This window comes from Gellertiella hungarica, from assembly GCF_014197145.1.
Lineage (GTDB): Bacteria > Pseudomonadota > Alphaproteobacteria > Rhizobiales > Rhizobiaceae > Gellertiella > Gellertiella hungarica.
On sequence record NZ_JACIEZ010000006.1, the window covers coordinates 1 to 114,709 of the forward strand.

Consider the following 114,709-nt stretch of genomic DNA (forward strand, 5'->3'; position numbering starts at 1 on the left):
GCGTCGCAGAAGGAAAATAGGTGGCCGACTTTTACGCCGCCCGAGGCGGGACTATCCCGCCGCTACCGTGGACTAATTTTGCACCGCCGCTCTCACATCCCGACAGCGCGCCAGCAGGGACAGCCTATCAGATCAGAATTCACGGTCCAGCCGCAACAGAAACCGGTATCCGCGGCATTCCCGGCCGGGCCTATCAGAAAGTACACCGCCCCAAAAGAAAGCGGTCGGAGCATTAACAAGGACCATTCCTGGAGCGAATGAATAGAATTCTAACCAACCAGCCTAGGCATAACCAGTTCTATTGAGGCTAGGATTCCTGTAATCATGATATATTATTGGAAAGTTCTGTATCTCAATCCTCCTGTAACTGAACGCAGGAGAGAGGTGCTAGAATTACAGCAAACGAAGATGTAAGGCGAATTTTGTTTGAAGCATGTTTTCACGTGCGGCCGGATTGAGAAGTCAGCGTAGATGTAGTTTCGGCAGAGAATTTTGGGCTCGCACCCGTTTACCGAGGACAAAACGCTCCCAGTCTTCCATCATGGCGCGCCGCTGATCGAGAAGATCGGTGCGGTGATAGGCAGCTTCCGTGCATTTCGGATTGTATGGGCAAGGGCGCGTTCGGCAAGATCGCGGGAATATCCGCTCTCCGATGCCCAGTCCCGGAAACTGGAGCGGAAGCCGTGCGCGGTCGCAATACGGCCGGGCGTATCGCTTTCAGCCTTCTTGTCGCGAAGAAACTTCGTCAGGATCATGTCCGAATAAGCCGTGTCCTTGCGTGTCCGGAAGACAAGCCTGCCTGGCGCTGCACCCGCTAGAATATGGGCCTCTTCCACTTTGCGCAGGTCTTTGAGCAGCGCCAGGCAATAGGGTGTGAGAGGAACCCGGTGTGCCTGCTTTGCCTTCATCCGACTTGCCGGAATAGTCCAGATTGCGGTCCTGAAATCCAACTCATCCCAGCTCATCAGACGAAGTTCGCCGGAACGAACCGCCGTCAGGATAACAAGTTCCAGCATGAGGCATGAGACTGTTCGCTTGCCGTGATGCAGATGATTGCGAACAAATCCGGGCACGAGCCGCCAGGGCATGGCAGGCTGATGCTCAACCCGCTCTCGCTTGCCGGGCTGCTTGGGCAGCAGCTTGTCCACGACCGAGACCGGACTCGCAACGATAAAGCCGCGGGCCGCGCACCACTTCATGACCGCATCGCACCGTTGCCGCACTCTGGAGGCGGTTTCTGCCTTTGAAAGCCAGATCGGTTTCAGGCAGTCGGCAAAATCAGCAGCGGTGAGCTGGTCCACACGCGTTGTGCCAATCCGTGGAAAGACCTCCGCCGCAAGGGTATTGATCCATTGGTCCTTGTGTTTGGCATTGCGAAAACCGGCGGCATGATCGGTATGAAAAGCGCGGGCCGCTGCTTCAAAAGTCGGGATTTCAGCCTCCTTCTTCAGCGCCTCCTGTTCACGCCTGCGCTGCTCCAGAGGATCAACCCCATCCTCAATCTGCTGGCGCAGGGCAAAGGCTTTCGCCCGTACATCGCGGATCGGCACGACCGGATAGATCCCGAGACCCATATCCCTTCGCTTGCCGGTTTCAGGAGACTTGTATCGGAGCACCCATTTGCCGGTACCGCTGATCGAAGAGGGAAAGAGATAAAGGCCCCGGACAGATGTGTCGGATATGGGCTTGTCACCTGCGTTTATCTTCCGCGCCCTTGCATCGCTGAGCATGGATTTCTTCCCGTTCGGTTGTGATGGGCTGGATTCCTAGCCCATCACTCAGCCCATCACAAATTCAAGAATTGCCTGATATGAATTGACAGGGTGTAACATAACAGATTTGCGCAATCATCGAAAAAAGCAAATTAAATCAGTGCTTTAAAACACTGCTTGATAGAGTATGATACATAACGATAATTCGCTATTGGCGGACTCTCTGTCCGCCATCTCCCTGATTTTCCTTGACCATCCCCTCTCGCGCTTCCGGCCCGCTGCCGGTAACGGCGTGGGTGGTTTGCCTGCGGCCGCTCGGCAGGCGGCGGTGACGCTGCATCCGGCGGTCGTTCCCGGCCCTTTGCGGGTGCCGGGCGTGGCGATGATCTTTCTCGGGCGGAACCGCATCGGCCGCAGCGTCATGATGCGCGGCCGAAGGCGGGTGGCGCCGGCGGCCCCGGAGCGGGCCTCCCGGCCTTTTTCCGGCCGCTACTGCCGCACGACGATGCGCGCGTGATAGGGAACGCGCTCGTAGAGATCGATCACGTCCTGGTTCATCAGCCGCACGCAGCCGGAGGAGACCGCCTTGCCGATGGAGCGCCATTCCGGGCTTCCGTGCAGGCGATAGAGCGTGTCCTTGCCGTTCTGGAAGATGTAGAGGGCGCGGGCGCCGAGCGGATTGTCGAGCCCCGGTGGCATGCCGCCCTTCTCGATGGAGTACTGGGCCAGCTGCGGCTGGCGCGCCACCATTTCCGCCGGCGGCTTCCAGCGCGGCCATTTCTGCCGCCAGTGGATGATGCCCTCGCCCTCCCAGGCAAAGCCTTCGCGGCCGATGCCGACACCGTAGCGCATCGCGGTTCCGCCGGGCTCGACCACGTAGAGAAGGCGCTCCGGCGTATCGACGACCACGGTTCCCGGGGGTTCGCCCGTCGGATCGGGCACGCGCTGGCGGTAGAATTTCGGATCGATCTTCTGATAGGGCACCGGGGGAATCATGAAGCCGTCATCGACGACAGGCCCGTAGATGGCCTCGAGCTCCGGATCCTCGGGCGCAAGAACCGGCCGCGTGGCAAACTGCGGCACCGGCGGCGCGGCAACCGGCACGTATCGCGGCGTGGTGCATCCCGCAAGAACACCGGTTGCGGACAGGGTCCCCAGCAGGAAGGCACGACGGGAGAGGGGCGGATCAAACATGGATTTTTCTATCTCTGGCAGATTCAAACGGGAAAATTCAGTCACAGCGATACTTGTTCGCGCGACGCCCCGTAGCAACGTCCAATCGGCACACAAGTTTGTCATCGCCGCAAAGGAGTGGCCATTTCGCGGCATATCGCCGGAATGTGTTGCCGAAACAGCACGTTGTTGCGCGCCCGGACCGGGGCGACAGCCGGGCCGGCCTTCACCGCCTGCGCCTGTTCTCAGCGCCTCGGTTTTTCTCCGCGGGTAAAGATGACGATCCCGAAGAGCGAGACCAGAAGGCCTGCGACCATGGACCAGGAGAGCGGCTCCCGGAACATGATCCACGCCCAGATCAGCGTCACCGGCGGGCTGAGATAGAGAACCGCCGTTACCCTTGCGGGCGAGGATTTCCGCAGCGCGATGTAATAGAGGCTCCAGGCGCCGAAGGTGGCGACCAGAACCAGCCAGAGAATGCCGGCAGCGAATTCCGCATCCGCCGGGGGCAGGACGCCGCCCTCGTGCCAGGCCAGCACCGCAAAGATGGCCGCTGCCGAAAGGCACTGGATGCAGAGGCTCTGGTGGATCGGGATGCCCCGGGTGGCGCTGCGGGCATGGAAGAGGGTTACGAGCGCAAAGCAGAGCGTGCCGAGCACGGGCAGGCCATAGGACCAGACCGGTACGTTGCCGAGGGAGAGCGACGCGCCGGACGCAATCAGCACGCCGCCCAGTCCGATCGCCGAGCCCAGCCATTGCCGGGCATTGAGGGCCTGGCCGAGGATCGGCCATGACAGGAGAGCCACCGCGAGCGGCAGCATGTCGGAGATGAGGGCCACGAGGCCCGTCGGCACGCCCATGGCAAGTGCCTGCGCGAAACTCGCCAGATAGAAGCCCATGCCGAGCGCGCCGAAGAAGGCATGGGCGCCGATATCCCTTGCGGAAAGGCGCCCGCCCATCGTCAGGGCGAAGGGCAGCAGCAGAAGACCGGAGATGAGGTTGCGCCAGAGCAGGACGAGAAAGATCGGCGCATGGGCTACCGCAAAGCGTGTTCCGACAAAACCGGCGCTCCAGCAGACGATGAGCGCCGCCTCCACCAGAAGCATGAGGAAGAAGGGCATCCAGCCACCGGATGGGCTTTTCGCAGCGGTCGTCGCAAGGGTCATGGAGCGGCTTTCACGGGAAAGGGGAGAGAGAGGACGGCTCAGAAGGCATCGAGCAGCGAAACGGCGATCCGGCGCGCGGATTTCAGCCGCTCGTCATGGCCTTCGAGGCCGGCCCGGGCCATGGCACCCTCGAGAAGGAAGGAAAGATGTTCGGCGAGCGAGGCGACGGCGGCCTCCTCGCCCGGCCGCATCTGCGAGAGGTAGAGAGAAAAGAGCCGCTCGACCTCCTCCTTCTGCGCCGCAACCGTCCGGCGTCCGGGGTCGCCGACGGGAAGCTCGGCAGCGGCATTCAGCAGGCCGCATCCCCTGAAGCCCCAGGCATAGGCGAGATGGGCATGGTCGACATAGGAATCGAAGACCGCCAGCACCCGCTCGCGCGGCGTGCGGGCAGCGGCCAGACGCTCCTCCCGCACCTGATCCCACTCGGCACAACGGCCTTCCAGATAGGCCTTCACCAGATCGGCCTTGCTGGAAAAGTTGTTGTATAGGCTCATCTTGGCCACGCCGGCATGGGCGGTGATCGTGTCGATGCCCGTCGCCGCCACGCCGTCGCGGTAGAAGAGCTCTGCGGCGGCCTGCAGAAGGCGGTCTCTGGCGGGGGCTCTGGCCGGCATCGGGAATCTCCTGAACTAGGTATACCGTTCTACCTATTTTCGGGCCCTGTCAAGACGTGCCGGCAGAGCGTCGGCATCAATAGGGCGTGCCGTCCTTGTGCTGGAACACCCAGCGCCCCGCCTCGTCCTGCACGGCCTTGAGATCGTCGAGCGGATAGGTGCCCTCGTCTCCCGGCGTGCGGTCGCCGATCTCCAGATAGATGACGGGGCGATCGGTGCGGTTGACGAGCTGGTGGGCGATGCCGTTTGCGGGAAAGCCCGCGCACATGCCGGGCGAAAGCGGATAGTCCCCCCGGTCGGTCACGAGGGTCGGATGGCCCTCGAGCACATAGACGAATTCGTCCTGCCGGCTGTGGCGATGCAGGATGGCCGATTCCGCCCCGGGTGCCAGCGTCGTGCGGTTAACGCCGAAATTCGAAAGGCCGAAGAGATCGCCGAGCGGCTGCTTGACCCGCCCGGAAACACGGCTGCGAAACGGCTCCGGATAGGTCGAAGGCCTGGCGCGCACCGGCGCGTCCTCTGCCAGAAGGGTGACAGGTTTCGTGGCGTCGTCCATGGTTCTCTCCCAATCGCCGTCGATGGCGGAAGAGTGCCACGGGAGGCCCGCAAGAAAAGCCAAAAATACTGTCGGTGCTGTCAGGATGCCTGAAAGGCGGCCTACCGGTCGGGGCCGCTGCGGTCCCCCGCATGGCCGATCATCTTGTGATAGAGCGAGGAGACGCGCGTCATCCGCTCCTCCACGTCGGCGCCGAGGGCGGTGAAGACCGCGTTGACCATCAGCGAGATCAGGCAGGACATGGCGGAGGTCGTGTCCCAGAAGCGGTTGAGATTGGTCTGGACCGTGAGGAGTTCGCTGGCAAGCTCGCGCCCCCAGTCGCAATAGGGGTCGGTGATGAGGGTCACGGGGATGCCGGCATCCCGCGCCTCCACGGCCAGCCGCCAGGTGAGCCGCGAATAGCGCCGCCCGTCGATCAGGACAAGGCAGGTCTCGGCGGGGTCGGACAGCAGCACCTCGGCAAAGTGACCGGCGGCCAGATCCGCCACCTGCACCCCGTCCCGGAGGTACTGGAGATTGTGTGCCAGATCGTAGCCGTGATGCCGCTCCGTCTGGAAGCCCGCGACGAACACCTTTGGCGCATGGGCGAGACGATCCACGGCGCGGGCGAAATCGGCCGTTTCGGCGAGTTCGTAGACCGCGACGATGGCGGCGATCTCGCGCTCCAGCGCCTTCGCCTTCTCCACCTTGCCCGCGGAGGCCGACCGGGCGTGAAAATCCCGCAGCCGGTCGCCGATCAGCCAGGCGCGGTCGCCGAGATCGGACCGCAGCAGGTCCTTGAGCGCCCGGAAGTGCCGGAGCCCCAGCGCCTTGCAGTAGCGGCTGATGCTGGCCTCGCTCACCCCGATCTTTGCCGCGATGGAGGCTGCCGTCTCGAAGGGCAGCCCGGTGAGATTGTTCAGCATGTAGCTGGCGATGGCCCGCTCCGTGCGCGTGGCGCCGGTCAGGCTTTCGTTCAGCATGCGCTGCAGATCCGGTTGCGAAGGCAGCCGCTCGGTCAATGGCCTGTCCTCTTTTCTTTCCCGATGAAATCTGGCAGAAATGTTTCTCTCGGTCAATTTTGAAAGATTTCCTTCATTCCCCGGATCGCATGACGATCCCGACGGTGGCAAGGCAATCGCGGCGGGGATGGCCCCGGTCTGGAGGACGAAGGTGCTGGCAGGAATGAAACAGGGTTTGCGGATCGACGGCGCCGAGCTGCGCCTCGTGCGGCTCGAGCTGCTCACGCCGTTCACCATTTCCACGGGGACGATGTACGAGAAGATCATCCCCCTGCTGACGCTCCGCGCGAACGGCATCGAGGGTTATTCCGAAGGGGTGATGGACCCCCTGCCCGACTATCTGGACGAACAGATCGCGGGCGGGATGGCGCTTCTGCGCGATGTGCTGCTGCCGCAGGTGATCGGCCAGACCTTCGACAACCCGCAGGCGGTCGAGCGGCTTCTCGCGCCCTGGCGCGGCCATTACATGACCAAGGCGATGGTCGAGATGGCCTTCTTCGATCTCTGGGCGAAATCGCTCGGCCTGCCGATGAAGACGCTTCTCGGCGGTGCGGGCGACGCCATCGACGTGGGCGTTTCGCTGGGCATCGGCCCCGTCGAGGAGACGCTGGAGCGGGTCCGCCGCCATGTGGAACAGGGCTACCGACGGATCAAGCTGAAGATCAAGCCCGGCCATGACGTGGCGCTGGTGGATGCGGTGCGCCGCGCCTTTCCCGAAACCGCCCTCAGCGTCGATGCCAACAGCGCCTACACGCTCGCCGACAGCGGCAAGCTCGCCAGGCTCGATGCCTACGGGATCGACTATATCGAGCAGCCGCTCGCCTGGAACGACATTCAGGACCACGCCACGCTCCAGCGCCGGGTCTCGACGCCGATCTGCCTGGACGAGAGCATCCGCAGCGCGCGCGATGCCCGCAAGGCGCTGCAGATCGATGCGGCACGGGTCATCAACATCAAGGTGGGCCGCGTCGGCGGCTATCTCGAATCGCTCAGGATCCACGATCTCTGCGCGGCCTTCGACGTGCCGGTCTGGTGCGGCGGCATGCTGGAATCGGGCATCGGCCGGGCGCACAACATCCATCTGTCGACGCTGCCCAATTTCTCCAAGCCCGGTGACACATCCTCCGCAAGCCGCTATTTTGCCCGCGACCTGATCCATGAAAGGCTCGAGACGGAGAACGGGCGCATGCCCGTTCCGGCAGGAACCGGCATCGGCGTTTCGCCCGACTGGGACTTCATCGAGACCATTACCCTTTCCAAGGAAAGCTTCTCTCCATGACCGACATCGAATACCGCCCGCTGAAGGGAATTGCGGAGTTCAAGGCGGCGGAAGAGATGCAGCGGACGGTCTGGGGCGAGGGCGACAAGGAAGATCCCTTCGATCTCATGATGGTCGTGCAGAACGAGGGCGGGCTCGTGGGAGGCGCGTTCCGCCAGGGCCGCCTGCTGGGCTATGTCTTCGGCTTTCCGACGCGCGACCCCGAAGTGCAGTATTCCCACCGCCTCGCCGTGCTGCCGGAGGCGCGCGGCCTCGGCCTCGGCGCAGGGCTCAAGCGCTACCAGCGCCGCTGGTGCCTCGATAACGGCATCCGCCGGATACGCTGGACCTACGACCCGCTCCGCCTCACCAATGCGGCCCTGAACATCCGCGTTCTCGGCGGCCAGGCCTCCACCTATTACCAGGATTTCTACGGCGAGATGACCGGCATCAACAGCGGCGCGCCGTCGGACAGGCTTCGCCTCGACTGGCATCTCGACGATCCCGCCGTGGAGCGGCGTGCGCTCGGTGACCGCGAGCCGCTGGCGCTGTCGGGCGACATTCTCGAGATCGTCATCCCCCAGGGCTTCGAGGAGGCCATGACCGCCGATCCCGAAACCGCCACCCGCCTTCGCCTCGAAAGCCGCGCCGAATTCGAGCGCGCCTTTGCCGACGGCTTCGTCGTGCGGGATTTCGAACCGTCAACCCGCGCTTACCGTCTCGTGCGCCCCTGAGGTGTCACGAGCGGTCGATGTCGCGCCTGAGCACGATCGTCGTCGTCAGGTCCTCGACACCCTCCATCGTCGCCACCGCATTGCGGAACTCGTTCAGCGCATTGACCGAGGAGACGCTCGCCTCGATCACCAGATCGATCTGGCCGCTGACCGAGGAAACGCGCTTCACCGCCGGAAATCCCGCGAGACGGTCGAGCACGCCGAGCGCCGGGGTCCGCTTGAGGGTGACGAGCAGGATGAACTCGATGGTGCCCTCGTCGAGCTGGCCGATATCCGCCCGGTAGCCACGGATCACCCCGGTTTTTTCCAGCCGCGTGACGCGCTCCGTGGTGGCGCTGCGCGACAGCCCGATGCGCCCGGCAAGCGTCTTCATGGGAATGCGGGCCTCGCGGGAAAGGATGCTGAGGATGGTCCGGTCGATGGCGTCGATGTCCTGCATGAAATCCCCCTCTGGATCGCCGACAATATGCTGGTTATACCGGACACTTTGACGGTGCAACCGACGTGTTGCCGGATGCGAAAGAGAACGAGCCGTGCAACTCTCCCACCCCATGACAGACCGGAGTGCCCCGATGAACGACATGCTGAAGACCACCCCCACCTTTACCCCGGAGGAGGCACGGTCGCTGCTCGAAACCCATTTCGGCATCCGCGGCAGCCTCTCCCCGCTCGAAAGCGAGCGTGACCAGAACTTCAAGGTGAAATCCGAAGCCGGCGAGACCTTCATCCTGAAGATCGTGAATGCCTCGGAGCCGGTGATCGAAAGCGATTTCCAGACGGCACTTCTCGACCATCTCGGCCACGCCGCCCCCTCCCTTCCCGTGCCGCATCTCGTGCCCGCGCTCGGCGGCGGTTTCCTGGCGGAGGCCCATGGGGCCGGCGGTCTCGTCCACCGCCTCCGGCTCGTGCGCTGGGTCGAGGGCACGCCGCTGGCCGAAACGGAGCGGAGCGAGGCGGTGCTGCGCGATCTCGGCCGGGTGCTCGGCGAATTTGCCCGCGCCACCCGCGGCTTCATGCATGCGGGCAGCCTGCGCGACATCGACTGGCATCTCGCCCATGCGGACCGGTCCCGCACCCGTCTGTCCCATGTGGCGGACGAGAAGGACCGGGCCATTCTCGAGCGCTTCCTCGACCGCTTCGAAGGCGGGGTGAAGGACAGGCTGCTTGCCCAGCGCGCCGGCATTCTCCACAACGATGCCAACGACTGGAACGTGCTGGTTTCCGCCGACGGGAAAGGCGTTTCCGGCCTCATCGATTTCGGCGATGCGCTGCATGGTCCGCTGATTGCGGATATCGCCATTGCCGCGGCCTATGCGGGGCTCGATCATCCCGCACCGGTCGATACCGCGGCGGCCATCCTTGCCGGGTATCACGCGGCCTTCCCCGTGGAGGAAGAGGAGATCGAGCTCATCTACGATCTCATCGCGATGCGGCTCGTGACCTCGGTCACCATCTCGGCCTCTCGTCGCCTCGCCAGCGCCGGCAATCCCTATCTCTCGGTCAGCGAGCGCGGTGCCTGGGACTATCTGCGCAAGCTCGACCGGATGAACCCGCTCTTCTTCACCGCCATCCTGCGCAAGGCCTGCGGGCTGGAAGCCGTGAAGGGCGCCAGCGCCGTGCGCGACTGGATCGAGGCAAACCGCCGCGCGCTGAAGCCGCTTCTCGAGCGGCCGGCGGCCTTCTACCCCGCCGCGCTCGTGCCCTATGGCGATCCCGCCCACCCGATGACGGTCGCGTCCGCCGCCGAGGAGCCGGATCGGGCGCAGGCCATCTGGGAAGAGGCCTGCCGCGAGACCGGCGCCGCGCTCGGCATCGGCCCCTTCGGCGAGAAGCGCACCGTCTATCAGGGCGAGATGTTCGTCTCCCGCTTCCGGGCAGAGACGCGCCGCGTCCGGCATCTCGGCCTCGACCTCTTCATGGCGGCGGGCACGCCCCTCTACACCCCCGTCGCCGCCACCGTGCGCAGCGTCGAGATCGAGCACGACCCGCTCGGTTACGGATGCCTGATATCGCTCCTGCACGAGCCCGAGGGCGCACCGGCCTTCGTCACGCTCTGGGGCCACATGGCGCATGAGGCCATGGACCGGCTGAAACCCGGCCAGCGGCTGGAGGCGGGTGCCCTCGTCGGGCACATGGGCGCACCGAAGGAGAATGGCGGCTGGGCGCCGCACCTGCATCTGCAGGTCTCCGCCGACACCCGGCTTTCCGCCACCGCCATCCTCGGTGTCGGCGAGGAGGCCTACATGGATGTCTGGGCCGAGCTGTTCCCCGATGCCAGCACCTTTGCCGGGGTCGCACCGGAATTCTACCGGTCCGAGGGCATGAGCCGCGAGGAGATCGTGGCCCGGCGCCGGGAGCTCCTGCTGCCGAACCTCTCCATTTCCTACGACAGGCCGATCAAGTTCGTCCGCGGCGAAGGCGTCTGGCTGATCGACGATCGCGGCCGTGCCTATCTCGACTGCTTCAACAATGTCTGCCATGTGGGCCATGCCCATCCCCGGGTTGTGGAAGCGCTGGCCCGCCAGGCCGCGATCCTCAACACGAACACCCGCTACCTGCACGACAACATCGTGCGCTATGCCGAGCGCCTGACCGCGACCCTGCCGAAGGAGCTGACCGTCGCCGGCTTCGTCAACAGCGGCTCCGAGGCAAACACGGTGGCGCTGCGGCTGATGCGGGCCAGGACCGGCAGCGAGCAGGCCGTCGTTCTCGACTGGGCCTATCACGGCACCACGCAGGAGCTGATCGACATCAGCGCCTACAAGTTCAACCGCAAGGGCGGCAAGGGCCGCAAGCCCCACGTCCACGTGGCACCCGTGCCCGACAGCTACCGCGCGCCGTCCGACTGGCCGGTCGAGGAGCATGGCAGGCGCTATGCCGAGAGCGTCGCGGCCATCATCGAGGACCTGCGCGGCAGGGGCGAGAAGCCCGGCTTCTTCATCGCCGAATCCATCCCCAGCGTGGCGGGGCAGGTCTTCCTGCCGGAAGGCTACCTGCAGGAGGTCTACCGCATGATCCGCGAGGCCGGCGGCGTCTGCATCGCGGACGAGGTGCAGGTGGGCTTCGGCCGCGTCGGCAGCCACTGGTGGGCCTTCGAGACGCAGGGCGTCGTGCCCGACATCGTCACCATGGGCAAGCCGATCGGCAACGGTCATCCGATGGCCGCCGTCGTCACGACCCGCGAGATTTCCGAGGCCTTCGACAACGGCATGGAATTCTTCAACACCTTTGGCGGCAACCCGGTGTCCTCCGCGGTCGGCCTTGCGGTGCTCGATGTCATAGAGGACGGCGATCTGCGCGCCAATGCGCTGGAGATCGGCAACTACCTGATGGCGGCCTTCCGGCGCATGCAGGACCGCTTCGAGGTGATCGGCGACGTGCGCGGCATGGGTCTCTTCCTCGGCATCGAGCTGGTGACCGACCGGAAGACGAAGACCCCGGCCACGGAGATTGCCCGCGCGGTTTCCAACGGTGCGCGCGAGCGGGGCATCCTCATGGGCACGGAAGGACCCCATGACAACGTCCTGAAGATGCGCCCGGCGATGATCTTCACGCGGGCCAATGCGGACCTCCTCATCGAGGTCCTCGAGGATACCTTCGCCGCCGTCCTGGCATAGGGGCACGGCGAAGCCACACAGTCGACAGTTCGGGCTTTTCGAGCAACCGGATCCTGCGTCTTCGGCGCGGGTTCCGGAACGGGAGAACTATGTCCAGAATCAGAGGAGGAACGGGACATGAAGACGACATTGGGAATGGCATGCATGCTGGCGCTCTGCGCCACGGGAACGGCACGGGCCGCCACGCTCGACATCGTGAAGGAGCGCGGCGTGCTGCAATGCGGGGTAAGCCAGGGCGTTGCCGGCTTTTCCGCCCCTGACGACCAGGGCAACTGGACGGGCTTCGACGTGGATTTCTGCCGCGCGGTGGCAGCCGCCGTTCTCGGCGATCCGCAGAAGGTGAAGTTCGTGCCGCTGTCGACCAAGGAACGCTTCACCGCGCTCCAGTCGGGCGAAGTCGATCTTCTGTCGCGCCAGACCACCTGGACGCTGTCCCGCGACGTGGACATGGGCATGAGCTTCGTCGGCGTGACCTATTACGACGGCCAGGCCTTCATGACGCGCAAGGATCTCGGCGTAAAGAGCGCGCGCGAACTCGACGGCGCTTCCGTCTGCACGGAGACCGGCACGACCACCGAGCAGAACATGGCGGATTATTTCGGCGCCAACGGCATCAAGTATTCCGTCATCACCTTCGAGCGGCCCGACCAGACGATCCAGGCCTTCAGCACCGGGCGTTGCGACGTGTACACCACGGATGCCTCGGCCCTCTACGCGCAGCGCCTCGCGCTCACCGATCCCGACAATTACGTGGTGCTGCCGGAGGTCATCTCCAAGGAGCCGCTCGGCCCGGCGGTCCGCCAGGGCGACGACCAGTGGTTCAAGATCGTGCGCTGGACGCTCTTCGCGCTGATCGAAGCCGAAGAGATCGGCATCACGAAGGACAGCGTCGCCTCGCTGATGGAAAAGGGCACGGCAACCCAGAAGCGCTTCCTCGGCGTGGATGGCGAAGCCGGCAAGGAGCTCGGGCTCGACATGAAGTGGGCAGGCCAGGCCGTCGCGGCGGTCGGCAATTACGGCGAGATGTTCGAGCGCAATCTCGGCACCTCGAGCGCGCTCAAGATCGACCGCGGCCTCAACAATCTCTGGAACAAGGGCGGCCTGATCTATTCGCCGCCCGCCCGCTGAGACCGTGACCGCCGGCGGGGCATGCCCCCGCCGGTTTCGCCCGCGGATCTACCAGCGCAGCAGACGGACGCCTGCAGCTGCCCCGGCGGATGCCACGAGCGCGATGGCAAGCAGATACCAGGTCGCCACGAAGAGCGGGCTGTCATCGGTGAAGTGCCATGCATAGATCGCCGCCGCGATGGAGCCCGCGGCCAGTCCCGCCACCGCGCCCGCGCCGGCGGGATTTTCCGGTGCGCCGCGCCTCATCATGGCGAGAAGGGCAGCAAGCGGGACCGCCGACAGCACCGGAATGAAGAAGAGGCAGAAGCCCGCATGCGCGCCGATCAGGCTCTGCATCCGGACGCCAGGGGCAAGCACGGCAAGCTCGGTGAGGACCGCAGCGCCAAGGACGAGTGCCGGCAGGAGGAGCACCCGTGCCTCCCGCGCGAGCGCAACGCCCGGCCGGCCCGCAAGCAGGGCAAGCCGGCAGGCAAGGCCGGCGAGCAGGAGCGTTGCCGCCAGCTTGAACGCCACGCGCGGGGAAAACAGCATCACGGCCATGTCTTCGCGCAGGCCGAGCGTGAGAACGAGCAGAAGCGCGGAGAAAACGGCGCCCCCCGCCATGGCCGAGAGCACGGCGGGCCGCAGCCGCGCCACGCCGGGCGCATCCTCGGCCATCAGCCTGATCAGCTCTTCCGTCCTCATGCGTCACCTCGATAGATGGCTGCCAGTGATTTCAGGGCACGATGCAGCGCCACCCGCACCGCCCCCTCGCTCATGCCGAGACGCCCTGCCGTATCCCGCACGCTTGCCCCGTCGATGGATATGGAACGCACGATGTCCCGTTGCGGCCCCTTCAGCCTGCCGAGCACCTGCTCGGCATCCAGCCGGTCGGAGATTTCGCCGGGCTCTTCGGCAGCCAGTCCGTCGGCCACCTCGTCCAGCCCGACGCTGATGCGTCGGCCCTTGCGCCGCAGGCTGTCGATCAGCTTGTTGCGGATGATCGCCGACAGCCAGGGCCCGAGCGGACGCTCTGGATCCCAGGTGCCCCGCTTCAGGTGTACCGCCAGCAGCACTTCCTGCACGATGTCCTCCGCCTCGCTCTCGGGCGCCCCGTAGGCAAAGCAGCGCTGCCTCGCGATCGAGCGCAGATAGGGCGAAAGCGCCATCAGGAAACGGTGATAGGCCTGCGCGTCCCCTTCCATCGAAAGGCGCAGCCAGGATGCCCATTCCGTTTCGCGTGCGGTTTGCGTCACTCCCATGTCTTCCCTTACGCGGGAGAGGCCTCTCCCGTTACAGGCAGGGTGACAATTTTCTCTGCGCGAAGCGAGCGGAAGTTTTCCGCCCCGTCCCGGCGGTGCGGGAAAAGCCCTAGGAAGGCTCGACGGTGCGGGCCTTCACATGCTCTGCCTTGCCGGCAAGCCAGCCATTCAGCGCCGCACCGAGGCCCAGCGCCACGAACAGCACCGCGCTGCCCGCGAAACTGCCGGTCGTGCTGCGGATCAGCCCGACGATCAGCGGACCGATGGCCGCCAGCAGATAGCCCACGCATTGCGCCATGCCCGAGAGATGGGCCGCCACATGGGAATCGCCCGAGCGCAGCACGATGACCGTGAGCGCCACGGCGATCAGCCCGCCCTGGCCGATGCCCTGGAGCACCGCGAAGAACCACACCATGCCGATGGGCGCGAAGAGAAGGCCGAGCAGCGCCACCACCGCCACGGCGACGAGCGCGACATTGATGAGCCGCTGGTCCCGCCCGCGCACCGCCAGATGGGGCGCCACAAGGCAGGCAAGGGCCTGCACCATGACCGAGACCGACACGATGCCGCCGGCGGTGACCGCCTCGATGCCCCGTTCGCGCAGGATCGGCACCAGCCATCCGAAGACGCAATAGGCGAGCGCCGATTGCAGGCCCATGAACAGCGTCACATGCCAGGCGAGACGATCCCGCCACAGCCCCTCGACCCTGAAACCCGCCCGTCTGGGGAGGCGGCCGCTCCTCACGACCTGCGGCAGCCACAGAAGCGTGACCGCGAAGGCCGGCAGCGCCCAGGCGGCAAGCGCGGCGGCGGTCGAGCCGCCGAGGGCTTCCTCGATGGGCAGGCTGAGGCCAGCCGCACTGGCAGCCCCTGCGCAAAGCGCCATGGTGTAGCAACCGGTCATCAGCGCCGCCCTTTCGGCGAAATCCCGCTTGACGAGGCCCGGGAGCAGCACGTTGCCGACCGCAATCTTCGCCCCTGCGAAACCGGTGCCGAGGAAGAGCAGCGACACGGAGGAAAGCCCGCGCATCGCCGTGCCGAGCCCGAGGAGAAGGAGGACGCCCAGCAGCGTGCGCTCGCTGCCGAAGCGCTGCGCAAGGCGCGGCGCGAAGGGCGAGAAGGCGCCGAGGCAGACCACCGGCAGCGTTGTCAGCAGGCTTGCCCCGAGCGGCGACAGGCCGAAGGCCGTGCGGATTTCCGGCAGCAGTGCGGAGGCGCTGGAGAAGACCGGCCGGAGATTGAAGGCGATGAGCACGAGGCTGATGCCCAGGACAAGCCGGGACAGACCGGAAAGGCCCGCCGGCGGTGCGGGCGCCGGCAGGTCGTCCACCTCCGCGTCGATCAGGGTCTCGGCCGCGGCATCGGCGCCGGAAGGGTCGTTCTTGCTCATGGAAGGGCATTCCGTTCGGCGGCGGGCGGACAAGGGGGGGCCTGCCGGTCAGTCATGAAGGTCGGGCGGACGATAGCCGAACCTTTCGGGAAAGCAAGCGAGACGGCCGGTCCCGGGAGGGCATCGGCCGTCTCGTTCCGGACGAAGGACCCATGACCTTCGCAACCGGTGGGGAGCGCGGGATCAGGCTTCGCGGCGCGCGGCGTGGGCTGCAATCATCGAGGCGAAGGCATCCGGATCGAGCCGTGCCTCCAGCGCTTCCATCATGTGGGCGGCCTGGGTCTTCGGCGCGAGACCGCCGACCGGCGGGTCGCTGTCGAGATTGGTGGGGAAGGCATAGCCCTCGGCGCTGGCGGCAACGGCATTGGCAATCGCCCGCGGCCCGAGGCTGCCGCTGCGGGCCGCTTCCAGCAGCGCCGGATAGAGCCGCACGACCATGCGCGCGCGGTTGACGCTTTCCATCGCCCGGCCGAAAGCGGAGGAAACCTGCAGCAGGTTCGCCATCCGGTAGATGTCCTTCGACACGTTGTTGCCGGCCCCGTGCATCAGGGCGGGGTTGAAGAACAGCGCGTCGCCCTTCTCGAGCGGCAGCTGCACGTGATGCTCCGCGAAATAGGCCTGGAATTCCGGCCGGCCGAAGGCGATGTAACCCTCGAAGAAGGATTGCGAGAAGGGCAGCAGCAGGGTCGGCCCGCTTTCCAGCGGCATGTCGCAATGGGCAACCGCGCCCTGCAGCGTCAGCACCGGGGAAATGGCGTGGATATGGCCGGGGAAGTCCTGCATCTGCGCCGGCGACATGAAGCCCAGATGGTAGTCGCGATGCGGCTTCTGCGCCGCTCCGCCCGGATTGACCCGGTTCATCTGCGCCGTCATCTGGTATCCGCGGCCAAGCCAGGCCTCGCTCGCCAGCGCGATCGCGTCGGAGGCGTAGTAGCGGGCGAAATTGTCCGGGTCCTTCAGGCAGTGCTTTTCCAGCGAGTTCCAGATGCGGTCGTTGGCGCCCGGCTTGGCGAAGTGGTCGCCGGCAACCTTTCCGCCCTGCTTCTCCTGCGCGATGATCTCCTCGAACACCGCGGACGCGCGGTCGATGACGGCGTGATCGGTGAGCGCGTTCTTGATGACGATGACGCCCGGCCCGTCGGAGAAGGCCTCGACCCATTCCGCCATCAGCTCGCGGCGGGCCTCCGGATCGGAGGCGGCCGACCGCACGCGCTCCCCGTCGTAGATCAGGACGTTCTTCTCGATGCGCGCCGCGAAGGGCCAGTCGGTAAGCTTCGCCTCACGCTCGACGAGCGCCCGGAAGGCGTCGAGCGAGCCGCTATCGGCGGAAAGCCAGACCTTCTCGCGGCGGCGGCTGGCAAGTGTGCGCTGGTCCATCCCTGTTCCTCCCTCGGATTTCCTGGCGTGCTGGACTTGATACTAGGCAAAAGAGCGGGTAGCGAAAGTGTGGAAACACCTCAAAATCACCTCAGGATCATGAAGCCGCCCTTTCCGCTGAAGGACATCGCGCTGCAGGCGGGTCTCAGCCTCGCGACCGTCGACCGGGCCTGGCACGGAAGGTCCGGCGTCAGCGATGCGACGCGGGCCCGGGTGGAGGCCGCCATTGCGGAGCTCGAGGTCCAGTATGCCGCCGCCCGCCTTGCCGGCCGCCGGATGACGATCGACGTGGTGATGGAAACGCCGAGGCGCTTCTCCGATGCGGTGCGCGCCGCCTTCGAGGCCGAGTTGCCGGGCATGCGCCCCGCCTCCTTCACCGCCCGCTTCCACGTGGCGGAGACCCGCGCCGCGGGAGAGCTCGCCTCCATCATCCGCTCGATCATCCGGCGCGGAAGCCACGGGGTCGCCCTCAAGGCGCCCTCCACGGAGGAGACCACCGACCTGGCACTCCGCCTGCAGCAGGCGGGCATTCCCGTCGTGACGCTCGTCACCGATCTGCCGGCCCATGCGCGTCTCGGCTATGTGGGCATGGACAACCGGGCGGCGGGCTCGACCGCCGCCTATCTGCTGGGGCGCATGGCGGGCCCGGAGCAGGGGCTCGTGCTGGTCGTGGTCTCCAGCGCGCTGTTTTCGGGAGAGGAAGAACGGGTGGAGGGTTTCCGGGCGGCGCTCGAGGGCCGCTTCCCCCATCTCGGCATCGTCAAGGTATCGGAAGGCTTCGGCATCGACCGAACCACCGGCCGCCTCGTCGGCGAGGCGCTCGACCGGCACGGGGCAATCCGGGCGGTCTACTCGCCGGGTGGCGGAAACCGGGCGATCCTCGGCGCCTTCCGGGAGCGCGGACGGCCGGTCAGCGTCTTCGCCGCCCATGATCTCGACGCGGAAAACCGCGCGCTTCTGGCGCGGGAGGCGATCAGCTTCGTGATCCACCATGACCTGCGCCAGGATGCGCGAAGCGCCTGCCAGCTGATCCTCGGCCACAACAGGATGCTGCCGGCAGAGTTCCGCGTCGCGCCGTCGCGGGTGGCGGTCGCCACGCCCTACGATCTCGGCGGCGAAGCCTGAGGCCCCCTCAGCCGGCAAGCCAGGCGGGCGGCCCGTTTCTCGAATAGCCCGTGGTTGCCGCCTCCACGCAATCGGCAAGTGCGGCGAAGCGGAGCCCCCGGCCGGACAGACCCGGCCCGTAATGGGCGTATTTCCCGGAATTGGTGAGGATCGTGCGCGCCGCGGGCGGCACGACCGGCTCGCTGACCGTGCACCAGCAGGCATCGGTGACGACGCGCACCCCGAAGCGGGCGAGCGGATCGGCAAGGCCCCGCCGCTTCATCGCGGCCTCGGTCGCACGCCCCGTCGTCACGACGACCGCGACATCCGGCCGGCGCTCGCGCCCCTCGACCAGCTTGGCGAGCGCCTCGAACTCGGTGATCGAGAAATGCGGGTTCCCGAGCGCCACGAGATCGATGCGGGTTTCCTCCGCCCGGTTGAGCGCCCGCCAGCTTGCCTGCAGGTCCTCGAGGCTGACGAGGATGCGCGCAAGCCCATCCGCGGATGACTGCTCGAGCGCGGCCTCGGGCGTGACGCCCGCCATGTGGAACATCGGCGCGCCGGAGGTGGTGCCGAAGGCGGCGCTGAAGGCCTTGAGATCGTCGGCGGAGGGCCTGGCCTCTTCGAGCCCTTCCACAAGCGGAATGGCTGCAGGCGAAAGGAGACCCACGCGATAGCCGGCGAGCGGCCAGAAGGAATCGTCTGCCCCGGCCGGAAAGGGAAGGACGATCCTGAGGGCGACCTTCCTGTTTTCCCGGCGGTGCGGCCCGGCCAGAGGCGCGCGGCCGGTCAGCGCAATGCAGAGATCCATGTAATCGGGATACTTCACCGTGCGGGCGCCGAGCACGCTGTTGGCGAAGACGACGGCGTTCGATTCGGCCCAGGCGATGTCGTCGCCGGTCGTCGGCACCGCGTCGAGCAGATAGGGTGCGCAGGTGAAGCTCGGCTGGGCGCCCATCGCCACATAGGCGTCCGCAAGCGCGGAGGCGGGTCTTGCGAGTGCGGGATCGGTGCCATGCTCCGTCCAGCGGCGCTGATCGACGGAAATGGCGTTGAGCGTGGTCGGCACCCTGACCCGGCCTCCGAGACCGGCGAGCGTCTCGGCAAAGCGCAGGCTTGCGGCGCCGGTATAGATGCACCCGTCGATATGGGCGCGGCTGACATCGATCAGCCGGGGTGCGCCCTGAAGCACGGCCATCCGGCGGATGATGCGCATGGCCATTGCCGCCGCCGCGCCCTCTTTCCCCTCGAGCAGGCCACGGTCCGCCTCGGAGAATTCCGGGGTCACGTCCGGCGCCGGCGGTGGGGGATGATCCCCGCTTCCCCAGAAATCCGCCGGGGCTCGGGCCAGATGAAGCACCCCCTCGGCGATGGACGCGGAGTCCCCCGGGCGGAGCTGCGCGAAGGCATCCGCATGCAGCTGGAGGACGGGGATCGACGTGCCGAACATTTCCTCGGCGACGATCACGCCCAGGGTGAGGATTTCCTCCGGCTGCGAGAAGATGAGGGCAGCCGGGCCATGGCCGTTCAGGAGCAGCTCCATTAGCACGCTGCTGCCGGTGCAGGAACCGCGACCGCCGGGAATGGCGAGGATGCGCCCCGCGATGCTCTCTCCGAAAAGCGGATGGTTGCGGTCGATCACCACGCCGGTGAAGGCATCGACCCCGCCCCAGAAGGAAATCGGCATGTCGGAGCGCAGGACCCTGCCCTCGGCCGTTCCCTCGACGAGTATCCGCGCCGCAAGACGCGTCCCTTCAGCCCTGTCTGCCATTCTGCCCCTCCCCTTGCCGTCTGGCTTATAGCACGGGGCGCAGGGGCGTACAGTTTCCTCTGGCGCGAAGGCCGGCGCATGAGCCCCGGCCTTCGTGATTCTCAGAACTCGGTCCAGTCGTCGAACTTCAGGGCCGTGTTCCCGCTCTCGACGGGGCGGCGGCGTGCAGCGACCGGTGCCGCCGGTGCGGCCGGCATGCGCGAAGCGGCCCTTTGGGCAAGCGGCGCCGGCGCTTCGCTACCGGTGCGGAAGCGCAGGACCAGCTGGTTGAGAGAATCGGCCTCCCGCGCCAGACTGTTGCTCGCCGCGCTCGACTGCTCCACCATCGCCGCATTCTGCTGGGTGTTCTGGTCGATGGTGTTGATCGCGGTGTTGATGGCGTTGAGCGCGTTCGATTGCTCCCTTGCCGATTCCACGATGGCCGCGACGAGGCGGTTGATCTCCTGCACCTCGCCGACGATGGCGCTGAGCGCATTGCCGGTATCGGAAACGAGGGTCACGCCCTCGCCCACCTGCTCGGTGGAGGTGCCGATCAGCGCCTTGATCTCCTTTGCGGCGGCGGCGGAGCGCTGGGCGAGCTCGCGCACCTCCTGGGCGACGACGGCAAAGCCCTTTCCGGCCTCTCCGGCGCGTGCCGCTTCCACGCCCGCATTCAGCGCCAGAAGATTGGTCTGGAAGGCGATCTCGTCGATCACCGAGATGATGTTGACGATCTCGCTGGACGACCGCTCGATGGCGCTCATGGCCTTGATGGCATTGCGGACGATCTCGCCGGAGCGTTCCGCATTGCCCTTTGCCCGGAGGACGAGGGCGCCGGCCTCGCTGGCGCGGCTGGACGCATCCCGCACGTTGATGGTGATCTCCTCCAGCGCGGCGGCGGTCTCCTCGACCGAGGCCGCCTGCTTTTCGGTGCGCTTGGACAGATCGTCGGCAGCGACGCGGATCTCCATGGAGCCCGCGGTCATGGCCTGCGCATTCTGGCGGACCTGCTGGAGCGTGCCGCTCAGCGTTTCCACCGTGTTGTTGTAGTCGACGCGCAGCCCGTCGAGCTGCGGCGCAAAAGCCTCGCCGATGGGATTGGCGAAATCGCCTTCCGCCAGACGCCGCAGCCCGTCGCCGAGAGCGGTGATCGCCTGGCGCAGTTCCCCTTCCTCGCGCAGCCGATGCTCCTCGCGCTTGAGGCGGGATTCCTCGGCACTGCGCTTTTCGTCCTCGGCTTCGCCCTCCAGCCGCGCCTTTGCCAGGGCCGCATCGCGGAAGACGGAAAGGGCCGTGGCGATGGTGCCGATCTCGTCCTTGCGGGACGCGCCGAGGATGGGGCTTTCGGTATCCCCGGCCGCGAGCGCCTGCAGCCGGGCGGTGACCGTATGAAGCGGACGGGCGACGCCGAGGGTCGCGACCGCATAGGCAAGTCCCAGCGCCACCAGGATGACGGCGCCTGCCACGCCGGCCGCGACCGCAACCGCCAGATCCGCATCGGCCTTCAGCGCCGTGCCGCGGGTCACGAGATCGGCGCTCATGCGGTCGGAGAGGCCACGCATCTTGATGGCGAGCGGCGCCAGGGTATCGTCAGCGGCAAGCAGCGCCTTCTGCGCCTCGGCCTTGCGCCCCTCGCCGGCCGCCGTCAGGGCCAGCGTCGTCGCCGACTTGACCGTGGCAAAGGTATCGAAGGCTTCGCGCAGTTCCCCCTCGTATTCCGGCGCCAGCGACAGGGCCGTCTGGATTCGCTTTTCGAAGGTGGAGAGATTCATGTGGAAGTTTTCGGTCGCGGTGCGCGCCTCGGGGCTCGCGGGGTCGTAGACGAGCATCTGGTAGGCGGAATAGCCGATGCCCTGAAGGTTCCGGTTGGCGCCGGTCAGCAGCACCGCAGCCTGGGCGTCGTTTTCGAGAAAACGGTTGTAGCGGCTGGTGTCGGATTTGAGTTCGGTAACAAGCGCCGCTGTTCCAAGCCCCATGAGGACGACGAGAAAGCCGATGACGGCAAGGAACTTGCTGCGGATGGAGAGGTTCGCAAGGATAGACATGGGAGCAAGACCACAGGTTCGGGAGGTTCCGCGAGTCATTCGCGATCAGAGTGTGTGGCCTATTTTCTGATATTGATGGATTAATGAATTAATTCAACTTAATCACGAATTTAGGCAATACAAACAATGCCCCTGCCAAGGACTTGATGAATGTCAAGACGGCGGTATTTCGAGGGTTTGGGCGATTTGACCCGCCAGGGCAGCGCAGCGGCTTCAGGACCCGGTATACAACCTCATATTGTGCGTCTGGCTTTGCTCCGGCCGGTGTGGAGCACCGTCCAAGGGTCAGCGCGGCAACGGAACGGGCGTCGAAGCGGTTGCGCCTTGCGGGCCCCTCCCCCCGCGGGCTATGGGCAGGCGGCCCTTCACCCCGAGGATGACGTCATGGCGGAAAAGCAACGCAAGAGCCGGCTGGCCAAGCTGAGGAAATCCTGGAGGAAGGCGACGCCGGAGGAGCGGATGCAGTTTCTGCAGTGGCTTGGCGAAGCGCCGCTTGCGGCCGCACCCCTTGCCACGGGCCGCTATCTCACCGAGGAGAGCACCCGCCGCATCAGGGAGCGGATGACGGCGCGCGGGATCGATCTTGCCGGGCTCAACCGCGATCTCGGCCTTGCCCCGACCGACCCGGCGATAGCGCGGGCGATGCTGGAGGGAAAGGCACTCCGCCTGGCGGTGATTGCGGCCCTCGAGGAGTGGCTCCTGGCGCCCTGAAGGCCCGGGCCCGGTGCCCGGATCAGTGCACGGTTTCCGGCGCCACGTCCTCGCGCATCAGTTCGAAGGCGCGGTAGAGGGCCTCGACGGCGATTTCGGTGAGTTCCTCGCCGGAGAATTCCGTGAGTGCGAGCTGGGTCTGGAAATCCTGCTGTTCGAAAAACAGTTCGGGCTGGTTAGACATGACATTGTCCCTTCATTACCGCTATCATTTCGGCTGCCGTTGACGATAGGCTTCCTGGATTGCGCCAGGCTTGCGCAGGCTTGCCCAAGGCTTGCAGCGGCAGCCGGCGGATCCAAGGCGCAAGGCGGGCACGAGCAAGGCCATTTGCAGGCAACCGGCACAGGAAAGGACAGGACGATGGACATCAGGCGCGCGGGGTCACGGGCATCGATCGCGGTGAATTCCGCCTATTTCACGGGAACGGTCCGGCAGGACCCGGTCAACGAGGCCGAGGAGCCGGGGCGGGTGAAGATCGTCAGCGTCACCTTCGAGCCGGGCGCCCGGACCGCCTGGCATACGCATCCGCTCGGGCAGACGCTGATCGTGACCGCCGGCATGGGACTGGTGCAGAAGGAGGGCGGCCCCATCGAGGCGATCCGCCCGGGAGACGTGGTGTGGATACCGGCCGGAGAGAAGCACTGGCATGGGGCGGGGCCGAGGACGGCCATGACCCATCTGGCCGTCCACGAGGCGGAAAACGGCAGCTCGGCCGACTGGATGGAGCCGGTCAGCGACGAGGAATATGGCGCCTATGTGGGCTGATCCCGGCGCTTGTCATGCCGCACGGCATTTGGTTAGCTCCGGGTGCCTGTCCGCCTTCCAGAGGAACCGATGACCGAAGATACCCGCCCCCTTGTTCTTTCCTGCCCGCTGCCGCGCACCCTCGACCTCATCTTCAGCGAGGAGAACCTGAAGCGGCTTCATGCGCGCTACCGGATCGTCGAGACCACGGACGAGGCCTTGCCCGGCCTGCCCGACGCGGTGCTCGCCGAGGCGCGCTACATCATCGGTCAGCCGCCGGTTTCGGAAGAGACGCTCGCCCGGCTGAAGAGCCTGAAGAGCGTGCTGAACGTCGAGAGCAACCTTCTGAACAACATGCCCTATGACACGGTGTTTGCGCGCGGCATCCATGTGCTCACAACAGGACAGGTTTTTGCCGTGCCGGTCGCGGAGCTCGGTCTTGCCATGGCGCTGAACCTCGCCCGCGGCGTGATCGATGCGGATCTCGACTTCCGCGAGGGCCGCGAGCTCTGGGGCGGCGACGGCAACCGCACCGCGCGGCTGCTCACCGGTGCCGATGTCGGCATCGTCGGCTATGGCGATCTCGGCAAGGCGCTGCACCGGGTGCTCACCGGCTTCAGGCCGCGCATCCGGGTCTACGACCCCTGGATTCCGGAAGCGGTGCTGAAGGATGCGGGCGTGGAGCCGGCAGGGCTGGAGACCGTGATGCGCGAGAGCGACTTCGTCTTCGTCGTCGCTGCGGTGACCAGCGAGAACCGGGCCTTTCTCGGCGAAGCCGGCTTCGGCATGATGCGCCGCGGGGCGGCCTTCATCCTCCTGTCGCGGGCCGATGTGGTGGATTTCGATGCGCTGCTCAAGGCCGTCGGGAGCGGCCATATCGTCGCCGCGTCGGACGTGTGGCCGGAAGAACCCCTGCCGGCCGGCCACCCGGCGCGGCGGATGACGGGTTTCGTCCGCTCCGCGCACCGGGCCGGCGCACTCGACGTGGCCTTCAAGAAGATGGGCGAGATGGTGCTCGACGACATGGAGTTCATGGACAGGGGCCTGCCGCCCGTGCGGCTGCGCCGCGCCGAACGGGAAACCGTTGCGCGGATGCGCTCCAAGCCCGTTTCCGTCAACTGAAGGGGCCGCGGACCGGCCCCTCCCTCAGCCGGCGGCGGCCGTCGCCGGCTCGGCCTTGACCAGAACGCCCGGCGTCTCGAACTTCTCCGCTTCGTCCAGCACGCGCTGCAGCTCCGCGCCGCGGGCGAAGTCCGGCTCCGGCAGGTCCGTGCCGCGGATGGCGCCGATGAAGCGCTGGTAGACGGTGGGGACGGGGGGCGTTTCCACGTCTTCCCAGGTGGCCGTCATCAGGTTCGGCTCGAGACAGGCGCGCAGGTGGCTTTCCTTCTTCTCGAAGAGCACCTCGAGCCCGCCCTTGTCGCCATAGACCCGGAGCCTGAGGTCGTTGAGGTGGCCGGAGGCGAAGCGGGTGGCGCTGATCGTGCCGACGGAGCCGTTTTCCAGGCCGAGATGCATGACGAAACTGTCATTGGCATCGAGCGTGTACTGGTCGATGACGCCCCCCGGCGCCTTGTCGAAGGTGACGAGGCGGCAGTTGAGATCCTTCACCCCGCTGCCGATGATGAAGGTGGCGTAATCGATGATGTGGATGCCGACATCGCCGAGCACGCCCTTGGAGCCGTGCGCCTTGGAAAGACGCCACAGCCACTGGCTTTCCGTATGCCAGTCGCCCCAGGCGGGCTGGGTCAGCCAGCTCTGCAGGTAGGAGGCCTCGAAATGGCGCACCGTGCCGATGTCGCCGCGCGCCACCATTTTGGCCGCTTCCTGAAGGGCGGGCACGTTCCGGTAGCTGAGGTTGACCATGTTGACGACGCCCGCCGCGCGCGCCGCATCGGCCATTTCCTGCGCCTGGCGGTAGCTGGTCGCGAGCGGCTTTTCGCAGAGCACGTGCTTGCCCGCCGCCAGGAAGGGCAGCGTTGTGGCGTGATGCACCTGGTCGGGCGTGACGTTGGAAACCGCGTCGAACTCGCCCCAGGCAATCGCGTCCTCGATGGAGGCAAAGCCATGGGGAATGCCATGACGCTCCAGAAACAGGGCGCGCTGCGCGTCCCGCGGATCGACGCCGCCGACCACCTCCACGCCTTCGATGGCCTGATAGGCTTCCACATGGGTGCGGGCCATGCCGCCCGTTCCCACGATCAGCACCCGGATCGGCCCCTCCTGGATGAAACCGGACTGGATATTCATTCTGCACCCCTTCAGCAGCAGTTCTGGTCGGCACGTCCCCGGCGCATGACGGCTGGCGGATGCGCGCGGGTCCGACCGGTTTTCGTCGGTGGCCAGGGAGACGGGGCGTCCCGCCTCCCGATGGCATCATGGATCAGCGAAGGCCGGCCTCGCCCGCCTTGTGCAGCTTCGGGCCGCGCTCCTCGATCTTCTCCGGGGCCTTGTCGACCGGCACGTTCGGCGCGGCATTGGGATCGGCGATGCGCTGGACCGGGTTGAAGGCCCAGTGCACCGCATTGCGGATCACCGTCTGCACGTTGGCGTCGTGATAGGTCGGATAGGTCTCGTGGCCGGGGCGGAAGTAGAAGATGTTGCCGGCGCCGCGGCGATAGGTGAGGCCCGAGCGGAACACCTCGCCGCCCTGGAACCAGCTGACGAAGACCGTTTCCAGCGGCTCCGGCACGCCGAAGGGCTCGCCGTACATCTCCTCGTTTTCCAGCTCGAAACTGTCGGGAAGGCCGCGGGTGATCGGGTGATGCCGCGAGGTGACCCAGAGCCGCTCGCGCTCTCCGGCCTCGCGCCAGGAGAGGTTGCAGGGCGCGCCCATCAGCCGCTTGAACGGCTTGGAGAAATGGGCGGAATGCAGGAAAATGAGGCCCATGCCGGCCCAGACGGCCTCGCAGACGCGCTCCACCACCTTGTCGTCCACGTCGCCATGGGCGGCATGGCCCCACCAGATGAGCACGTCGGTCTCGGCCAGGCGCTGCTTCGTCAGGCCGTGTTCGGGCTCCTGAAGCGTGGCGGTCGTCACGGAAAGGGCGGTGTCTGCGGCAAGGGCACGGGCAATGCAGGTATGCATGCCGTCGGGATAGATCTCCTGGACCACCTTGCTCTTCTGCTCATGCACGTTCTCGCCCCAGACGACGGTTCTGATGGCCATAAGTCTCTCCTTTTGTTTTTGTCCTGGAGGCCGGACCCTTGGGATGGCCCGCCTCCGCTTCAGGGGACGGTCAGACGACCGGAAGCCCCCTCTCGTCAAATCGGTGCAGGTTCTCGGGTGAAGGCACCAGACCGATCTTTGTTCCATAGGGAATGGTCAATTTCCCCGACTGGCGGACGATGACCGGCTCCGTCGCGCCGATGTCGACGAAGAGGTAATTATCCGATCCGAGGTCTTCCGCATGGACCACGGTGCCGCTCCAGACGGCCCCTTCCTCCGACACCGCGATATGTTCCGAGCGGATGCCGAGCGTGTGGCAGCCATAGGCGCCGGCAAAGGCGCCGGTGAGGAAATTCATCTTCGGGCTGCCGATGAAACCGGCGACGAAAATGGAGTTCGGGCTTTCGTAGAGCTCCGCCGGCGTGCCGACCTGCTCCACCTTTCCGTCGCGCAGCACGCAGATGCGGTCGGCGAGCGTCATCGCCTCCACCTGGTCATGGGTCACGTAGATCATGGTGACATTGTTCATGGCGTGGTGAAGCTTGGCGATCTCGAGACGGGTCTGGACGCGCAGCGCCGCGTCGAGGTTGGAAAGCGGCTCGTCGAAGAGGAAGACGCGCGGATCGCGCACGATCGCCCGGCCGATGGCAACGCGCTGGCGCTGGCCGCCGGAGAGCTGCTTCGGCAGGCGGTCGAGCAGATGGTCGATCTGCAGGAGCTTCGCCGCCTCCAGCACGCGCTTGCGGATCTCGTCCTCCCCCGCATGGGCGAGCTTCAGGCCGAAGGCCATGTTGTCGTAGACCTTCATGTGCGGATAGAGCGCGTAGGACTGGAACACCATGGCGATGCCGCGCTTGGAGGGCACCAGGTTGTTCACCCGCTCGCCGTCGAAGACGAGGTCGCCCGAGGTGATGTCCTCGAGCCCGGCGATCAGCCGCAGCAGCGTGGACTTGCCGCAGCCGGAAGGGCCGACGAAGACCATGAATTCGCCCGAGCGGATTTCGAGATCGATGCCCTTGATGACGTCGAAGGCGCCGAAGGACTTGCGGAGGTTCTTGAGTTCGATGCGTGCCATTGGTTTGCCCCTCAACCCTTGACGCCGCCGGCGGTGAGGCCGGCCACGATTTTACGCTGGAAGATCAGGACCAGCACCACGAGCGGAACGGTCACGATGACCGAGGCCGCCATGATGGGTCCCCACGGGATTTCCTTGTCGGATGCGCCGGACAGCAGCGCGATGGCCACGGGAACGGTGCGCGTCGTCTCGGAGGAGGTGAAGGTGAGCGCGAAGAGAAACTCGTTCCAGGCGCCGATGAAGGCGAGCAGCCCGGTGGTCACCAGCGCCGGCCAGAGAAGCGGCATGAAGACCTTGGTGATGATCACCCAGGGCGTCGCGCCGTCGACGATCGCCGCCTCCTCGATCTCCACGGGCAGGTCCCGCATGAAGGTGGTCAGCACCCAGACCGTGAAGGGCAGCGTGAAGATCGTGTAGGAGAAGATCAGCGCGAAGGGCGTGTTGAAGAGCCCGAGGAAACGGATGAGCTCGAAGAGGCCGGCGAGAACCGCGATCTGCGGGAACATGGAGACCGCGAGGATGGTGATCAGCAGCAGCCCCCTGCCCCGGAAGCGCACCCGCGCCAGCGCATAGGAGGCGGTCACCGCGAGAAGCAGCGACAGGCATACGGTCGCGGTTGCCACGAACAGGGAGTTCAGGACGTTCTGCGGAAATGTCCGCCCCGTGAGGACGGTGCGGTAATTGCTGAGATCGAAGCTCGTCGGCCAGTAGGTGACCTCGAAGATCTGCGTCCCCGTCTTGAAGCTCGTGAGAATGGCGTAATAGAAGGGGAAGACCGCAATCACCACGATCGCCACGACGGCGATGTAGAAGCCCGTGCGGGCGATAAGGCTCTGCGCTTGCATCAGCGGTTCTCCCCGGTCAGGTTCACCTTGCCGAGCCAGATATAGGCGGCGACGAAGAGGGCGATGATCGCGAAGAGCAGCGTCGACTGCGCCGAGCCGTAGGCGAACTTGTCGAAATCGATGAGGTTCTCGCGCGAGATGACCGACATGGTCTTGGTGGCGCTGGAATTGGGCGTCAGCACATAGATGAGGTCGAAGATGCGCAGGGCGTCGAGGGCGCGGAAGATCACCGCCACCATCAGCGCCGGGCGGATGAGCGGCAGCGTGATCCTGAAGAAGACCTTGACCGGATGCACGCCGTCGATGCGGGCGGCCTCGTAGATGTCGCGGGGGATCATCTGCAGGCCGGCCAGGCACAGCAGCGCCATGAAGGGGGTGGTCTTCCACACGTCCACCATCAGCACCGCATACATGGAGGTCGCGTCGCTCGCGGTCCAGGCAATCTTCTCGGAGATGATGCCGAGGTTCAGGAACAGATCGTTGATGATGCCGAACTGGTCGTTCAGCATCCAGGCCCACATCTTGGCCGAGACGATGGTGGGGATGGCCCAGGGGATGAGGATGGCCGCGCGCACCAGGGCCCGCCCGCGGAATTCCGCGTTCAGCACCAGCGCGACGAGCAGGCCGAGGACCGTTTCCAGAAGCACCGACACGAAGGAAAAGCGCACCGTGTTCCACACCGCGTTCCACCAGGCGGGATCCACCAGCGTGCCGCGATAGATCGTCTTGCCCGAGGACAGCGTCCGCCAGTTCAGATAGTTGCCGAGACCGATCCATTCGCCTTCGTAGAGCGAGGAGAGGGTCGTGTTGGTCAGCGAGAAATAGATGGTCCGGAACAGCGGCCAGGCGGCGGCGGCGATGAGCGCCACCATCATCGGCGCCAGGAACCAGAAGGCCGAGCGCACGCGCTGCTGCTGCAGGCTGAGTTCCGCGCCGGTTCCGGCCCGCGCAGGCGAGGTCGAAGGTGAGGTCATGGGTCAACTCCCCGGAAAGGTCCGCGCGACCCGGGCTTCATGCCCGGGTCGGAAAGGCAGAGTGGCCGGGAGACGAGGCTCCCGGCAGGGAGAGAAGGGGCCTGTTACCAGGCCGAGCCCTTGAGTTCGTCGAGATCGGCTTCCAGCATCTCGAGATTTTCGGCAGCGGTGCCCTTGCCGGCGAGCGTGTCGTGCACCGAGGACCAGAACTTGGCCGAAACCTCGTTGTACTTGCCCTTGGTCGGGGCGGACGGACGCGGTACGGCCTGCAGGAAGACATCCTTCCACTGCGGGATGATCGGCTGCTTCTCGGCGATTTCCTTGTCGTCGTAGAGCGACTGGATGGTCGGCAGGTTGGAGGCGATCAGGGCGCGCTGCTTCTGCGCTTCCGGGCCGGCGAGATAGAGCGCCAGCGAAATCGCGGCGTCCTTGTGCTTGGAATATTTGGAAACGGCCACGTTCCAGCCGCCGAGCGTCGCAGCCGAGGTGTCGTTGCCGCCGCCGGTCGGCAGGGTCGTCACGTCGAAGAGCCCCTTGACGGCGCTGTCGGCACCGTTGCCCAGCGTATAGGCATAGGGCCAGTTGCGCATGAAGACGGCATTGCCGGTCTGCCACAGGCCGCGGGCCTCTTCTTCCTGATAGGACAGGACGCCGGGCGGCGAGATGGTGCCGACCCAGGATTTCGCGGCCTCGAGCGCGGCGACCGCCTTCTCGTTGTTGACGGAAATGGTGCCGTCGGCCTCCACCACCTGACCGCCGCCGAAGGACTTGATCCATTCCAGCGCGTTGCAGGTCAGGCCTTCATAGGCATTGCCCTGCCAGATGAAGCCCCAGAGGTCCTTCTTGCCGGCAGCCCGTTCGGCGTCCTGGATTTCCTTGGCGGTGGCGGCCATCTCTTCCCAGGTCTTCGGCACCGGCTTCTTGTACTTCTCCAGCAGGTCCTTGCGGTAGTAGAGCGCCGGCGCATCCGTGAAGATCGGCAGCGCGACGAGCTTGCCGTTGACGGTCTGCGATTCGATGATCGAGGGGAAATGCTGCGGGGCGAGATCCTTGGCGGCCGCCGTCAGGTCCTCGAACTGGTCCGCCAGCTGCGGCGCCCAGATCACGTCCGTCTGATAAAGGTCGATATCGGTATTGCCAGCGGCGAGCCACAGGCGGTACTGGCCGAACTGGTCGGTGGTGGATGCCGGCATCGGCACCAGCGTCACCGTGTTCCCCGTCTTCTCCTCCCACGGCTTCACGATCTTCTTGAAGTCTTCGACCGCATTGCCGACGGCGCCGGAGACATAGGTGATCTCCTCGGCGCGAACGGGCGCGGCCACGAGGCCAGCCGCCAAAACAGCAAACATTGCCGAGCCTGCAATCAGGCTCCTGATCCTGAACGTCATGAAATATCCTCCCGGTTTGGCACGGGCAGATTTTTGCCCGCGCGGCGCTCGGTTGGGGCTCCCTCCCGCAATCCGAAACGTTTCGGAAAACTAGCGCCAACTGCTCGCTTGTGTCAAGAGCACCAAGGGCGCGCCGGGAGGCGGCTTCAACCATGACGATAACGATAAAGTCCGCTTGGTGTTCCGGCCCGTCCCGCCGGCCGCGAAACGTGGTGAAGGGGATGTTTCCGCGCGGGTGCCGTTCAGGCCTGCGGCGCGGTCGAGGCGCGCTCGACGAACTGGTGGCGCGCCACCTGCTGCATCTCCTCCAGCGGCTGGCCGGCAATGGCAAGCGTCAGATATTCGGCGAGCGGCGGCCAGCTGGCGCTGAGCGGCGAATAGGTGACGCTGAGCGGCGGCTCGAAGGTTGCGGGATCGGTATTGGGAAGGGCGTCGTCATGGGCGATGACCGAAAGGTCGGCCGGAATGCGCAGGCCGCAATCGGAGGCGGCCCGGTAGACGCCGGCGGCAATCAGAACGTTGCTGCAGAATATCGCCGTCGGCGGGTCGGCCGCGGCCGTCAGCATCTCCAGCGCCGAACGGTAGCCGAACTCCTCCGTCATCTGGCCGTGCCGCACCAGCGCGGGATCGACCGGAAGGCCGCGGGCGCTCAGCGTTTCGCGATAGCCGGCATAGCGGGCGAGCGAATAGGTGAAGTGGGCGATGCCGTTGATGAAGCCGATGCGGCGGTGGCCGAGATCGAGGAAGCGGGTTACCGCATCCACCGCCACGAAGCGGTTGTCGATGTCGAAGTGGGGGTAGTCGGTGCGGTCGGGCAGCCGGCCATGGACGACGAAGGGCACCTTGCGGCTTGCCAGGTAGCTGATCCTTCTATCGTCGAGCACGGGCTTGGTGACCACGAAACCGTCCAGCGAGCCGTTGCCGACGAGCTTCTGGTAGACGGCGATGATATCATCGTCCTCCTCCGCCACATGCAGCACGAACTGCATTCCGCGGCGGGAGAATTCCGCCGAAAGCCCGGCGACGATCTCGAAGAACAGAAAGTCGGAGGTGAGGCCGGGATACTTCGAATCCACCAGCGCCACGATGCCGGACCGCCCGGACACCAGCTTGCGGGCCGAGATGTTGGGCTCGTAGCCGAGCCGGCCGGCCGCTTCCTTGACCCGGCGGCGGGTTTCCTCGTTGACGTCGGAATGATCGTTGAGGGCGCGGCTGACCTGCGTCACCGACAGGCCGACCGATCGCGCCACGTCCTTCAGGGTCACCATTCTCAAAGTTCGCTCCCACAGGCCACGGCATGGGCCAGATACTTGCCCCGCATAACCGTCCGGCCGCTGCCATGGCAAGGCTTACACCAAGGAAAACCGTCTTGCACCTGCCCGCTTCGGGTCAAGCGGTGCCGGGGAACGAAAAAGGGGCGGCCTGACGGCCGCCCCGGAACGCCCGACGCAATACCTCAGGCGGCGTAGGCCTGTGACCTGCCCGCGGACTGGGCAAGCCGGAAACGGTTCACGAGAGCCATAAGCTGGTCCGCTTCCGACGAGAGATCGCGGCTGGCCTCGGTGGTATGCGAGGCCACCGCGGCATTCTGCTGGGTCATCTGGTCCATGTTGTTGACGGAGCCGTTGATCTCCTGCAGCGCGGCGGACTGGTCCTGGGCGGCGGTGGAGATGGTTTCGACATGCTGGCTGACGGCCGCGATCTGGCGGCTGATCTCGGCAAGCACGGCGCCGGTCTCGAGCACCAGCTTCGACCCGCCGGTGACCTCTTCGGAAGACTTGGTGATCAGGTCCTTGATCTCGCGGGCGGCCTCGGCGGAGCGCTGGGCGAGCTCGCGCACCTCCTGGGCGACCACGGCGAAACCCTTGCCCGCCTCGCCGGCACGGGCCGCCTCGATCCCGGCATTGAGTGCCAGCAGGTTTGTCTGGAAGGCGATCTCGTCGATCACCTCGATGATCTGCTCGATCTGCTTGGAGGCCTGCTCGATGCGGCCCATGGCCGAAATCGCATTTTCGACCACGCTGGCGGAATTGTCCGCCGTGGACTTGGTCTGGCTCACGGCGCGGTTTGCCTCCCGCGCCCGTTCGGCGGTCGAGCGGACCGTGACCGTGATCTCGTCGACGGAGGCAGCCGCCTCCTCGAGCGAGGCGGCCTGGCTTTCCGTGCGCTGCGACAGCTCGGCCGCCGAGCGCATCAGGTCGGAGCCCTTGCTCTGGATCGCCATGGCATTGCTCTGGATGTCCATCAGCGTATCGTGGAGCCGCTCGACGGAGGCATTGAAATCGACGCGCAGCTGGTCGAGGCGGCCGCTGAAGGCGGTGTCGAGCTGCACCGAAAGGTCGCCCTGGGCGAGGCGGCCGAGGCCCGAGGCAAGCTGGCTGACGGCATATTCCAGCTGCTGGTCGAAGGCCTGCTTTTCCGCATCGTGGCGCCGCCGCTCCTCTTCGGCGCGGTCCCGCGCATGGGCGGTCTCTTCCTCCATGCGCAGCTTGGAGAGGGCGTTTTCCTTGAAGATGCCGAGCGCCCGGGCCATCTCGCCGATCTCGTCGGCACGGCTGACGCCGGAGATGCTGGTATCCAGGTAGCCGTCGGCGATGCGGCGCATGACGCCGGTGATCTGCCCGATCGGGCGCTGGAGGGTGAGCACCAGCGCGATGCCGCCACTGATCGACAGCACGATGCCGAGCACGGTCGCGAGCATGGACACGCCATTGGCGCGCTCCTTCTCGGTGCCGGCGGCAACCTTCTGCATCTCGGCGAAACTGGTGAGGTTGCGCCAGACCTTGTCGATCGTGGCGGTCGCGTGGCCATAGGTCTCCTCGCGCTGCGTGCGGTTGTCGAGAAGCGCCCTGGCGCTGGCCTCGATCGAGGCGACGACGGGCGGCACCTCAGCGGTGACGTCCTTGAGCTCGTCGATGCCCTTCGACGAGATCTCGACGGCGGCGAGATCGGAGGTCACGCTCTTCAGCTCCGCCTGCAGGCGGCCGAGCGACTTCTCCGTCATGTCGTTGTGGAATTCGGCCTCGGCGAGCTGCAGCGCCGCGATGTCCTTCTGCAGGATGCGCACGTCCGTCAGCGCGGAATTGGCGGCAACGATCTTGGCGTCTAGGCTGCCGAAGAGCTTCGTCGCCTCCTGCGTGCGCCGGCTGGCGGTGGTGAAGAACTGCGAGGCGAGGCTGTTGACCAGCGGGAACTGGGCCTGCAGCTGGGAAATGGTGTCGGCATTCGGCTCGGCGCCGATCAGGGGCTCGGTCTTGGCGATCAGATCCTCGATGCCGGCCAGCACATCCTTGCCGCCGTCCGGCATGGCCTGCGCCAGCGGCCCCTTGATGCGCTTCAGCTTGAGGATGACGTCGGCAAAGGCCTTCACCTTGGCCGCCGGATCGGTGGCGGTGAAGAAGTTGCGCGGAATGCTGGTCATGAGATCGCGCGAGCGGGAGAGGAAATCCGCCTGGCGGAGCATGTCTTTGGCGGCGCTTTCGTCGAGCTGCATGCGCTGTTCGACGGCGGTGGCCTGGGTCGCGACCATCAGGCTGATGCCGACCAGCGACTGCTGCGCCTTGCGCAGCTCGGCAAGCTTCTCCTCGGCCTCCCCATGCAGCGCCCAGAGCGTCTCCACCAGCGGCGGCACGGCGGCGGTTCCGTCAAGGGCCTCGTCGAGCTTGTCGATGCCATCCGCCGTGGTGCCGGCACCCTTCTTGGTGTCCATCAGGGCGGATTGCTGCGAATGCAGGTAGCCCAGCACCAGGCTGAAGCTCTCCTCGTTGGTGTCGTGAACGAAGTCGTTCATCGAGCTGGTGAGTTCCTTGAAGCCGCTCAGCGACTGCAGCACGTTGTTGGAAAGGGTCATGCGGCCCTCGAGCAGGCCCGATGCATAAAGCCCCGTCAGACCCACCGCCGAAATGCTGATGACGAACGGCAGCACGAAGATCAGCACCTTCGTCTTGATCTTGAAACGGGATAGAATCTTGTCCACCAGCATGCTGCCCTCGGATCCCTCAACATGTCCGCCGGGCGCCTGCATCGTCGGCCGGTTTCGGTTGTCCTGATGTCACAGCAGTCATTGCCGCGGGGGTATCGCCCCACCATGGTTCACATGTTGATATTCACGGAAATGCGTTAACAAATCGCTTGCGGGCGGCGGATCCGCTAAAACAGAAAAGCGGCGGAAACATCCGCCGCTTCAATCGTTTATCCCGAATAACAGTTCTCGTTACTGGGTAAGCCGGTTGCTGAGTTTCGACGTCTTCTTGCCGATCGACTGGAAGGCGGAAATCAGCTGGTTCACGTTGCTCGCCTCGAAGTAATAGCTCGTCCCGCTCGAGCAGTAGGACAGAAGCTGCTTGCCGCGGTCGGGGGCGACAAAGGCGACCGAATAGATCTGGATGCCCGCCGTCTTGGCCGTATCGCACCATTGCCGGGTGGACGCGTCGTTGTTGGTGTTGTCGTTGGCCCCGTCGGTCATGAACAGGATGAACTTCTGGGGCGCAATGCCGGACTTGCCCATGTGGGCCTGGGTCTCGGAGGCGGCGTTGAGCGCGTTGTAGGCGGTCTTGATCGCGTCGGTGGAGTTGGTGCCGCCGGAAGCGGTCAGGGCATTGGTGTAGTTGCGGGCGTCGGTGGTGCCCCAGTTCAGCGGGGCGGGCGCGTTCGCGACGTTGCTGTAGGAAACCGCGCCCATGCGGACATATTCCTTGGTCGGGTCGTTCCCGTCGAACACGTCCGCCAGCGCCTTCACCGCGGATTTCAGCGAAGCGATCTTCTTGACGTAGCAGGGGCTCTGCCAGGTCGGGTTCGGCCAGTTGGCCTCGTAGTAGTTGTTGCAGGCGCTCTGGCTGGTATCGACGGTGGTGGTGACCCACTCCATCGAGCCGGAGCGGTCGAGCGCGAGATACATGGAGATCGGGTTCTTGGTCTCGATCTCGCTCTGCGCGCTGCCGACGGCAGTGACGCGCGCATGGGTATAGCCGAGCAGCACCTGGATGCCGCTGAGCGGCACGTTGTAGGTGGAGGTGACCTTGACGGTGTAGACCTTGCTCTGGCTCGTCGGCGCCGTCTGGGTGATGCTGACCGTGGGCGTTCCGAGGTTCTGCAACTCCACGGTGGAGCCGGAGCCGGCCATGTGGCCCTTGATGAAGTTCTGGGCGAGCAGCTGGGCGGCCGATGCCGACAGCCCGTTGTTGACCATGGCGGAGGCAGCACCGAGCGCGGCGGAATCCACCGCATTCTGCAGCTGCTCCCGCGTGCGGGACATGGAGGTGATATCGAGCGCCATGCCGCCGGCCATCAGCAGCATGGGGATAAGAATAGCCGTCGTGACGGCAAAGTTACCGTCCCGGCTTTTCAGCATTCTTCCTGCGTGCGAGAACATGAATTCCGACCTCATAACGACATTTATCGGAACCAATAATCTCAATATATTTCTTTCACGTTATAACACTGATGAAAATTGTTGGTTTTTATAACTAATATTCCGTAACGCCCGCTCGCAAAAAATCCGTTTGGTCATGCTCCCATTTCTTTTTGAGGCTTCCCGGGGCTTCGGCGCTTGACTTCAAACCCCCTCTTCACGCCCCTTATCAGCAGCAAGCAGGGCCTGTGGCAGGCGTGTTTGCCGGGGTGGGGCATGCCGGTTCGAGGGGACCGCCCCCGCCGCCGACAATCCAGACAGATCAGGCTTCGGCCGGCCCGCGCCGGACCCCGCAGCCGGTGACAAGACCTTGAAAAAGGGGAGGTTTTTCGAATGAAGTCTCACGCACGCGTCGTGATCATCGGCGGCGGCATCATGGGGGTCGGGCTTCTCTACCACCTGGCGCTCGAAGGATGGACGGATATCGTGCTCGTCGAGAAGGGCGAGCTCACCTCCGGGTCCACCTGGCATGCCGCCGGCCAGTGCCCGCAGTTCACCACGTCGCTGAACCTCACCCGGATTCACAATTACGGAACCCAGCTCTATCCCAAGCTGGAGGAGCTGACCGGGCAGGCGGTTTCCTGGCATGGCTGCGGCGGCCTGCGCCTTGCCACCACCGACGAGGAGCTGAACTGGCTGAAATATGTCTACGGCGTCTCGCGGCTTGCGGGCTACGAATGCGAGATCATCGGCCCGGACGAGATCCGCCAGTACCATCCCTTCCTGAACACCTTCGGCGTCAAGGCGGCCTTCCACACCATCACCGACGGCCATGTGGCGCCTGCGGACGTGACCAATGCCATGGCGGCCGGCGCCCGCAAGCTCGGCGCGGAAATCTACCGCCGCACCATGGTCACCGACGTCAAGCACCTGCCCTCCGGCGAATGGCTCGTGGTCACGGACCAGGGCAACATCACCTGCGAGCACGTGGTGAATGCCGCCGGTTCCTATGCGGATGTGGTCGGCGCCTGGTCGGGACACAATGTGCCGATTGCGAACATGCTGCACCACTACCTGATTACGGAACCGGTGCAGGAACTGATCGATTTTGGGCCAGAATTGCCCGTGGTGCGCGATCCCTGGAGCCATTCCTACCTCCGCGAGGAGACCAACGGCATCCTGATCGGCCCCTACGAGACCGCCACCGCCCATGTGTGCTGGGACGGCAAGCCGCCGGCCTGGGATTTCGAGAGCGAGCTGGTCGCGCCCGAACTGGACCGCCTGATGCCCTGGCTGGAAAAGGCCGGCGAGCGCTTCCCGCTGTTCAACAAGGCGGGGCTGAAGTCGGTGATCTCCGGCGCCATCACCCATACGCCCGACGGCAACTATCTCTCCGGGCCCGCTCACGGCCCCCGGAACTACTGGATGCATTGCGGCGCATCGATCGGCATCTGCCAGGGTGCGGGTGCCGGCAAGTATCTGGCCCAGTGGATGGTCCACGGCCAGGCCGAGATCAACATGCGGGAATTCGATCCGCGCCGCTTCGGCTCGCGCTGGGCGACCAAGGAATACACGGAAACGGTATCCATCGAGGATTACCACCACATGTATTACTGCTACAAGCCGGGCGAGCAGCACAAGGTGGGGCGCAATCTCCGCACCTCCTCGCTGCACGAGAGGCTGAAGGCGGAAGGGGCGCAGTTCAGCCAGATCTACGGCTGGGAGCGGGCGCGTTGGTACGATCGCACCGGCGAGGGGGAAAACTTCTCCTACCGCCGCAACAATGCCTTCGAGGCGGTGCGGGCGGAAGCGATGGCCGTGCGCGAGCGCGTCGGCCTCATGGATCTCTCCACCTTCTCCAAGTTCGAGGTGAAGGGGCCGGATGCCCATGCCTTCCTGGAGCGCATCTGCGCCAACAGGGTTCCGGCCCGGGATGGCGGCATCATCCTCGGCCATCTCCTCAATGCCAACGGCTTCATCGAATCCGAGCTCACCATCACCCGCCTTTCCGCCGATCATTTCTACGTGCTGTCGGCCGCGGTGGCGCAGGAGCACGATTACGACCAGATGGCCTGGCGCAAGCGCGACAGCGAAAATGTCACCATCACCGACATCACCGACGATTTCGGCGTGCTGGTCCTGGCCGGCCCCCGCGCCCGCGACGTGCTTTCGGCCTGCACCGCCACGGATCTTTCGAACGAGGCCTTCCGCTGGCTGACGGGCAAGGTCGCAACCGTCGCCGGGGTTGCCGGCGTGCGGCTGCTGCGCGTGAACTATGTGGGCGAACTCGGCTGGGAGCTGCATTGCCCCATGGCGGAGATGCCGAGAGTCTATGACGCGCTGATGGCGGCGGGCAAGCCGCACGGCATCCAGCTCTTCGGCACGCTGGCGATGAACTCGCTGCGCATGGAAAAGGCCTATCGCGGCTGGGGCTCCGAGCTCACCACCGAGATCGACATGTTCGAGGCCTCCATGGAGCGCTTCATCCGCACCGACAAGGCCGATTTCATCGGCCGCGAGGCAAGCCTTCGCCGCAAGCAGCAGGGCGAGCGCATGAAGCTCGTCTACATCGAGATCGACGCCACCGATTCCGACAGCCTCGGCAACGAACCCGTCTATGCCGGCGACACCCTCATCGGCCTCACCACCGGCGGCGCCTATGGCTACGCCACCGGCAAGTCGCTCGCCTTCGCCTACGTCTCTCCGGACCGGGCCGCACCCGGCACGGAATTCGAGGTGCTGATGTTCACCGACCGCCACAAGGCACGCGTGCTCCCCGATGTCGCCTGGGACCCGACAAACGAGCGCCTGCGGGCCTGACCCCCGCCTCACCCGCCGGCACCGGGTTGCGTCTGCCGGGACGCACCCCGGTGCCCCGCGTGGCGTGGAGTTTGCCGATGTGCACCCTCCTCTGCCTTGCGCGGCGTTTTCTTTGCCGTACAGCACCCCCCTCTGCCCTGCCGGGCATCTCCCCCTCAAGGGGGGAGATCGGGATGGGGATTCTTGGGGCAGTCCCCCGCAAACGTCTCTGCAAATGAAACGCTCATTGTTTGAGGAAATCAAAAACCGCAATGTCGATCTCCCCCCTTGAGGGGGAGATGTCCCGGCAGGGACAGAGGGGGTGCGGTGCGGCAAAGGAAACGCCGTGCAGGGACAGAGAGGGGTGCACATCGGCAAACTCGACGTGGTGCGAGGCACCCATAATCTCCCCCCTTGAGGGGGAGATGCCCCGGCAGGGACAGAGGGGGGTGCAGCACGGCATACTCCACGCCCTGCACCCCCCCCAAATCCCTAACCCCCTGTTTCTCCACCGATAAAAATTTGCATCCCGTTCATCCCCCGCAGCAAAACCTGTGGGATAATATTCCTCGTTCCGCCCTGGCTACACCGGGAGCCCTGCGATCCCGGTCAGGCGGAGCCGGTCTTCCTCGTCACGCCGTCGCAGCGGCGCGGCAAGGGACGGCGCAGAAACTGGTCTCCCTTCCCGGTTCGCCAATGAGCCGGGGGCGTGCCTGTGTGGTAGCGACAAGTCCATCCGATGGGGCAAGGCTGCAAAACGCTCCGCCCCAGAAGCACAAATCCCCGGCCAGCCCTTCACCGGGCCAGCTGCAGAGGGAGTCCCCGCCGGGGGCATGCGAAAACCCCGGAAGGAGCGCGATGGGCGCAGAGAGACCGAAGTTGCGTTGGCAAAAGCCGAAACGGGGCGCGGAATGCGCCATATACTTATTCATACGAGGTGCACCCCGCGCCCCGGCCACCCCCTCGTGTCCCGAGGGAAGGACATGATGCATCCCCCGGCCTTTCCAAGGGCGCGGGAAGGATGACGCATGGGAATGGGAATGGGAATGACGGCACCCCCTTCCGTGACGAGCGGGAGGGGGGAGCTGGGATTGGGTGGCGTGCAGCGCCGCGTGTGACGTAACGCACCCCCCTCTGCCCCCGACGAACCGTCGAGTTTGCCGATGCGCACCCCCCTCTGCCCTGCCGGGCATCTCCCCCTCAAGGGGGGAGATCGGGATGGGGATTCTTGGGGCAGTCCCCAGCAGACGTTTCTGCAAAATGAGACGCTTGTTGTCTGGCGAAACCACAAAACCCACGGTCGATCTCCCCCCTTGAGGGGGAGATGTCCCGGCAGGGACAGAGGGGGGTGCACATCGGCAAACGCAACGCCTTGCAGGCAAAATGGGGGTGCGCATCGGCAAATTCGACACCGTGCGGGCAGAGTGGCGTGCACATACCCCCCACGCCGAACACCCCCCTTCAACAATGGAGCGCCGGCATGCTAGAGCGGCGGCGAGCAAAGGAGCAAGCATGTCCCTGACCCTATATGGCATCAAGAATTGCGACACGGTGAAGAAGGCGCGAGCGTGGCTGACGGCGGAAGGGCGGGAGGTGGCCTTTCACGATTACAAGCTCGCCGGCATCGACGAGGCGACGCTCGCGGGCTGGGTGAAGGCGCATGGCTGGGAGACGGTGCTGAACCGCGCCGGCACCACCTTCCGCGCCCTGCCGGAGGAAGAGAAACAGGATCTCGACGCCGAGAAGGCGATCCGCCTGATGCGCGCCAATCCGTCGATGATCAAGCGCCCGGTGCTGGTGAAGGCGAGCGGCGAGAGCCTTGTCGGCTTCAAGCCCGAGGCCTATCGCGCCTTTCTGGGCTGAAGGTCAGGCCGTGTCCGGTACGCCGTCGACCACGACGAGGCTGCCGCGGGTGGATTGCTGGCGGACCGGGATGATGTCCTGCTAGGCCTGGCTGGCGTAGAACCGGTCATAGACATCCCGTGACGGGAATTCGATGACGATCAGCCGGTGGGTCTCCCAGTGGCCCTCGATGGGATAATGGTTTCCGCCGCGCACGAGGAAGCGGGCACCGCATTCCGCGACCAGCTCGCGAACCCGGCGGGAATAGACGAGAAACTGGTCGAGGTCGGTGATTTCGAGATTTCCGATGACATAGATCTTCATGATGGCCTCCGGGACAGGCGATCATGATTATCTTCTTATTTTCGGAAATGAAACCGAATTCGGATCACACGGTCACATCCTGCACGACCTGGTCCTCGGTGCCGAAGAATTTCAGGTAGCGCTGCACCTCCGCCGGATCGCCGGTGGCCTTGCGGGGATTGTCGGAGAGCTTGACGGCCGGGCGGCCGTTGGCGTCGGTCACCTTGCAGACGATGGAGATGGGCTTCAGCCCGGCATTTTCGGCGGGTGCACAGCCGGCGAAGTCGTTGGTGAGGTTGGTACCCCAGCCGAAGCTCATGCGCACGCGGCCCTCGAAATGCCGGTAGGTGGCGATGATCGCGTCCACGTCGAGCCCGTCGGAGAAGATCAGGAGCTTGTCGCGCGGGTCCTTGCCCTTCGACTGCCACCAGTCGATGATCTTTTCCCCGCCCTCGATGGGGGGCGCGCTGTCCGGGCGGAAGCCGGTCCAGTCGGCGACCCAGTCGGGCGCGTGCTTCAGGAAATGGGCAGTGCCGAAGGCATCGGGCAGCACGATCAGGAGGTTGCCGCCATAGAGGCGGTTCCAGTCCTGGAGCACCTTGTAGGGGGCGGCCGCCAGCTCTTCGTCCGTGGTCGCCAGGGCAGCCGCGACCATCGGCAGCTCGTGGGCATTGGTGCCGACCGCCTCGAGATCGCTGTCCATGGCGAGCTTGACGTTGCTGGTGCCGGTGAAGGCTTCGCCGATGCCCTCCTTCAGCGCCTCCACGCACCAGCGCTGCCAGAGGAAGGAGTGACGGCGGCGGGTGCCGAAATCGGAAATGCGCAGACCCGGCAGCGTGCGCAGGCGTTCCACCTTGCTCCACATCTTCGCCTTGGCGCGGGCGTAGAGCACGTCGAGGGTGAACTGGCCGAGATGCTTCATGGCGGCGCGCGAGCGCAGCTCGTTGATGATCGCCAGAGCGGGAATTTCCCACATGCTGGTTTCCATCCAGCGGCCGTGGAAATTCAGCACGAACTGCCCGTCCTCGCGGTAAAGCTCGTATTCCGGCAGGCGGAAGGCGGCGAGCCAGGCGAGGAATTCCGGTTCGAAGATCTGGTTGCGGCCATAGAAGGTGTTGCCGGCGAGCCAGATCGCCTCCTTCTTGGTCAGCTTCAGGCTGCGGGCATGGTCGAGCTGGTCGCGCAGCTCCTGCTCGTCGATGTCGTCGGCAAGCCGGACCGAGGTGGTGCGGTTGATGAGGGAGAAGGTGGCGTTCACCTGCGGATAGAGCTTCCAGATCATCTGGAGCATCAGGAGCTTGTAGAAATCCGTGTCGATCAGGCTGCGGATGATCGGATCGAGCTTCCAGGTGTGGTTATAGACCCGGCTCGCAATATCGGTCTTGGTCATGGCAACACTCCGGCGCCCGTCCGCGCCTCTCGAAATGGCAAGCCGTCATGGCCCTCACGCAGGTTTCTAAATCGATCTTATTGGAAACCGGCGCGCGAAAGTCCAGCCTCGAAGGGAGGATTTCGGCTCGCCCCGCCGGCTGAATCAGTAGCCGATCGTCCGGTTGACCAGGTTTTCGAGCGGCTCGCCCCTTTCGAAGCGGGCAATCTGCCGCTCGACGGCGCGAAACAGCGCCCGCTCGTCGGAGGCGGCGGCGGCATGGGGCGTGAGGATGATCTCTTCCACACCCCAGGCCGGATTGTCGGCCGGGAGCGGCTCCTCCTCGAAGACGTCGAGGGACGCGCCGCGCAGCACGCCGGACCGGATCGCCTCGACCACATCCGCCGTCACCTGGCTCTTGCCGCGGCCGGCATTGATGAAGACCGGCTTGCCGAGCGCCCCGCCCTGCCGAAGTTTGGCGAAGAGCGCCGCATTGTAGAGGCCGGTCGTCTCCGCCGTCAGCGGCAGCAGGCCCACAAGAATGTCGGTCCTGCCGAGGAAGGTATCGAGGCCGGCGGCATCGAAGGTTTCCATGCCCTCGACCGTCTTCTTCGTCCGCGACCAGCCGATGACGTTGAAGCCCATCATCTTGAGCTTGCGGGCCGCATCGAGGCCGAGCACGCCAAGCCCCATCATGCCGACGGTGAGATCGGCGGCTTCGGGTTGGGGCAGCTCGCGCCACTCCCGCCTCTTCTGCATGGCCGCATAGGTCGCGACCTGGCGCAGGTGGGTGAGGCATTGCAGCACCACATATTCGCTCATCCGGTTCGTCAGCGTGTCGTCGACGAAGCGGACGATCGGCACTTCCTTGGGCAGGGTCGGGATGGCGAGGATCTTGTCGACCCCGGCGCCGCCGGAAAAGATCACCTTCAGATCCGGCATCCGGGCAAAGAGATCGTGATCCGGGTTCCAGCAGACCGCATAGGCGATCCCGGAGAGATCGCGGCCCCGATTTGCGGGATCGGCGAGATTGATGGTTTCCCGGCCCGGGAATGCCGTCTTCAGCGCATGGACGACGGTTTCCGGATCGAATTTCAGGTCGATGACGACGGGGCTTTGCATGGGCGGGATACTCGGCGGATTGGAGGAGGTATCAGGCGGTCTTGACGACCTTGAGGTCGAAGGCGGCGGCGAGCAGCCTTTGGGTGTAGGGATCCTGCGGCGCCTCGAAGAGGGCTGCGGCGGGGCCCTGCTCCACCACCTTGCCGGCGCGCATGACGACGATGTCGTTGGCCAGCGCCTTCACCACCTTCAGGTCGTGGCTGATGAAGAGATAGGCGAGATCGTGCTTCGCCTGCAGGTCGCGCAGGAGATCGACCACCTGCGCCTGCACGCTCTTGTCGAGCGCCGAGGTCGGTTCGTCCAGCATGACGAAGCGCGGCTTCAGCACCATGGCGCGGGCAATGGCAATGCGCTGGCGCTGGCCGCCGGAGAATTCGTGGGGGTAGCGCCAGCGGGTGGCGGGATCGAGACCCACTTCGGCCAGCGCCTCGGCCACCCTGCGGTCGCGGGCCTCGGCCGAGAGGCCGGGTTCGTGCACGGCGAGCCCTTCGGCGACGATGTCGGCGATGCTCATGCGCGGGCTCAGCGAGCCGTAGGGGTCCTGGAAGACGATCTGCATGTGCCGGCGAAGCGGCCGCATGGACTTGAAGGAATACTGGTGGATGTCGGACCCGACGAAGGCGATGCGCCCCTCGCTCGAGATGAGCCGCGTCAGCGCAAGCCCCAGCGTCGTCTTGCCGGACCCGCTCTCGCCGACGATGCCGAGCGTCTGGCCGGCGCGGAGCTTGACGCTCACGTCGTCCACCGCCTTCACGTGGTCGACCACGCGGCGCAGGAAACCCGACTTGATCGGGAACCAGACCTTCACATGCTCGCCCTCGATGATGACGGGCTTGGAGGCATCGGCAACCGGCGGCTCGCCCTTTGGCTCGGAGGCGAGAAGATGGCGGGTATAGTCGTGCTGCGGATTCTCGAAGATGTCTTCGACCGGGCCTGCCTCCACGATCTTGCCCTTCGTCATCACGCAGACGCGATCGGCAAACTTGCGGACGATGTCGAGATCGTGGGTGATGAAGAGCATGGACATGCCGTGCTCGGTCTTCAGCTTCGCCAGAAGCTCGAGGATCTGCGCCTGCACGGTCACGTCGAGCGCGGTCGTCGGCTCGTCGGCGATCAGGAGTTCCGGGCGGTTCGCGAGCGCCATGGCGATCATCACGCGCTGGCGCTGGCCGCCGGACAGCTCGTGCGGATAGGCGGAAAGCCGCTTTTCCGGCTCGCGGATGCCCACCTGGTTCAGGAGTTCGAGGATGCGCGCGCGCGCCGCCTTGCCCTCCATGTTCTGGTGGAGCGAGAGGATTTCGGCAATCTGCTGCTCGATGGTGTGCAGCGGATTGAGCGAGGTCATCGGCTCCTGGAAGATCATGGTGATGTCGTTGCCGCGCACCTTGCGCAGCACCTCGTCGGGGGCGGACAGGAGGTCCCTGCCCTGGAACAGGATCTCCCCGGAGGGGTGGCTCGCCGCCGGATAGGGCAGGAGCTTCAGGATCGAATTCGCCGAGACGGACTTGCCCGATCCGCTCTCCCCCACCAGCGCCACCACCTCGCCCCGGGCGATGTCGAAGGAAACGTGGTCGACGGCAAGCGAGGTCTTGCCGCCCTGATGAAAGGCCACCGACAGGTCGCGGACGGAAAGAAGCGGTTCGGTCATGGATCCAGACTTTTGAGAAGGGCGTCGAGGGTGGCGAGATCGGGTCGGAGGATGGCGAGGTCGCGAAAGTCATCGAGCCCGTCTGCTTCCAGCTGACTTGGGCGAATGCCCTCATCCCCCGTCAGGAAATGACTGCAGCCGGCGGCCGCCGCTGCCGCCAGATGCAGGGCATCCGGAAGTTTCAGGCCCCTGTTGCTGGCACGCAGCTGCGCCGAAAGCCGATAGACGGGACGCGTCAAAGGGAAGAGTGAAATCAGACCGCCCTCTGTCAGAAGGTCCTCATATTGCAGGATGAGGGCGGCATTCTGATCCCGGTAAGGCTTCACCAGCAGTTCGGAGAGCGTGAATTCGGCCGTGACGAGCATTCCGTCGCGCGGCATTTCGGCGAGGATCAAGGCTTCGAGCCGGCTGGCCACCGGATCGAGCTTCTCCATGGCACGAATGAAGATATTGGCATCGAGATAGATCCTCATCGATCATCCCATTCATCACGCAGGGCGCGGATGCGTTCGACGGGATCGTCCGTCGCCTCGCGGAAATCCGGTGAGGTTTTGTAGCGCCGGATGGATTCTCGCAACTCTTGGACGGATTGCGATTTGCGAGGCTCCGGTGGGAAATCGGACAGGGAGCGCATCCCTGTCACTTCGATGGTGACCATGACTTCGGCACCCTCGGAGATCCCTTCCCTGAGGTCCTCGGGGAGTTTCGACACGGGGTAGTGTTTCCGCACGATCCTGTTCATGGCCTTTTTCCTCCGCGGGGACGGTCCGAAGGGGAAATATAGCGCCGAAGCTCCCTCATTGCATCACCGGAAGGTCTTGCGGGGGTCGAAGGCGTCGCGCACGGCCTCGCCGATGAAGATCAGCAGCGAGAGCATGATCATCATGGTGAAGAAGGCGGTGAGACCGAGCCAGGGCGCCTGGAGGTTGTTCTTGCCCTGCGCGATCAGTTCGCCGAGCGACGGCGAGCCCGGCGGCATGCCGAAGCCGAGGAAATCGAGCGAGGTGAGCGTGGCGATCGAGCCCGAGAGGATGAAGGGCAGGAAGGTGAGCGTCGCCACCATGGCATTGGGCAGCAGGTGCCGCCACATGATGGTGCGGTTGTTGACGCCGAGCGCGCGGGCGGCGCGGACATATTCGAAATTGCGCGCCCGGAGGAATTCGGCCCGCACGACGCCTACGAAGCTGACCCAGGAGAAGAGCAGCATGATGCCGAGCAGCACGAAGAAGCCCGGCGGCAGGATGGCGGCGATGATGAGCAGGATGTAGAGCACCGGCATGGAGGACCAGATCTCGATCACCCGCTGGAGAAGGAGATCCGTCCAGCCGCCGAAATAGCCCTGGATGGCGCCCGCCGTCACGCCGATGACGGCAGAGCAGACGGTGAGGATCAGGCCGAAGAGCACGGAGATGCGGAAGCCGTAGAGCATGCGCGCCACCACGTCGCGGGCCTGGTCGTCGGTGCCGAGCCAGTTCAGGTTGCCAAGCGTGCAGCCCGGGTCGTCCACCCCTTGCGGGTATCCGGCGCAGCGCTCCTCCTTCGACATCAGCCAGAAGGGAGCGGTCGGCGCCGAATAGGGAATGTTGGAATTGACCGTCTGGTAGGAATAGCGCACCGGCGGCCAGATCATCCATCCATTGGCGTTGATCTCCTCGGCGATGTAATCGGACCGGTAATCCGTTTCGGCCAGGAAGCCGCCGAACTTTTCCTCGGGATAGTCGACAATGACGGGCACCAGAAGCTCGCCCTTGTAGGAGACGAGAAGCGGCCGGTCGTTGGCGATGAAGTTGGAGAGCAGGCTGAGCACGAAGAGGACGAGGAAGATCCACAAGGACCAGTAGCCGCGCCGGTTCGCCTTGAAGTTTTCCCAGCGGCGGCGGTTGATCGGCGAAAGCAGGCCCCGGCGCGGCGGGGCTTCTGGCGCGGTGGGTGCGGGTTCGAAGGGGGCGGCGGTCATGGTCACACGTCCCTCCGCTCGAAATCGATGCGCGGGTCGATCCAGGTATAGATGAGGTCGGAGACGAGGCTGACGATGAGGCCCATGAGCGAGAAGATGTAGAGCGTGGCAAAGACGATCGGGTAATCGCGCTTGACCACCGAGAGATAGCCGAGACGCCCCAGCCCATCGAGCGAGAAGATGTTCTCGATCAGCAGCGAGCCGGTGAAGAAGGCGGAGATGAAGGCGCCGGGAAAGCCGGCGATCACGATCAGCATCGCATTGCGGAACACGTGGCCGTAGAGCACCTGGCGCTCGGTGAGGCCCTTGGCGCGGGCGGTCGTGACATATTGCTTCTTGATCTCGTCGATGAAGGAATTCTTCGTGAGCAGGGTCGTGGTGGCGAAGGCCGCAAGCGACAGCGAGATCAGCGGCAGGGTGAGGTGCCAGAAATAGTCGACGATCTTCTCCCACCAGGAAAGCTCGGCGAAATTGTCGGAGACGAGACCCCGCAGCGGGAACCAGTCGAGGAAGGATCCCCCGGCAAAGAGCACCACCAGCAGGATGGCGAACAGGAAGCCCGGCACCGCATAGCCGACGATGATCACGCCCGAGGTCCAGATGTCGAAGGCGGAGCCGTCCTTCACCGCCTTGCGGATGCCGAGCGGGATGGAGATGGCGTAGGAAATCAGCAGGATCCACACGCCGAGCGAAACCGAGACCGGAAGCTTTTCCGCGATCAGGTCTATCACCGAGGTGTTGCGGAAGAAGCTCTCGCCGAAATCGAAGCGGATGTAGTTCCACATCATGTCGAGGAAGCGGGTGAGCGGCGGCTTGTCGAAGCCGAACTGCTTTTCCAGCTTGGCGATCAGGTCCGGATCGAGGCCCTGGGCGCCGCGATACTTGGCGTTCATCTCCGAGGAGGCTTCCTGCTGGCCGAGCAGGTCGCCGCCACCGCCGTTCAGGCGCTGGTCGGCGCTGTCGCCCTGGCCCGTCAGGTCGGCGATCACCTGCTCCACCGGACCGCCGGGCGCGAACTGGATGACCGCAAAGGAAATGGCCATGATGCCGACGATGGTCGGGATCATCAGCAGCAGGCGCCTGAGGATATAGCCACCCATCAGCGCATGCCCTTCCTGGCTTCGGATGCCTGGCGCATCGAGATCTTGTTCAAGCCTGCCCCCTTAAGCCGGCAGGGGGATGCGGGGCCTCGCCGTGCCCTGCCCTGCCGATTCGCTTCATTTTCCCGCATTTGGTAACGGGCGAATGCGGCAAAGCAAGTCATTCCTGCCCCGCCCGCTATTTGCCCGCCGCCTTGGACCACCAGATGTCGGGGAAGCCGACCCCGTATTCCGGCAGTTTTTCCGGCCGCGTCAGATCGCTCCAATAGGCGATCCGGCTTGCGCGCAGCGTGTAGGTCGGAACCACGAAGTCGTGCGCGAGCAGCACCCGGTCGAGTGCATGGGTGGCGGCCTTCAGCTCGTCCTGCGTGCCGGCAGCAATCACCTTCTTGACCAGCTGGTCGATGCCGGGATCGGAAATACCACCGTAATTCTTGGATCCCTCGCGGGTCGCCGCCTGAGAACCCCAGAATTCGGCCTGTTCATTGCCCGGATGAAGCGATTGCGCCCAGCCGCTGTAGATCACATCGAAGTCAAAGCTCCGGACACGGTTCGTATATTGCGCGGGATCGACGACGCGCACGCTGGCGGCAATACCGATCTTCTTCAGATTCTGGGCAAAGGGCAGTGCCACGCGCTCCAACGTCTTGCCGTCCAGCAGGATCTCCAGGCTCACGGGCGTGCCGGTCTTTGTCTCGACCATCTTGCCGCCGCGGATCTCGTAGCCGGCTTCGCGGAAGAGGCCAATGGCGGTCTTCATGTTGTTGCGGAACAGATCCGGCTTGCCCCCGACAGGGTTTTCGTAAGGCGTGGTGAAGACCTCAGGCGGCACGAGATCCTTGACCTCGTTCAGGATTTCCAGCTCGCGTCCTTCGGGAAGCCCCTTGGCGGCAAGTTCCGTTCCGTAGAAATAGCTGTTGATGCGCTGGTACTGGCCAAAGAAGATGGTGCGGTTCAGCTCCTCGAAATCGAAGGCGTAATTCAGAGCCTTGCGCACACGCTGGTCCTTGAAGAGGTCGCGGCGCAGATTGGGAATGAAGCCCACGAGAACGCCCGCGTTCCGGTAGGGATTTTCCACCTGTTCCCGTTTGACCCGACCGTCCTGCACGGCGGGAAAATCATAGGATTTCGCCCAGCGCAGGGCCGTCAGTTCCAGCCAGTAATCGATCTGGCCGGAACGGAAGGCTTCGAAGGCCACGTCATTGTCGCCGAAATAGACGTATTTCATCGTGGCAAAATTGTTCTGCCCGACATTCACGTTGAGGTTCTTGCCCCAATAGTCGTCGCGCCGCTCGTAGCGGATCGAGGCGCCCGGCTGCACTTCGGCAATCCGATAGGGACCCGAGCCAATGACCGGCTCCAGCGTGGTGCGGGAAATGTCCCGCTGGTTGCCCTTGGCATCCTTGGCTTCCCACCAGTGCTTCGGCACGACCGGAAACTGCCCGAGAATATTGGGCAGTTCCTTGTTGCCCGTCATGTCGAAGCGGAAGGTCACGTCGCGCTCGCCGGTCTTTTCGGCCTTCACCACATGAGCGTAATAGACGGCCAGCTGCGGGTTGAGCTCTTTTCCCTTTTCAAAGGAAAAGATCACGTCTTCAGGGGTCACGGGCGTGCCATCGGCAAAGCGGGCTTCCGGGCGCAGGCGGAAGGTGGCCGACGATATGTCAGCCGGCACGGAAACGCCCTCGGCCAGCAGTCCGTAGGCGGTGGTCACCTCATCCAGCGCGTTTTTCAGTAGCGTTTCGAAGACGAGATCCGAACCGGAGGCCGCATCGCCCTTGGCAAGCAGGGGGTTCAGCGTATCGAAGGTACCGACGACCGCCTGGGTAACCGCGCCCCCCTTTGGCGCATCTGGATTGACATAGTCGAAACGGGGAAAGCCCGGCTGGTATTTCGGCGGTTCGCCGCTGCTGGAAAGTCCATGAACGAATCCCCCGTCTTCCGCCACCACGGCTGAAAACCCGCCCGCCGCCAGCAGGGCTGACAGAATGAAAGCTCCCCAAGTTCGCATATTCCCGCATCCACCCTTTTTAATAATAGTATTTTTCTACTATCAAAATAGATGAATACAATTCAAAAGGTAAGCCCGGGACGATGCTCGTGCTTTAGGACAATGAGGTGCCTTCCTGGGGCCGACGTCCCCGCGCGACGATCATGCTTTTGCCTTTCCTCTCGGGAAGATAGGCTCGGCAGCAGCGATTCGCGCCTCAACGCGCCCGACCGGACCTGACCGATGACGCCCAGTTTCTTGACCCGCCTTTCCCGCCTTGGTCTCAAAACCCTGCTTTTCGCGGCTGCGCTCAGCGCAGCCCTTGCCGAAAGCCTGCCAGCCCGTGCAGACGGTGTCGCCAAGGAACTCTTCGGCGCGGTGCAGCTGCCGAACCGGGGCGCACCGCAATCCTTCGGCTTCTACGCCAAGGGCTGCCTCAGCGGCGCGGTGGCGATCCCGACGGACGGGCCGACCTGGCAGGCGATGCGGCTGTCGCGCAACCGGCGCTGGGGCAATCCCATCCTCATCTCGCTGCTCGAGCGGCTGTCGCAGGATGCGGCCCGCAACGACGGCTGGCCGGGTCTCCTGCTCGGCGACATCTCCCAGCCGCGCGGCGGGCCGATGAAGAGCGGCCATGCCTCGCACCAGATCGGCCTCGATGCCGACATCTGGCTGACGCCGATGCCATCGCGCACCCTGACGGCCTCCGAGCGCGAGACCATCTCGGCGCGCTCGATGCTTAAGCCCAATGCCTTCCTGACCGTGGACGACTCCGTCTGGACGCCTGCCCATGCGCGGGTGATCATGCGGGCCGCGAGCTATCCCGAGGTGGAGCGCATCTTCGTCAATCCGGCGATCAAGAAGAAGCTCTGCGACACCTGGGCCGGCGACCGCACCAGTCTCGGCAAGGTCCGGCCCTATTACGGCCACGACTATCACTTCCACATCCGCATCCACTGCCCGCCGGGGGCGGTCGGCTGCAAGGCGCAGGACCCGGTGCCGGATGGGGACGGCTGCGGCAAGCAGCTGGCCTGGTGGTTCACCAAGGAGCCCTGGGCGCAGAAGAAGCCGGACCCGACCAAGCCCGCGCCGAAGCCGCGGCCGATCATGCTCTCGCAGCTCCCCAAGGCCTGCTCTGCGGTTCTTGCGGCGCCCTCCGTCTCCTCGGAGATGGCCGCGACCATGGGCGGCGGCCGGGCGGTCGCCTATGCGGAAACCGCTGCGCCGGAACCCGCCTTTTCCGAGGAACCGCCCGCCGCCGGCTTCATTCCGCCCTCCGATTACCCCGCCCTTCCCGAGTTTGGCCCCTATCCGTTCCTGCGCCCCTGACATCAGGCGAAGCGGGCTTCCCCTCCGGTCCGCTTTTGCGGCTTTTCAAGCGGAGCGAAGGTGTTATAAGAGGCATAAATCGATTTAAACCTCACCGGAATCTGGGTCGGCATGGCAAAGGGCGCCTATATCGCACTGATCGCGCATGATCAGAAAAAGGATGACATGGCGGCTTTCGCGCGCCGGAACGAGGCGCTGCTTCGCCCGTTCTCCATCGTGGCGACGGGCACGACCGGCGGCCGGGTGCTGGAGGCCTGTCCGTCGCTCGACGTCATCCGGCTGAAGAGCGGCCCGCTGGGCGGCGACCAGCAGATCGGCGCGCTGATCGCGACCGGAGAGGTTTCGATGCTGATCTTTCTGGTAGACCCGCTTTCCGCGCTGCCCCATGATGTGGACGTCAAGGCGCTGACCCGCCTTGCCACGGTCTACGACATACCGATGGCGCTCAACACCGCCACCGCCGAAATTCTCGTGCGGACACTGACCGCAACCGATACTCAGAACTGACGGACCGGCCAATGCCCAGGAACAACAGCTACAGCCACCCCCTGCCCTTCCCCATCCTGATCGGCGATATCGGCGGCACCAATGCCCGCTTCTCGATCCTCATCGACGTCTATGCCGAACCGAAGGAATTCCCCATCATCCAGACGGCGGATTTCGCCACCATCGACGAGGCGATCCAGGCGGGCGTGCTGGACAAGACGTCCGTGCAGCCGCGCGCGGCCATCCTTGCCATTGCCGGCCCGATCCGCGGCGAGGAAATCCCGCTGACGAACTGCCCCTGGGTGGTCCGGCCGAAGGCGATGATCAAGGGGCTCGGGCTCGAGGAAATCCTGATCGTCAACGATTTCGAGGCGCAGGCGCTCGCCATCGCCTCGCTGACGGAGGAGCATCGGGAGCCGATCGGCAACGGCAACGAGGGCATGACCGCATCCAAGGTGGTGCTGGGGCCGGGAACGGGCCTCGGCGTGGCCGGCCTGATCCATGCCGAGCATACCTGGATCCCGGTTCCGGGCGAAGGCGGGCATGTCGACGTCGGTCCCCGCAGCGAGCGCGACCGGGCGATCTTCCCCCATCTCGAGCCGATCGAGGGGCGCATCTCCGCCGAACAGCTGCTGTGCGGCCGCGGCATGGTCAACATCTATCAGGCGATCTGCAAGGCGGACGGCAAGCCGCAGACCTTCCGCGACCCTGCGGAAATTTCCAGCGCCGGCCTTGCGGGCAGGGATGCGGCGGCGGCAGAAACGCTCTCGCTCTTTTCCACCTATCTCGGCCGCGTTGCCGGCGATCTCGCGCTCATCTTCATGGCGCGCGGCGGGGTCTACCTGGCCGGCGGCATCTCGCAGAAGATCCTCCCGGCGCTTCGCCGGCCGGAATTCCGTGCCGCCTTCGAGGACAAGGCGCCCCATTCCGCCATGCTCCGGGCCATTCCCACCTATGTGGTGACCCATCCCATGGCGGCGCTTGCGGGCCTTGCCTCCTATGCCCGCACGCCGAGTCGCTTCGGCCTGGGCACCGAGGGGCGGCGCTGGAAAGGCTGAACCGATTTGATCCGCCGCGCGCCCGGATTTTTCCTTGAGGGCGCGCGGATCAAGGTATAGAGCCCGAGGAGCCGGCGCCGCGACCGGCCGGAACAGGAACAGCAGGGAAGGCTCGTAGCCCGTTGGACGACAGACACGACCAGGAACGGCCCGCCGTCAGCACGGCCAGCAACCGCGAGGTGATGCGCCGCATCTTCATCGAGAACGGCCGGGAGCACCTGAAGGGCTATATCTTCGCCATCTCCTGCCTTGTCGTGATGGCGCTGACCACGGCCTTCGTCGCCTGGATCATGGAATCGGTGATCTCCACCGCCTTCGTGCATCCCGACCCGAACAAGGTCTGGCTGATCTGCGGCTCTATCTTCGTCGCCTTCCTCATGCGCGGCCTTGCCACCTACGGCCAGTCGGTGACGCTGTCGAAGATCGGCAACAACATCGTCGCCAGCTACCAGCGCCGCATCTACGAAAAGCTGATGAAGCTTTCGGTCGGCTTCTACAATGCCTCGCGCTCGTCCCACCTCGCCGCCCAGATCAACCAGAACGTCACGGGCATCCGCGACGTGCTGAACATGACCGTCACTTCGCTGGCCCGCGACGTGCTGACGCTCGTGGCGCTTCTCGGCGTGATGGTGACCAAGGACCCGATGCTGACGGTCATCATCTTCGTCACCGCGCCGCCGCTCATCTATGCGATCCGCTACGTGGGCGACCGGCTGCGCACGGCCACCCGCGAATCCATCGAGCTCAACAGCCATGTGCTCGGCGCCATGCAGGAGACCGTCCAGGGGATTGCCATCGTCAAGGCCTTCACCATGGAACAGGAGCTCGGCAACCGGCTGAACCGGGTGATCGGCGAGGCCGAAAGCCGCGCGAACCGGATTGCCCGGCTGTCCGAGCGCACCGCGCCGCTGACCGAAGGCTTTGCCGGGCTGGTGATCTCGGGCGTGCTCGCCTATGCGGCCTACCAGTCGATCTACGGGCATGTGCCGCCGGGCGCCTTCTTCTCCTTCGTGACGGCGCTGCTGATGGCCTATGACCCCGCCCGCCGGCTTGCCCGCCTGCAGTCGCAGCTGGAACGCGCGGTGGTGAATGCCCGCATGATCTACGAGCTTCTCGACATGCCCACCCAGCAGCAGGACCGGCCGGGGGCGCAGGATCTGAAGATTTCCGAGGCGCGGATCGAACTGCGCGGGGTCTCCTTCGCCTATCCCGGCAGCGATGCAGTGCTGAAGAGCGTCGATCTCGTGGCCGAAGGCGGCAAGACGACCGCGCTCGTCGGCCCGTCCGGGGCCGGCAAGTCGACGATCATCGCCCTCATTCCCCGCTTCTACGACCCCTCCGAGGGCCAGATCCTGATCGACGGGCAGGATATCGCGACCGTCACCAAGGCCTCGCTTCGCCGCCACATCGCCTATGTCTCGCAGCAGCCCTACCTCTTCGAGGGCACCATCCGCGACAACATCCGCTACGGCCGCCCGGAGGCGAGCGATGCGGAGGTGGAAGAGGCCGCGCGTCTTGCCCATGCCCACGATTTCATTCTTGCCCAGCCGCAGGGCTATGACACGCCCGTCGGCGAAAACGGCGTGACGCTCTCCGGCGGCCAGCGCCAGCGGCTCTCGATCGCCCGCGCGCTGGTGCGCAATGCGCCGATCCTGCTTCTCGACGAGGCGACGTCCGCGCTCGACACCGCATCGGAAGCCGCCGTGCAGAAGGCGCTGGAAGAGGCCATGAAGCACCGCACGGTCGTCGTCATCGCGCACCGGCTTTCGACCGTCATCAATGCGGACAAGATCGTGGCGATGCAGGACGGCCGGGTGATCGAGGAAGGCACGCATGAGAGCCTTTCGAAAAGGGCGAACGGGCTCTATGCCCGGCTGCACAGCCTGCAGGGCCCGGATGGCGCGGCCATGACGGAGACGGAAACGCAAGGGGCATGACGATGGATCGGGACATGAAGCTGGTGGTAACGGGTGCTGCGGGCCGCATGGGCCAGACGCTGATCCGGGTGATCCATGCGATGCCGGGGGCCGTGCTGCATGCGGCGATCGAGCGGCCGGGTTCGCCCTTCGTCGGCAAGGATGCGGGCGAGATCGCCGGCCTCGGCGCCAATGGCGTGATCATCGGCGACGAACCGCTCGAAGCCTTCCTGCATGCGGATGGCGTGGTGGATTTCACCTCGCCCGCGGCAAGCGTTGCCTTTGCCGGGCTCGCGGCGCAGGCCCGCATCGTCCATGTGATCGGCACCACGGGCTGTTCGCCTGACGACGAGGAGAAGTTCCGCGCGGCCGGCCGCCATGCCCGGATCGTCAAGTCCGGCAACATGAGCCTCGGCGTGAACCTTCTTTCCGTGCTGGTCGAGCAGGCGGCAGCGGCCCTTCCCGCCCGCGACTGGGACATCGACGTGCTGGAAATGCACCACCGCCACAAGGTGGATGCGCCCTCCGGCACCGCGCTGCTGCTCGGCGAGGCGGCTGCCCGCGGCCGCAAGATCGATCTTGCCACCCATTCGGTCCGCGTGCGCGACGGCCATACGGGGCCGCGCGGCTCGGGCACCATCGGCTTTGCGACGCTGCGCGGCGGCTCGGTCATCGGCGAGCACACGGTCTATTTCGCCGGCGAAGGCGAGATGGTCACCATGTCCCACAGCGCCGGCGACCGCTCGATCTTCGCCCGCGGCGCGGTGACGGCAGCCCTCTGGGGCATGGACCGCAAGCCGGGCTTCTATTCCATGCTCGACGTGCTCGGGCTTTCCAACTCTTGATCATCAGTTCAGGGAGACTTTCGAATGAGCGGTACTCTGGTTCTCGTCCGCCACGGGCAGAGCGAATGGAATCTCAAAAACCTCTTCACCGGCTGGCGTGACCCGGACCTGACGCCGCTCGGCGTTCAGGAGGCCAATGCCGGCGGCAAGGCGCTCGCCGATTACGGCATCAAGTTCGACATCGCCTTCACGTCGACACTCTCCCGTGCGCAGAAGACCTGCCAGATCGTGCTCGACAATATCGGCCAGCCGAACCTGGAGACGATCCGCAACGAGGCGCTCAACGAGCGCGACTATGGCGATCTCTCCGGCCTCAACAAGGACGATGCCCGTGCCAGGTGGGGCGAGGAGCAGGTGCATATCTGGCGCCGCTCCTACGACGTGCCGCCGCCCGGCGGGGAAAGCCTGAAGGATACGGGCGCCCGCGTCTGGCCCTATTACATGACCGAGATCCTGCCCCGCGTGCTGCGTGGCCAGAAGGTTCTGGTTGCCGCCCACGGCAATTCGCTGCGCTCGCTGCTGATGGTGCTCGACCGGCTCGACCGCGAGCAGATCCTCTCCGTCAACCTCGCGACGGGCGTACCGATGGTCTACAAGCTCAACGCCGACTCCACCGTTGCCTCGAAGGAAGTGCTCGGCGACATGTCCGGCGCGCACTGAGGCACGGAAAACGCTTCGACATCAGGGCGCGTCCGGTCTGACCGGACGCGCTTTTTCATACCTCAAATTTCCGCCCCTTTTCTTTTATCAAACTGTCATCGAGTTGCGGCAAAGGGTGCTACGGTTCGCCCGAACCCATGAGTCGCTGCCCATCCGGGCCTCTTCGTTCCCTTCAGGAAAGACTGCCTTGCGTTACGCCCTCTATGTCGCTCCTCCCGCCGATCATGCGCTGACGCGTGCTGCCGTTTCCTGGCTGGGGCGGGATGCCTTTGGCGGTCCCGCCGCCGTGCAACCGCCGGAGGGCACCGGGCTGGACGCGGATTTCTGGAAGACGATCACGGCCGATCCGCGCCGCTACGGCTTTCATGCGACGATCAAGGCGCCCTTCCGGCTGGCCGAAGGCAAGACGGAGGCCGGGCTCCAGAGCGCCGTCCAGGCCTTTGCCGAGAGGACGCAGCGCTTCGAGATCACGCTTGCCCTTGCCGCCATCGGCCCCTTCTTCGCGCTCGTCGAGAACGAGCCGAGCGCGGCTCTTGCCCGCTTTGCCGGCGATGTCGTCACCGAATTCGAGCCCTTCCGTGCCCCGCTTTCGGAAGCCGATTATGCAAGGCGGCGGCCGGAAAGGCTTTCGCCCCGCGAGCGGGAGCTGCTCGACCAGTGGGGCTATCCTTATGTCTTCGACCAGTTCCAGTTCCACATGAGCCTGACCGGCCCCGTTCCGGTCGAACGACAGGAAGACGTCTACCGGGCGCTGAAGCGCCATTTCGGCGGTTTTATCGGAAAGCCGCTGTCCATTTCCCATCTTGCCCTTTTTGAGGAGCCCGCAAGCGGGGCCGACTTCACCGTCCGCGCCCTTCACGCCCTCCAGTAAGACAGAGTCGATATCCATGGCCCATGAAACCGTTTTGAAGAATGCCCGCATCGTGCTGGAGGATGACATCCTCTCCGGATCGGTGCTGATCCGCGATGGCGCGATTGCCGATATTGCCGAGGGAACCGCCGCTGCCGGCGAGGACATGGAGGGGGATTATCTCATTCCCGGTCTCGTCGAGCTCCATACGGACCATCTCGAAATCCATTACTCGCCCCGCGCGGGTCTGCGCTGGAACAAGACGGCCGCCATCCAGGCGCATGATGCGCAGGTGGCCTCGTCAGGCATCACCACCGTCTTCGACTGCCTGCGCATGGGCGCGGAGCTCGATTCCGGCTTCCGGAAGGGCGAGATGCGAGAGATGGCGGATGCGATCCAGAAGGCATCCGCCGAGGGGCGCCTGCGCGCCGACCACCTGCTGCATCTGCGCTGCGAGGTTTCGACCGCCGACGTGCTCGAGCATGTGGAGGATTTCGCCGGCGACCCCAATGTCCGGCTCGTCTCGCTGATGGACCATGCGCCCGGCCAGCGGCAGTTCCAGACGATGGACCAGTACATCTTCTACTACAAGACCTCGAAGGGCCTCTCGGACGAGGCCTTTGCCGACTATGTGAAGCGCCGCCTGGAGGCCTCGGACCGCTTCGCGCGACCCCATCGCGAGGCGCTGGCCGCCTTCTGCCGCGAGCGCGGCATTGCCCTTGCCAGCCATGACGACGCGACGCTCGACCATGTGGAAGAGGCGGTTTCCTACGGCACCCGGCTTGCCGAATTCCCGACCAGCATCGAGGCCGCCCGCGCCTCGCACGAGGCGGGCATGAGCGTGCTGATGGGCGCCCCGAACGTGGTGCGCGGCGGCTCCCATTCCGGCAACATCGCCGCGACCGACCTCGCAGCCCTTGGGCTGCTTGACGTGCTCTCGTCCGATTACGTGCCGCTCAGCCTGCTGCATGCGCCCTTCATCCTTGCCGATACGGTCGAGGGCATGGATCTGCCGAAGGCGATATCGCTGGTTTCCGCCACGCCTGCCCGCACCGCCCATCTCGACGATCGTGGCCGGATTGCGACGGGGCTTCGCGCCGATCTCGTCCGCGTGGAGCGGCATGACGACGTGCCCGTCGTGCGCTCGGTCTGGCGGCAGGGCAAGAGGGTCGCCTGATGGATGCGCCGTCGCCCGCCGTCTCCCTGCCCTCGCGCGGGATGCTGGTTGCCGTCGTCGGCCCGAGCGGGGCCGGCAAGGACACGCTGATCGATGCGGTGCGCCGCCATTTCGAGGGTTCGGACCTGATCCGGATCGTCCGCCGGGTGATCACCCGGCCGGCGGAAGCGGGCGGCGAGGACCACCTGCCCGTCACCGAAGAGGAATTCGCGCGGCTGAGGGACAGCGGCGCCTTTGCCTGCCACTGGCAGGCGCATGGCCTTTTCTACGGCATCCCCGCCGCGGCGCGCGCAAGCGTCGATGAGGGGGCGCTGGTGATCGCCAACGGTTCGCGCTCGGCGCTGCCGCATTTCGCCGCCGCCTTTCCGCGCCTCAAGGTGCTGAACATCACGGCCCGGCCGGAGGTGCTTGCGGAGCGGCTCGCCGCCCGCGGCCGCGAAAGCCGCGATGAGATCCTCCGCCGCCTCGACCGCTCCAGCCTCGAAGTGACCGGCGATTTCGACGTGGAGACGATCGACAATTCAGGCAGTCTCGAGGAGGCCGAGAAGGCGATCATCGGCTTTTTCCAGGGCCTCGACATCGATGCCGGCATCGAGGAGGCCGACCGCGGCGACTTTGCGAGCGACGAAAGGATGGCCGAGATAAAGGCCCGCTACCGGGTGCCCGGCGCGGCGGACTAATGCATGTCGCGCGCAATCGGGACCGATGGCGCGGAACGAACAGGCATCATTTCAAAGTGTTGCAGCGTCGTTCGCGCGTTCAAATGAACGCGCCGCGCTGTAAGGCCCGCCGCCCCGTTGCCCGCTCAGTTCCGGATGAAATCGGAAATCAGGGCCGCGAGCTGTTCGGGCTGTTCGACCGGGGAGATGTGGCCGGCATTTTCCAGCACCTCATAGGCGGAATTTTCCACGAGATCGGCGGTGTCTTCCACCACCTGCGCCGCGACCGATCCATCCTGATCCCCAGCGAGGAACAGGGTGGCGAGCTTCAGGTCCTTCACCTGCCCGCGATAGTCCGCGTCGCGGATCGCTTCCGCGGTGCGGATATAGGCATCCACGGACTGGCGCTCCAGCATGGTTCGGTAGCCGGCTACTTCCGCGCTCCGCTCCCGGTGGAAATCGGGGGTGAACCAGCGCTGCATGGTGGCTTCGGAGATGGCGGCAAGGCCGCCCTTGCGGATCGCGTCGATGCGGGCGTTCCAGGTTTCGGCATCGCCGAGCTTCGCGGCCGAATGGGCGACGATGAGCTTCTTCACGAGATCGGGGCGCTTGACGGCAAGCGCCTGCACCACGAGCCCGCCGACGGAGAGGCCGCAGAAGATCGGCTGGCGGAGCTTCAGGTGCTCGACCAGCGCAATCAGGTCGTCGGCAAGATCCCCGACGGTGAAGGCCGTGCCGGGATCGGAGGTAAGGCCGTGGCCGCGCATGTCGTAGAGCAGGATCGAGACCTCGTCCGGCAGCTCGTCGAAGAGCGGCAGCCAGATGCGGAAATCCGTGCCGAGAGCATTGGAAAAGACGATCAGCTTCTTCGCCTTCGGATTGCCGATCAGTTCGTAATGGACGGTCAGTCCGTTCAGGGTCACAAAAGCCATGAAATTGTCCTTTCTTGCGCCAAGGCCGGATGATTGGGCCATGAAGGGAGCGAAAACGGTGAGGGTCGAGAACCGGAGCGGAGTGGACTTGAGGTCCATGAGCACCGGAAGCGCAGGACCTCGCCGTTTGCAGCCGCTTCAGGGCTCAATCCGTCAGTGGGCTTCGTCCCAGTTGTGAGCGGCCCGCGCATCCACCTTCAGCGGCACGCGCATGGAGAGCGCCGGCATGGCGGCATTTTCCATGACGTCCACGATGACGGGCAGCGTCGCCTCGATTTCCGCATCCTCGACCTCGAAGATCAGTTCGTCATGCACCTGCAGCAGCATGCGGGCATTGAGCTTCGCCTCGACGAGCGCCGGCTCGATCCTGATCATGGCGCGGCGGATGATGTCCGCAGCCGAGCCCTGGATCGGCGCGTTGATGGCCGCCCGTTCGTTGAAGGCGCGCACGCTCGGGTTCGAGGAACGGATATCGGGATAATGGATGCGGCGGCCGAAGACGGTTTCCACATAGCCCTTGTCGCGCGCGCCGGCCTTGGTCGCCTCCATATAGTCGCGAATGCCGGGGAAGCGCTCGAAATAGCGCTTGATGTAATCGCCCGCCTCGGAGCGCTCGATGCCGAGCTGGTTGGCAAGCCCGAAGGCGGAGATGCCGTAGACGATGCCGAAATTGATGGCCTTCGCCCGGCGGCGAACCTCCGAGGGCATGCCCTCGACCGGGACGCCGAACATTTCCGAGGCGGTCATGGCATGGATGTCGATGCCATCCGCAAAGGCCTGTCTGAGCTGCGGAATATCCGCCACATGGGCGAGCACGCGCAGCTCGATCTGGCTGTAGTCTGCCGAAATCAGCTTGCGGCCGGGCGTGGAGATGAAGGCGGTGCGGATCTTGCGGCCTTCCGCATTGCGCACGGGGATGTTCTGGAGGTTCGGCTCCGAGGAAGAGAGGCGCCCGGTGGTGGTGGAAGCCAGCGAATAGGAGGTGTGAACGCGCTTCGTTTCCGGATGGATATAGCCGGGCAGCGCATCCGTATAGGTGGATTTCAGCTTGGTGAGCTGGCGCCAGTCGACGATCCTGCGCGGAAGCTCGAGCCCGGCCGCGGCGAGATCCTCCAGCACCTGCGCGGAGGTGGACCACTGGCCGGTCTTGGTCTTCGCGCCGCCGGGCAGGCCCATCTTGCCAAAGAGAATATCGCCGAGCTGCTTCGGCGAGCCGATGTTGAAGCGTTCGCCGGCGAGCTGGTAGATCTCGTCCTCGAGCGCGGCGGCTCCCTGCGCGAGTTCGCCCGAAAGGCGCGAGAGGATCTGCCGGTCGACGGAAATGCCGCGCTCTTCCATGCGGGCGAGCACCGGCACGAGGGGGCGCTCCAGCCGCTCGTAGACGGAGGTGAGCCCCCGGGCTGCGAGAAGCGGCTTCATCGCAAACCAGAGGCGCAGCGTCACATCCGCATCCTCCGCCGCATAGGCGGTCGCCTTGTCGATCTCCACGCGATCGAAGGACACGAGGCTCTTGCCCGAGCCCGCCACATCCTTGAAGGCGATCGGCGTGTGGCCGAGCCAGCGCTCGGACAGCGGGTCCATGCCATGGGTGCCGATGCCGCCTTCCAGCACGTAGGAAATCAGCATCGTGTCGTCGAAGCTCTTCACTTCCACGCCGTGGCGCTTCATCACCAGGTAGTCGTATTTCAGGTTCTGCGCGACCTTCAGCACGGCCGGATCTTCCAGAAGCGCCCTCAGCCGCGGCAGGGCCTCGGCCATCGGGATCTGGTTCGGCGCAAGATCGTTGCCGCCGAAGAGATCGTCGCTGCCAGAGCGGTGGCCAAGCGGCACATAGGCGGCCCGGATCGTGCCCGGCCTGCCGGTATCGCGGCTGTCCGACAGCGCCAGCGAGAAGCCGACGAGATCGGCCTGCATGGCATCGAGCGAATTGGTTTCCGTATCGAAGGCGACGAGGCCGGTTTCGCGGGCATCGGCAATCCAGCGGTCGAGGGTGGCGATGTCGCGGATCGTCTCATAAAGCGAGCGGTCGATGGGCTGGTCCTTGAAGAGCCCGGCCCGCTCGATGGCGAAAGCCTCGCTTTCCCGCGCGCCGGCGGGGGTTGCGGCCTTCGGCGCGTCCAGCTTCGCCGGCTCCGCGGCGGCGGGGGCTGCGGGTCCGCCCGATGCCTCGCCCTTGTCGAGATCGGGGCCGTGGGCGGCGGCACCCCATTCCACCGGCACGGCAGCCGGTTCGATGGCGGATGCATCCGTTCCGGTCGCTTCGGCGACGCGGCGGGTGAGCGTGGTGAATTCCATGGCCTTCAGGAAGGCGATCAGCTTCGGCCCGTCCTGCGGGTGCAGCATGAGGTCCTCGAGCGCCATGTCGACGGGCGTATCCGTCTTCAGCGTCACGAGCTGCCTGGAGATCTTCACGAGCTCGGCATTGGCGAGGATGTTCTCGCGGCGCTTCTGCTGCTTGATCTCGCCGGCGCGGGCCAGCAGCGTGTCGAGATCGCCGAACTCCTCCAGAAGCTGCGCCGCGGTCTTCGGGCCGATGCCCGGGACGCCGGGCACGTTGTCGGTGGAATCGCCGGTCAGCGCCTGCAGGTCGATCATCTTTTCGGGCGGCACGCCCCATTTCTCGATCACTTCGGGGATGGAGATCTGCTTGTCCTTCATGCTGTCATACATGTGGACATTGGGGGTGACGAGCTGCATCAGGTCCTTGTCGGAGGAGATGATCGTCACGTCGGCGCCGATGGCCTCGGCCTGGCGGGCATAGGTGGCGATGATGTCGTCCGCCTCATAGCCTTCGATCTCGATGCAGGGCAGGTTGAAGGCCTTCGTGGCATGACGGATCAGCCCGAACTGGGGGATGAGATCCTCCGGCGGGGCGGAGCGGTTCGCCTTGTATTCCGGATAGAGTTCGTTGCGGAAGGTCTTCGAGGAATAGTCGAAGATGACCGCGAAATGGGTGGGCGTGACCCCGACGGAGGTATCGCGCGCATCGGTCAGCAGCTTCCACAGCATGTTGCAGAAACCGGAGACGGCATTGACCGGCAGGCCGTCCGACTTGCGGTTCAGCGCGGGGATGGCGTGGAAGGCGCGGAAGATGAAGCCCGAGCCGTCGACGAGGAAGAGATGATCGCCTTTTTTCATGGGAAAGATGGATAGCGCGGGGGCGGGCAAAGGTCCATCGGCGAAATCTGCGAAGAGCGAATTGGCTGTTGGAACAGGCCCTCACCAAAACGTTACCGATTTGTAATTTTGCCGGGCGCCCCTTTCCCTTGAAAAACCACATTCGGGGCCTCATCTCCTCATTACCGGCGCTTGGAAGCCGCCGACGTCCGATTGCCCGCCCGTCCCCCGCTTGGCAGTCGGACCCGGACAAAGGCCTTATCCCCCTCTCCGGGCCTTTGTCCCCTCTTTCAGTGCCGCCATGGCTCGCCTCCAGGCCATGGCGGCCTCCCTTCCCCCGAAGCTCTCCCGTTCCCCCTGATTCTCGCGTGCAAAACTGTGGTCCGCGTGGCTTGCCTTGCAGCGGATCGCACCGCATTATCGCCGCGTCCAAAACACGCGCGAACGCGGTCATGAGCTTCAACCGAACCGATTCCGCTGCCTATCTGGCCGGCCAGCTGGCCAAGGCCTTTTCGCGTTCGCTGCAGAAGCGGGCGACGGCGCTCGGCTTTTCGCCCGGACAATGGCCGATCCTGCTGGAGCTGTGGGCAGAAGACGGGCTCACCCAGCGCCAGCTGATCGATCGCGTCGGTATCGAGCAGGCGACGATGGCGAACACGCTTTCCCGCATGCAGCGGGACGGGCTGATCGAACGACGCGCCCATCCGACCGACCGGCGGGCGCAGCTGGTTTTCCTGACGGACGAGGCACGGGCGCTCGAGCCGCGTGCCGTCGAGGCCGCCCGCGAGGCGGACGACGCCATGTTTGCCGGCTTTCGCCGCTTCGAACGCGAGCTTCTGCTGGAATACATGCGCATCATCATCGAAAACGCCCGCAAGGACTGAAAGGCCGGGGCGGATCGGGTGCCATCCATCAAGATCGGCAATGAGTCCCGCAAATTTTCAATCTGGTACTCCACTGCCCGAGCGATTAGGGTCCGCCCACCGGGCAGCCCTGCTGCCTCTCGCGCCTCATCAGGAGTATCTTCATGTCCGATCTATCCGCCGTGCTGGACCGCGCCGACAAGAACCTGCCGGGAAGCCTGGAGCGGCTCTTCGAGCTGGTCCGCATCAAGTCGATCTCGACCGATCCGGCCTATGCGGGCGAATGCCGCCGCGCCGCCGAATGGCTGGTGAAGGAGCTTCAGGGCCTGGGCTTCGATGCCTCCGTGCGCGACACGCCCGGCCATCCCATGGTGGTCGCCCATCACGCTGGCGCTTCGGCCGACGCGCCGCATGCGCTGTTCTACGGCCATTACGACGTACAGCCGGTCGATCCGCTCGCGCTGTGGGAAACCGACCCCTTCGAGCCCACCATCCGGCAGGAGGACGGCCGCGACGTGATCACCGGACGCGGCACCTCCGACGACAAGGGCCAGCTTCTCACCTTCGTGGAAGCCTGCCGCGCCTACAAGGAAGTGAAGGGCGCGCTGCCGGCGCGCATCACCATCCTGTTCGAGGGCGAGGAGGAATCCGGTTCGCCCTCGCTCAAGCCCTTCCTGGAGGCTCACAAGGAGGAGCTCAAGGCGGATTTCGCCCTGGTCTGCGACACCTCCATGTGGAATCGCGAGACGCCCGCCATTTCCGCCGGGCTTCGCGGTCTCGTCGGCGAGGAAATCGTGGTCAAGGCGGCAAAGCGCGACCTGCATTCCGGCTATTACGGCGGGGCTGCGGCCAATCCGATCCATGTGCTCGCCCGCATCCTGGCGGGCCTGCACGACGAGACCGGCCGCGTGACGCTGCCCGGCTTCTATGACGGCGTGGAGGAAACGCCCGAGGACATCAAGGCGATGTGGCAGACCCTCGGCCTCACCGACGAAGCCTTCCTCGGCGAGATCGGCCTGTCGCGGCCTTCGGGCGAGAAAGGGCGCTCGGTGCTGGAACTCACCTGGGCGCGGCCGACGGCGGAAGTCAACGGCATCGAGGGCGGCTATACCGGCGAGGGCTTCAAGACGGTGATCGCGGCGCAGGCCTCCGCAAAGGTGTCCTTCCGCCTGGTGGGCAAGCAGGACCCGAACGCGATCCGCGAGAGCTTCCGCGCCTATGTGCGCGCCAGGCTGCCCGAGGACTGCTCCGTGGAGTTCCACGCCCATGGCGGTTCGCCCGCCATCCAGCTTCCCTACGATTCCGCGCTGCTGGCCAAGGCCAAGGAGGCGCTTTCTGCCGAATGGCCGAAGCCTGCGGTGGTTATCGGCATGGGCGGATCGATCCCGATCGTCGGCGACTTCCAGAAGATGCTCGGCATGGAATCGATGCTGACCGGTTTCGCGCTCAGCGACGACCGCATCCACTCGCCCAACGAGAAATACGACCTCAACTCCTATCACCGCGGCATCCGCTCCTGGATCCGGATTCTCGACCGTCTGGCGGGTTGAGGGAAAAAACGGCGCCATGCCCCGTGCAACGAGGGCATGGCCTCGGCCACGACATTTTGCAATGCAAAAACGACGAAAAGCAAAAGGCCGGGCAAAACCCGGCCTTTTATCGGTCTCGGGCCTGCCAGTACATCCGTGGTCAGGCCGTCGACGATGAAATTGTCCGTCCGGAACCTTGTCCGAACCATTTCTCAAGCCTACGCCGGAATGGTTAACAATTCATGAACATCAGATGGGGTCGGTTTTCCGCGCTTTCAAGGGACGGGCGGCAGCAGGGGCCGAAAAGCGCGAAACCCGGCGCGGGAGGAGCGCCGGGTTTCGAATGCTGACTGGCAATTATTGGGAGGAGGAGGATTGCCAGTCTCCACGAAGGACGCTGGGAGGAGGAGTGCGTCGCTTCGATGCTTGTGACTATACCTGCTCCATTGCTTTTTAAAACCATTAATGCTGCAGCGCAGCGTTGCAATAATTGCATGGCTAAAAAAGCGGCTTGCCCTTGCGCCGCCCATTTTTTAAACAGAGAATCATGAGCCTCGAATCCGTTACCCGCTTCTTCCAGGACCACGCGCCCGACATCTCCGTGATCGTCACGGAGAAGAGCTCGGCGACGGTGGCGCTTGCCGCGGAGGCCCATGGCGTGAAGCCCGAGCAGATTGCCAAGACGCTCTGCGCCCGCGTGGGCGACCGGGTGATCCTGGTGGTGATGGCGGGCACCGCGCGGCTCGACAACCGGAAATTCAAGGACCTGTTCGGCACCAAGCCGCGGATGCTCGATGCGGAGGAAGTGGCGGCTCTCACCAGCCATCCCGTCGGCGGCGTCTGCCCCTTCGGCCTGCCGCAGCCGATCCCGGTCTATTGCGACCTGTCGCTGAAGGCCTTCGACCAGGTGGTTCCCGCCGCAGGCGCCATCAATGCCGCCGTCCACATCGCGCCCGACCGGATGGTGGAGCTCACGGGTGCCGAATGGGCCGATCTCGCCCAGGCGCCGAAGCCGGAAGCCGACGCCTGACCGGGCGGCATGTGCCTTTTCGGGATGCGGCAGGCGTCTTTATACCGAAAATTAACGCCCCTTAAATCGCCGCAATTTAGGATCATCGCCTCCGGCATGCGGAGAGGCGGGCATGACGGCGCCCGGTTGCTCGGCCGTGAGGGAACGGGAATGGCGCCGCGGATGGGACTGATCGCAGGGCATGGCAGGCAAGTCTAGGTCGAGAGAGCGGATCGAGCCCTCCTTCGGGGAGGACGAGGTTCACCCGGAAGACGACTTCCGGCTGGACGAGGAGGATCGCGTGGTCAAGAGCCGGGGCAAGCCGTCCGGAAAGCCTGCCGGCAAGTCCTCCGGCCGCAGCGCCAGGGGTGCCGGCAAGGCGCCCGCGCCCGAGCGCAGGAAGCAGCGGCGCGGCGGCTTCGGCCTCTTCCGCCTGATCCGCCGAATGGTCTACTGGACGATCGTTCTCGGCATCTGGGGCAGCATCGGCATAGCCGGCCTCGTCATCTATTACGGCGCGCGCATGCCGAGCGCGGAAACCTGGAAGATCCCGGAACGGCCGCCGAACGTGAAGATAACGGGCGTGGACGGCAGCGTGATCGCCAATCGCGGCGCTACCGGCGGCGAGGAGCTCTCGCTCCAGGAAATGTCTCCCTACATTCCCATGGCGCTGGTCGCCATCGAGGACCGGCGCTTCTACAGCCATTACGGCGTCGATCCGCTGGGGCTGGCGCGCGCGATGATCACCAATGTGGCGGCCGGTCACATGGTGCAGGGCGGCTCGACCGTCACGCAGCAGCTTGCCAAGAACATGTTCCTTTCCCCCGAGCGCACGCTGGAGCGCAAGGTGCAGGAGGTGCTCCTCGCGCTCTGGCTGGAACATACCTATTCCAAGGACCAGATCCTCGAAATGTACCTCAACCGGGTGTTCTTCGGCTCCAACGCCTATGGCGTGGAGGCGGCGTCGCGCCGCTACTTCAACAAGTCCGCCCGCGACGTGACGCTTGGCGAGGCCGCGCTTCTGGCGGGCCTGCTCAAGGCACCCTCCCGGCTTTCCCCGGCGCGCGACCCGCAGGCGGCTGAGGCCCGCGCCCAGGTGGTGCTCCAGGCCATGCGCGAGGAGGGCATGATCACCGAGGCGGAGATCAAGACCGCCATGTCCGCCCCGCCGACGCGCGCCAAGAGCTACTGGTCCGGCGCCGAATACTATGCCGCCGACATGGTGATGGACGAGTTGCCGGGGCTCATCGGCGAGGTGAAGCAGGATATCGTCGTCGAAACCACCCTCGACATGACGCTGGAAAAGAAGGCGGAACAGGTCATTGCCGAGACGCTCTCGAAGAATGCCAGCAAGTACCGGGTATCCCAGGCCGCGCTGATCTCCATCGACGGGACGGGCGCGATCCGCGCCGTGGTCGGCGGGCGGGACTATGCCGACAGCCAGTTCAACCGCGCCACCCGCGCAAAGCGCCAGCCGGGCTCCGCCTTCAAGCCCTTCGTCTATGCGGCCGCGCTCGAAATGGGCGAAACGCCGGCCTCGATCTTCAACGATGCCCGCATCCGCATCGGCAACTGGACGCCGGAGAACTACGACCAGAAATACAACGGTCCGGTGACGCTGGCCGAAGCGCTGGCCCGGTCTCTCAACACGGTCTCGGCCCAGCTGGTGATGCAGGCGGGTCCCGACAAGGTCATCCAGCTCGCGCGGCGCCTCGGCATCGCCTCGCCGCTCCAGTCGAATGCCTCGATCGCGCTCGGCACCTCGGAGGTGACGCTGGCCGAGCTTACCGGCGCCTATGCCTCCTTCCAGAACGGCGGCTACAAGGCGACCCCGCACCTCATCCGGCGGGTGACGAAGCCCGATGGCACCGTGCTCTACGAAAACACCTACGACACCCCGCCCCGGGTTCTCGACGAGAAGACGGTGGTCGACATGAACTACATGATGGGGCAGGTGATCGCGATCGGCACGGGCAAGAAGGCAGCCCTTCCCGGCTGGCAGGTGGCGGGCAAGACCGGCACCACCCAGTCCTACCGCGACGCGCTTTTCCTCGGCTTCACCAGCAACCTCGTCACCGGCGTCTGGTTCGGCAACGACGACGGCAAGTTCATGAAGAAGGTCACCGGCGGGGGCCTTCCGGCGCAGGCCTGGAAAGAGTTCATGCTGGCCGCCCACGAAGGCCTTTCGCCGGCACCGGTCTTCGGCAACGGCCTGCCGTCCGACCAGGTCCTGCCCGGCGTTGGCCAGGGACCGCTCACCGTCAGCGACGTGATAACGGGCGATCCCGAAGCCTATCCGGAAGCACCGCCCGGCGAGATGCCCGACAGCCCGGATCTCGCGCCGGATCCCAACCTGCCGCCGCTCGAGGCCAGCCGTCCTGTGCCCCACCGCAGCAGCCTTCTCGACATCCTCATGGGCGAATGAGACCCGGGCAGGGTCCGCGCAAGTGTGGCCTGCTAGGGCAGGCGCACCGGCCCGTGCGGGGCATGCATCCGCATGCGGGAAAAGGCCTGAGGCGGAAGCGTTTTTCGGCTCTTCTTCTCCCGCTCATGCCTTGCAGGGATGAAAACTGCTTCTTATATGTGCCGCATCACCGCGAGCGAACCTCGCGACAGAACTGAAATCATTCCCGTTAGGGGCTGACCTGGGAATGCCTGACTGGGGTTCCTGCAGCCTGCTTCAAGGAGAGTAGACATGGCGAAAGTAATTGGTATCGACCTCGGAACGACGAATTCCTGCGTTGCCGTCATGGATGGCAAGGATGTGAAGGTCATCGAGAATGCCGAAGGTGCGCGGACGACCCCGTCCATGGTTGCCTTCACGGATGATGGCGAGCGCCTCGTTGGCCAGCCGGCCAAGCGCCAGGCCGTCACCAACCCCACCAACACCCTTTTTGCGGTGAAGCGCCTGATCGGCCGCCGCTACGACGACCCGACCGTCGAGAAGGACAAGGGCCTCGTTCCCTACAAGATCGTCAAGGGCGACAACGGCGACGCCTGGGTCGAAGCCAACGGCAAGGGCCAGTCTCCCTCGCAGATTTCCGCGATGATCCTTCAGAAGATGAAGGAAACCGCCGAATCCTACCTCGGCGAAAAGGTCGAGAAGGCCGTCATCACCGTTCCCGCCTACTTCAACGACGCCCAGCGCCAGGCCACCAAGGACGCCGGCCGCATCGCCGGTCTGGAAGTGCTGCGCATCATCAACGAGCCGACCGCTGCTGCCCTTGCCTATGGCATGGACAAGAAGGACGGCAAGACCATCGCCGTCTACGACCTTGGCGGCGGCACCTTCGATATCTCGGTTCTCGAAATCGGCGACGGCGTCTTCGAGGTGAAGTCCACCAACGGCGACACCTTCCTCGGCGGTGAAGACTTCGACATGCGCCTCGTCGAATATCTCGCAGCCGAATTCAAGAAGGACCAGGGCATCGACCTGAAGGGCGACAAGCTTGCGCTGCAGCGCCTGAAGGAAGCGGCTGAGAAGGCCAAGATCGAGCTGTCCTCCTCGCAGCAGACCGAAATCAACCTGCCCTTCATCACGGCAGATGCTTCCGGTCCGAAGCACCTGACCATGAAGCTGACCCGCGCCAAGTTCGAAAGCCTGGTGGACGACCTCATCCAGCGCACCGTTGCACCCTGCAAGGCCGCGCTCAAGGATGCGGGCATCACCGCCGGCGAAATCGACGAAGTGGTTCTCGTCGGCGGCATGAGCCGCATGCCGAAGGTCCAGGAAACCGTCAAGCAGCTGTTCGGCAAGGAGCCGCACAAGGGCGTGAACCCGGATGAAGTGGTTGCCATGGGCGCCGCCATCCAGGCCGGCGTTCTGCAGGGCGATGTCAAGGACGTGCTGCTGCTCGACGTGACCCCGCTCTCGCTCGGCATCGAAACGCTGGGCGGCGTCTTCACCCGTCTGATCGAGCGCAACACCACGATCCCGACGAAGAAGAGCCAGGTCTTCTCGACCGCCGAGGACAACCAGCAGGCCGTGACCATCCGCGTCTCGCAGGGCGAGCGTGAAATGGCGGCGGACAACAAGCTGCTCGGCCAGTTCGACCTCGTCGGCCTGCCCCCGGCACCCCGTGGCGTTCCGCAGATCGAAGTGACCTTCGACATCGACGCCAACGGCATCGTGCAGGTTTCGGCCAAGGACAAGGGCACCGGCAAGGAACAGCAGATCCGCATCCAGGCTTCGGGCGGTCTGTCCGACGCCGACATCGAGAAGATGGTGAAGGATGCCGAAGCCCATGCGGCCGAGGACAAGAAGCGCCGCGAGGCGGTGGAAGCCAAGAACCAGGCCGAAAGCCTGATCCACTCCACCGAGAAGTCGCTGAAGGATTATGGTGACAAGGTCTCCGAAACGGACCGCAACGCCATCACCGACGCGATCGCCACGCTGAAGACCGCCGTCGAGGCTTCCGAACCGGATGCCGAGGACATCAAGGCAAAGACCCAGACCCTCATGGAAGTGTCCATGAAGCTCGGTCAGGCCATCTATGAGGCGCAGCAGGCGGAAGCCGGCGCCGAAGGCGGCAAGGCCGACGGTTCCGACGACAATGTCGTCGATGCCGACTATGAGGAAGTGAAGGACGACGAGCGCAAGCGTTCCGCTTGAGGCCCCTCTACCATCACGCGAAAGACGATATGTCCTGCCGTTCCCGGGCATGAAGAAGGGGCTTCCCGGAGGGAAGCGCTCCTTCGGCCCCCGAGGATCACTCCGGAGCCGCGCGCCAGAAATGACGCGCGGCTTTTGAGGAAAGGCGGGAAACTCCTTTGGACCGGAGCCTGAACCAGCATGGCGAAAGCTGATTTTTACGAAACCCTGGGTGTTGCCCGCACGGCGGACGAGAAGGAGCTGAAGAGCGCCTTCCGCAAGCTGGCGATGAAATACCACCCGGACAAGAATCCCGGCGATGCGGCTGCCGAGAAGAAGTTCAAGGAAATCAACGAGGCCTATGAAACGCTGAAGGATCCGCAGAAGCGGGCTGCCTACGACCGCTACGGCCATGCGGCCTTCGAGCAGGGCGGCATGGGCGGCGGTTTCGGCGGCGGGGGCGGCTTTGGCGGCGGCTCCTTCTCCGACATCTTCGAGGACATCTTCGGCGAGATGATGGGTGGCGGCCGCGGCCGTCGCTCCTCCAACGGCCGGGAGCGCGGGGCGGACCTGCGCTACAACATGGAGATCACGCTCGAGGAAGCCTTCGAAGGCAAGACGGCGCAGATCCGCGTGCCGACCGCCATCACCTGCGATGCCTGCACCGGCACCGGGGCCAAGCCCGGCACAAAGCCCGCCACCTGCGCGACCTGCCATGGCGCGGGGCGCGTGCGCGCGACGCAGGGCTTCTTCTCGGTCGAGCGCACCTGTCCGACCTGCGGCGGCCGGGGCCAGACGATTGCCGATCCCTGCGGCAAGTGCCATGGCGCGGGCCGCGTGACGGAAGAGCGCTCGCTCTCGGTCAACATTCCCGCCGGCATCGAGGACGGCACCCGCATCCGCCTTCAGGGCGAGGGCGAGGCAGGCCTGCGCGGCGGGCCTGCGGGCGATCTCTACATCTTCCTGTCCGTTGCCCCCCACCCCTTCTTCAAGCGCGACGGCGCCGATCTCTACTGCACCGTGCCCGTCTCGATGACGACGGCGGCACTCGGCGGCAAGTTCGACGTCTCGACGCTCGACGGCACCAAGTCGCGCGTGACGGTTCCCGAGGGAACCCAGGCAGGCAAGCAGTTCCGTCTGAAGGGCAAGGGCATGCCGGTGCTGCGCTCCTCGCAGATCGGCGACCTCTACATCCAGATCCAGATCGAGACCCCGCAGAAGCTCACCAAGCGCCAGCGCGAGCTTCTGGAGGAATTCGAGCGCATCTCCTCCAAGGAGAACAACCCGGAATCCTCCGGCTTCTTCTCCCGCATGAAGGACTTCTTCGATACGCTCAGCGACTGACCGCCACCGGTCGCCGCCATGAACCGGAAGGGGCAGGATCCGCCGATCCCGCCCCTTTTCTGCATCTGCCGTTAACCGTGACTGCAAACAGGACGTTAACAGGAAAACTCTATTTCTACGGATGACCGGGCTGTCCATGAGGGGCGGCCACGCGCCGTGACGGCGCGGCAACCCGATGATCTGGGAGTTTCCGGTGCGCTCATCCCGCTGCCGCGGGCGATCCGTGGCCAAGGCCCTTCTGCCGGGCCTCGCCCTTCTCGCAACGCCGGCCCTTGGCGCCGGCACCAGCTTCACCGCAAGGCTTGGCAACGACTGGTCGAACGGCCTCAACTGGTCGGGCGGGCGGGCACCGTCGCTTGCCGATACCGCCGTCATCGACCGCCTGCCGCAGGTCTGGCTCGGTGCGCGCCCCGGGGCTGCCGGCTCGCTCTATCTCGGCGTGACCCGCTCGGCGAGCCTTTATGCCGGCACCGCCCTTTCGCTCGGGCAGGCGAGGATCGGGCAGGCGGCAGGATCGAGCGGGCGGCTGCAGCTCTCCGGCCTGTCGGCGCGGCTGGTCGCGACCGGCAGCCTCGTGGCCGGCATCGCCGGCACCGGCGAGATCGATCACTACCGCGCGGCGAGCCTCAGGGCGTCGTCGCTGACGCTGGGCAGCCTCAGGGGCGCGCGCGGGACCCTGCTTCTCTCGTCCCAGTCCACGCTCACGCTCGGCGGCGGACTCGTTCTTGGCCAGCAGGGAACGGGCGTGCTCGACATCTCCACCGCGGCCCGCGCCACCGTATCCGGGCTCACGCTCGGCTCTGCCGCCGGCGGAAGCGGCATTGCCTCGATCTCCGGCGGGGGAACACGGCTTGCGAGCGGGCAGCTCGTCGTCGGCGGAAGCGGCTCCGGCCGCATGACCGTTTCGACCGGGGCGGCCGTCACCGCGGCGCAGGTGAGGATCGGTGCCGGCGCCGGCGGATCGGGCCGCCTCGACCTCTCCAATGGCGGCACCAGCCTTGGCGTGTCGGGCGCGACGGTCATCGGGGCCGGAGGAACCGGCAGCGCAAGCCTCTATACGGGCGCTCGGCTCTCGACCGGCTCGCTCACCCTCGGCGCGGCGGCAGGAGCCTCGGGAAGCCTCGTCGCCGGCAGCGGCTCCACGGCGCTTTCCGTCGCCGGCGACACGATCGTCGGCGCGAGCGGGCGTGGCAGCGTCACGCTTCAGGACGGGGCGACAGCCCGTTCCGGACGCCTCGTGCTGGGTGCGGCACCGACGGGGACGGGAAGCGCGCTTCTCTCCGGGAGTGGCAGCCGGTGGATTGCCAGCCTGCCGGTGGAAATCGGTCGGGCCGGACGCGGGGCGCTGACCCTGACCGGCGGCGCAAGCCTCTCGGCCGGCACGATCGACATCGCCCGGGATGCGGGATCCTCCGGCACGCTCTCCATCGGCGCCGTTCATGGCGCGCTTGCCCGCGGGGCAGGCAGCCTGGACGCGGCAACCATCCGTTTCGGTGCAGGCAGCGGTGCGCTGGTCTTCAATCACGGCGGACCGGATTTCGTCCTTGCCTCCCGCATCGGCGGGCGCGGCACCATTCTCGTGGATGCGGGGCCCGTGGTGCTGACCGGCGATTCCTCCGGCTTCGGCGGCACGACCCGGATAACCGGCGGTTCGCTTGCCGTCGAGGGAGCGCTGGGCGGCACCGTCGCGGTCTCGCGCTACGGAACGCTGGCCGGTACGGGCACGGTCGGGTCCGTGGATGTCGGCGACGGCGGCCGCCTCGCCCCGGCCGGCCCTGCGGCGGGCGAGCTCGCCATCGCGGGCGATCTGTCGGTCGGCCAGGGGGGCCATCTTCAGGTGAGCGTCTCCCCTGCCCTCGACCGGACGGACCGGCTGACGGTCGGCGGCAGCACCCGCATCTCCTCCGGCGCGGTTCTCGACGTCCTGCAGGACAGCGCAATCACCCTCGACCGGCGGGACGTAATCCTCACCAGCGGCGGGGGCCTGACAGGCCGCTTCGACACGGTGACCTCCAACTACGCCTTCGTGACGCCGGAGCTGGACTATGGCGAGCGTGAGCTCGTGCTTTCGCTTCGGCGCAACGATATCCGTTTCGCAAGCGCCGCGCCCGCCGCAAATGCCGCCCGTGTGGCAGAGATCGGCGACCGTCTCGATCCCGCGAGCCCGCTCTACGCGCAATTGCTGCCCCTCTCGAAGGAGCAGGCGGGCCTGACCTTCGGCGACATGGCGGCAACCATCCATGCCTCGCCGGCCCTCAACGCCTTCGACATGGGCCGCTTTGCCCGGACGGCTGCCCTCGAGCGCGCCGCGCTGCCGGAACGGGAAACGGCGACCGGTGCGGTGGGCTGGGCACGGGCCTATGGCGGCTATTCCACCCGCGCCGAGGAAGGCGGAGACCGGATCGGCGCCAGCGGCGGCCTGCTTTTCGGCTGGGACGGGCCGGCGGGAGAGGCCAGCCGCTTCGGCCTGCTCGGCGGCATCGGCTCGGGCTCCGTGCGCGAAAGCGACGGGCTTGCCCGAAGCGACAGCCGCGACCATCTGCTTGGCCTCTACGGCCAGACGGAGGCGGGCGACATGGCCCTGCGCTTCGGTGCAACCTATGTGCACCAGGACATCGATAGCCGGCGAAGCGTCCGCTTCAGCGGCTTCACCGAGCACCTTGACGGCGCCTATCGGGCAGATGCCCTCCAGGCCTACGGGGAGATCGGCCGCAGCTTCGGGCTCGGCGATACCGAGGTCGAGCCCTTCGCCAATCTCGCGCTTGCCTGGCAGCGGACCGGCGCCTTTGCCGAGACCGGCGGTCACGCGGCGGTTTCCGTTTCGTCAGCCGAAAGCCTGCAGGCAGAAACCGTCCTCGGTCTCCGGGCAACGCACCGCTTCGACCTTTCGGGACAGCCGGCGCGGATGCGCGCCATGCTCGGCTGGAACCACGCCTTCGAGGCAAGCGGCACGGGCCCGGAGTTTGCCTTTGCCGGCAGTGCGCCCTTCTCGCTCGAAGGTGCCGAAACGGCGGGCGACAGCGCGGTGCTGCAGGCGGGCCTCGATGTCCTGGCAGACGACGGCCGGCTCGCTCTGGGGCTGACCTATGACGGGGCGTTTTCCGCCGGGGCAGCCTCCCACATGGTGAAGCTCACCCTTTCCCGTCAGTTCTGAGCACCGGACGCAGGACGCGACGCCCCTGCGCTTGCAACCGGACGCCCTTCGGCATAGGACGTGGCGTCATCGCCGCGCCGGATCGTTCATGCCCGAAAAGGTCTACATCGAGGAAATCAGGCTTTCCGCCTTCCGCAACTACGCGGAAGCGGCCCTGAAGCTCGATGCCCGCCATGTGGTGCTGACCGGCGACAACGGATCGGGCAAGACCAACCTGCTCGAGGCCGTGTCCCTGCTGTCTCCCGGGCGCGGGCTTCGGCGCACGCCCTATGGCGAGGTGACGCGGGTGGGCACGGACGACGCCTTCTCGATCTTTGCCCGCGTTCACGGCATGGAGGGCGAGGTGGCGATCGGCACGGGCGCGGAAGCCCGCGACGAGGGCACCTCCCGCAGGCTCCGCCTCAACGGCACCGCGGCGAAGACCGCCGACGAACTCACCGATCACCTGCGCGTGCTGTGGCTGACGCCTGCCATGGACGGGCTTTTCACGGGTCCCGCCGGCGACCGGCGGCGCTTCCTCGACCGGCTGGTGCTTTCCGTCGATCCTGCCCACGGACGCCGGGCGAGCGACTTCGAGCGCGCCATGCGCAGCCGCAACCGGCTTCTCGGCGAGGGGCGGATGGACCCGGCCTGGCTTTCCGGCATCGAGCGGCAGATGGCCGAGCTGGGCGTGGCGATGGCGGTGGCACGGCACGAGATGCTGGGCTTTCTCGCCCATCTCATCGAAGGCGTGGCGAACGATGCGCCCTTTCCCTCGGCCCGCCTTTCCCTCACCGGTTTTCTCGACGAGGGCGTGACGGCGCGGCCGGCGGCGGATCTCGAGGAGGATTACGCCGCCATGCTTGCGGAGAATCGCTACCGCGACGCGGCCGCCGGACGCACCACCGAGGGCCCGCACAAGGCCGATCTCCTCGTCTTCCACGCCGGAAAGGACATGGATGCGGGGCGCTGCTCGACGGGCGAACAGAAGGCCTTGCTGATCGGCCTCGTCCTTGCCCATGCCCGCCTCGTCGGCAACATGACAGGCTTTGCCCCGGTGCTTCTGCTCGACGAGATCGCCGCGCATCTCGACGAAGGGCGCCGGGCCGCACTCTTCGATCTCATCGACGGGCTTGGCGGCCAGGCCTTCATGACGGGTACGGACCGGATGCTCTTCGAGGCCCTCGGCGACAGGGCGCAATTTTTTACCGTCGCCGCCGGCCGCATTTCCGGATAGGCTCTTTCCATGAACGAGAATGACGACCGGCTGAGCGAACAGGAAATCGAGCGCTACAAGCGCCATATCCTGCTGCCCGAAGTGGGCGGTGCGGGCCAGCAGGCGCTGAAGCGCGCCCGCGTGCTGGTCATCGGGGCGGGCGGGCTCGGGGCACCCGTGCTGCAATATCTCGGCGCTGCCGGGGTGGGCACGCTCGGTATTGCCGACGACGACCGGGTTTCGCTGTCGAACCTGCAGCGGCAGGTCATTCACGATACGGGAAGCCTGGGAGAAGAGAAGACGGAAAGTGCCGCCCGTGCGCTCGCGCGTCTCAACCCGCATGTGCGGGTGGTGCGCTTTCACGAACGCTTCTCGCGGGAATGGGCGGCATTGCAGCTTTCCGGCTTCGACCTGCTGATCGACGGCTCCGACAATTTCGACACCCGCTATGCTGCGGCCGATGCCGCGGAGAAGGCCGGCATTCCCCTCGTCACGGGCGCCGTCGGCCGGTTCGACGGCAGCCTGACGGTGCTGAAACCCTACGAGTCCGATGCCAAGGGCGAGCAGAACCCGCGCTATCGCGACCTCTTCCCCGCGCCGCCGCCGGAAGGCCTCATTCCCGCCTGCGCCGAAGCGGGCGTGATCGGCGCGCTGACCGGCGTGATCGGCACGCTGATGGCCATGGAGGCAATCAAGCTGCTGACGGGGGCCGGCGAGCCGCTGGTCGGGCGGCTTCTGCTTTACGACGCGCTGTCATCCCGGTTCGATACCATCCGCTACCGGCGCCGGAAGGCTGCCTGAGATGGAAGGGCCGCGCCGGATCGATCCCGACCGGGACGACATGAAGGCCCTGCTTCAGCTCATCCGCACGGCCTTTGCCTCTATGGACGGGGTGATCGATCCGCCCTCCTCCGCCCATGAACTGACGGCGGAAAGCCTGCGCGACAAGGCAAGGCTGGAAACGGGCTTCGTGATTATGGACGAGGGCTTGCCGGTCGCCTGCCTGTTCTGCCGGCCGGAAAGGCCGGACACGCTCTACCTCGGCAAACTTGCCGTCGACCCAGCCCGTCAGGGCCGCGGCCTTGGCCGCCTGCTTCTGGCGGCGGCGGACGACCTCGCCCGCGCGGCGGGCCTGCGGCGGCTGAGGCTCGAGACGCGGGTGGAGCTTGACGGCAACCACCGCACCTTCGAGCGGTGGGGATTCGTCAAGACCGGGGAATCCCGCCACCCGGGCTTCAGCCGCACGACCGCGATCGACATGGAGCGAGCCGTGCCGGAAGTCCCTTAACCGTTTTTCGGTTAATCCCGGGTTTTGCCAGACTTGTCCGAAGCTTAGACCCGGTTCGGCAGCACGCGGTTCGGTGGGCGATGCCCGTCGAAGTAGGTGCGGATATTGATGATCACCTTCTCGCCCATGTCGATGCGACCCTCGATGGTGGCCGACGACATGTGCGGCAGAAGCGTGACCTTGCCTTCCTGCGCGAGCTTCACGAGCTTCGGATTGACCTTCGGTTCGTTCTCGAAGACGTCGAGCCCCGCGCCGGCGATCTTGCCGGCCTTGAGGCAGGCGATGAGCGCCTGCTCGTCGATCACGTCGCCGCGGGCGGTGTTGACGAGGTAGCTCGTCGGCTGCATCAGCGCCAGCCGCCGCGCCGACAGCAGATGGAAGGTCGCGGGCGTGGACGGGCAGTTCACGGAGACGATGTCGACGCGGGCGAGCATCTGGTCGAGACTGTCCCAGTAGGTCGCCTCCAGCGCCTCCTCCGTTGCCGGGTTGACGCGCTTGCGGTTGTGGTAGTGGATCGACAGGCCGAAGGCCTTGGCACGCCGCGCCACCGCCGTGCCGATGCGGCCCATGCCGATGATGCCGATCCGCTTGCCCCAGATGCGATGGCCGAGCATCCAGGTGGGCGACCAGCCGGCCCATTCGCCGGTCTTGGTGGTCAGCACCTGCGCCCCTTCCGCCAGCCTGCGCGGCACCGCCAGGATCAGCGCCATGGTCATGTCGGCGGTATCCTCGGTCAGCACGTTGGGCGTGTTGGTGACGGTGATACCCTTGCGGGCCGCGGCATCGATATCGATATGGTCGATGCCGTTCGAAAAGCTGGCGATCAGCTTCAGCTGCGGACCGGCTGCCTCGATGAGGGCCTGGTCGATACGATCCGTCACGGTCGGCACCAGCACGTCGCACTGCTGCACGGCCTGAACCAGCTCTTCCGCGGTGCGGGGGCGGTCGTCGACATTCAGCTCCGCATCGAAGAGCTCGCGCATGCGGGTCTCCACCTGGTCGGGCAGTTTGCGCGTGATGTAAACCTTGGGTTTTTTCTTCAGGGTCATGGGCGCTTTCAGCGGCTTGTTCAGGTCTCGTTAACCAAAAAGAACGATACAATCTGGTCAAGGCCAGTTCTACCAGACGGACCGGGGAAGACAAAGAGCCCCGCGCGGACGGCTGTTGATATTGTGCCTTCCCCACCGGTGCCGGCGCTACCGAAGCCGGGCCGATCCCTGGAAAGCGAGACGACCCGTGGACAAGCTCAATGCGCCCCTTCTGGCAAAAACCCTCGTGAAGGGCATCCTGCCGGCGCTTGCCGCCGCCTTGATTGCGGCCCTGCCTGCCACGGCCGAGGCGCAGGCGGTGAGCAAGGGGCCGAGCGGCCTGCCGCTGCCCCGCTTCGTCAGCCTGAAATCCAAGAAGGTGAACCTGCGCGTCGGCCCGGGCACCACCTATGCCGTCTCATGGATGTATCTCAAGTCCGGCCTGCCGGTGGAGATCATCCAGGAATACGACAACTGGAGAAAGATCCGCGATGCCGACGGCACCGAGGGCTGGGTGAACCAGGCACTGCTGTCCGGCCAGCGCACCGCCGTCACCGCGCCATGGATGCGCGGCAAGGGCAGCGGCGTCTTCGTCAACATGCGCCACGATCCCCAGCCGAACAGCGCGCTGGTCGCCAAGCTGGAGCCCGGCGTCGTCGTCAAGCTCAACGAGTGCAACGGCGACTGGTGCGAGGCCGATTACGAAGGCACCGAGGGCTGGATCTCGCAGGCCGAGGTCTGGGGCGCCTATCCGGCGGAAGTCTTCAAGTAAGCTCAGGCCGGCTCGACAACGAGGCCGGCCTTCACGCCCGCGTCCTTCAGCGACAGCAGCGGACGGGGACCGATCTGCTGGATGACGATGCCCGCGGCCAGGCAGCCGAGATGGCCGCAATCCTCCAGCGAGCGCCCTTGCGTGTAGCCATAGAGGAAACCGGCGGCAAAGAGGTCTCCGGCCCCCGTGGTGTCGGTGAGCTCGCGGATCGCCGTTGCCGGCACGTGGATGCGCTCGGAGCCCTTCAGGATCATGGCGCCCTCCTCGCTCATCGTCACCGCGGCGAGCTTGCAGTCGGCGGCGATCCTGGTCAGAGCCGCATCGAAATCCTCGGTCTCGTAGAGGGAGAGCGTCTCCTCGCGGTTGGCGAAGACGATGTCGACCGTGCCGGAGCGCATGAGATCCAGGAATTCGGAGCGGTAGCGCCCGACGCAGAAGCTGTCGGAAAGGGTCATCGAGGTTTCGCGTCCATGGGCATGGGCGATGCGGCAGCACTCGACGATCGCTTCCTTGGCGCGCGGCGGATCCCACAGATAGCCTTCGAAATAGGTGACCTTCGAACGCGCCACCACATCCGCTTCCACGTCTTCCGGTCCCAGCTCGACGCAGGCGCCGAGATAGGTGTTCATCGAGCGCTCGCCATCCGGCGTCACGAAGATCATCGAGCGGGCGGTGGGCGGGAAGGTGCCCTTCGGCCGGGTGGCGTAATGCACGCCCTGGGCGCGGATATCGTGGGTGAAGATGCGGCCGAGCTGATCGTCCGCCACCTTGCCGAAATAGGCCGCCTTGCCGCCGAAGCTCGCGACACCGGCCGCCGTGTTTCCGGCGCTGCCGCCCGAGGCCTCGATCGCCGGACCCATGCGGGAATAGAGCAGTTCCGCCCGCTCGGCATCGATCAGGTTCATCGCCGCCTTGGTGATGCCGTTGTCGGAAAGGAAGGCATCGTCGCAGCGCGCGATGATGTCGACAATCGCGTTGCCGATGGTGAGGACGTCAAAAGTGGTGTCGGTCAAGGAGAAGCCCCGGGAAGTATGTCAGCCGGGAGTCGGTTCTACCGTTTTTTCACCCGGAGAAAAGCGAAAAACGTAACCCGGACAAGATGCGGCTGGAGGATGGGGAAAAGCGGTGCTACCAGCAGGGTCCTGCCAGTCCGCATCGCCTCTTCCGGAAACCGCCATGATTGCCGTCGTCCACGATGTCCTGCCCGTCTTCCTGCTCATCCTCACCGGCTGGCTGAGCGTCCATGCGGGCTGGATGAAGGTGGAAACGGGCGAGGCGCTGGGCGATTTCGTCTTCCGGATCGCCGTGCCCGTGCTCCTCTTTCGCACCATTGCCCATGCGGATGTGGGGGCCGGCACGCCGGTGAAGCTCTGGATCGCCTATTCCTCCGGCGTCACCGTTGCCTGGACGGCCGGTCATCTGGTGGCGACGCGCCTCTTCGGCCGCGACCGGCGCAGCGGCGTGATCGCCGGGGTCTCCTCGGCCTTCGCCAACAATGTCTTCATCGGGCTGCCGCTGGTGGAGCGGGTGGTGGGCCCGCAGGGGATCGTCGCGGTTTCGGTCCTGCTGGCCGTCCACCTGCCGCTGATGATGGTCGCCGGAACCGTGCTGATGGAAGAGGCGGTGCGGCGCGAAACCGGCGTTGCCGGGCGCGGCGTCGCCGCCATCCTGCGCCAGACGATCATCAACCTGGTGCAGAACCCGCTGATCGTCGGGCTCCTCCTCGGCTCGCTCATGCACTTTTCCGGCCTGCCGCTGCCCGCCCTTCTCGACACACTGACGGCGCAGATCGCGGGGATTGCCGGGCCCGCGGCGCTGCTTTCGCTCGGCATGGCGCTGAAGAGCTACGGCCTTTCGGGCAATCTCGGCCTGTCCACCGTCATTGCCGGCCTCAAGCTCCTGCTGCTTCCGGCAAGCGTCTGGGCCTTCAGCCGGGCGCTCGGGCTTACGCCCGAATGGACGGCCGCCATGGTGCTGACCTCCTCGGTGCCGACCGGGGTGAATGCCTGGCTGATTGCCAACCGCTTCGGCGTCGCGCAGGGCCTCGCCGCCTCGGCCATCACCCTTTCCACGCTCTTCGGCGTGGCAACCGTCACCTTCTGGGCGGCGCTGGCGGGCATCCGGTAAGCGGGCAGCCCGGCTCATGCCGTGCCCGGTGGCGCCGGCGGACGGCGGGCGGCACATGCCGTGCCCTCCGCCTCGCTCGTTGCAGGCGGGGCGGCCTCGCCGCCCAACAAAAAACCCGGCACACGGGCCGGGTTCTTCGTTATCCGATGATGCCAGGCTTACTGGCCGGGGGTCGGCAGCGGGACCGGGCTGTCGGCCAGCGTTGCCAGATAGGCGATCAGGTTGGCGCGCTCTTCGTCCTTCTTCAGACCGGCAAAGCCCATGGCGGTGCCGGGAACATACTTCTTCGGCGCGTGCAGGAAGCCGTTCAGGTGGTCGAAGGTCCACTTCTCGGAAGCGCCCTTGGAATAGTCCTTCATGGCGGCGGAGTAGGCAAAGCCCTCGTGGCTTGCGATCGGACGATCGACAACGCCCCAGAGGTTAGGACCGACCTTGTTGGGACCACCCTTGGTCCCGTCATGACAGGCGGCACACTTCTTGAAAACGGCTTCGCCAGCCTTGGCGTCGGCCTTCGCCAGCAGGTCCGCGATCGGAACGGCAGCCGCGGCAGCCGCTTCGCCACCGCCAGCAGCCTCGCCCGACTCGGCAGCGGCGATTTCAAAGCCCGCCTTCTCGGGAGCTTCCGACTTGAAAATGCCTTCAGACGCGATGGATACGGACATCAGGACAAAAACGGTTCCCAGAAGGGCACCGACGCCCATGTTCACATATGAATTCATCAGCGAATGCTCCCCATGTAGCCAGTGCCCGGTACAAACAGGCCATCTTGAAATCGCGCGGAACCTATGTCTTTTGGACAGCGGTTGCAACAGTGTTTATGGCCTCTTTGCTGAGACTTTTTGACACTTTTTCGCCAGGGAGAGAAGGGCGGCCCATGAATAATCACCGATTTGACCGGTCTCTTGTGCTGATACCGGCGCGGATGGCCTCCACGCGACTTCCCGGCAAGCCGCTGGCCGACATCTGCGGCCTTCCGATGATCGTGCAGGTGGCGAAAAGAGCCGCCGAAGCGGGCGCTTCGCGAATCATCGTGGCAACCGACACGCCGGAGATCGTCACGGCCGTCACCGCCCACGGCTTCGAGGCGGTGATGACCGCGGAGAGCCACCAGTCCGGCTCGGACCGCATCTTCGAGGCGCTGGGCAAGGCAGACCCGGAGGGCAAGGCCGACATCGTCGTCAACGTGCAGGGTGACCTGCCGACGATCGATCCCGGCAGCATCCGCGCCGCGCTGGCGCCGCTGGAGGATCCTGCGGTCGACATCGCCACGCTCGCCGCCGTCATTCACGAGGAGGCGGAACGGACCAATCCGAACGTGGTGAAGGTGGTGGGCTCGCCGCTGTCGGCCACGCGCCAGCGGGCACTCTATTTCACCCGTGCGACCGCTCCGCACGGCGCCGGCCCGCTCTACCACCACATCGGTCTCTATGCCTATCGCCGCCGGGCGCTGGAGCGCTTCGTCTCGCTCGGGCCGTCGGTGCTCGAAAGGCGCGAGTCGCTCGAGCAGCTGCGCGCGCTCGAAGCCGGCATGCGCATCGACGTGGAGATCGTTGACACCGTTCCGCTCGGTGTCGATACTCCCGCCGACCTCGACAAGGCCAGGCAGATGCTCGGCCATTCCCCTCTCTGACGGACCGCCCCGATGACCATGAAAACCAACCGCATCGCCTTCCAGGGCGACTTTGGCGCCAATTCCGACATGGCCTGCCGGGACATGTTTCCGACCATGGAGCCGCTTCCCTGCCAGACCTTCGAGGATGCCTTCATGGCGGTGGAGAACGGCGATGCGGATCTGGCGATGATCCCCATCGAGAACACGATTGCCGGCCGCGTCGCGGACATCCACCACCTGCTGCCGGAATCGCGCCTTCATATCGTCGGCGAGTATTTCATGCCGATCCGCTTCCAGCTGATGGTGCTGCCGGGTGTCGGCAAGGACGAGATCCGCACCGTGCACAGCCACATCCACGCGCTCGGCCAGTGCCGCAAGATCATCCGCGTCAATGGCTGGAAGGCCGTCGTGGCCGGCGATACCGCCGGCGCCGCCAAGCTCGTCTCGGAAGTGGGAGACCGCTCCATGGCGGCGCTCGCCCCGCGTCTTGCCGCCGATCTCTACGGTCTGCACATCCTGGCGGAAAACGTCGAGGATACCGACAACAACGTCACCCGCTTCGTGGTGCTGTCGCGCGAAGAGGTCTGGGCCGAGCCGTCGGACGGGCTGACGGTCACCACCTTCGTCTTCAACGTGCGCAACATTCCGGCCGCGCTCTACAAGGCTCTCGGCGGTTTCGCCACCAACGGCATCAACATGACGAAGCTTGAAAGCTATCAGCTGGGCGGGCGTTTCGTCGCGACCCAGTTCTATGCCGACATCGAGGGCCATCCTTCCGAGACGCATGTGCGCCAGGCGCTCGAGGAACTGCGCTTCTTTTCCGAGAAGGTCCGCATTCTCGGCGTCTACAAGGGCCACCGGATGCGCAGCCAGCTCTAACGCCGGCGGTGCCGGGCGGCGTCAGGCCGTGACGGCAGGCTGACGTTCCGGCATCATCGCCGCGGGAGGCCACACGCGGTTGCGGCCGTGATGCTTGGCGGCGTAGAGGGCCCGGTCGGCCCTCGATATCACCTCTTCCGGCGTGCAATCCCGCCCGTCTGCCCTGGAAACGCCGAAGCTTGCGGTCACCTGGGGCGCAGTCGGGCTCAGCGGATGGGGAATGGCCTTCGCTTCCAGTGCCTGCCGGATGCGCTCCGCCGCCTCGACCGCGGTCTCCCCGCCCTCCTCCGCGATCAGCAGCAGGAATTCCTCCCCGCCATAGCGGAAGGCGTGGTCCCTGCCCTCCCGCAGCTGCTCGATCAGGAGATCGGCCACCCGCTTCAGGCACTCGTCCCCCGCCTGGTGGCCGAGACGGTCGTTGTAGACCTTGAAATGATCGATATCGAGGATGACGACAGCAAGACGGCTGTGCCAGTCGTCCGGCCCCGCCCGCAGCGCGGCCAGATGCCGATCGAGCGCACGGCGGTTGAAGAGACCGGTCAGGGCGTCCCGGTTCGATATTCCCTCCATGTGCGCGGCGTGCAGCCGCTCCTTCAGCGACAGGAGGTAGAGCAGGCGCTGCTCCCGCTCCATCGTATAGGCGGCAACGAGAATGAAGATCGAGCCGGTCACCACCGTCAGCTCGATGGCAACAAGCGTTTCGAAGGAGGCGATGCCCTGCATCGAGACGGAAAGGGCAAAGACGATGTTGCAGGCAAGGGCCGCGGCGAAGGAATGGCGGAAAGGCAGGCGCTGGATCAGGCAGGCATAGAGGATGACCAGCAGGGACCCCTGATTGTACATCACCTTCAGCGGGTCGGCGCTCTGGACGAGCAGCCAGGCCGTGGCGGCGAAGCTCAGCACCACGTTGATGCTGGCCAGCAGGTTGCGATGGGGCGCCAGCCGGTTTTCCTGCATGATGAGATAGAGCAGGACCGAGACGGGCGTGACCACGAGCAGCCGCACGAAGACCGCAAGACCGAAAACATCCCTCAGAAGAAGATAGTCGGCTATGAGAAACAGGTTGTACAGGCCCATGCCGACCAGCGCGGAGAGCGTCAGCTGCCGGATCTGCCTGGGTCCGGTCTCGAGATCGTAATCCCGTTCGATGGCGGGCGGGAAACGCAGCCAGCCAAAACGGCCGGAAAGCGCTGCATTCAGCTGTTCTGGGGAAATGTTTGCCGAAAAGGATGATTGATCCTGCGATGAAGCCATCGGAAAGTATCGCGCCCCCTCGCTACGAACCGCTTCCTTTCTTTTATAACAAAGCTCTTAAGCAACTACAAATGCCTAAACGGGACCATCGGACGGGCAGACCGGGCGTTTCAGTTGTCCGGCCAGCTCACCCAGTCGCGCAGCAGGCGATGGGCAATCGCCCCTTCCGGCGGCGACCAGTGAGCCGCCCCTTCCTCCGCAACAAGGATAGCATGCGCTTCATCCCGGCTGAACCAGCGGCAGTCCTCGAGCTCCGTTTCGTCCCGCCGGATCTCCGTCGAGCGGGCCTCCGCGAAGCAGCCGATCATCAGCGAATGGGGCATGGGCCAGGGCTGGGAGGCGTGGTAGCGGACCCGGCCCACGTGAATGCCCGCTTCCTCGAAGGTTTCGCGCCGGACCGAATCCTCGATCGTTTCGCCGGGCTCCACGAAGCCCGCAAGGCAGGAATACATGCCCGGCGGGAAATGGCTTCCGCGGGCGAGCAGGCACCGGTCGCGCTCCACGTCGACCGCCAGCATGATGACGACGGGGTCGGTGCGCGGAAAGGCGAGGTTCCCGCAGGCGGTGCAGGCCCGCTTGTAGCCGCCCGCGCGGCTTTCCATCGGCGCGCCGCAGCGCCCGCAGAAGCGGGTGACGGCATTCCAGGAAATCAGGCTGGACGCCTGGGCGAATTCGCCGAGCAGCTCGCCCGTCAGATGGCCTTCGCGGTAGATCGTGCGGCCGTCGAGCACCTTGAGATGCCGGGCAAAGCGTTCCGGATCGGCCTTTACCGGCACCGCGAGCCGCGGCTCTCCGGAGCGCCGGTAGCCGAGCAGCACCGCCTCGTCGAAATCGGGCTCCAGCTCCTTCATCTCGTAAAGCGCGAAGAGCGGATCGAGAACCTGCCCGTCGTGCTTCAGCACCAGCTTGGCCCCGGAGAAGGCGAAGAGATGGGCGCCATCCACCTTCAGCGCCTGTTCGATGCAGTCCTCCGCGCGGTGCTCGGACTGGCGATCGAGCGCATTGGCGGCAAAGGCCGTCAGCCGGCTGGGTTCGGGATGGGGCGGAAGACGTTCGAAGATCGATCGGGTCATCGGGAGAAAGCCTTGCGGATGCGGGTGATGAAGGCGTCCCTTTCGGGTGCGCCATAGGGTTCTGCCGTGCCGAAGCCCCAGACGGGACGCGGCCAGTTGGGGTCGCCCTCGCTGCGCGCCACCACATGGATATGGAGCTGGCGGACGATGTTGCCGATGGCCGCGACATTGATCTTGTCGGCACCGGTCAGTCCCTTGAGAAGGGCGGCGACGCGGTTCGCTTCCGCCGCGGCCAGCTGCTGGTCCTCGGCCGAGAGATCGAAGAGTTCGCAAACGGCCGGCCGGCGCGGGACGAGAATCAGCCAGGGCCAGCGTGCGTCGTTCATCAGCCTCACCTGGCAGAGGGCGAGATCGAGGAGTAGTTGCGAATCGCGGTCGAGCCGCTCATCCACCTGAAACGCCTGCAAGCCGGGCCTCCCTTGTCATGCTTCCGGGGATGCTTAGCAGTTTTTTCCGTCCTTGGCTTGCATTTGCCGCGGTAATTTCCGATATGTGCCCTTGGGAGGTTGGTGGTGGACGTTCCACTCGCCAACCGGGTCAGGTCCGGAAGGAAGCAGCCCTAACGAGCCCGGCACGGGTCATCGTTCCAGCCTCCCACCCTTCATTTTCATGGGCTTTGCGACAAAGACCCTCGCGCCTTGAGGCGAAAGGGCGTGAAAGGGGCTTGAGACGCCATGAGCGAGATGGAGCCGAACGGCGCACAGGGTCAGCCGGCATCCGGCTACCGGGTTCTCGCCCGCAAGTATCGCCCCAGGGATTTCACGGATCTGATGGTCGGCCAGGAGCCGATGGTCCGCACCCTCACCAATGCCTTCGAGACCGGCCGCATCGCCCAGGCCTACATGCTGACCGGCGTGCGCGGGGTCGGCAAGACCACGACCGCGCGCATCCTCGCCCGCGCGCTGAACTACAAAACCGCCGAGATCGACCGCCCCACCATCGACCTGAAGATCCCCGGCGAGCACTGCCAGGCGATCATGGAAGGCCGGCATGTCGACGTCATCGAGATGGACGCCGCCTCCCATACCGGCATCGACGACATCCGCGAGATCATCGAGCAGGTGCGCTACCGCCCGGTTTCGGCCCGCTACAAGGTCTACATCATCGACGAGGTGCACATGCTCTCGACGCAGGCCTTCAACGGCCTGCTGAAGACGCTCGAGGAGCCGCCCGAGCATGTGAAGTTCATCTTCGCCACCACCGAAATCCGCAAGGTGCCGATCACGGTGCTGTCGCGCTGCCAGCGCTTCGATCTCCGCCGCATCAGCGCCTCCGATCTCGTCGGCCTCTTCACGGTCATTGCCTCCAAGGAAGGCATTCCGGTGGAGCAGGAAGCGCTCGCCATGATCGCGCGGGCGGCGGAAGGCTCGGCCCGCGACGGCCTGTCGCTGATGGATCAGGCGATCGCCCATGGCGGCGGACGCATCGAGACCGAGGCCGTGCGCGGCATGCTCGGCCTTGCTGACCGTGCCCGCATCGTCGACCTTTTCGAACATGTGGTGAAGGGCGATGCGGCAGCCGCGCTTCAGGAATTTGCAAGCCAGTACGAGGCGGGTGCAAGCCCGCTGGTGGTGCTGACGGACCTGGCCGATTTCACCCATCTCGTCACCCGTTTCAAATATGTGCCCGATGCGGCGAAGGACCCTTCGCTGAGCGAAGTGGAGCGCGTGCGCGGCGCCGAGTTCGGCCAGACGCTCGCCGTCAGCACGCTCTCGCGCATCTGGCAGATGCTGCTGAAGGGGATTTCCGAAACCGAGGGCGCGGCCCGTCCCGCCGGAGCGGCGGAGATGGTGCTGATCCGGCTTGCCCATGCGGCAAGCCTGCCCTCGCCGGAAGAGGCGGCCCGCCGGGCGCTGGAGCTTGCGGGCGGCCAGGCCTCCGGGCCCGGTCCGTCACGCCCCCTGCCGTCGGGCAATGGCGGCGGCAATCCCCAGATGATCAGCCAGAGCCAGGCGATTGCCGGCGGCCAGCCGATGACAACGCCCGCCGCCCGCCCGCAGGGCCAGCCCATGGCGCGGCTCCAGACGGTGGAGGGCTCGCGGCCATCAGCCGAAACCGTCGGCCGCACCGTCGAGCGGCAGGAGCCTTCCGTCGAGATCCGCAGCCTCCAGGACATGGTGGATCTCTGCACCGGCAAGGACGCCGTCCTGAAGGCAAAGATCCGCAATTTCCTCAAGCTCGTCCGGCTGGAACCCGGCCGGCTGGACGTGGCGCTGGCCGAAGGCGCGCCGGCGACCCTGCTCAACGAACTGTCTGCCAAGCTGCGGGAGTGGACCGGCATCTACTGGGCCGTCTCTCTCAGCAAGGACGAGGGCCAGCCGACCCTGGTCGCGCAGGAGGCGGCCCAGCACGGCGCCCGGCTCGTGGACGCGAAATCCGATCCCGACGTGGCCGCGATCCTCGCCCGTTTCCCCGGCGCGAAGGTCACCGACGTGCGCATCCGCGTGATCGAGGAGGACGAGGGCGAGGAAGCGGAGATCCAGCCGCCGGCCATTGCCGAATCCGAAGAGGGCGACATCTTGCCCGGCGACGACATCCTGTTCTGACAGGACAGCAATTCACCAACGAATGGAAGGAGCTTTGCCGATGAAGGACATCATGGGCATGATGGGCAAGGTCAAGGAAATGCAGGCCAAGATGGAGAAGATGCAGGCGGAAGTCGCCGCGCTCGAAGTCGAGGGCAAGTCCGGCGGCGGTCTCGTTACCCTGCGCATGAACGGCAAGTCCGAGCTGCTCTCCGTCAAGATCGACCCGTCGCTCTTCAAGGAGGACGAGGTCGAGATCCTCGAAGACCTGATCATCGCCGCCCACAAGGACGCGAAGGACAAGGCAGAGGCCCAGATGGCGGAAAAGACCAAGGCGCTCACCGCCGGCCTGCCTCTGCCCCCGGGATTCAAGCTGCCCTTCTGAGGCGGGTGTCGACAGCCCGCCCCCGAGGGGGTAGTGTCGGCGGACAGGCACACCGGAGCCGTCCGCCATGACATTGTCTTCCCTTCTGCTTTTTGCCGCCGCCCTGTTCGTTGCCGCAGGCTCCCCGGGGCCGAGCGTCGCAGCGCTCGTCGCCCGCGGTCTCTCGCGCGGCTACCGGGACGTGATGCCCTTCCTTGCCGCCATGTGGATCGGCGAGGCGGTCTGGCTGTCGCTCGCCATCGCCGGCCTTGCCGCCGTGGCGCAGACCTTCCATCTCGCCTTCGTGGCGATCAAGTGGGCGGGCGTCGCCTATCTCCTGGTGCTGGCCTGGAAGATGTGGCGGGCGCCGGCCGAGATTGCCGGCGATGAGGCGCCGGAAGACAAGGCGCCGCTCGGCATGTTCCTGACAGGCCTTGCCCTGACGCTTGGCAATCCGAAGATCATGGTCTTCTACATGGCGCTCCTGCCGACGCTGCTCGATCTTGCGGCAGTCTCGCTTCTCGGCTGGGCCGAGCTGCTTCTGGTGATGTTTGCCGTGCTTGCCTTCGTCGATCTCGCCTGGGTCTTCTTTGCGGCAAAGGCGCGGTCCCTGCTGAAGAGCCCGCGCGCGGTGCGCATCGCAAACCGGCTGAGCGCGGGAACCATGGGAGCTGCCGCCGCCGCGATCGCCGCCCGTTCCTGACGCCTCATCCGCCAAGGCTCCTGCGAACCCGTTCGCCGAGCGGGGCGGCCAGCATCCGCGCCCGTTCGGCAGGCAGAGGCTTTTCCGTGAGCGCCCGCATCAGGTCGACGAGGCCGATCCGCTCGCCCCGGAAGGGCTCGAACCTCACCTCCTGACCCCGTTCCAGCAGCCCGGGAGCGAGCACCCGCACATAGATGCCGGGCCGAGCAGCCTGGAGGAAGCGCCGGGCAAAACGGGGATCCTCCATCCGCTGCGACAGTACCGAGCAGGGGATGCGCGGCCCCGTTGCCTCGAGCAGCACGCCGCCCGCGGCAAACCGGTCGCCGACCGCCACCGCCTGCGCGTCGAGCCCGTCGATCACGAGATTCTCGCCAAGCATGCCGGGCTTCATCGGTCGGCCGAGCTCTTTCGCCCACCAGTCGAGCGTGTCCCCGCTCTCGACGAGGAGCGCCTGATCCGGCCCGCCGTGATGCTTGCGGTTCAGCACCGCATCGCCCGCAAGGCCGAGCGCGTCGACGATCACGGGGCCGTTGACCGGGTGCTTGAAGATGCCGGTCTTCGTCTTGCGACCCGGCAGGCGCTCCGGGGCACCGACGCAGACGGCCCGAATTTTCATGGGTTTTCTCCCGCAACAGTGATTCCCTCGAATCGGATAGATGGGATAAAAGCGCCTGATGGCAAAGCGAATTACCGGTCCCGAAATCGAAAAACTGATCCAGCTCCTGGCCAAGGTGCCGGGGCTCGGTCCCCGTTCCGCGCGGCGGGCGGCCCTGCATCTCGTCAAGAAGAAGGACCAGCTTCTCGGTCCCCTCGGCAAGGCCATGGGCGAGGCCTATGACAAGGTGCGGATCTGCTCCTGCTGCGGCAACATCGATACCGCCGACCCCTGCGCCATCTGCACCGACGAGCGCCGCGACCATGGCGTCATCATCGTCGTGGAGGATGTCTCGGATCTCTGGGCGCTGGAACGCGCGGGCGCGATGAACGCCGCCTATCACGTGCTCGGCGGCACGCTCTCGCCGCTCGACGGTGTCGGCCCCGACGACCTCAACGTGAAGGGCCTCGTCTCGCGGGTGGCGGAAGGCAGGGTCCGCGAGGTGATCATCGCCGTCAACGCCACCGTCGAGGGCCAGACCACCGCCCATTACATCACCGACCAGCTCTCGGGCTTCGAGGTCAAGATCACCCGTCTCGCCCATGGCGTGCCTGTCGGCGGCGAGCTCGACTATCTGGATGAGGGAACGCTTTCCGCGGCGCTTCGGGCCCGGACGGCGTTTTGACGATCAGAACAGTCCCCCTCCCCCTCGTGGGGAGGGAAAGCCGCCGCGAAAACCATCCCGGGAGAACTCCATGAACCGCATCAGACCCCTTCTCCTCGCCCTTGCCGTCGCGCTCGCCCCGACCGTTTCCGCAGGCGCGGTTGACAAAGCGGCGGTGGAGCGGCAGTTCCGCGGCTGGATCGAGGAGGAGCTCTGGCCGGAGGCAAAGGCAAACGGCATCGAGCGCCAGACCTTCGAGAAGGCCATGGCGAGGGTGAAGCTCGACTGGACGCTGTCGGAGCTCGTGCCTCCGGGAAGCCGCCCGCCGAAGGAGGTGCCGCAGACGCAGGCGGAGTTTTCCTCCCCCGCGCCCTATTTTGCAGAGAAGCGGCTCCAGCCGCTGGCGGCCAAGGGGCGGGCGCTTGCCTCGACCCACGCCCGCACGCTGCGCCAGATCGAGAAGACATACGGGGTTCCCGGCTCCATCCTGCTTGCCATCTGGGGGCGCGAGACCGGCTATGGCGCGGCGAAGCTGCCGAGCCCGGCGCTCGACGTGCTCGCCACCCGCGCCTTCATGTCCACCCGCAAGGAGCTCTTCCGCCGCGAGCTCATCGCCGCGCTGCACATCGTCGAAAGCGGCGACGCGACGCCCGACCAGCTGCGCGGCTCGTCCGCCGGCGCGCTCGGCCAGCCGCAGTTCATGCCGACGAGCTATCTGAAATATGCGGTGGACTTCGACGGCGACGGCCACCGCAACATCTGGACCTCCGTGCCCGACAGCCTCGCCTCCATGGCCCGCTTCCTGGTGGATAAGGGCTGGCAGGGCGGGCGGGCCTGGGGCTACGAAGTCTCCATTCCGCAGGGCGTGTCCTGCGCGCAGGAGGGGCCGGACCGGGCAAAGGCGCTGAAGGACTGGGAAGCGATGGGCATCACCCGCATCTCGGGCAAGGCCTTTCCCGCGGGCGAGGCCGGCAAGGAGGCGATGATGCTTGTGCCGGCCGGCACGCACGGGCCGGAATTCATCGTCTCGCCGAACTTCTACGTGATCAAGGAATACAACAATTCCGATCTATACGCCCTCTTCATCGGCAATCTGGCGGATCGCATCGCCTACGGATCGGGCGCCTTCCAGGCCCCCTTCGGCAATGTCGGCGGCATGCTGCGCTCGGACGTGAAGGCCATGCAGGACCGGCTGGTGAAGCGGGGCTACGATGTCGGCAAGGCGGACGGGCTCGCGGGCTACAAGACGCGGCGCTCGATCGGCGAGTGGCAGGAAAAGAACGGCATGGCCCCCACTTGCTTCCCCGAACCGGCGCTGAAGAAGGCGATCCGCTGAGCCCCTTCGCTCGTCCTCCTTGCAATTCAGGGCAAAGAGGTTTATATCGGGTTCAAATTCTTGATCGTCCTGATGAAGAGTGGGCCCGCGAGGACCCGCTCTTTTTTGTTAGCGCGATCAGGCCGCGCCGGGAGGATGCCCGGCGGAGCAAACGGAAGATCGACGAATCCATGAGCGAACAGACTGCCCCCGAACCCCGCCTGATCATCGAGACCGGCATCGACCAGCGTCTCGCGGAGATCGTCGAGCCGGTTCTGGTCGGCATGGGCTACCGCCTCGTGCGGGTTCGCCTTCTCAACCAGAACGGCCTGACGCTGCAGATCATGTGCGAGCGGAACGACGGCACCATGACCGTCGAGGACTGCGAGGCGGTGTCGACGGCAATTTCTCCTGTTCTGGATGTGGAAGATCCGCTCGACAAGGCGTATCATCTGGAAGTGTCGTCGCCCGGCATCGACCGCCCGATGGTGCGCATCTCGGATTTCCGCCGCTGGCAGGGTCACCTGGTAAAGGTGGAAACCTCCATCCTGGTGGAGAACCGCAAGCGCTTCCGCGGCAAGATCGTCGAGGTGACGGACGAAGGCTTCACGCTGGAGCGGGACCAGATCGCCTATGGCGAGGAACCCACGGTGACGATCCCCTTCTCGACGCTGGCCGATGGCAAGCTGATCCTGACGGATGACCTCATCCGCGACGCGCTGAAGGCGGACAAGGCGGCCCGTGCCGCCGCCGCCAACCAGAACGAAGAAGACGCAGACGAAGGCGAAGACACCCCGAATTGAATGAGCGCGGCCCGCCCGGGACAGAAGCGGCGGCCCCCGACAGCAACAGACGGAGACTTGAGACATGGCAGTCAGTGCGAACCGGCTTGAACTTCTGCAGATCGCAGATGCAGTGGCGCGCGAAAAGGTCATCGACCGCGAGATCGTGCTTGCCGCAATGGCCGATGCCATTCAGAAGGCAGCCCGCTCGCGTTACGGCAGCGAGTCGAACATCCGCGCCGACATCAACTCCAAGACCGGCGAAATCCGCCTCCAGCGCCTGCTCGAGGTCGTCGATCACGCCGAGGACTATTCCACCCAGATCCCGCTGGCGCTCGCCCGCGACCGCAACCCCGACGCCCAGATCGGCGATTTCATCGCCGACCCGCTGCCGCCGATGGATTTCGGCCGCATCGCCGCCCAGTCGGCCAAGCAGGTCATCGTGCAGAAGGTGCGCGAAGCCGAGCGCGACCGCCAGTATGACGAGTTCAAGGATCGCGTCGGCGAGATCGTCAACGGCACGGTGAAGCGCGTCGAATACGGCAACGTGATCGTCGATCTCGGCCGTGGCGAAGGCATCATCCGCCGCGACGAGATGATTCCGCGCGAAACCATGCGCTACGGCGACCGCGTGCGCGCCTATGTCTACGACGTGCGCCGCGAGCAGCGCGGCCCGCAGATCTTCCTGTCGCGCACCCATCCGCAGTTCATGGTCAAGCTCTTCACCATGGAAGTGCCGGAAATCTACGACGGCATCATCCAGATCAAGTCCGTTGCCCGCGATCCGGGCTCGCGCGCCAAGATCGCCGTGATCTCGAACGACAGTTCGATCGATCCGGTCGGCGCCTGCGTCGGCATGCGCGGCAGCCGCGTTCAGGCGGTCGTCGGCGAACTGCAGGGCGAGAAGATCGACATCATTCCGTGGAGCCAGGACCCCGCGACCTTCGTGGTCAACGCGCTCCAGCCCGCCGAAGTCGCCAAGGTGGTTCTCGACGAGGATGCCGAACGCATCGAGGTGGTGGTTCCCGACGAGCAGCTTTCGCTCGCCATCGGCCGCCGCGGCCAGAACGTGCGCCTGGCCTCGCAGCTGACCGGCTGGGACATCGACATCATGACGGAGCAGGAAGAATCCGAGCGCCGCCAGAAGGAATTCAACGAGCGCACCAACCTCTTCATGGACGCGCTCGACGTGGACGAGATGGTCGGCCAGGTGCTCGCCTCCGAAGGCTTCGCCGCCGTCGAGGAACTTGCCTATGTGGACCTCTCGGAAATCGCCTCCATCGACGGCTTCGACGAGGAGACCGCCGACGAGATCCAGACCCGCGCCCGCGAATATCTGGAGCGCATCGAGGCCGAGATGGACGAGAAGCGCAAGCAGCTCGGCGTGTCGGACGACCTGCGCAAGATCGACGGCATGACCGCGCAGATGATGGTCGCGCTCGGCGAGGACGGAATCAAGACGATCGAGGACTTCGCCGGCTGCGCTGCCGATGACCTGGTCGGCTGGACCGAACGCAAGGACGGCGAGACCAAGAAGTTCGAGGGCCTGTTCTCCAAGCTCGACGTCTCGCGCGTCGAGGCCGAGAACATGATCCTCCAGGCGCGCCTTGCCGCCGGCTGGATCACCGAAGAGGAAATGGCTGCGCAGGCCGAGGCCGTCGCTGCCGAGAACGCCGAAGACGAGGACGCATGATTGCGCCCGACGGACGCGCGGCGGAAGCCGGAACGGATGGCGACGGGGACGGGTTCGATTATCCCGACGAGGGCATGAACGGACGCACCTGCATCGTCACCCGCGAGAAGACGGACCCGGATCACCTGATCCGGTTCGTTGCCGCACCCGACGGCACCATCGTTCCCGACCTGAAGCGCCAGCTTCCGGGCCGGGGCTGCTGGATCGGGGCAGAGCGCGCGCGCGTCGAGACCGCCATGGCGAAGAACCTCTTTGCCAGGGCGCTGAAGCGGAAGGTCACGGTTCCGGCGGATCTCGCCGACCAGGTGGACCGCCTGCTGTCGGAACAGCTCGCCGGCATGATGAATCTCGGCCGAAAGGCCGGGCAGTTCGTCTCCGGCACGATGAAGGTGGATGCCGCCGTCCGCTCCGGTGCGGCGCTTGCGGTGTTCCACTCGCTGGACGCGGCGCCCGACGGCATACGCAAGATCGACCAGGCCCGAAAGGCCTGGCACCTCGGCATGGAAACCGAGGCGGAAATACCCTCCTACCGTCCCTTCACCGGGGCGGAGATGGAGGAACTGATGGGCCAGAATGCTTTTATCCATGCCGCAGCGCTTGCAGGGCAGGCGGGTGAGGGTGTAGTGAAGCGCGCAAACCTGCTCGAACGTTACCGCATGGGCGGTCACACCCGGGCACCGGGTGGCGCTGGCCGGCAAACACAATGACGCGGCCACCGGCGATGCCGGACGCGATTTCGGGAATACAGGTATTGAACGACGGGGTCTGATGTCATCATCCGGCCCCTGTCCGAAGGAACGGGAACGGAATGACCGACAACAAAGACGACAAGACACTCAGCGTAACGGGCAAGAAGACTCTCACCCTCAAGCCAACGGGGATGAGCCAGGGCACCGTTCGCCAGGATATGGGTCGGGGTCGGACCAAGGCTGTCGTCGTGGAAACACGCAAGCGCCGCCCGCACCGTCCCGAGGACGACAAGCCGATCCAGCCGGTAACCGCACCGGTCCAGCGCGCCGAACAGCCCGCTCCCCAGCCGCAGGCCCCGCGCCCGCAGCAGCCGGGCGGCCGTCCGGGCCAGCCGCAGCGTCCCTACGAACAGCGCCACGACCGCGACCGCGACCGGGATCGTGACCGCGGCCCGCGTCCGGGTGGCGGCCAGGTGCTCAACCATCTCTCGTCCAGCGAGATGGAAGCGCGCCGCCGCGCCCTGATGGAAGCCCAGGCACGCGATGCCGAGGACGCCCGCCGCCGCGCCGAGGAAGAAGCCCGCCGCCGCGAGGAGGAAGCCCGCCGCGCCATCGAGGAAGAGGCACGCCTGAAGGCGGAAGCCGCTGCCCGTGCCGCCGAGGAAGCCGATCGCGCCGCCGCGGAGAAGGCCAATCCGCAGCCGGAAGCCGCAGCCCCTGCCGCGCCCGTCGCACCGGTTCAGCCGGCGATCCGCATGGATGGCCCGGTACGCCGTCTCAACGATCCGCGTCCGCAGGGCGGTCGTCCGCCGGCTGGCCGTCCCGCGCCCGCCGCTCCGGCCCCCGAGCCCGTGCCCGCCGTTCAGGCCCGCGTGCGCAAGGTGGATGTCGAGGACGACGAGGACCGCAAGTCGGTCCGTCCCGGCGCAGGCCCGGCACGCAAGGTCGCCCGTCCGGAACCGGCAAAGCCGGCCCGCGCCAAGACCGAGGACGAGCGCCGCCGCGGCAAGCTGACGGTTACCGCCGCCGGCCTTGACGACGAAGGCGCGACGCGCGGCCGTTCGCTTGCCTCCATGCGCCGCCGCCAGGAGAAGTTCCGCCGCAGCCAGATGCAGGAAACCCGCGAGAAGATCTCCCGCGAGGTGATCCTGCCCGAGACCATCACCATCCAGGAACTGTCGCAGCGCATGTCCGAACGCGCCGTCGACGTCATCAAGTTCCTGATGAAGGAAGGTCAGATGATGAAGCCGGGCGACGTGATCGACGCCGATCTGGCCGAACTCATCGCGAGCGAATTCGGCCATACGGTCAAGCGCGTCTCGGAATCCGACATCGAGCTCGGCATCTTCAACGTCAATGACGAGGACGGCGAGATGCTGCCGCGTCCGCCGGTCGTGACGATCATGGGTCACGTCGACCACGGCAAGACCTCGCTGCTCGACGCCATCCGCCACGCCAATGTGGTGGCCGGCGAAGCCGGTGGCATCACCCAGCATATCGGTGCCTACCAGGTCGAGCAGAACGGCCAGAAGATCACCTTCATCGACACCCCCGGCCACGCCGCCTTTACCGCGATGCGTGCCCGTGGTGCCCAGGCGACCGACATTGCGGTCCTGGTCGTGGCAGCCGATGACAGCGTGATGCCGCAGACGATCGAATCCATCAACCACGCCAAGGCGGCCGGTGTTCCGATCATCGTGGCGATCAACAAGATCGACAAGCCGACGGCCAACCCGCAGAAGGTCCGGACGGAGCTGCTCCAGCACGAGGTCTTCGTGGAATCCATGGGCGGTGAAGTGCTCGACGTGGAAGTCTCCGCCAAGAACCGGATCAACCTCGACAAGCTGCTCGAGGCGATCCTGCTGCAGGCGGAAATCCTCGATCTGCGCGCCAATCCGAACCGCACGGCGGAAGGCACGGTCATCGAGGCCGAGCTCGACCGTGGCCGCGGTGCGGTGGCAACCGTCCTCGTCCAGAAGGGCACGCTGAAGCCCGGCCAGATCATCGTGGCCGGCGACCAGTGGGGCCGCGTGCGCGCGCTCGTCAACGACAAGGGCCAGCATGTGAAGGAAGCGGGTCCCGCCCTTCCGGTGGAAGTGCTCGGCCTTTCCGGCACCCCGGCGGCCGGCGACAAGTTCGCCGTCGTCGAGAACGAAAGCCGTGCCCGCGAAATCTCCGAATACCGCCAGCGGCTTGCCCGCGACAAGGCGGCGGCCCGCCAGTCCGGCTCGCGCGGCTCGCTCGAGCAGATGATGAACCAGCTGCAGACCTCCGGCGTGAAGGAATTCCCGCTGGTGATCAAGGGCGACGTGCAGGGCTCGATCGAAGCCATTGCCGGTGCGCTGGACAAGCTCGGCACCGACGAGGTCCGTGCCCGCATCGTTCACTCCGCAGTGGGTGGCGTGACGGAATCGGACATCTCGCTCGCCGAAGCCTCGAATGCGGCCATCATCGGCTTCAACGTCCGTGCCAACGCCCAGGCCCGTTCCCAGGCCGAGCGCCAGGGCATCGAGATCCGCTACTACAACATCATCTACGATCTGGTGGATGACGTGAAGGCAGCGATGTCGGGCCTGCTCTCGCCGGAACGCCGCGAGACCTTCCTCGGCAATGCGGAGATCCTCGAGGTCTTCAACATCACCAAGGTGGGCAAGGTCGCGGGTTGCCGCGTGGTGGAAGGCAAGGTCGAACGCGGTGCGGGCGTCCGCCTCGTGCGCGACAACGTCGTCATCCACGAAGGCAAGCTCAAGACGCTCAAGCGCTTCAAGGACGAAGTCTCCGAAGTGCCGGTCGGCCAGGAATGCGGCATGGCCTTCGAGAACTACGAAGACATCCGCGCCGGCGACACCATCGAGTGCTTCCGCGTGGAGCATGTGACGCGCACGCTGTAAGCGGGGAATGTCAGAGTTCCCCCTCCCCCTTGTGGGGAGGGGTTAGGGGTGGGGGTGCCGCTGCCGTTCGTCCGACTGAACGGTGTCCGTTCCGGACCGCTTCATGGCCAGACCCCCACCCCTGGCCCCTCCCCACAAGGGGGAGGGGAATATATCCGTAATCCCGGATATTCCCGACGCAGGCGATCATGGGCGCTATGCCGCTCCAGCCCGCGCACCGTGCGCATGACCGACACATCTGGGTCCTACCCCCAAGGATGAACACCATGACCAAAGCTACCTCTTCCGCTCCCTCCCAGCGCATGCTGCGCGTCGGCGAGCAGGTGCGCGCGGCCCTGACGAAGGTGCTGCAGCGCGGCGACGTGCAGGATCCGATCATCGAAAAGACGGTGATCGCCATTTCCGAAGTGCGCATGTCGCCGGATCTCAAGATTGCCACCGCCTATATCTCGCCGCTCGGCGTCTCCGATCACCAGGTGGTCATCAAGGCGCTGGCGAAGAACGCGAAATTCCTCCGCGGCCGGATCGGTCCCGAACTCCGGCAGATGAAATACATGCCGGAACTGCGCTTCCGCGACGATACGAGCTTCGACAACTATTCGAAGATCGATGCCCTGCTCCGCTCGCCGGAGGTCGCCCGCGACCTCGACCCGGAGACGGACGACGACGAGGCCTGAGAGGCCCACCGACGCGGACCGCCCGGCGCCTGGCCGCGGCCGTCCGCACCGACAGAACGACACACGACGGAACATTCATGTCCAAACCGCGCAAACCCAAGGGCCGCAAGATTTCCGGCTGGCTGATTCTCGACAAGCCCTATGATTTCGGCTCCACGGAAGCCGTCTCGAAGATCAAGTGGCTGTTCAAGGCCGAGAAGGCCGGCCATGCCGGCACGCTCGATCCGCTCGCATCGGGCATGCTGCCGATCGCGCTCGGCGATGCCACCAAGACCGTGCCCTATGTCATGGACGGACGGAAGGTCTACGAATTCACCGTCACCTGGGGCGAGGAGCGGGCCACCGACGACATGGAGGGCGACGCCGTCGCCACCGCGGACATCCGCCCCCCGGAAGAGGCGATCCGGGCGCTCCTGCCCCGGTATACCGGCACGATCCAGCAGGTTCCGCCGCAGTTCTCCGCCATCAAGATCGACGGAAACCGCGCCTACGATCTCGCCCGCGACGGCGAGGTGATCGAGATCCCGGCCCGCGAGGTGACGATCCACCGCCTGACGCTGCTTGCCTGCCCGGATGCCAACACCGCCCATTTCGAGGTGGAATGCGGCAAGGGCACCTATGTGCGGTCGCTTGCCCGCGACATGGGCCGCGATCTCGGCTGCTACGGCTATATCTCCGGGCTTCGCCGCACCTTCGTCGCCCCCTTCGCCGAGAAGAGCATGGTGCCGCTTGCGACACTCGTGGAGCTCGAGGCGATCGAGAACCAGGAGGAGCGGCTTGCCGCCCTCGACGCCTTCCTCATCGACACGGGCGAGGCGCTGTCCGATCTGCCGCATCTCGCCGTCTCGGAAGACCAGGCGCAACGCCTGCGCATGGGCAATCCCATCATCCTGCGCGGCCGCGATGCCCCGCTTCCCGCACCCGAAGCCTATGCGACCGCGCGCGGCCAGCTGATCGCCATCGGCGAGATCGCCGAGGGGGAATTCCGCCCGCGCCGGGTCTTTGCCTGAGCCAGGCGCTTTTGCTACCTTCCTTCCGGCGGCCTCATGAAGAGGCCGCGAAAGGGAGAAGGACGATGCTGAAATCCCTGCTTGCCGGACTGGTGGTGACCCTCGGCCTCTTTTCGGCCGCCCATGCCGATGACCGGTGGAAGACCCTGCCGGATATCCCGCCCATGCCCAAGGCAGACCGGTCGGGCTATGCCGACGTCAACGGAATACGCATGTTCTACGCCACCTATGGCAAGGGCGATCCGGTGCTCCTGATCCATGGCGGCCTCGGCTTCTCCGATGTCTGGGCGCATCAGGTGGAGGATCTGGCGAAGGATCACCTGGTGGTGGTGGCCGACAGCCGCGGCCACGGGCGCTCCACCCGCACCACCGAGCCCTTCGGCTACGATCTGATGACCTCCGACTACGTGGCGCTGATCGACCATCTGAAGCTCGGCAAGGTCACGCTGGTCGGCTGGTCGGACGGCGGCATCATCGGCATCGACATGGCGATGAAGAACCCCGACCACCTCACCCGGGTGATTGCCCATGCGGCCAATGTGACCGTGGACGGGGTGAAGGCCGACGTGATGGAGAACAAGACCTTCTCCGACTACATCAACCGCGCCGGCGAGTACTACAAGACGCTCTCGCCGACGCCGAACGAATATGACGCCTTCGTCAACCAGATCTCGGCCATGTGGATGAGCCAGCCCGCCTGGACGCCTGACATGCTCGGCAAGATCACCGTGCCGGTCACGATCGTGATCGGCGATCACGACGAGGCGGTGAAGCAGGATCACACCGAACAGATGGCGAAGGACATTCCCGGCGCGAAGCTGGTGATCCTCAAGGATGCCAGCCATTTCGCCATGCTGCAGGATCCGGCAGGCTACAATGCCATGATCCGGCAGGCGATGGCCGGAAACTAGGCCGGAGCATCTGCCGCACCGCGGGCGCCCCGTTCGGGGCCCCCTTTCCTTTCGCGGCCGAATGGCGTATAGGCTGCGGCAGCTTGGCAGAGCCGTCACCCGGCATGCCCTGCTTTTCACGGCCAAGGCTGGACGACATCCCGGCTTCTGGCGCCCTCATTCCTCTCAACCGAAAGGATCATCCGATGTCGATCACTGCTGAGCGCAAGGCTGCGCTGATCAAGGAATACGCAACCGCCGAAGGCGACACCGGTTCTCCGGAAGTCCAGGTGGCCATCCTGACCGAGCGGATCAACAACCTGACCGGCCACTTCAAGGACCACAAGAAGGATAACCATTCCCGCCGTGGCCTGCTGAAGCTGGTTTCCAGCCGCCGTTCGCTTCTTGACTACCTCAAGAAGAAGGACGAAGCCCGTTACTCGAAGCTGATCGCTTCGCTGGGTATCCGCCGCTAAGACCTTTCCGGCGGGTGTGGCCGATGCCGCACCCGCCGGTTTTTCTTCCGGCCCGCAAGGGCCCGAACGATGCCTTCCGCCCGTCCGCCGCGGCCCCCGACGAGGGGCAGGAGCGGAAACACGGAAGATGGCAGGCCGGATGGGCCGGATCTGCCAGGATAAACCGATGGCCTGTCATGGGGCAGGATTGCCGGATGCTTGCGGGACGTTTCACGGTCCCGGTGAAAGAAGCCTCCCGTTGTCTTGCCCGTGATGCGCCTCACGACCGGTGACGGAGCGTGCATGAGACCGGCCCAGATGGCCGTCATGCCCCGTCGCCATGAAGGACAAGACATGTTTGATGTTCATACCGTGGAAATCGAGTGGGCAGGCCGCCCGCTGAAGCTGGAAACCGGCAAGATCGCCCGTCAGGCCGACGGCGCCGTCGTCGCCACCTACGGCGAGACCGTCGTCCTCGCCACCGTCGTTTCGGCCAAGTCGCCGAAGCCGGGCCAGGATTTCTTCCCGCTCACCGTGAACTACCAGGAAAAGACCTATGCAGCCGGCAAGATCCCCGGCGGCTACTTCAAGCGCGAAGGACGTCCGAGCGAAAACGAGACGCTCGTCTCGCGCCTGATCGACCGCCCGATCCGCCCGCTCTTCCCGGAAGGCTACAAGAACGACACCCAGGTGGTCGTCACCGTTCTCCAGCATGACCTCGAGAACAACCCCGACATCCTCTCCATGGTCGCCACCTCGGCTGCCCTGACGCTCTCCGGCGTGCCCTTCATGGGCCCGGTCGGCGGCGCGCGCGTCGGCTACATCAATGGCGAATACGTGCTCAACCCGCATCTCGACGAGATGGACGAATCGAGCCTCGACCTCGTCGTCGCCGGCACCAGCGATGCCGTTCTGATGGTGGAATCCGAAGCCAAGGAACTGCCCGAGGACATCATGCTCGGCGCCGTCATGTTCGGTCACCGCGGCTTCCAGCCGGTCATCGACGCGATCATCAAGCTCGCCGAAGTGGCTGCCAAGGAACCGCGCGACTTCACGCCCGAGGATCATTCCGCTCTCGAAGCAGAAATGCTCTCGATCGCCGAAGCCGAGCTGCGCGACGCCTACAAGATCACCCAGAAGGCCGACCGCTACGCCGCCGTCGACGCCGTGAAGGCCAAGGTCAAGGCCCACTTCCTCCCCGAGGAAGGCGAAGCCAAGTACTCGGCCGAGGAAGTCGCCGCCGTCTTCAAGCACCTGCAGGCCAAGATCGTCCGCTGGAACATCCTCGACACCAAGAGCCGCATCGACGGCCGCGACCTCGAGACCGTCCGTCCGATCGTCGCCGAAGTCGGCGTTCTCCCGCGCACCCACGGTTCGGCGCTGTTCACGCGCGGCGAAACCCAGGCCATCGTCGTTGCCACGCTCGGCACCGGCGAGGACGAGCAGTATGTCGACAGCCTGACCGGCATGTACAAGGAAAACTTCATGCTGCACTACAACTTCCCGCCCTATTCGGTCGGGGAGACGGGTCGCATGGGTTCGCCGGGCCGCCGCGAAATCGGCCATGGCAAGCTCGCCTGGCGCGCCATCCACCCGATGCTGCCCTCGGCAGAGCAGTTCCCCTACACGCTGCGCGTCGTGTCCGAAATCACCGAGTCCAACGGCTCGTCCTCCATGGCCACCGTCTGCGGCACCTCGCTGGCGCTGATGGATGCGGGCGTTCCGCTGGCCAAGCCGGTTGCCGGCATCGCCATGGGCCTGATCCTCGAAGGCGACCGTTTCGCGGTTCTCTCCGACATCCTGGGTGACGAAGACCACCTCGGCGACATGGATTTCAAGGTCGCCGGCACCGCCGACGGCATCACCTCGCTGCAGATGGACATCAAGATCGCCGGCATCACCGAGGAGATCATGAAGGTCGCGCTCGGCCAGGCCCAGGGCGGCCGCAACCACATCCTCGGCGAAATGGCCAAGGCCATCTCCGAGGGCCGTGCCCAGCTCGGCGAATTCGCCCCGCGCATCGAAGTGATGAACATCCCGGTCGACAAGATCCGCGAAGTCATCGGTTCGGGCGGCAAGGTCATCCGCGAGATCGTGGAAAAGACCGGCGCCAAGATCAACATCGAGGACGACGGCACCGTCAAGATCGCCTCCTCCTCCGGCAAGGAGATCGAGGCTGCCCGCAAGTGGATCCACTCGATCGTCGCAGAACCGGAAGTCGGCGCCATCTATGAAGGCACCGTGGTGAAGACCGCCGATTTCGGCGCCTTCGTCAACTTCTTCGGCGCCCGCGACGGCCTCGTCCACATCTCGCAGCTCGCCTCCGAGCGAGTCGCCAAGACCACCGACGTGGTCAAGGAAGGCGACAAGGTCTGGGTGAAGCTGATGGGCTTCGACGAGCGCGGCAAGGTGCGCCTGTCCATGAAGGCCGTCGACCAGACGACCGGCAAGGAAATCGTTGCCGAGAAGAAGGCCAAGGAAGACGGCGAAGCCGCCGAATAACCGGCCCTTCCGAGCCGACAATCAGGGGGCGCGGGTTTTTCCCGCGCCCCGTTCCGTATCTGCGCATGGGTGGGGAAGTGATGCCGATCGGCGCCCCTGCCGCGAACGAGAGAGACCACCATGGCCCGTGAGACGCTGAAGACCCTCTTCCATCCCTTTGCCAGCGGAACCGTCGAGCCGCCCGCAGAAGGCGAGCGGGTGCTGTTTCTGGGGGCAGAGGCCGGTTATCCGGTGCCGGACGGCTTCGGGGCCGCCATCGTGGCCGTCCAGGGCTTCCGGCCGCTCTATCGCCGGCTCGAGGCGCAGCGCGTCGACGTTCATCCCGCCCTTCCCGAAGGCCCCTTCGATGCCGGCCTGATGCTGCTCAACAAGCATCGCGGCGAGAACGAGAGCCGGCTGGCGACGCTCCTGACGCGCGTGAAGCCCGGTGGGCTCGTCGTTCTTGCGGGCTCGAAGGAAGACGGCATCCAGCCGATGCGCAAGCTGCTGACGCAGCTCGGCATCGCCTTCGACCACATGCCGAAATATCACGGGGTTGCCTGCTGGTTCACGGTTCCCGAAGACGCCGCCGCGCTCTCAGGGCGCCTTGCCCGCCCGCAAGGCCTCGTTGCCGGCCGCTTCCGCACCGCGCCCGGCATGTTCAGCCACGAGCGCCCCGACGAGGGTTCGGAACTCCTGGCCTCGCGCCTGCCGGCCGATTTCGACGGCAATGCCGCGGATTTCGGCGCAGGCTGGGGTTTCCTCTCGGTGGCGCTGGCGGAGAAATCGCCGCGCACCGCCCGCATCGATCTCTTCGAGGCCGATCACGCGGCGCTCGAGGCCGCGCGCGAGAACCTCGCCGCCATCGTGCCCGATCTGCAGGCCCGCTTCTTCTGGCAGGATCTTGCCGCCGAAGAGGTCAAGGAACGCTATGACATGGTGATCATGAACCCGCCCTTCCACGAAGGCCATGCGGCGGAACCCGGCCTCGGCCAGGCGATGATCCGCGCCGCGATCAAGGCGCTGCGCCCCGGTGGCCGGCTGATGCTGGTGGCCAATCGCGGCCTGCCCTACGAGCCGATCCTTGCGGAGGGTCTGCGCGAGAGCGGCGAGACCTGCCGCAATGCCCGCTTCAAGGTGCTGTGGGGCCGGAAGTGACCGAATGAAGAAAGGGCGGCTCCGGGCCGCCCTTTTTCAATGCCCCTTCTCACTGCGGAACTTCCGCTCGAGCAGGCCGACGAGCCGCACCATCGGCCAGAGAATGGCGATGTAGATGAGAGCCGCGGCGATCAGCGGCGAGGGATTGGCAAAGAGCGCCTGCGCATTGTTCGCCTCCTTCAGGAGCTCCGGCAGGGCCACCGTCGAGGCGAGCGAGGTATCCTTGAACATCGAGACGCAGTTGCTGGTGGTGGGCGCCACGACCACCCGGAAGGCCTGCGGCAGCACGATCTTGTGCATCACCACCCGGAACGGCAGGCCGAGCGCTGCCGCCGCCTCGAACTGGCCCTTCGGAATGCTTTCGATGCCCGAGCGGAAGACCTCCGCCGAATAGGCCGCCATCACGATCGACAGCGCGAGGATCGCCGAGGACCAGGAGGACAGGCTGATGCCGACGAAGGGTAGCGCGAAATAGATGAGGATCATCACCACCAGCACCGGTGCGGCGCGGAAGATGTCGATGAAGCCGATGGCCAGCAGGCGGAAGACCCGGGGCGCATAGAGCCGGACCAGCGCGATGAGCAGCCCGCCCGGCACCCCGATGCCGATTGCGGCAAGCGCCAGAAGGAAGGTGTTGAGAAGCCCGCGCAGCAGGGCAGGCAGCGCGTCCTGCATCACGCCGGCATTGAAGAAGGTATCGATCAGCGACATGAAGCCCCCACGCTTGTCGGTCATGCCTGGCCGGCCCGACGGCCGTCTCATGCATGCGCCGGTTGGCCGCGCCGGCAAAGCCGGCGCGGCTTTCGTCCCGTCAAGAAATCAGGGCTTCGGAATGGGCTGTTCCGTCAGCGTGGAGCTGTCGGCCGGCGCATCGGTGCCGAACCACTTCTTGTGAATGGCGGCCATGGTGCCGTCCTTCTTCATCTCGGTGATGGCGGCATTGGCCTTCTCGAGCAGCGGATGGTCCTTGGTCATCATCAGCGCATATTGTTCGCCGGTCTTGATGCGCGACTTCACCGCGAGGTCGGTCATCTTGAGGAAGGCGTACTGCATGCCCGGCACGTCGGAGACGGCGGCATCGATGCGGCCGGCATTGAGGTCGAGCAGCATGTCCTGCTGGGCGTTGTAGCCCTTCACTTCGGTGATGCCGAGCTTGTCCTTGTTCTCGTTCGACCACTTCTCGCCGGTCGAGCCGGAGAGCACGCCGACGGTCTTGCCCTTGAGATCGGCTTCGGACGCCAGCGTCGCATCCTTCTTGGTGGCGATGCCCATGTCGGAATCGTAATAGGGCTGGGTGAAGGACTGGCTGCCCAGACGCTCCTTGGTGATGGTGATCGAGGAGATCGCCACGTCGATGCGCTTGGAGCTGGTGGCGGCGAAGAGCGCCTGGAATCCGAGATCGGAGAATTCCGGCGTCAGGCCGAGGCGCTTGGCCACTTCGGCGGCGATTTCCGCCTCGAAGCCCTCGAAGGTGCCGCTCTCGTTCTTGAACTCGAAGGGCGGGTTGGAGGGATAGGAGCCGATCAGCAGCTTGCCTTCCTCGGCAGCCGCGAAATGCGGCATGGCGAACAGGCTGACCGCGGCGAAGAGGCCCATCACGGTACGGCGGGTATAGGACATGTCACTCTCCCAGTTTGTCAGGTTTCTAGGTGTTCCCCCGGCGATTGTTATGGATGCCCGCCGGTTCAGGCATGGGGTTCGGCGTGGCGCGCGTCAGGCGAGCGCGCCCACCATGCGGTCGAGTGCGCGGGCAATGTCGCCGCTGTCGCGGCACACGCACATGCGCAGGAAGGCGCGCGAGGCATCCCCGAAGAGATAGCCCGGCGCCAGGCCGACGCGCGCCTCCTCCAGGATGCGCCGGCAGGCATTGCGGGAATCGTCCTCCCCCTCGAAGGCGAAGAAGGCATACATGCCGCCCTTCGGCTTCTCGGGCAGGATGATCCCCGGAATGGAGGACAGCCGCTCGTAGGTCATGTCGAGACCGGTCTTGATGAGCGTGCGGATCTCGTGGACCAGGGGCTCGCCATCGGTGATGGCGCGCGCGGCGGCGGCCTGCAGCACGGCGGGCGTGCCGCTGTTGATGTATTGCGTCATCGCGCCGAGCTGCGGCGCGACCGAGGAGGGATGGGTGAGCCAGCCGATGCGCCAGCCGGTCATCGCCCAGGCCTTGGAGAAGCTGTTGACGGACATCACCCGGTCGCCATCCTCTGCGAGCTGCAGGATGGAGGGCGCGACATCGCCGTCGAAATAGAGCCGGCCATAGACCTCGTCGGAGATGATCCAGATGCCGGTCTTGCGGCTGAAGTCCAGAAGCGCCTGCATCTCCTCGCGGCTTGCCGTCCAGCCCGTCGGATTGGAGGGGGTGGAGAGGAAGATCGCCCGGGTGCGCGCGTCGCAGGCATCGAACAGCCGGTCGAGATCGAGCCGCCAGTCCGTGTCGAAGCCGAGCGCCACAGGCCGCGGTTCGGCGGCGGAGAGATGGATGACGCTGTGGATGTTCGGCCATTGCGGGCCGACATAGACCACGTTCGAACCCGGATCGGCGACGAGCTGCACCGCCAGAAACAGCGCCTGCATGCCGCCCGGCGTCACCGTGGTGCGCTCCGCCGGCACGGGGCGGCCGTGAATGCGGGTCTGGTAGTCGGCAAGCGCCGTCGTCAGCCGGTCGAGACCGCGCATGTTCGGCACGTAGAAGGTCAATCCCTCGTCGAGCGCCTCCTTGGCGGCATCGCGGATGAAGGCGGGCGTGGTCATGTCGCCCTCGCCGTACCACAGCGGTATGACGTCGCCGATCTCGCGCGCGCGAACGGCGAGCAGCGCGATATTCTCCGTCACGAGGTCGCGGATCTGTCCCCTGATGCCCTGAAATGCGAAGCGTTCCGGTGTCAGCCGGAGGCGCTCGAGCGCCGATACCTGTGTCATCCGCCATTCCCTTGCGGCAGGCAGCCCCGCTGCCCGCTCTTGTCATTTGCCCAGATCGTGCGGCAAATCCTGCCCGATTTCAAGCAGGAAGTTTTAAGTTTAAAGGACCGGTTCGGATGCCCCTTCGCCCGCGCCGCCGCCCGCAAGAGCGGCCCTGGCCATCAGCATTCCGCGCTCCACCGCGGCGGTAAGGAGCATGGCGTCGCTTCCCATGATGAAGAAGCGCATCCCCAGCGAAACATAGCGTTCGATGTTCTCGGGACCGGGGCGGAAGATGCCGAAGACGCGACCCTTCTCGCGGCAGACGGAAGCGATGCGGTCGATTGCGGCCTCCAGCGTCGGGCGCTCCGCTTCCGGCAGCGCCGAGAGCGACACGCCGAGATCGCCGGGGCCGATGAAGATCACGTCGATGCCCTCGACGGCGGCAATCGCATCGATATTGGCGAGACCCTCGGCATTCTCCACCTGGATGGAGACGAGCACCGACCGGTTGGCCGCGCCGAGATAATCGGGAATGCGGTAGCCGTAGCCGGCAGCGCGGCCGGGACCGACGCCGCGCCGCCCGAGCGGCGGATAGCGGCAGGCCGAAACCACAGCCGCCGCTTCCGCGGCGGTCGAGACCATCGGCACCATGACGCCCCTCGCGCCCGCATCCAGCACGCTTGCGAGCGCTTCCGGCGCCTTTCCGGGCACGCGCACCATCACCGGCACCCGATGCACGTCGCCGGCACGGATGAGGTTTTCCAGGGCGCCCCGGCCGATCTGCGAATGCTCTCCGTCGAGGCAGATGAAATCCGGTTTGCCGAGGGCCATCACCTCCACCGCGGCGGGATGGGCGATGTTCGAGAAGAGGCCGATCTCGACCCGGCCGGAGAGGCAGGATTCGCGGAAGGAGGGCATGTCGTTTTCCATGGGGGACTCGCTTGGATGGCGGGGCAGGAGCGGCGGCGGCAGAAGGACCGCCAGCCGCGCCGAGCTTAGGCCGCGCCCCGCGCCTGCGGCAAGTGGCATTCGCCGCCATGGTTTCCTTGGCCGGAGCACTCGGCTATATCGGGAGCCTGAAAACGAGACACCCGGAGAACAGCATGACCACCATCCGCTACCATGAAGGCGATATTTCCGCGGCGGATGCCGCCCGTTACACGGGGGCGATCGCCATCGATACGGAAACGCTCGGACTGGTTCCGCGCCGCGACCGGCTGTGCGTCGTGCAGCTTTCGCCCGGCGACGGAACGGCGGATGTGATTCGCATCGCTGCCGGCCAGAAGAGCGCGCCGAACCTGACCGCCCTTCTCGAGGACCCGGCACGGCTGAAGATCTTCCATTACGGCCGCTTCGACATCGCCGTCCTGTTTCACACCTTCGGCGTGACGACGGCGCCGGTCTTCTGCACCAAGATCGCCTCGCGCCTGTCGCGCACCTATACCGACCGGCACGGGCTGAAGGACAATCTGAAGGAACTGCTGGAGGTCGACATCTCGAAGGCGCAGCAATCCTCCGACTGGGCGGCCGAAACGCTCTCCCCGGCCCAGCTCGAATATGCGGCCTCGGACGTGCTGCATCTGCATGCGCTGATGGACAAGCTGTCGGCACGGCTCGACCGCGACGGACGCCGTGCCCATGCGGAAGCCTGCTTCGCCTTCCTGCCGACCCGCGCCAAGCTCGACCTGCTCGGCTGGGAAGAGACGGACATCTTCGCCCACAGCTGATTTTTTTCGGGACGGTGCGGCCGGGGAGGATCTCGCCCGGCCCGCCGGAAAAGCCCGCAGCTTCAGCCCGTTCCGGCTTCCGGGGCGGGCATTTTCATGCGCCGCGGGGCCCCTGCGGCCCCGCACCCTTCAAACCGGATGTTAACCATTTTGCGGTGGACTTCGCCTTGCCGGCACGCGCCCCGGGCACGCGCCGGCGAGCGGTAAAAGTTGTTTCATACCCGTATCCGTTTTGGGGGCGTTATGGTTGCCGACATACTTGGCAGTTTATCTTTTGAACAAGCCGACGACCATGTTTTTGCAGACATTCATGACCAGTCCGTCTTTTCCAGCGACGATTTCGAGGCGGAACATCCGTCCGAAGAAGCCCAGCCCGTCTTCGTGCGCGGCAGCGTGCTCGATGCCTTCGCGGCCCATGACCGGGTGGAGCGGGCGGTGATCTCGAGCCACATCGCCGCAATCGATTCCGACGACAACGGCATCTACCGCCTGTTCAGGACCCGGTAAGGCGCTCAGCGCGGGGGGCCGGACATGGCTCTCGCCCGCGCCCGGATCTCGTCGAAACTCCAGTCGACCAGAAGATTGCCGTCTTCGTAGACGGGGACGAGGTGGTTCTGCCGCCTGCCCACATCCTCGAGCCGGCAGGCTGCAAGCTCGCCGAATTCGACGACGACGGCCTGTCTTCCGCTCTTGGACGCCTTGTCGGCGATATGGGCCGGCCGCTTGACCAGGTCCACCCACCGGCCCTCCTCGGTGAGCCGCGCATTGGCCTTCATCGTGAAGCCGTAGGCATCGCGATTGACCTTCTGGATGAGGTTCGAGCCCGTGCCGAAATAGATGTTGTCGGCGGAAAAGCCCATGGCTTCCATGCGGCCGAGGACCATGCCCATGTCGGCCGTCGAGATGCCGTCGCCCTGCAGCACCCGCACGCCGTGCCGGATGAGCTTGTAGCCGCGTCCATTCAGCTCGGTGCCGAAAGCGTAGGCGAGCTGGGCCACCACCTGCACCGGCGTATCCACGGGATCGCCGCTGTCGGGACGCACCAGCACCGTCGCGCCGGAGCGGATCACGTCCTCCTTCAGCGCCTTGCCCCAGATTTCGGCAACCGCATGGGAGATGTCGTAGCTGTCGGAGACGACGGAAACGGCACCGTAGCGGGCGAAATTCTCCAGCATGGTGCGGTAGGCTTGCGTCTCCTGCCCCTGCCCCCAGGCGGTCATCGTGGCATGTTCCGAGGCGGGCAGCGAGTATCCGGCCATCGGCGCGCCGTAGTGGTTGCGCAGCGCCACCAGGGCTCCCAGCGTGTCGGTTCGCTCGAAGAAGACCAGATGCGCCGCCCCGCCGAGTGCCGCCTGTTCCCGCGAGGTGGCGCTGCGCGCGCCGAAATCGTGCAGCCGCGTCTCGATGGCGACCCTTTCCGGATCGGTGGTGCGCTCGTAATAGGGAAGGAGCTGCTCCCGGATCTTGCGTGCATTGCTGGCGACCGAGGAGGGATACCAGACCGCCCGCAGCAGCGCGGTATCCAGGTAGGCCGTGACCCAGGGGCTCTCCGGATCGGTGCTCGTCACCTGCAGCAGGGGCACGCCGCGCCGCACCACCGTTCCCTCCGGCAGCGCCTCGATGCGGACCGGCAGATAGCCGCCATGGCGCGAGACGATCCAGAGCCAGCCCTCGCGATTGAAGGGAAGGCCGTGGAGCGTCGCGATTTCCTCGGCTTCGGCCACGTCCTGCCGGGTCACCGGGCGCTGCATCATGTCCTTGAGGAACATCTGCAGGCCGAAGAACACCACGTCCGGCCACATGGACTGGCCGCGCGCCTCCACATAGGCGGACATGCCGCGCGTGCCCGGCGGATATTGCAGGTGATGGCTGAGCTTGTAGCTGTCGGTGTTGAGAATCGGATTGTCAGGCTTCATGTGGCTTTCCGTCTGGCCGGCAGCGCTGTCCGGAATGGTCGCTGATGCGGTTTTAGGCGAGCGACGGCACCGCGGCAAGCGATGCGGACGCCCGGGCGGAGCCTAAAATGGTTAGCATTCTGTTAATCTTTTTGCTCTAAATTGCGAATCGACCATGTAATCATCCGGGCGATGATGCGCCAGGGAAGCTCCGTCGGGAGCTTTCTCATCGGAAGGAAGAGGAACGGGGTGCACCGTTCCGTGAGAAGCCTGATCCAGCCACCCTCATTGTCAGATCGGAGCACGCCATGCTGCCTCCTGTTCGTACAATTTCCGGGTCGAGCGGGTCCTACCAGAATTCGGCCTCCGTTTCCGCAAGCGCACATCTGACGGGAGAGCCGATCTATCCGGGGCAGGCCGCCGATGCGGACCGGGACGTCAACCCGAACCATTCCGGCAAGCTGAACGTCTTGCTGCTGAACGGCCGCGACAGCGTGCCCGACGGCATTGCCAAGATCGCCGATGCCCTGGGCAAGGCCCTCAACCTGCCGCGCCGCGACGGCGAAACCGCCTCCGCCTATGTGGAGCGCCTGGCGCTGATCCTCACCGTCATGCCCGCCGCGATGAAGGCGGATGCGGAAAAGCAGCTCGCCCAGATCCTGCGCGGGGTACGTCTCCAGCTCGTCATCGCCGCCTTCCTCAACCCGGCCGGACCCGAGGCCGCCCGGATCGTTGCCCTGCTCGAGATGGCAGGCCGGACCGGGGGCGATCTCGCCACCCGCACGGTGCTGACCTCCTACCGGCAGAACGGCGGCGCCGACATTCCCGTCGATCCGCAACCCGCCCAGGGGCCTCCCACGCGCGAGGGCGTCTATGCACTGCCGCAACGCCTCGACGGGCCGGGCCCCGGCGGGGCGCTTGCCGTTTCGGGCCCCGCCACGACCGGCGCCGGAGCAGCAGCCGCAGCCGCCGGCGGCGGTGCGGCCTCCGCCTCCCGGCCTGCCGCGGAGATGCCCGGCGGCACCGCACCGGCCCTGCCGGAGGGCGCTGCGCCGGAGGGTCTGCTCTTTGCCGATGACGGCGAGGATGGCATGGGCCTCCTGCCCTTCCACCAGGAAACCGACAACATCTTCAGCCGCACCTCCCAGCCGGAGGCCGCAGGGGAAGGCGCACCGGAACCGCAAGCCGAGACGACGCCCGTCCGCCGGGCGATGGCTGATCTCGATCCCGCCCGGCTCACCCGTCCCGTTCCGTCCGCGGATGGCCGCAGCGCGCCTGCCGCCGCCATGCCTGCCGTTGCAGATGCCCGTGGCCTGCAATCGGTGCTGACCGCCGCCTTCGCGGCGGGCGACAATCCCGACCCGGTGATCCAGGCCAAGGCTGCCATCGAGCTTCTCGATGGCGCGGATGCGCCGAGGCCCGCCGAGAGCGCCGCACAGGTGGCGCGGCGGGAATTTCAGAGCCGGCCCTTCGTCGATTACAGCCGCAGCGTGCCGCGCACCCTCCCCCGATCGGAGGAGTTCACCCCGATCTTCGGCCTCAAGGGCTGGACCGAAGAGGTGGCGATCGGCATGGCGACCCTGCCCGCCTCGCGCGCTGCGGAAGCCGTGCTTGCCGCCGCGCTCGTGCCGCATGCGGGGCCTGAGCCCGATCATGCCGAAGCTCCATATCACCTGCGCGGACGCGGTGTTGCCGCAAACGATCTCGGCGAACACAAGGCCGCACTCGCGGCCGCCGAACAGCAGCTGATCCGCACCGCCGACCAGGCCGCGGGACTGATCGACCGCCGGCTGGAGGCGCAGGTGAAGAGCGAGCTTTCGGCGACCGACCAGCTTCTCGCCACCGCGCTTCAGCTTGCCCAGGACCTGCGCCAGGCGATCCCCTACGTGTCGGTGCCCTATCCGCTCGCCGACGAGCGCGACGATGGCCCGGCGGACCGGGCCGGTTACCGCGCCTCGGGCGAGGAGGCGGAAGAGGAGGAAAGCCGCGAGGACGCCGAGGCGGAAGCCCGCCAGGACGGCGAGGACGAGGCCCCCGCCGACGAGGCCGCCGCCACGGCCGAAGCGCCGTCCGGTGACGGCGAGGCCGGCGATGCCGCCTACGACCTCTACCAGCGGATGGCCGGCTGGAGCTGAGGCCCTCCGCCGTCGGCGCCCTTTTACACCGCCCAAACGCGAAAAAGCCCGCCGGAGACCGGCGGGCTTTTCCTTTTTTCTGTCGCGAACGGCGGCCGATTATTCGGCGTTGCGGTTCTTCAGAGCGGCACCGAGGATGTCGCCGAGCGATGCGCC

The 114,709-nt window shown here is 65.7% G+C and carries 99 protein-coding genes, 1 other RNA gene and 1 pseudogene (1 of these 101 cut by a window edge); 53 read left to right on the plus strand and 48 right to left on the minus strand.

What is annotated here, in order from left to right; genetic code table 11:
* Positions 1-539 precede the first annotated feature (539 nt).
* On the minus strand, positions 540-1,730 hold the full coding sequence (locus tag GGR23_RS14720) for a tyrosine-type recombinase/integrase (RefSeq protein WP_246365530.1): 1,191 nt from the start codon (positions 1,728-1,730) through the stop codon (positions 540-542).
* Positions 1,731-1,923: 193 nt separating this feature from the next.
* On the opposite strand from GGR23_RS14720, the gene GGR23_RS14725 reads away from it, so the two are divergent.
* Positions 1,924-2,229: a hypothetical protein gene (locus GGR23_RS14725; protein ID WP_183367069.1), complete on the plus strand. Its 306-nt coding sequence runs from the start codon at positions 1,924-1,926 to the stop codon at positions 2,227-2,229.
* On the opposite strand, the gene GGR23_RS14730 is transcribed toward GGR23_RS14725, so the two are convergent.
* The 5 genes from GGR23_RS14730 to GGR23_RS14750 all read right to left on the minus strand — a co-directional run bounded on the left by GGR23_RS14730 (position 2,202) and on the right by GGR23_RS14750 (position 6,222).
* Positions 2,202-2,906 carry a L,D-transpeptidase gene (locus GGR23_RS14730; RefSeq protein ID WP_183367070.1) on the minus strand — a complete coding sequence of 235 codons (705 nt, stop codon included), beginning with the start codon at positions 2,904-2,906 and terminating at the stop codon, positions 2,202-2,204. The two genes, GGR23_RS14725 and GGR23_RS14730, sit on opposite strands and share 28 nt — an antisense overlap.
* 224 nt (positions 2,907-3,130) lie before the next feature.
* Positions 3,131-4,051 (minus strand): DMT family transporter, encoded by a 921-nt coding sequence (locus GGR23_RS14735; RefSeq protein WP_183367071.1) that lies wholly within the window; start codon positions 4,049-4,051, stop codon positions 3,131-3,133.
* Between the two features lie 38 nt (positions 4,052-4,089).
* Positions 4,090-4,665 (minus strand): TetR/AcrR family transcriptional regulator, encoded by a 576-nt coding sequence (locus tag GGR23_RS14740; protein WP_183367072.1) that lies wholly within the window; start codon positions 4,663-4,665, stop codon positions 4,090-4,092.
* Positions 4,666-4,741: 76 nt separating this feature from the next.
* Entirely contained in the window at positions 4,742-5,221 is a 480-nt protein-coding gene (locus GGR23_RS14745) for a cupin domain-containing protein (RefSeq protein WP_183367073.1), read from the minus strand.
* 101 nt (positions 5,222-5,322) lie between these two features.
* Positions 5,323-6,222 carry a MurR/RpiR family transcriptional regulator gene (locus GGR23_RS14750; protein ID WP_246365533.1) on the minus strand — a complete coding sequence of 300 codons (900 nt, stop codon included), beginning with the start codon at positions 6,220-6,222 and terminating at the stop codon, positions 5,323-5,325.
* Positions 6,223-6,385: 163 nt separating this feature from the next.
* Between GGR23_RS14750 and menC the strand changes: the two genes are divergently transcribed.
* Together menC and GGR23_RS14760 are read left to right on the plus strand one after the other, a co-directional pair.
* Positions 6,386-7,501, plus strand: coding sequence for an o-succinylbenzoate synthase (menC, locus tag GGR23_RS14755; protein WP_183367074.1), 1,116 nt, complete (start codon positions 6,386-6,388; stop codon positions 7,499-7,501).
* A complete protein-coding gene (locus tag GGR23_RS14760; RefSeq protein ID WP_183367075.1) occupies positions 7,498-8,214 on the plus strand; it encodes a GNAT family N-acetyltransferase in 717 nt (238 codons plus the stop codon). The genes menC and GGR23_RS14760 overlap by 4 nt, the downstream gene beginning before the upstream one ends.
* A gap of 4 nt (positions 8,215-8,218) precedes the next feature.
* Here GGR23_RS14760 and GGR23_RS14765 read toward each other — a convergent pair whose 3' ends face one another.
* Positions 8,219-8,653: an Lrp/AsnC family transcriptional regulator gene (locus GGR23_RS14765; protein ID WP_183367076.1), complete on the minus strand. Its 435-nt coding sequence runs from the start codon at positions 8,651-8,653 to the stop codon at positions 8,219-8,221.
* Between the two features lie 133 nt (positions 8,654-8,786).
* Between GGR23_RS14765 and GGR23_RS14770 the strand changes: the two genes are divergently transcribed.
* Together GGR23_RS14770 and GGR23_RS14775 are read left to right on the plus strand one after the other, a co-directional pair.
* The gene (locus tag GGR23_RS14770) at positions 8,787-11,831 is read left to right on the plus strand and encodes an aminotransferase class III-fold pyridoxal phosphate-dependent enzyme (RefSeq protein ID WP_183367077.1); all 3,045 of its coding nucleotides are present in this window, start codon (positions 8,787-8,789) and stop codon (positions 11,829-11,831) included.
* Positions 11,832-11,948: 117 nt separating this feature from the next.
* Positions 11,949-12,959, plus strand: a complete 1,011-nt coding sequence (locus tag GGR23_RS14775) for an amino acid ABC transporter substrate-binding protein (protein WP_183367078.1) — start codon at positions 11,949-11,951, stop codon at positions 12,957-12,959.
* A gap of 48 nt (positions 12,960-13,007) precedes the next feature.
* Here GGR23_RS14775 and GGR23_RS14780 read toward each other — a convergent pair whose 3' ends face one another.
* The 4 genes from GGR23_RS14780 to GGR23_RS14795 form a co-directional block, all read right to left on the minus strand.
* Positions 13,008-13,643, minus strand: a complete 636-nt coding sequence (locus GGR23_RS14780; protein WP_183367079.1) for an NrsF family protein — start codon at positions 13,641-13,643, stop codon at positions 13,008-13,010.
* Positions 13,640-14,194, minus strand: a complete 555-nt coding sequence (locus GGR23_RS14785; RefSeq protein WP_183367080.1) for a sigma-70 family RNA polymerase sigma factor — start codon at positions 14,192-14,194, stop codon at positions 13,640-13,642. Before GGR23_RS14785 ends, GGR23_RS14780 begins: the two co-directional genes overlap by 4 nt.
* 115 nt (positions 14,195-14,309) lie before the next feature.
* A complete protein-coding gene (locus GGR23_RS14790; RefSeq protein ID WP_183367081.1) occupies positions 14,310-15,590 on the minus strand; it encodes a CynX/NimT family MFS transporter in 1,281 nt (426 codons plus the stop codon).
* A gap of 183 nt (positions 15,591-15,773) precedes the next feature.
* The gene (locus GGR23_RS14795) at positions 15,774-16,967 is read right to left on the minus strand and encodes a phytanoyl-CoA dioxygenase family protein (protein ID WP_183367082.1); all 1,194 of its coding nucleotides are present in this window, start codon (positions 16,965-16,967) and stop codon (positions 15,774-15,776) included.
* Positions 16,968-17,066: 99 nt separating this feature from the next.
* On the opposite strand from GGR23_RS14795, the gene GGR23_RS14800 reads away from it, so the two are divergent.
* Entirely contained in the window at positions 17,067-18,092 is a 1,026-nt protein-coding gene (locus GGR23_RS14800) for a LacI family DNA-binding transcriptional regulator (protein WP_183367083.1), read from the plus strand.
* A gap of 7 nt (positions 18,093-18,099) precedes the next feature.
* On the opposite strand, the gene lhpI is transcribed toward GGR23_RS14800, so the two are convergent.
* The 3 genes and pseudogenes from lhpI to GGR23_RS23630 form a co-directional block, all read right to left on the minus strand.
* Entirely contained in the window at positions 18,100-19,842 is a 1,743-nt protein-coding gene (gene lhpI / locus GGR23_RS14805; protein WP_183367084.1) for a cis-3-hydroxy-L-proline dehydratase, read from the minus strand.
* 101 nt (positions 19,843-19,943) lie between these two features.
* A complete protein-coding gene (locus GGR23_RS23625; protein WP_382340236.1) occupies positions 19,944-20,807 on the minus strand; it encodes a methyl-accepting chemotaxis protein in 864 nt (287 codons plus the stop codon).
* 294 nt (positions 20,808-21,101) lie between these two features.
* Positions 21,102-21,905 (minus strand): annotated as a pseudogene (locus GGR23_RS23630) (HAMP domain-containing protein); the annotation flags it as partial.
* A gap of 345 nt (positions 21,906-22,250) precedes the next feature.
* On the opposite strand from GGR23_RS23630, the gene GGR23_RS14815 reads away from it, so the two are divergent.
* Positions 22,251-22,577 carry a hypothetical protein gene (locus tag GGR23_RS14815; protein ID WP_183367086.1) on the plus strand — a complete coding sequence of 109 codons (327 nt, stop codon included), beginning with the start codon at positions 22,251-22,253 and terminating at the stop codon, positions 22,575-22,577.
* A gap of 22 nt (positions 22,578-22,599) precedes the next feature.
* Here GGR23_RS14815 and GGR23_RS14820 read toward each other — a convergent pair whose 3' ends face one another.
* Positions 22,600-22,761: a hypothetical protein gene (locus GGR23_RS14820; protein ID WP_183367087.1), complete on the minus strand. Its 162-nt coding sequence runs from the start codon at positions 22,759-22,761 to the stop codon at positions 22,600-22,602.
* A 177-nt stretch (positions 22,762-22,938) separates the two neighbouring features.
* Here GGR23_RS14820 and GGR23_RS14825 point away from each other — a divergent pair, with 177 nt between their 5' ends.
* On the plus strand, positions 22,939-23,343 hold the full coding sequence (locus GGR23_RS14825) for a (R)-mandelonitrile lyase (protein WP_183367088.1): 405 nt from the start codon (positions 22,939-22,941) through the stop codon (positions 23,341-23,343).
* Positions 23,344-23,412: 69 nt separating this feature from the next.
* Positions 23,413-24,444, plus strand: coding sequence for a hydroxyacid dehydrogenase (locus tag GGR23_RS14830; RefSeq protein WP_183367089.1), 1,032 nt, complete (start codon positions 23,413-23,415; stop codon positions 24,442-24,444).
* Positions 24,445-24,468: 24 nt separating this feature from the next.
* Here the strand turns inward: GGR23_RS14830 and GGR23_RS14835 are convergent, their stop codons facing one another.
* The 9 genes from GGR23_RS14835 to GGR23_RS14875 form a co-directional block, all read right to left on the minus strand.
* A complete protein-coding gene (locus GGR23_RS14835; protein WP_183367090.1) occupies positions 24,469-25,572 on the minus strand; it encodes a Gfo/Idh/MocA family protein in 1,104 nt (367 codons plus the stop codon).
* A 133-nt stretch (positions 25,573-25,705) separates the two neighbouring features.
* Entirely contained in the window at positions 25,706-26,491 is a 786-nt protein-coding gene (locus GGR23_RS14840; protein ID WP_183367091.1) for a ThuA domain-containing protein, read from the minus strand.
* Positions 26,492-26,561: 70 nt separating this feature from the next.
* On the minus strand, positions 26,562-27,566 hold the full coding sequence (locus tag GGR23_RS14845; protein WP_183367092.1) for an ABC transporter ATP-binding protein: 1,005 nt from the start codon (positions 27,564-27,566) through the stop codon (positions 26,562-26,564).
* Positions 27,567-27,577: 11 nt separating this feature from the next.
* On the minus strand, positions 27,578-28,411 hold the full coding sequence (locus tag GGR23_RS14850) for a carbohydrate ABC transporter permease (RefSeq protein ID WP_183367093.1): 834 nt from the start codon (positions 28,409-28,411) through the stop codon (positions 27,578-27,580).
* Positions 28,411-29,385, minus strand: a complete 975-nt coding sequence (locus GGR23_RS14855; RefSeq protein WP_183367094.1) for a carbohydrate ABC transporter permease — start codon at positions 29,383-29,385, stop codon at positions 28,411-28,413. Before GGR23_RS14855 ends, GGR23_RS14850 begins: the two co-directional genes overlap by 1 nt.
* 104 nt (positions 29,386-29,489) lie before the next feature.
* A complete protein-coding gene (locus tag GGR23_RS14860) occupies positions 29,490-30,773 on the minus strand; it encodes an ABC transporter substrate-binding protein (protein WP_183367095.1) in 1,284 nt (427 codons plus the stop codon).
* Between the two features lie 242 nt (positions 30,774-31,015).
* On the minus strand, positions 31,016-32,041 hold the full coding sequence (locus GGR23_RS14865) for a substrate-binding domain-containing protein (protein WP_183367096.1): 1,026 nt from the start codon (positions 32,039-32,041) through the stop codon (positions 31,016-31,018).
* Positions 32,042-32,229: 188 nt separating this feature from the next.
* Positions 32,230-34,755, minus strand: a complete 2,526-nt coding sequence (locus tag GGR23_RS14870; RefSeq protein WP_183367097.1) for a methyl-accepting chemotaxis protein — start codon at positions 34,753-34,755, stop codon at positions 32,230-32,232.
* A gap of 231 nt (positions 34,756-34,986) precedes the next feature.
* Positions 34,987-36,123 carry a TadE/TadG family type IV pilus assembly protein gene (locus GGR23_RS14875; protein WP_183367098.1) on the minus strand — a complete coding sequence of 379 codons (1,137 nt, stop codon included), beginning with the start codon at positions 36,121-36,123 and terminating at the stop codon, positions 34,987-34,989.
* A gap of 393 nt (positions 36,124-36,516) precedes the next feature.
* Between GGR23_RS14875 and GGR23_RS14880 the strand changes: the two genes are divergently transcribed.
* Both GGR23_RS14880 and GGR23_RS14885 read left to right on the plus strand, forming a co-directional pair.
* A complete protein-coding gene (locus tag GGR23_RS14880) occupies positions 36,517-38,943 on the plus strand; it encodes a GcvT family protein (protein WP_183367099.1) in 2,427 nt (808 codons plus the stop codon).
* Positions 38,944-40,434: 1,491 nt separating this feature from the next.
* A complete protein-coding gene (locus GGR23_RS14885) occupies positions 40,435-40,785 on the plus strand; it encodes an ArsC family reductase (protein WP_183367100.1) in 351 nt (116 codons plus the stop codon).
* A gap of 81 nt (positions 40,786-40,866) precedes the next feature.
* On the opposite strand, the gene GGR23_RS14890 is transcribed toward GGR23_RS14885, so the two are convergent.
* The 9 genes from GGR23_RS14890 to GGR23_RS14930 all read right to left on the minus strand — a co-directional run bounded on the left by GGR23_RS14890 (position 40,867) and on the right by GGR23_RS14930 (position 50,274).
* A complete protein-coding gene (locus tag GGR23_RS14890) occupies positions 40,867-41,088 on the minus strand; it encodes a DUF1330 domain-containing protein (RefSeq protein ID WP_183367101.1) in 222 nt (73 codons plus the stop codon).
* A 64-nt stretch (positions 41,089-41,152) separates the two neighbouring features.
* Positions 41,153-42,457, minus strand: a complete 1,305-nt coding sequence (gene pncB / locus GGR23_RS14895; RefSeq protein WP_183367102.1) for a nicotinate phosphoribosyltransferase — start codon at positions 42,455-42,457, stop codon at positions 41,153-41,155.
* A gap of 144 nt (positions 42,458-42,601) precedes the next feature.
* Positions 42,602-43,558, minus strand: a complete 957-nt coding sequence (locus GGR23_RS14900; RefSeq protein ID WP_183367103.1) for a 2-hydroxyacid dehydrogenase — start codon at positions 43,556-43,558, stop codon at positions 42,602-42,604.
* A gap of 31 nt (positions 43,559-43,589) precedes the next feature.
* The gene (locus tag GGR23_RS14905) at positions 43,590-45,206 is read right to left on the minus strand and encodes an ABC transporter ATP-binding protein (protein ID WP_183367104.1); all 1,617 of its coding nucleotides are present in this window, start codon (positions 45,204-45,206) and stop codon (positions 43,590-43,592) included.
* A complete protein-coding gene (locus GGR23_RS14910; protein WP_210296984.1) occupies positions 45,203-45,679 on the minus strand; it encodes a type II toxin-antitoxin system VapC family toxin in 477 nt (158 codons plus the stop codon). Before GGR23_RS14910 ends, GGR23_RS14905 begins: the two co-directional genes overlap by 4 nt.
* A complete protein-coding gene (locus GGR23_RS14915; RefSeq protein WP_183367106.1) occupies positions 45,676-45,948 on the minus strand; it encodes a hypothetical protein in 273 nt (90 codons plus the stop codon). The genes GGR23_RS14910 and GGR23_RS14915 overlap by 4 nt, the downstream gene beginning before the upstream one ends.
* Before the next feature lie 63 nt (positions 45,949-46,011).
* Entirely contained in the window at positions 46,012-47,163 is a 1,152-nt protein-coding gene (locus GGR23_RS14920) for an ABC transporter permease (RefSeq protein ID WP_183367254.1), read from the minus strand.
* A 2-nt stretch (positions 47,164-47,165) separates the two neighbouring features.
* Positions 47,166-48,263, minus strand: coding sequence for a microcin C ABC transporter permease YejB (locus GGR23_RS14925; RefSeq protein ID WP_183367107.1), 1,098 nt, complete (start codon positions 48,261-48,263; stop codon positions 47,166-47,168).
* A 178-nt stretch (positions 48,264-48,441) separates the two neighbouring features.
* A complete protein-coding gene (locus GGR23_RS14930; protein ID WP_183367108.1) occupies positions 48,442-50,274 on the minus strand; it encodes an extracellular solute-binding protein in 1,833 nt (610 codons plus the stop codon).
* Positions 50,275-50,496: 222 nt separating this feature from the next.
* Between GGR23_RS14930 and mepA the strand changes: the two genes are divergently transcribed.
* The 9 genes from mepA (at position 50,497) to phnN (ending at position 59,254) form a co-directional block, all read left to right on the plus strand.
* Positions 50,497-51,582, plus strand: coding sequence for a penicillin-insensitive murein endopeptidase (gene mepA / locus GGR23_RS14935; RefSeq protein ID WP_183367109.1), 1,086 nt, complete (start codon positions 50,497-50,499; stop codon positions 51,580-51,582).
* Positions 51,583-51,693: 111 nt separating this feature from the next.
* Complete coding sequence (locus tag GGR23_RS14940; protein ID WP_183367110.1) at positions 51,694-52,089, plus strand: methylglyoxal synthase; 396 nt, start codon at positions 51,694-51,696, stop codon at positions 52,087-52,089.
* An 11-nt stretch (positions 52,090-52,100) separates the two neighbouring features.
* A complete protein-coding gene (locus GGR23_RS14945) occupies positions 52,101-53,126 on the plus strand; it encodes a glucokinase (protein ID WP_183367111.1) in 1,026 nt (341 codons plus the stop codon).
* Positions 53,127-53,308: 182 nt separating this feature from the next.
* Complete coding sequence (locus GGR23_RS14950) at positions 53,309-55,063, plus strand: ABC transporter ATP-binding protein (RefSeq protein WP_183367255.1); 1,755 nt, start codon at positions 53,309-53,311, stop codon at positions 55,061-55,063.
* Between the two features lie 14 nt (positions 55,064-55,077).
* Positions 55,078-55,887, plus strand: coding sequence for a 4-hydroxy-tetrahydrodipicolinate reductase (gene dapB / locus GGR23_RS14955; RefSeq protein WP_183367256.1), 810 nt, complete (start codon positions 55,078-55,080; stop codon positions 55,885-55,887).
* Positions 55,888-55,911: 24 nt separating this feature from the next.
* Positions 55,912-56,547: a 2,3-bisphosphoglycerate-dependent phosphoglycerate mutase gene (locus tag GGR23_RS14960; protein WP_183367112.1), complete on the plus strand. Its 636-nt coding sequence runs from the start codon at positions 55,912-55,914 to the stop codon at positions 56,545-56,547.
* A gap of 187 nt (positions 56,548-56,734) precedes the next feature.
* The gene (locus GGR23_RS14965) at positions 56,735-57,418 is read left to right on the plus strand and encodes a DUF1045 domain-containing protein (protein WP_183367113.1); all 684 of its coding nucleotides are present in this window, start codon (positions 56,735-56,737) and stop codon (positions 57,416-57,418) included.
* Between the two features lie 16 nt (positions 57,419-57,434).
* On the plus strand, positions 57,435-58,574 hold the full coding sequence (locus tag GGR23_RS14970) for an alpha-D-ribose 1-methylphosphonate 5-triphosphate diphosphatase (protein WP_183367114.1): 1,140 nt from the start codon (positions 57,435-57,437) through the stop codon (positions 58,572-58,574).
* On the plus strand, positions 58,574-59,254 hold the full coding sequence (phnN, locus tag GGR23_RS14975; protein WP_183367115.1) for a phosphonate metabolism protein/1,5-bisphosphokinase (PRPP-forming) PhnN: 681 nt from the start codon (positions 58,574-58,576) through the stop codon (positions 59,252-59,254). The genes GGR23_RS14970 and phnN overlap by 1 nt, the downstream gene beginning before the upstream one ends.
* 125 nt (positions 59,255-59,379) lie before the next feature.
* Here phnN and pcaD read toward each other — a convergent pair whose 3' ends face one another.
* A complete protein-coding gene (gene pcaD / locus GGR23_RS14980; protein ID WP_183367116.1) occupies positions 59,380-60,165 on the minus strand; it encodes a 3-oxoadipate enol-lactonase in 786 nt (261 codons plus the stop codon).
* A 153-nt stretch (positions 60,166-60,318) separates the two neighbouring features.
* Positions 60,319-63,303 carry a DNA polymerase I gene (gene polA, locus GGR23_RS14985; protein ID WP_183367117.1) on the minus strand — a complete coding sequence of 995 codons (2,985 nt, stop codon included), beginning with the start codon at positions 63,301-63,303 and terminating at the stop codon, positions 60,319-60,321.
* 431 nt (positions 63,304-63,734) lie between these two features.
* Between polA and GGR23_RS14990 the strand changes: the two genes are divergently transcribed.
* From GGR23_RS14990 to GGR23_RS15035, 10 genes are all read left to right on the plus strand, one after another.
* Positions 63,735-64,166, plus strand: coding sequence for a MarR family winged helix-turn-helix transcriptional regulator (locus GGR23_RS14990; RefSeq protein ID WP_183367118.1), 432 nt, complete (start codon positions 63,735-63,737; stop codon positions 64,164-64,166).
* A gap of 143 nt (positions 64,167-64,309) precedes the next feature.
* Positions 64,310-65,695, plus strand: coding sequence for a dipeptidase (locus GGR23_RS14995; protein ID WP_183367119.1), 1,386 nt, complete (start codon positions 64,310-64,312; stop codon positions 65,693-65,695).
* Positions 65,696-66,221: 526 nt separating this feature from the next.
* Positions 66,222-66,704 (plus strand): YbaK/EbsC family protein, encoded by a 483-nt coding sequence (locus tag GGR23_RS15000; RefSeq protein ID WP_183367120.1) that lies wholly within the window; start codon positions 66,222-66,224, stop codon positions 66,702-66,704.
* A 181-nt stretch (positions 66,705-66,885) separates the two neighbouring features.
* A complete protein-coding gene (locus GGR23_RS15005) occupies positions 66,886-69,108 on the plus strand; it encodes a transglycosylase domain-containing protein (protein WP_183367121.1) in 2,223 nt (740 codons plus the stop codon).
* Positions 69,109-69,378: 270 nt separating this feature from the next.
* Positions 69,379-71,295 (plus strand): molecular chaperone DnaK, encoded by a 1,917-nt coding sequence (gene dnaK / locus GGR23_RS15010; protein WP_183367122.1) that lies wholly within the window; start codon positions 69,379-69,381, stop codon positions 71,293-71,295.
* Between the two features lie 180 nt (positions 71,296-71,475).
* On the plus strand, positions 71,476-72,618 hold the full coding sequence (dnaJ, locus tag GGR23_RS15015; protein ID WP_183367123.1) for a molecular chaperone DnaJ: 1,143 nt from the start codon (positions 71,476-71,478) through the stop codon (positions 72,616-72,618).
* A gap of 193 nt (positions 72,619-72,811) precedes the next feature.
* Entirely contained in the window at positions 72,812-75,772 is a 2,961-nt protein-coding gene (locus GGR23_RS15020) for an autotransporter domain-containing protein (protein WP_183367124.1), read from the plus strand.
* Positions 75,773-75,860: 88 nt separating this feature from the next.
* Positions 75,861-76,988 carry a DNA replication/repair protein RecF gene (gene recF, locus GGR23_RS15025; RefSeq protein WP_183367125.1) on the plus strand — a complete coding sequence of 376 codons (1,128 nt, stop codon included), beginning with the start codon at positions 75,861-75,863 and terminating at the stop codon, positions 76,986-76,988.
* A gap of 9 nt (positions 76,989-76,997) precedes the next feature.
* Positions 76,998-77,768, plus strand: coding sequence for a molybdopterin-synthase adenylyltransferase MoeB (locus GGR23_RS15030; RefSeq protein ID WP_183367126.1), 771 nt, complete (start codon positions 76,998-77,000; stop codon positions 77,766-77,768).
* Position 77,769: 1 nt separating this feature from the next.
* The gene (locus GGR23_RS15035) at positions 77,770-78,255 is read left to right on the plus strand and encodes a GNAT family N-acetyltransferase (RefSeq protein ID WP_183367127.1); all 486 of its coding nucleotides are present in this window, start codon (positions 77,770-77,772) and stop codon (positions 78,253-78,255) included.
* A 44-nt stretch (positions 78,256-78,299) separates the two neighbouring features.
* On the opposite strand, the gene GGR23_RS15040 is transcribed toward GGR23_RS15035, so the two are convergent.
* Positions 78,300-79,304, minus strand: coding sequence for a 2-hydroxyacid dehydrogenase (locus tag GGR23_RS15040; RefSeq protein WP_183367128.1), 1,005 nt, complete (start codon positions 79,302-79,304; stop codon positions 78,300-78,302).
* 211 nt (positions 79,305-79,515) lie between these two features.
* On the opposite strand from GGR23_RS15040, the gene GGR23_RS15045 reads away from it, so the two are divergent.
* The gene (locus tag GGR23_RS15045) at positions 79,516-80,055 is read left to right on the plus strand and encodes an SH3 domain-containing protein (protein WP_183367257.1); all 540 of its coding nucleotides are present in this window, start codon (positions 79,516-79,518) and stop codon (positions 80,053-80,055) included.
* A 2-nt stretch (positions 80,056-80,057) separates the two neighbouring features.
* Here the strand turns inward: GGR23_RS15045 and GGR23_RS15050 are convergent, their stop codons facing one another.
* On the minus strand, positions 80,058-81,068 hold the full coding sequence (locus GGR23_RS15050; protein ID WP_183367129.1) for an adenosine kinase: 1,011 nt from the start codon (positions 81,066-81,068) through the stop codon (positions 80,058-80,060).
* A gap of 163 nt (positions 81,069-81,231) precedes the next feature.
* Between GGR23_RS15050 and GGR23_RS15055 the strand changes: the two genes are divergently transcribed.
* Positions 81,232-82,182 carry an AEC family transporter gene (locus GGR23_RS15055; RefSeq protein ID WP_183367130.1) on the plus strand — a complete coding sequence of 317 codons (951 nt, stop codon included), beginning with the start codon at positions 81,232-81,234 and terminating at the stop codon, positions 82,180-82,182.
* Between the two features lie 158 nt (positions 82,183-82,340).
* On the opposite strand, the gene GGR23_RS15060 is transcribed toward GGR23_RS15055, so the two are convergent.
* Entirely contained in the window at positions 82,341-82,901 is a 561-nt protein-coding gene (locus tag GGR23_RS15060) for a c-type cytochrome (protein ID WP_183367131.1), read from the minus strand.
* 155 nt (positions 82,902-83,056) lie between these two features.
* Between GGR23_RS15060 and GGR23_RS15065 the strand changes: the two genes are divergently transcribed.
* Together GGR23_RS15065 and GGR23_RS15070 are read left to right on the plus strand one after the other, a co-directional pair.
* Positions 83,057-83,812, plus strand: coding sequence for a 3-deoxy-manno-octulosonate cytidylyltransferase (locus GGR23_RS15065; protein WP_183367132.1), 756 nt, complete (start codon positions 83,057-83,059; stop codon positions 83,810-83,812).
* A 12-nt stretch (positions 83,813-83,824) separates the two neighbouring features.
* Complete coding sequence (locus GGR23_RS15070; protein WP_183367133.1) at positions 83,825-84,673, plus strand: prephenate dehydratase; 849 nt, start codon at positions 83,825-83,827, stop codon at positions 84,671-84,673.
* 21 nt (positions 84,674-84,694) lie between these two features.
* On the opposite strand, the gene GGR23_RS15075 is transcribed toward GGR23_RS15070, so the two are convergent.
* The 3 genes from GGR23_RS15075 to GGR23_RS15085 all read right to left on the minus strand — a co-directional run bounded on the left by GGR23_RS15075 (position 84,695) and on the right by GGR23_RS15085 (position 87,407).
* Positions 84,695-85,927 (minus strand): GGDEF domain-containing protein, encoded by a 1,233-nt coding sequence (locus GGR23_RS15075; RefSeq protein ID WP_183367134.1) that lies wholly within the window; start codon positions 85,925-85,927, stop codon positions 84,695-84,697.
* A gap of 110 nt (positions 85,928-86,037) precedes the next feature.
* Positions 86,038-87,000, minus strand: a complete 963-nt coding sequence (gene nudC / locus GGR23_RS15080; protein WP_183367135.1) for an NAD(+) diphosphatase — start codon at positions 86,998-87,000, stop codon at positions 86,038-86,040.
* Positions 86,997-87,407, minus strand: coding sequence for an HIT domain-containing protein (locus tag GGR23_RS15085; protein WP_183367136.1), 411 nt, complete (start codon positions 87,405-87,407; stop codon positions 86,997-86,999). The genes nudC and GGR23_RS15085 overlap by 4 nt, the downstream gene beginning before the upstream one ends.
* A 94-nt stretch (positions 87,408-87,501) precedes the next feature.
* Between GGR23_RS15085 and ffs the strand changes: the two genes are divergently transcribed.
* The 4 genes from ffs (at position 87,502) to GGR23_RS15105 (ending at position 90,592) form a co-directional block, all read left to right on the plus strand.
* Positions 87,502-87,598, plus strand: an RNA gene (gene ffs / locus GGR23_RS15090) — signal recognition particle sRNA small type.
* A 76-nt stretch (positions 87,599-87,674) separates the two neighbouring features.
* A complete protein-coding gene (locus GGR23_RS15095) occupies positions 87,675-89,546 on the plus strand; it encodes a DNA polymerase III subunit gamma/tau (RefSeq protein ID WP_183367137.1) in 1,872 nt (623 codons plus the stop codon).
* Positions 89,547-89,586: 40 nt separating this feature from the next.
* Entirely contained in the window at positions 89,587-89,910 is a 324-nt protein-coding gene (locus GGR23_RS15100; protein ID WP_183367138.1) for a YbaB/EbfC family nucleoid-associated protein, read from the plus strand.
* A 67-nt stretch (positions 89,911-89,977) separates the two neighbouring features.
* Positions 89,978-90,592: a LysE family translocator gene (locus tag GGR23_RS15105; RefSeq protein ID WP_183367139.1), complete on the plus strand. Its 615-nt coding sequence runs from the start codon at positions 89,978-89,980 to the stop codon at positions 90,590-90,592.
* Between the two features lie 4 nt (positions 90,593-90,596).
* Here the strand turns inward: GGR23_RS15105 and GGR23_RS15110 are convergent, their stop codons facing one another.
* A complete protein-coding gene (locus GGR23_RS15110) occupies positions 90,597-91,208 on the minus strand; it encodes an MOSC domain-containing protein (RefSeq protein WP_183367140.1) in 612 nt (203 codons plus the stop codon).
* Positions 91,209-91,266: 58 nt separating this feature from the next.
* Between GGR23_RS15110 and recR the strand changes: the two genes are divergently transcribed.
* From recR to GGR23_RS15170, 12 genes are all read left to right on the plus strand, one after another.
* Positions 91,267-91,872, plus strand: coding sequence for a recombination mediator RecR (gene recR, locus GGR23_RS15115; RefSeq protein WP_183367141.1), 606 nt, complete (start codon positions 91,267-91,269; stop codon positions 91,870-91,872).
* A 70-nt stretch (positions 91,873-91,942) separates the two neighbouring features.
* Positions 91,943-93,187 carry a lytic murein transglycosylase gene (locus GGR23_RS15120; protein ID WP_183367142.1) on the plus strand — a complete coding sequence of 415 codons (1,245 nt, stop codon included), beginning with the start codon at positions 91,943-91,945 and terminating at the stop codon, positions 93,185-93,187.
* Positions 93,188-93,357: 170 nt separating this feature from the next.
* On the plus strand, positions 93,358-93,969 hold the full coding sequence (gene rimP / locus GGR23_RS15125; protein WP_183367143.1) for a ribosome maturation factor RimP: 612 nt from the start codon (positions 93,358-93,360) through the stop codon (positions 93,967-93,969).
* Between the two features lie 64 nt (positions 93,970-94,033).
* Positions 94,034-95,641, plus strand: a complete 1,608-nt coding sequence (gene nusA, locus GGR23_RS15130; protein ID WP_183367144.1) for a transcription termination factor NusA — start codon at positions 94,034-94,036, stop codon at positions 95,639-95,641.
* A 74-nt stretch (positions 95,642-95,715) separates the two neighbouring features.
* Complete coding sequence (locus tag GGR23_RS15135; RefSeq protein WP_183367258.1) at positions 95,716-96,348, plus strand: RNA-binding protein; 633 nt, start codon at positions 95,716-95,718, stop codon at positions 96,346-96,348.
* A 101-nt stretch (positions 96,349-96,449) separates the two neighbouring features.
* On the plus strand, positions 96,450-99,221 hold the full coding sequence (gene infB, locus GGR23_RS15140; protein ID WP_183367145.1) for a translation initiation factor IF-2: 2,772 nt from the start codon (positions 96,450-96,452) through the stop codon (positions 99,219-99,221).
* 266 nt (positions 99,222-99,487) lie between these two features.
* Complete coding sequence (rbfA, locus tag GGR23_RS15145) at positions 99,488-99,898, plus strand: 30S ribosome-binding factor RbfA (RefSeq protein ID WP_183367146.1); 411 nt, start codon at positions 99,488-99,490, stop codon at positions 99,896-99,898.
* A 77-nt stretch (positions 99,899-99,975) separates the two neighbouring features.
* On the plus strand, positions 99,976-100,908 hold the full coding sequence (gene truB / locus GGR23_RS15150) for a tRNA pseudouridine(55) synthase TruB (protein ID WP_183367147.1): 933 nt from the start codon (positions 99,976-99,978) through the stop codon (positions 100,906-100,908).
* 65 nt (positions 100,909-100,973) lie between these two features.
* A complete protein-coding gene (locus GGR23_RS15155; RefSeq protein ID WP_183367148.1) occupies positions 100,974-101,819 on the plus strand; it encodes an alpha/beta fold hydrolase in 846 nt (281 codons plus the stop codon).
* Positions 101,820-102,004: 185 nt separating this feature from the next.
* A complete protein-coding gene (gene rpsO / locus GGR23_RS15160; RefSeq protein WP_183367149.1) occupies positions 102,005-102,274 on the plus strand; it encodes a 30S ribosomal protein S15 in 270 nt (89 codons plus the stop codon).
* Between the two features lie 333 nt (positions 102,275-102,607).
* The gene (pnp, locus tag GGR23_RS15165; protein ID WP_183367150.1) at positions 102,608-104,755 is read left to right on the plus strand and encodes a polyribonucleotide nucleotidyltransferase; all 2,148 of its coding nucleotides are present in this window, start codon (positions 102,608-102,610) and stop codon (positions 104,753-104,755) included.
* A 120-nt stretch (positions 104,756-104,875) separates the two neighbouring features.
* The gene (locus tag GGR23_RS15170; protein WP_183367151.1) at positions 104,876-105,892 is read left to right on the plus strand and encodes a class I SAM-dependent methyltransferase; all 1,017 of its coding nucleotides are present in this window, start codon (positions 104,876-104,878) and stop codon (positions 105,890-105,892) included.
* Between the two features lie 36 nt (positions 105,893-105,928).
* Here the strand turns inward: GGR23_RS15170 and GGR23_RS15175 are convergent, their stop codons facing one another.
* From GGR23_RS15175 to GGR23_RS15190, 4 genes are all read right to left on the minus strand, one after another.
* Positions 105,929-106,603, minus strand: coding sequence for an amino acid ABC transporter permease (locus GGR23_RS15175; protein WP_183367259.1), 675 nt, complete (start codon positions 106,601-106,603; stop codon positions 105,929-105,931).
* Positions 106,604-106,711: 108 nt separating this feature from the next.
* A complete protein-coding gene (locus tag GGR23_RS15180; protein ID WP_183367152.1) occupies positions 106,712-107,512 on the minus strand; it encodes an ABC transporter substrate-binding protein in 801 nt (266 codons plus the stop codon).
* Positions 107,513-107,605: 93 nt separating this feature from the next.
* Complete coding sequence (locus GGR23_RS15185) at positions 107,606-108,814, minus strand: pyridoxal phosphate-dependent aminotransferase (RefSeq protein ID WP_183367153.1); 1,209 nt, start codon at positions 108,812-108,814, stop codon at positions 107,606-107,608.
* 99 nt (positions 108,815-108,913) lie between these two features.
* Positions 108,914-109,726, minus strand: coding sequence for an HpcH/HpaI aldolase family protein (locus GGR23_RS15190; protein WP_246365554.1), 813 nt, complete (start codon positions 109,724-109,726; stop codon positions 108,914-108,916).
* Between the two features lie 173 nt (positions 109,727-109,899).
* Between GGR23_RS15190 and GGR23_RS15195 the strand changes: the two genes are divergently transcribed.
* Together GGR23_RS15195 and GGR23_RS15200 are read left to right on the plus strand one after the other, a co-directional pair.
* On the plus strand, positions 109,900-110,523 hold the full coding sequence (locus GGR23_RS15195; protein WP_183367154.1) for a ribonuclease D: 624 nt from the start codon (positions 109,900-109,902) through the stop codon (positions 110,521-110,523).
* A 243-nt stretch (positions 110,524-110,766) separates the two neighbouring features.
* Positions 110,767-111,030 carry a hypothetical protein gene (locus GGR23_RS15200; RefSeq protein ID WP_183367155.1) on the plus strand — a complete coding sequence of 88 codons (264 nt, stop codon included), beginning with the start codon at positions 110,767-110,769 and terminating at the stop codon, positions 111,028-111,030.
* A 5-nt stretch (positions 111,031-111,035) separates the two neighbouring features.
* Here GGR23_RS15200 and GGR23_RS15205 read toward each other — a convergent pair whose 3' ends face one another.
* Positions 111,036-112,439 carry a nicotinate phosphoribosyltransferase gene (locus GGR23_RS15205; RefSeq protein ID WP_183367156.1) on the minus strand — a complete coding sequence of 468 codons (1,404 nt, stop codon included), beginning with the start codon at positions 112,437-112,439 and terminating at the stop codon, positions 111,036-111,038.
* Between the two features lie 287 nt (positions 112,440-112,726).
* On the opposite strand from GGR23_RS15205, the gene GGR23_RS15210 reads away from it, so the two are divergent.
* Positions 112,727-114,553 carry a hypothetical protein gene (locus tag GGR23_RS15210; protein ID WP_183367157.1) on the plus strand — a complete coding sequence of 609 codons (1,827 nt, stop codon included), beginning with the start codon at positions 112,727-112,729 and terminating at the stop codon, positions 114,551-114,553.
* Positions 114,554-114,652: 99 nt separating this feature from the next.
* Here the strand turns inward: GGR23_RS15210 and rpsA are convergent, their stop codons facing one another.
* Positions 114,653-114,709, minus strand: the 3' portion of a protein-coding gene (gene rpsA / locus GGR23_RS15215) for a 30S ribosomal protein S1 (RefSeq protein WP_183367158.1). The gene runs 1,647 nt beyond the window's last position; only the last 57 of its 1,704 coding nucleotides appear in the window; its start codon lies off the right edge, out of view; its stop codon occupies positions 114,653-114,655.

Coding starts and splice junctions, on each gene's coding strand:
- GGR23_RS14875 (WP_183367098.1), bottom strand. CDS start 36,123: ATGCTGAAAAGCCGGGACGGTAACTTTGCCGTCACGACGGCTATTCTT.
- rbfA (WP_183367146.1), top strand. CDS start 99,488: ATGACCAAAGCTACCTCTTCCGCTCCCTCCCAGCGCATGCTGCGCGTC.
- GGR23_RS14920 (WP_183367254.1), bottom strand. CDS start 47,163: ATGACCGCCGCCCCCTTCGAACCCGCACCCACCGCGCCAGAAGCCCCG.
- GGR23_RS14830 (WP_183367089.1), top strand. CDS start 23,413: ATGACCGAAGATACCCGCCCCCTTGTTCTTTCCTGCCCGCTGCCGCGC.
- GGR23_RS15105 (WP_183367139.1), top strand. CDS start 89,978: ATGACATTGTCTTCCCTTCTGCTTTTTGCCGCCGCCCTGTTCGTTGCC.
- GGR23_RS15205 (WP_183367156.1), bottom strand. CDS start 112,439: ATGAAGCCTGACAATCCGATTCTCAACACCGACAGCTACAAGCTCAGC.
- GGR23_RS15065 (WP_183367132.1), top strand. CDS start 83,057: ATGAATAATCACCGATTTGACCGGTCTCTTGTGCTGATACCGGCGCGG.
- menC (WP_183367074.1), top strand. CDS start 6,386: ATGAAACAGGGTTTGCGGATCGACGGCGCCGAGCTGCGCCTCGTGCGG.
- dnaJ (WP_183367123.1), top strand. CDS start 71,476: ATGGCGAAAGCTGATTTTTACGAAACCCTGGGTGTTGCCCGCACGGCG.
- GGR23_RS14840 (WP_183367091.1), bottom strand. CDS start 26,491: ATGGCCATCAGAACCGTCGTCTGGGGCGAGAACGTGCATGAGCAGAAG.
- GGR23_RS14940 (WP_183367110.1), top strand. CDS start 51,694: ATGGCAAAGGGCGCCTATATCGCACTGATCGCGCATGATCAGAAAAAG.
- dnaK (WP_183367122.1), top strand. CDS start 69,379: ATGGCGAAAGTAATTGGTATCGACCTCGGAACGACGAATTCCTGCGTT.
- GGR23_RS14970 (WP_183367114.1), top strand. CDS start 57,435: ATGGCCCATGAAACCGTTTTGAAGAATGCCCGCATCGTGCTGGAGGAT.
- rimP (WP_183367143.1), top strand. CDS start 93,358: ATGAGCGAACAGACTGCCCCCGAACCCCGCCTGATCATCGAGACCGGC.
- pncB (WP_183367102.1), bottom strand. CDS start 42,457: ATGACCAAGACCGATATTGCGAGCCGGGTCTATAACCACACCTGGAAG.
- GGR23_RS23625 (WP_382340236.1), bottom strand. CDS start 20,807: ATGACCGCGGGCTCCATGGAGATCCGCGTCGCTGCCGACGATCTGTCC.
- mepA (WP_183367109.1), top strand. CDS start 50,497: ATGACGCCCAGTTTCTTGACCCGCCTTTCCCGCCTTGGTCTCAAAACC.
- recF (WP_183367125.1), top strand. CDS start 75,861: ATGCCCGAAAAGGTCTACATCGAGGAAATCAGGCTTTCCGCCTTCCGC.
- polA (WP_183367117.1), bottom strand. CDS start 63,303: ATGAAAAAAGGCGATCATCTCTTCCTCGTCGACGGCTCGGGCTTCATC.
- GGR23_RS14790 (WP_183367081.1), bottom strand. CDS start 15,590: ATGAGCAAGAACGACCCTTCCGGCGCCGATGCCGCGGCCGAGACCCTG.
- GGR23_RS14745 (WP_183367073.1), bottom strand. CDS start 5,221: ATGGACGACGCCACGAAACCTGTCACCCTTCTGGCAGAGGACGCGCCG.
- recR (WP_183367141.1), top strand. CDS start 91,267: ATGGCAAAGCGAATTACCGGTCCCGAAATCGAAAAACTGATCCAGCTC.
- pcaD (WP_183367116.1), bottom strand. CDS start 60,165: ATGGCTTTTGTGACCCTGAACGGACTGACCGTCCATTACGAACTGATC.
- GGR23_RS14865 (WP_183367096.1), bottom strand. CDS start 32,041: ATGGTGACCCTGAAGGACGTGGCGCGATCGGTCGGCCTGTCGGTGACG.
- GGR23_RS14740 (WP_183367072.1), bottom strand. CDS start 4,665: ATGCCGGCCAGAGCCCCCGCCAGAGACCGCCTTCTGCAGGCCGCCGCA.
- GGR23_RS15035 (WP_183367127.1), top strand. CDS start 77,770: ATGGAAGGGCCGCGCCGGATCGATCCCGACCGGGACGACATGAAGGCC.
- GGR23_RS15155 (WP_183367148.1), top strand. CDS start 100,974: ATGCTGAAATCCCTGCTTGCCGGACTGGTGGTGACCCTCGGCCTCTTT.
- GGR23_RS15175 (WP_183367259.1), bottom strand. CDS start 106,603: ATGTCGCTGATCGATACCTTCTTCAATGCCGGCGTGATGCAGGACGCG.
- GGR23_RS14835 (WP_183367090.1), bottom strand. CDS start 25,572: ATGAATATCCAGTCCGGTTTCATCCAGGAGGGGCCGATCCGGGTGCTG.
- GGR23_RS14775 (WP_183367078.1), top strand. CDS start 11,949: ATGAAGACGACATTGGGAATGGCATGCATGCTGGCGCTCTGCGCCACG.
- dapB (WP_183367256.1), top strand. CDS start 55,078: ATGAAGCTGGTGGTAACGGGTGCTGCGGGCCGCATGGGCCAGACGCTG.
- GGR23_RS15005 (WP_183367121.1), top strand. CDS start 66,886: ATGGCAGGCAAGTCTAGGTCGAGAGAGCGGATCGAGCCCTCCTTCGGG.
- GGR23_RS14795 (WP_183367082.1), bottom strand. CDS start 16,967: ATGGACCAGCGCACACTTGCCAGCCGCCGCCGCGAGAAGGTCTGGCTT.
- GGR23_RS14735 (WP_183367071.1), bottom strand. CDS start 4,051: ATGACCCTTGCGACGACCGCTGCGAAAAGCCCATCCGGTGGCTGGATG.
- GGR23_RS14995 (WP_183367119.1), top strand. CDS start 64,310: ATGTCCGATCTATCCGCCGTGCTGGACCGCGCCGACAAGAACCTGCCG.
- GGR23_RS15060 (WP_183367131.1), bottom strand. CDS start 82,901: ATGAATTCATATGTGAACATGGGCGTCGGTGCCCTTCTGGGAACCGTT.
- GGR23_RS15055 (WP_183367130.1), top strand. CDS start 81,232: ATGATTGCCGTCGTCCACGATGTCCTGCCCGTCTTCCTGCTCATCCTC.
- GGR23_RS14815 (WP_183367086.1), top strand. CDS start 22,251: ATGGCGGAAAAGCAACGCAAGAGCCGGCTGGCCAAGCTGAGGAAATCC.
- GGR23_RS14825 (WP_183367088.1), top strand. CDS start 22,939: ATGGACATCAGGCGCGCGGGGTCACGGGCATCGATCGCGGTGAATTCC.
- rpsO (WP_183367149.1), top strand. CDS start 102,005: ATGTCGATCACTGCTGAGCGCAAGGCTGCGCTGATCAAGGAATACGCA.
- phnN (WP_183367115.1), top strand. CDS start 58,574: ATGGATGCGCCGTCGCCCGCCGTCTCCCTGCCCTCGCGCGGGATGCTG.
- truB (WP_183367147.1), top strand. CDS start 99,976: ATGTCCAAACCGCGCAAACCCAAGGGCCGCAAGATTTCCGGCTGGCTG.
- GGR23_RS14820 (WP_183367087.1), bottom strand. CDS start 22,761: ATGTCTAACCAGCCCGAACTGTTTTTCGAACAGCAGGATTTCCAGACC.
- GGR23_RS15095 (WP_183367137.1), top strand. CDS start 87,675: ATGAGCGAGATGGAGCCGAACGGCGCACAGGGTCAGCCGGCATCCGGC.
- GGR23_RS15135 (WP_183367258.1), top strand. CDS start 95,716: ATGAACGGACGCACCTGCATCGTCACCCGCGAGAAGACGGACCCGGAT.
- GGR23_RS15110 (WP_183367140.1), bottom strand. CDS start 91,208: ATGAAAATTCGGGCCGTCTGCGTCGGTGCCCCGGAGCGCCTGCCGGGT.
- GGR23_RS15000 (WP_183367120.1), top strand. CDS start 66,222: ATGAGCCTCGAATCCGTTACCCGCTTCTTCCAGGACCACGCGCCCGAC.
- GGR23_RS14910 (WP_210296984.1), bottom strand. CDS start 45,679: ATGAGGATCTATCTCGATGCCAATATCTTCATTCGTGCCATGGAGAAG.
- GGR23_RS14885 (WP_183367100.1), top strand. CDS start 40,435: ATGTCCCTGACCCTATATGGCATCAAGAATTGCGACACGGTGAAGAAG.
- lhpI (WP_183367084.1), bottom strand. CDS start 19,842: ATGGCAGACAGGGCTGAAGGGACGCGTCTTGCGGCGCGGATACTCGTC.
- GGR23_RS15120 (WP_183367142.1), top strand. CDS start 91,943: ATGAACCGCATCAGACCCCTTCTCCTCGCCCTTGCCGTCGCGCTCGCC.
- GGR23_RS14880 (WP_183367099.1), top strand. CDS start 36,517: ATGAAGTCTCACGCACGCGTCGTGATCATCGGCGGCGGCATCATGGGG.
- GGR23_RS14765 (WP_183367076.1), bottom strand. CDS start 8,653: ATGCAGGACATCGACGCCATCGACCGGACCATCCTCAGCATCCTTTCC.
- GGR23_RS14925 (WP_183367107.1), bottom strand. CDS start 48,263: ATGGGTGGCTATATCCTCAGGCGCCTGCTGCTGATGATCCCGACCATC.
- pnp (WP_183367150.1), top strand. CDS start 102,608: ATGTTTGATGTTCATACCGTGGAAATCGAGTGGGCAGGCCGCCCGCTG.
- GGR23_RS14890 (WP_183367101.1), bottom strand. CDS start 41,088: ATGAAGATCTATGTCATCGGAAATCTCGAAATCACCGACCTCGACCAG.
- GGR23_RS14945 (WP_183367111.1), top strand. CDS start 52,101: ATGCCCAGGAACAACAGCTACAGCCACCCCCTGCCCTTCCCCATCCTG.
- nudC (WP_183367135.1), bottom strand. CDS start 87,000: ATGACCCGATCGATCTTCGAACGTCTTCCGCCCCATCCCGAACCCAGC.
- GGR23_RS14760 (WP_183367075.1), top strand. CDS start 7,498: ATGACCGACATCGAATACCGCCCGCTGAAGGGAATTGCGGAGTTCAAG.
- GGR23_RS14720 (WP_246365530.1), bottom strand. CDS start 1,730: ATGCTCAGCGATGCAAGGGCGCGGAAGATAAACGCAGGTGACAAGCCC.
- GGR23_RS14730 (WP_183367070.1), bottom strand. CDS start 2,906: ATGTTTGATCCGCCCCTCTCCCGTCGTGCCTTCCTGCTGGGGACCCTG.
- GGR23_RS14870 (WP_183367097.1), bottom strand. CDS start 34,755: ATGCTGGTGGACAAGATTCTATCCCGTTTCAAGATCAAGACGAAGGTG.
- GGR23_RS14850 (WP_183367093.1), bottom strand. CDS start 28,411: ATGCAAGCGCAGAGCCTTATCGCCCGCACGGGCTTCTACATCGCCGTC.
- GGR23_RS15070 (WP_183367133.1), top strand. CDS start 83,825: ATGACCATGAAAACCAACCGCATCGCCTTCCAGGGCGACTTTGGCGCC.
- GGR23_RS15040 (WP_183367128.1), bottom strand. CDS start 79,304: ATGACCCTGAAGAAAAAACCCAAGGTTTACATCACGCGCAAACTGCCC.
- GGR23_RS14950 (WP_183367255.1), top strand. CDS start 53,309: ATGCGCCGCATCTTCATCGAGAACGGCCGGGAGCACCTGAAGGGCTAT.
- GGR23_RS15210 (WP_183367157.1), top strand. CDS start 112,727: ATGCTGCCTCCTGTTCGTACAATTTCCGGGTCGAGCGGGTCCTACCAG.
- GGR23_RS15170 (WP_183367151.1), top strand. CDS start 104,876: ATGGCCCGTGAGACGCTGAAGACCCTCTTCCATCCCTTTGCCAGCGGA.
- nusA (WP_183367144.1), top strand. CDS start 94,034: ATGGCAGTCAGTGCGAACCGGCTTGAACTTCTGCAGATCGCAGATGCA.
- GGR23_RS14800 (WP_183367083.1), top strand. CDS start 17,067: ATGAAGCCGCCCTTTCCGCTGAAGGACATCGCGCTGCAGGCGGGTCTC.
- GGR23_RS14855 (WP_183367094.1), bottom strand. CDS start 29,385: ATGACCTCACCTTCGACCTCGCCTGCGCGGGCCGGAACCGGCGCGGAA.
- GGR23_RS14770 (WP_183367077.1), top strand. CDS start 8,787: ATGAACGACATGCTGAAGACCACCCCCACCTTTACCCCGGAGGAGGCA.
- GGR23_RS14860 (WP_183367095.1), bottom strand. CDS start 30,773: ATGACGTTCAGGATCAGGAGCCTGATTGCAGGCTCGGCAATGTTTGCT.
- GGR23_RS14960 (WP_183367112.1), top strand. CDS start 55,912: ATGAGCGGTACTCTGGTTCTCGTCCGCCACGGGCAGAGCGAATGGAAT.
- GGR23_RS15100 (WP_183367138.1), top strand. CDS start 89,587: ATGAAGGACATCATGGGCATGATGGGCAAGGTCAAGGAAATGCAGGCC.
- GGR23_RS14915 (WP_183367106.1), bottom strand. CDS start 45,948: ATGAACAGGATCGTGCGGAAACACTACCCCGTGTCGAAACTCCCCGAG.
- infB (WP_183367145.1), top strand. CDS start 96,450: ATGACCGACAACAAAGACGACAAGACACTCAGCGTAACGGGCAAGAAG.
- GGR23_RS14900 (WP_183367103.1), bottom strand. CDS start 43,558: ATGCAAAGCCCCGTCGTCATCGACCTGAAATTCGATCCGGAAACCGTC.
- GGR23_RS15195 (WP_183367154.1), top strand. CDS start 109,900: ATGACCACCATCCGCTACCATGAAGGCGATATTTCCGCGGCGGATGCC.
- GGR23_RS14990 (WP_183367118.1), top strand. CDS start 63,735: ATGAGCTTCAACCGAACCGATTCCGCTGCCTATCTGGCCGGCCAGCTG.
- GGR23_RS15075 (WP_183367134.1), bottom strand. CDS start 85,927: ATGGCTTCATCGCAGGATCAATCATCCTTTTCGGCAAACATTTCCCCA.
- GGR23_RS14905 (WP_183367104.1), bottom strand. CDS start 45,206: ATGACCGAACCGCTTCTTTCCGTCCGCGACCTGTCGGTGGCCTTTCAT.
- GGR23_RS15200 (WP_183367155.1), top strand. CDS start 110,767: ATGGTTGCCGACATACTTGGCAGTTTATCTTTTGAACAAGCCGACGAC.
- GGR23_RS15180 (WP_183367152.1), bottom strand. CDS start 107,512: ATGTCCTATACCCGCCGTACCGTGATGGGCCTCTTCGCCGCGGTCAGC.
- GGR23_RS15185 (WP_183367153.1), bottom strand. CDS start 108,814: ATGACACAGGTATCGGCGCTCGAGCGCCTCCGGCTGACACCGGAACGC.
- GGR23_RS14930 (WP_183367108.1), bottom strand. CDS start 50,274: ATGCGAACTTGGGGAGCTTTCATTCTGTCAGCCCTGCTGGCGGCGGGC.
- GGR23_RS14845 (WP_183367092.1), bottom strand. CDS start 27,566: ATGGCACGCATCGAACTCAAGAACCTCCGCAAGTCCTTCGGCGCCTTC.
- GGR23_RS14780 (WP_183367079.1), bottom strand. CDS start 13,643: ATGAGGACGGAAGAGCTGATCAGGCTGATGGCCGAGGATGCGCCCGGC.
- GGR23_RS15190 (WP_246365554.1), bottom strand. CDS start 109,726: ATGGAAAACGACATGCCCTCCTTCCGCGAATCCTGCCTCTCCGGCCGG.
- GGR23_RS15030 (WP_183367126.1), top strand. CDS start 76,998: ATGAACGAGAATGACGACCGGCTGAGCGAACAGGAAATCGAGCGCTAC.